The 114,263-nt window shown below is 71.1% G+C and carries 101 protein-coding genes, 2 tRNA genes, 2 pseudogenes and 1 riboswitch (1 of these 106 only partly in view); of the genes and pseudogenes, 50 read left to right on the top strand and 55 right to left on the bottom strand.

Annotated elements, in window-relative coordinates; genetic code table 11:
* The 9 genes from ABS735_RS02610 to ABS735_RS02570 form a co-directional block, all read left to right on the top strand.
* Positions 1 to 400, top strand: the 3' portion of a protein-coding gene (locus tag ABS735_RS02610) for a TIGR03089 family protein (protein WP_373902954.1). 365 nt of this gene lie to the left of the window's left edge; the window shows 400 of its 765 coding nt (coding positions 366-765); its start codon lies off the left edge, out of view; it ends in the stop codon at positions 398 to 400.
* 481 nt (positions 401 to 881) lie between these two features.
* Positions 882 to 2,081 carry an LCP family protein gene (locus ABS735_RS02605; RefSeq protein ID WP_373902953.1) on the top strand — a complete coding sequence of 400 codons (1,200 nt, stop codon included), beginning with the start codon at positions 882 to 884 and terminating at the stop codon, positions 2,079 to 2,081.
* A 265-nt stretch (positions 2,082 to 2,346) separates the two neighbouring features.
* Positions 2,347 to 4,059 carry an LCP family protein gene (locus tag ABS735_RS02600; RefSeq protein WP_373902952.1) on the top strand — a complete coding sequence of 571 codons (1,713 nt, stop codon included), beginning with the start codon at positions 2,347 to 2,349 and terminating at the stop codon, positions 4,057 to 4,059.
* A gap of 169 nt (positions 4,060 to 4,228) precedes the next feature.
* Positions 4,229 to 5,893 (top strand): LCP family protein, encoded by a 1,665-nt coding sequence (locus ABS735_RS02595; RefSeq protein ID WP_373902951.1) that lies wholly within the window; start codon positions 4,229 to 4,231, stop codon positions 5,891 to 5,893.
* A gap of 202 nt (positions 5,894 to 6,095) precedes the next feature.
* The gene (locus ABS735_RS02590) at positions 6,096 to 7,859 is read left to right on the top strand and encodes an LCP family protein (protein WP_373902987.1); all 1,764 of its coding nucleotides are present in this window, start codon (positions 6,096 to 6,098) and stop codon (positions 7,857 to 7,859) included.
* A gap of 308 nt (positions 7,860 to 8,167) precedes the next feature.
* Complete coding sequence (locus ABS735_RS02585; RefSeq protein ID WP_373902950.1) at positions 8,168 to 8,611, top strand: hypothetical protein; 444 nt, start codon at positions 8,168 to 8,170, stop codon at positions 8,609 to 8,611.
* A 47-nt stretch (positions 8,612 to 8,658) separates the two neighbouring features.
* Positions 8,659 to 9,078: a spore-associated protein A gene (locus tag ABS735_RS02580; protein ID WP_373902949.1), complete on the top strand. Its 420-nt coding sequence runs from the start codon at positions 8,659 to 8,661 to the stop codon at positions 9,076 to 9,078.
* A gap of 41 nt (positions 9,079 to 9,119) precedes the next feature.
* Positions 9,120 to 9,539, top strand: coding sequence for a spore-associated protein A (locus ABS735_RS02575; RefSeq protein ID WP_373902948.1), 420 nt, complete (start codon positions 9,120 to 9,122; stop codon positions 9,537 to 9,539).
* A gap of 105 nt (positions 9,540 to 9,644) precedes the next feature.
* On the top strand, positions 9,645 to 10,055 hold the full coding sequence (locus ABS735_RS02570; RefSeq protein WP_373902947.1) for a hypothetical protein: 411 nt from the start codon (positions 9,645 to 9,647) through the stop codon (positions 10,053 to 10,055).
* Between the two features lie 35 nt (positions 10,056 to 10,090).
* On the opposite strand, the gene ABS735_RS02565 is transcribed toward ABS735_RS02570, so the two are convergent.
* Entirely contained in the window at positions 10,091 to 11,128 is a 1,038-nt protein-coding gene (locus tag ABS735_RS02565) for a glycosyltransferase family 2 protein (protein ID WP_373902946.1), read from the bottom strand.
* A 152-nt stretch (positions 11,129 to 11,280) separates the two neighbouring features.
* Here ABS735_RS02565 and ABS735_RS02560 point away from each other — a divergent pair, with 152 nt between their 5' ends.
* The gene (locus ABS735_RS02560; protein WP_476755823.1) at positions 11,281 to 12,792 is read left to right on the top strand and encodes an LCP family protein; all 1,512 of its coding nucleotides are present in this window, start codon (positions 11,281 to 11,283) and stop codon (positions 12,790 to 12,792) included.
* A gap of 31 nt (positions 12,793 to 12,823) precedes the next feature.
* Here ABS735_RS02560 and ABS735_RS02555 read toward each other — a convergent pair whose 3' ends face one another.
* Positions 12,824 to 14,104, bottom strand: a complete 1,281-nt coding sequence (locus ABS735_RS02555; RefSeq protein WP_373902944.1) for an LCP family protein — start codon at positions 14,102 to 14,104, stop codon at positions 12,824 to 12,826.
* Between the two features lie 120 nt (positions 14,105 to 14,224).
* Between ABS735_RS02555 and ABS735_RS02550 the strand changes: the two genes are divergently transcribed.
* The gene (locus ABS735_RS02550; RefSeq protein ID WP_373902943.1) at positions 14,225 to 14,791 is read left to right on the top strand and encodes an acyl-CoA thioesterase; all 567 of its coding nucleotides are present in this window, start codon (positions 14,225 to 14,227) and stop codon (positions 14,789 to 14,791) included.
* A 24-nt stretch (positions 14,792 to 14,815) separates the two neighbouring features.
* On the opposite strand, the gene ABS735_RS02545 is transcribed toward ABS735_RS02550, so the two are convergent.
* Entirely contained in the window at positions 14,816 to 15,856 is a 1,041-nt protein-coding gene (locus ABS735_RS02545; protein ID WP_373902942.1) for a vWA domain-containing protein, read from the bottom strand.
* 139 nt (positions 15,857 to 15,995) lie between these two features.
* Positions 15,996 to 17,168, bottom strand: a complete 1,173-nt coding sequence (locus ABS735_RS02540; protein WP_373902941.1) for an acyl-CoA dehydrogenase family protein — start codon at positions 17,166 to 17,168, stop codon at positions 15,996 to 15,998.
* 180 nt (positions 17,169 to 17,348) lie between these two features.
* Between ABS735_RS02540 and ABS735_RS02535 the strand changes: the two genes are divergently transcribed.
* Positions 17,349 to 18,692: a UDP-glucose dehydrogenase family protein gene (locus ABS735_RS02535; protein ID WP_373902940.1), complete on the top strand. Its 1,344-nt coding sequence runs from the start codon at positions 17,349 to 17,351 to the stop codon at positions 18,690 to 18,692.
* Between the two features lie 107 nt (positions 18,693 to 18,799).
* Here the strand turns inward: ABS735_RS02535 and ABS735_RS02530 are convergent, their stop codons facing one another.
* A complete protein-coding gene (locus tag ABS735_RS02530) occupies positions 18,800 to 19,306 on the bottom strand; it encodes a CGNR zinc finger domain-containing protein (RefSeq protein ID WP_373902939.1) in 507 nt (168 codons plus the stop codon).
* Between the two features lie 99 nt (positions 19,307 to 19,405).
* Between ABS735_RS02530 and ABS735_RS02525 the strand changes: the two genes are divergently transcribed.
* Positions 19,406 to 19,771: a VOC family protein gene (locus ABS735_RS02525; RefSeq protein WP_373902938.1), complete on the top strand. Its 366-nt coding sequence runs from the start codon at positions 19,406 to 19,408 to the stop codon at positions 19,769 to 19,771.
* A gap of 32 nt (positions 19,772 to 19,803) precedes the next feature.
* On the top strand, positions 19,804 to 20,196 hold the full coding sequence (locus ABS735_RS02520; RefSeq protein WP_373902937.1) for a VOC family protein: 393 nt from the start codon (positions 19,804 to 19,806) through the stop codon (positions 20,194 to 20,196).
* Positions 20,197 to 20,208: 12 nt separating this feature from the next.
* Here the strand turns inward: ABS735_RS02520 and ABS735_RS02515 are convergent, their stop codons facing one another.
* Together ABS735_RS02515 and ABS735_RS02510 are read right to left on the bottom strand one after the other, a co-directional pair.
* Positions 20,209 to 21,339, bottom strand: a complete 1,131-nt coding sequence (locus tag ABS735_RS02515) for a dipeptidase (RefSeq protein WP_373902936.1) — start codon at positions 21,337 to 21,339, stop codon at positions 20,209 to 20,211.
* A gap of 92 nt (positions 21,340 to 21,431) precedes the next feature.
* A complete protein-coding gene (locus tag ABS735_RS02510) occupies positions 21,432 to 21,788 on the bottom strand; it encodes a MerR family transcriptional regulator (protein ID WP_373902935.1) in 357 nt (118 codons plus the stop codon).
* A 62-nt stretch (positions 21,789 to 21,850) separates the two neighbouring features.
* On the opposite strand from ABS735_RS02510, the gene ABS735_RS02505 reads away from it, so the two are divergent.
* The gene (locus ABS735_RS02505; protein WP_373902934.1) at positions 21,851 to 22,993 is read left to right on the top strand and encodes an alkene reductase; all 1,143 of its coding nucleotides are present in this window, start codon (positions 21,851 to 21,853) and stop codon (positions 22,991 to 22,993) included.
* Here the strand turns inward: ABS735_RS02505 and ABS735_RS02500 are convergent.
* Genes ABS735_RS02500 through ABS735_RS02490 form a run of 3 tightly spaced genes read right to left on the bottom strand, consistent with a single transcriptional unit; the run spans position 22,942 to position 25,813 of the window.
* Positions 22,942 to 24,120, bottom strand: coding sequence for a dipeptidase (locus tag ABS735_RS02500; RefSeq protein WP_373902933.1), 1,179 nt, complete (start codon positions 24,118 to 24,120; stop codon positions 22,942 to 22,944). The two genes, ABS735_RS02505 and ABS735_RS02500, sit on opposite strands and share 52 nt — an antisense overlap.
* 14 nt (positions 24,121 to 24,134) lie before the next feature.
* A complete protein-coding gene (gene purE / locus ABS735_RS02495; RefSeq protein WP_373902932.1) occupies positions 24,135 to 24,677 on the bottom strand; it encodes a 5-(carboxyamino)imidazole ribonucleotide mutase in 543 nt (180 codons plus the stop codon).
* The gene (locus ABS735_RS02490; protein WP_373902931.1) at positions 24,674 to 25,813 is read right to left on the bottom strand and encodes a 5-(carboxyamino)imidazole ribonucleotide synthase; all 1,140 of its coding nucleotides are present in this window, start codon (positions 25,811 to 25,813) and stop codon (positions 24,674 to 24,676) included. The genes purE and ABS735_RS02490 overlap by 4 nt, the downstream gene beginning before the upstream one ends.
* Before the next feature lie 165 nt (positions 25,814 to 25,978).
* On the opposite strand from ABS735_RS02490, the gene ABS735_RS02485 reads away from it, so the two are divergent.
* Complete coding sequence (locus ABS735_RS02485) at positions 25,979 to 26,551, top strand: GtrA family protein (protein ID WP_373902930.1); 573 nt, start codon at positions 25,979 to 25,981, stop codon at positions 26,549 to 26,551.
* Between the two features lie 23 nt (positions 26,552 to 26,574).
* On the opposite strand, the gene draK is transcribed toward ABS735_RS02485, so the two are convergent.
* Together draK and ABS735_RS02475 are read right to left on the bottom strand one after the other, a co-directional pair.
* Entirely contained in the window at positions 26,575 to 27,849 is a 1,275-nt protein-coding gene (draK, locus tag ABS735_RS02480; protein ID WP_373902929.1) for a two-component system sensor histidine kinase DraK, read from the bottom strand.
* Between the two features lie 59 nt (positions 27,850 to 27,908).
* Complete coding sequence (locus ABS735_RS02475; RefSeq protein WP_019329973.1) at positions 27,909 to 28,586, bottom strand: response regulator transcription factor; 678 nt, start codon at positions 28,584 to 28,586, stop codon at positions 27,909 to 27,911.
* A 563-nt stretch (positions 28,587 to 29,149) separates the two neighbouring features.
* Here ABS735_RS02475 and ABS735_RS02470 point away from each other — a divergent pair.
* Positions 29,150 to 30,646 (top strand): MFS transporter, encoded by a 1,497-nt coding sequence (locus tag ABS735_RS02470; RefSeq protein ID WP_373902928.1) that lies wholly within the window; start codon positions 29,150 to 29,152, stop codon positions 30,644 to 30,646.
* Positions 30,647 to 31,036: 390 nt separating this feature from the next.
* Here ABS735_RS02470 and ABS735_RS02465 read toward each other — a convergent pair whose 3' ends face one another.
* Both ABS735_RS02465 and ABS735_RS02460 read right to left on the bottom strand, forming a co-directional pair.
* On the bottom strand, positions 31,037 to 31,585 hold the full coding sequence (locus ABS735_RS02465; protein WP_373902927.1) for an ATP-binding protein: 549 nt from the start codon (positions 31,583 to 31,585) through the stop codon (positions 31,037 to 31,039).
* A gap of 196 nt (positions 31,586 to 31,781) precedes the next feature.
* Entirely contained in the window at positions 31,782 to 32,159 is a 378-nt protein-coding gene (locus tag ABS735_RS02460; protein WP_059302090.1) for an STAS domain-containing protein, read from the bottom strand.
* 240 nt (positions 32,160 to 32,399) lie between these two features.
* On the opposite strand from ABS735_RS02460, the gene ABS735_RS02455 reads away from it, so the two are divergent.
* On the top strand, positions 32,400 to 33,326 hold the full coding sequence (locus ABS735_RS02455) for an RNA polymerase sigma factor SigF (RefSeq protein WP_373902926.1): 927 nt from the start codon (positions 32,400 to 32,402) through the stop codon (positions 33,324 to 33,326).
* Positions 33,327 to 33,464: 138 nt separating this feature from the next.
* Here the strand turns inward: ABS735_RS02455 and ABS735_RS02450 are convergent, their stop codons facing one another.
* From ABS735_RS02450 to hutU, 5 genes are read right to left on the bottom strand one after another with little or no spacing between them, the layout of a single operon-like run.
* Positions 33,465 to 33,797 carry a hypothetical protein gene (locus ABS735_RS02450; RefSeq protein ID WP_373902986.1) on the bottom strand — a complete coding sequence of 111 codons (333 nt, stop codon included), beginning with the start codon at positions 33,795 to 33,797 and terminating at the stop codon, positions 33,465 to 33,467.
* A 43-nt stretch (positions 33,798 to 33,840) separates the two neighbouring features.
* Entirely contained in the window at positions 33,841 to 35,016 is a 1,176-nt protein-coding gene (gene hutI, locus ABS735_RS02445) for an imidazolonepropionase (protein WP_373902925.1), read from the bottom strand.
* A gap of 51 nt (positions 35,017 to 35,067) precedes the next feature.
* Entirely contained in the window at positions 35,068 to 36,417 is a 1,350-nt protein-coding gene (locus ABS735_RS02440; RefSeq protein ID WP_373902924.1) for a formimidoylglutamate deiminase, read from the bottom strand.
* Positions 36,414 to 37,631, bottom strand: a complete 1,218-nt coding sequence (locus ABS735_RS02435; protein ID WP_373902923.1) for an allantoate amidohydrolase — start codon at positions 37,629 to 37,631, stop codon at positions 36,414 to 36,416. Before ABS735_RS02435 ends, ABS735_RS02440 begins: the two co-directional genes overlap by 4 nt.
* On the bottom strand, positions 37,628 to 39,391 hold the full coding sequence (hutU, locus tag ABS735_RS02430) for a urocanate hydratase (RefSeq protein ID WP_373902922.1): 1,764 nt from the start codon (positions 39,389 to 39,391) through the stop codon (positions 37,628 to 37,630). The genes ABS735_RS02435 and hutU overlap by 4 nt, the downstream gene beginning before the upstream one ends.
* Before the next feature lie 146 nt (positions 39,392 to 39,537).
* On the opposite strand from hutU, the gene ABS735_RS02425 reads away from it, so the two are divergent.
* Positions 39,538 to 40,953: a type III PLP-dependent enzyme domain-containing protein gene (locus ABS735_RS02425; RefSeq protein WP_373902921.1), complete on the top strand. Its 1,416-nt coding sequence runs from the start codon at positions 39,538 to 39,540 to the stop codon at positions 40,951 to 40,953.
* A gap of 82 nt (positions 40,954 to 41,035) precedes the next feature.
* On the opposite strand, the gene ABS735_RS02420 is transcribed toward ABS735_RS02425, so the two are convergent.
* Complete coding sequence (locus ABS735_RS02420) at positions 41,036 to 41,623, bottom strand: hypothetical protein (protein ID WP_373902920.1); 588 nt, start codon at positions 41,621 to 41,623, stop codon at positions 41,036 to 41,038.
* A 141-nt stretch (positions 41,624 to 41,764) separates the two neighbouring features.
* Entirely contained in the window at positions 41,765 to 42,649 is an 885-nt protein-coding gene (locus ABS735_RS02415; protein ID WP_373902919.1) for a MurR/RpiR family transcriptional regulator, read from the bottom strand.
* Positions 42,650 to 43,101: 452 nt separating this feature from the next.
* On the opposite strand from ABS735_RS02415, the gene ABS735_RS02410 reads away from it, so the two are divergent.
* Positions 43,102 to 43,536, top strand: coding sequence for a hypothetical protein (locus ABS735_RS02410; protein ID WP_373902918.1), 435 nt, complete (start codon positions 43,102 to 43,104; stop codon positions 43,534 to 43,536).
* 354 nt (positions 43,537 to 43,890) lie between these two features.
* Here ABS735_RS02410 and ABS735_RS02405 read toward each other — a convergent pair whose 3' ends face one another.
* Positions 43,891 to 45,276: a cystathionine beta-synthase gene (locus ABS735_RS02405; RefSeq protein WP_373902917.1), complete on the bottom strand. Its 1,386-nt coding sequence runs from the start codon at positions 45,274 to 45,276 to the stop codon at positions 43,891 to 43,893.
* 167 nt (positions 45,277 to 45,443) lie between these two features.
* Here ABS735_RS02405 and ABS735_RS02400 point away from each other — a divergent pair, with 167 nt between their 5' ends.
* The 3 genes from ABS735_RS02400 to ABS735_RS02390 all read left to right on the top strand — a co-directional run bounded on the left by ABS735_RS02400 (position 45,444) and on the right by ABS735_RS02390 (position 49,296).
* Complete coding sequence (locus ABS735_RS02400) at positions 45,444 to 46,475, top strand: SGNH/GDSL hydrolase family protein (RefSeq protein WP_373902916.1); 1,032 nt, start codon at positions 45,444 to 45,446, stop codon at positions 46,473 to 46,475.
* A gap of 496 nt (positions 46,476 to 46,971) precedes the next feature.
* Complete coding sequence (locus tag ABS735_RS02395; protein WP_373902915.1) at positions 46,972 to 48,192, top strand: acetyl-CoA C-acetyltransferase; 1,221 nt, start codon at positions 46,972 to 46,974, stop codon at positions 48,190 to 48,192.
* 294 nt (positions 48,193 to 48,486) lie between these two features.
* Complete coding sequence (locus ABS735_RS02390; RefSeq protein WP_373902914.1) at positions 48,487 to 49,296, top strand: hypothetical protein; 810 nt, start codon at positions 48,487 to 48,489, stop codon at positions 49,294 to 49,296.
* 15 nt (positions 49,297 to 49,311) lie between these two features.
* Here ABS735_RS02390 and ABS735_RS02385 read toward each other — a convergent pair whose 3' ends face one another.
* Positions 49,312 to 49,623 (bottom strand): hypothetical protein, encoded by a 312-nt coding sequence (locus ABS735_RS02385; RefSeq protein WP_373902913.1) that lies wholly within the window; start codon positions 49,621 to 49,623, stop codon positions 49,312 to 49,314.
* A 103-nt stretch (positions 49,624 to 49,726) separates the two neighbouring features.
* Between ABS735_RS02385 and ABS735_RS02380 the strand changes: the two genes are divergently transcribed.
* Complete coding sequence (locus tag ABS735_RS02380) at positions 49,727 to 49,957, top strand: DUF4287 domain-containing protein (RefSeq protein WP_373902912.1); 231 nt, start codon at positions 49,727 to 49,729, stop codon at positions 49,955 to 49,957.
* 73 nt (positions 49,958 to 50,030) lie between these two features.
* Here ABS735_RS02380 and ABS735_RS02375 read toward each other — a convergent pair whose 3' ends face one another.
* The 3 genes from ABS735_RS02375 to ABS735_RS02365 form a co-directional block, all read right to left on the bottom strand.
* Positions 50,031 to 50,954, bottom strand: coding sequence for a Bax inhibitor-1/YccA family protein (locus ABS735_RS02375; RefSeq protein WP_373902911.1), 924 nt, complete (start codon positions 50,952 to 50,954; stop codon positions 50,031 to 50,033).
* Positions 50,955 to 51,122: 168 nt separating this feature from the next.
* A complete protein-coding gene (locus ABS735_RS02370) occupies positions 51,123 to 52,310 on the bottom strand; it encodes a 4-hydroxybenzoate 3-monooxygenase (RefSeq protein WP_373902910.1) in 1,188 nt (395 codons plus the stop codon).
* Between the two features lie 174 nt (positions 52,311 to 52,484).
* Positions 52,485 to 52,568: transfer RNA gene (locus ABS735_RS02365), tRNA-Leu, on the bottom strand.
* Positions 52,569 to 52,982: 414 nt separating this feature from the next.
* On the opposite strand from ABS735_RS02365, the gene ABS735_RS02360 reads away from it, so the two are divergent.
* Positions 52,983 to 53,753, top strand: a complete 771-nt coding sequence (locus ABS735_RS02360; protein ID WP_127892937.1) for an ABC transporter ATP-binding protein — start codon at positions 52,983 to 52,985, stop codon at positions 53,751 to 53,753.
* Positions 53,754 to 53,809: 56 nt separating this feature from the next.
* Complete coding sequence (locus ABS735_RS02355; protein WP_373902909.1) at positions 53,810 to 56,341, top strand: ABC transporter permease; 2,532 nt, start codon at positions 53,810 to 53,812, stop codon at positions 56,339 to 56,341.
* A 72-nt stretch (positions 56,342 to 56,413) separates the two neighbouring features.
* On the opposite strand, the gene ABS735_RS02350 is transcribed toward ABS735_RS02355, so the two are convergent.
* The 9 genes from ABS735_RS02350 to ABS735_RS02310 all read right to left on the bottom strand — a co-directional run bounded on the left by ABS735_RS02350 (position 56,414) and on the right by ABS735_RS02310 (position 67,317).
* Complete coding sequence (locus tag ABS735_RS02350) at positions 56,414 to 57,715, bottom strand: class I SAM-dependent methyltransferase (RefSeq protein WP_373902908.1); 1,302 nt, start codon at positions 57,713 to 57,715, stop codon at positions 56,414 to 56,416.
* A gap of 239 nt (positions 57,716 to 57,954) precedes the next feature.
* Positions 57,955 to 59,370, bottom strand: coding sequence for an NAD(P)/FAD-dependent oxidoreductase (locus ABS735_RS02345; protein WP_373902906.1), 1,416 nt, complete (start codon positions 59,368 to 59,370; stop codon positions 57,955 to 57,957).
* 442 nt (positions 59,371 to 59,812) lie between these two features.
* Complete coding sequence (locus tag ABS735_RS02340) at positions 59,813 to 60,754, bottom strand: Ppx/GppA phosphatase family protein (protein WP_373902904.1); 942 nt, start codon at positions 60,752 to 60,754, stop codon at positions 59,813 to 59,815.
* Entirely contained in the window at positions 60,751 to 61,290 is a 540-nt protein-coding gene (locus ABS735_RS02335; protein ID WP_373902903.1) for a DUF501 domain-containing protein, read from the bottom strand. Before ABS735_RS02335 ends, ABS735_RS02340 begins: the two co-directional genes overlap by 4 nt.
* Before the next feature lie 58 nt (positions 61,291 to 61,348).
* Positions 61,349 to 61,831 (bottom strand): cell division protein DivIC, encoded by a 483-nt coding sequence (gene divIC / locus ABS735_RS02330; RefSeq protein WP_373902902.1) that lies wholly within the window; start codon positions 61,829 to 61,831, stop codon positions 61,349 to 61,351.
* A 112-nt stretch (positions 61,832 to 61,943) separates the two neighbouring features.
* Positions 61,944 to 63,224, bottom strand: coding sequence for a phosphopyruvate hydratase (gene eno, locus ABS735_RS02325; protein ID WP_373902901.1), 1,281 nt, complete (start codon positions 63,222 to 63,224; stop codon positions 61,944 to 61,946).
* Positions 63,225 to 63,462: 238 nt separating this feature from the next.
* Positions 63,463 to 64,191 (bottom strand): resuscitation-promoting factor protein RpfA, encoded by a 729-nt coding sequence (gene rpfA / locus ABS735_RS02320; RefSeq protein ID WP_373902900.1) that lies wholly within the window; start codon positions 64,189 to 64,191, stop codon positions 63,463 to 63,465.
* A 3-nt stretch (positions 64,192 to 64,194) separates the two neighbouring features.
* Positions 64,195 to 64,361: riboswitch (cyclic di-AMP (ydaO/yuaA leader) on the bottom strand.
* 183 nt (positions 64,362 to 64,544) lie between these two features.
* The gene (locus ABS735_RS02315) at positions 64,545 to 65,579 is read right to left on the bottom strand and encodes a transglycosylase family protein (RefSeq protein WP_373902899.1); all 1,035 of its coding nucleotides are present in this window, start codon (positions 65,577 to 65,579) and stop codon (positions 64,545 to 64,547) included.
* Between the two features lie 124 nt (positions 65,580 to 65,703).
* Positions 65,704 to 67,317 carry a transposase gene (locus tag ABS735_RS02310; RefSeq protein ID WP_373902985.1) on the bottom strand — a complete coding sequence of 538 codons (1,614 nt, stop codon included), beginning with the start codon at positions 67,315 to 67,317 and terminating at the stop codon, positions 65,704 to 65,706.
* A 243-nt stretch (positions 67,318 to 67,560) separates the two neighbouring features.
* On the opposite strand from ABS735_RS02310, the gene ABS735_RS02305 reads away from it, so the two are divergent.
* Complete coding sequence (locus tag ABS735_RS02305) at positions 67,561 to 68,799, top strand: cytochrome P450 family protein (protein ID WP_373902898.1); 1,239 nt, start codon at positions 67,561 to 67,563, stop codon at positions 68,797 to 68,799.
* Positions 68,800 to 68,804: 5 nt separating this feature from the next.
* On the opposite strand, the gene ABS735_RS02300 is transcribed toward ABS735_RS02305, so the two are convergent.
* From ABS735_RS02300 to ABS735_RS02280, 5 genes are all read right to left on the bottom strand, one after another.
* Positions 68,805 to 69,791, bottom strand: coding sequence for a nucleoside triphosphate pyrophosphohydrolase (locus tag ABS735_RS02300; RefSeq protein WP_373902897.1), 987 nt, complete (start codon positions 69,789 to 69,791; stop codon positions 68,805 to 68,807).
* A gap of 106 nt (positions 69,792 to 69,897) precedes the next feature.
* Entirely contained in the window at positions 69,898 to 70,545 is a 648-nt protein-coding gene (locus ABS735_RS02295) for a SurA N-terminal domain-containing protein (protein WP_373902896.1), read from the bottom strand.
* A 159-nt stretch (positions 70,546 to 70,704) separates the two neighbouring features.
* Positions 70,705 to 72,195: a serine/threonine protein kinase PkaE gene (pkaE, locus tag ABS735_RS02290; protein ID WP_373902984.1), complete on the bottom strand. Its 1,491-nt coding sequence runs from the start codon at positions 72,193 to 72,195 to the stop codon at positions 70,705 to 70,707.
* 38 nt (positions 72,196 to 72,233) lie between these two features.
* A complete protein-coding gene (locus ABS735_RS02285; protein ID WP_373902894.1) occupies positions 72,234 to 72,902 on the bottom strand; it encodes a hypothetical protein in 669 nt (222 codons plus the stop codon).
* A gap of 133 nt (positions 72,903 to 73,035) precedes the next feature.
* Positions 73,036 to 75,057: an N-6 DNA methylase gene (locus ABS735_RS02280; protein WP_373902983.1), complete on the bottom strand. Its 2,022-nt coding sequence runs from the start codon at positions 75,055 to 75,057 to the stop codon at positions 73,036 to 73,038.
* A 235-nt stretch (positions 75,058 to 75,292) separates the two neighbouring features.
* Here ABS735_RS02280 and ABS735_RS02275 point away from each other — a divergent pair, with 235 nt between their 5' ends.
* Positions 75,293 to 75,793, top strand: a complete 501-nt coding sequence (locus ABS735_RS02275; protein WP_373902893.1) for a hypothetical protein — start codon at positions 75,293 to 75,295, stop codon at positions 75,791 to 75,793.
* 49 nt (positions 75,794 to 75,842) lie between these two features.
* A complete protein-coding gene (locus ABS735_RS02270; protein WP_373902892.1) occupies positions 75,843 to 76,301 on the top strand; it encodes a hypothetical protein in 459 nt (152 codons plus the stop codon).
* A 184-nt stretch (positions 76,302 to 76,485) separates the two neighbouring features.
* Here ABS735_RS02270 and ABS735_RS02265 read toward each other — a convergent pair whose 3' ends face one another.
* Positions 76,486 to 77,259, bottom strand: coding sequence for an HNH endonuclease family protein (locus tag ABS735_RS02265; protein ID WP_373902891.1), 774 nt, complete (start codon positions 77,257 to 77,259; stop codon positions 76,486 to 76,488).
* Positions 77,260 to 77,405: 146 nt separating this feature from the next.
* Between ABS735_RS02265 and ABS735_RS02260 the strand changes: the two genes are divergently transcribed.
* Positions 77,406 to 77,603, top strand: a complete 198-nt coding sequence (locus ABS735_RS02260; protein ID WP_373902890.1) for an antitoxin — start codon at positions 77,406 to 77,408, stop codon at positions 77,601 to 77,603.
* Between the two features lie 91 nt (positions 77,604 to 77,694).
* Here ABS735_RS02260 and mfd read toward each other — a convergent pair whose 3' ends face one another.
* The 3 genes from mfd to ABS735_RS02245 form a co-directional block, all read right to left on the bottom strand.
* Entirely contained in the window at positions 77,695 to 81,249 is a 3,555-nt protein-coding gene (gene mfd / locus ABS735_RS02255; protein WP_373902889.1) for a transcription-repair coupling factor, read from the bottom strand.
* Between the two features lie 314 nt (positions 81,250 to 81,563).
* Complete coding sequence (locus ABS735_RS02250; protein ID WP_373902888.1) at positions 81,564 to 84,131, bottom strand: ABC transporter permease; 2,568 nt, start codon at positions 84,129 to 84,131, stop codon at positions 81,564 to 81,566.
* Positions 84,128 to 84,946 (bottom strand): ABC transporter ATP-binding protein, encoded by an 819-nt coding sequence (locus tag ABS735_RS02245; protein WP_373902887.1) that lies wholly within the window; start codon positions 84,944 to 84,946, stop codon positions 84,128 to 84,130. The genes ABS735_RS02250 and ABS735_RS02245 overlap by 4 nt, the downstream gene beginning before the upstream one ends.
* Positions 84,947 to 85,415: 469 nt before the next feature.
* Between ABS735_RS02245 and ABS735_RS02240 the strand changes: the two are divergent.
* Positions 85,416 to 85,895 (top strand): annotated as a pseudogene (locus ABS735_RS02240) (sodium:solute symporter family transporter); the annotation flags it as partial.
* A 9-nt stretch (positions 85,896 to 85,904) separates the two neighbouring features.
* On the opposite strand, the gene ABS735_RS02235 reads toward ABS735_RS02240, so the two are convergent.
* The 3 genes from ABS735_RS02235 to ABS735_RS02225 all read right to left on the bottom strand — a co-directional run bounded on the left by ABS735_RS02235 (position 85,905) and on the right by ABS735_RS02225 (position 90,710).
* Entirely contained in the window at positions 85,905 to 86,795 is an 891-nt protein-coding gene (locus tag ABS735_RS02235; RefSeq protein ID WP_373902886.1) for a coiled-coil domain-containing protein, read from the bottom strand.
* Positions 86,796 to 86,983: 188 nt separating this feature from the next.
* A complete protein-coding gene (locus tag ABS735_RS02230) occupies positions 86,984 to 89,710 on the bottom strand; it encodes an SUKH-4 family immunity protein (protein ID WP_373902885.1) in 2,727 nt (908 codons plus the stop codon).
* Positions 89,711 to 89,717: 7 nt separating this feature from the next.
* Entirely contained in the window at positions 89,718 to 90,710 is a 993-nt protein-coding gene (locus ABS735_RS02225; RefSeq protein ID WP_373902884.1) for an SMI1/KNR4 family protein, read from the bottom strand.
* A 291-nt stretch (positions 90,711 to 91,001) separates the two neighbouring features.
* Between ABS735_RS02225 and ABS735_RS02220 the strand changes: the two genes are divergently transcribed.
* Positions 91,002 to 91,532 (top strand): YwqJ-related putative deaminase, encoded by a 531-nt coding sequence (locus tag ABS735_RS02220; protein ID WP_373902883.1) that lies wholly within the window; start codon positions 91,002 to 91,004, stop codon positions 91,530 to 91,532.
* A gap of 47 nt (positions 91,533 to 91,579) precedes the next feature.
* The gene (locus tag ABS735_RS02215) at positions 91,580 to 92,074 is read left to right on the top strand and encodes an SUKH-3 domain-containing protein (protein WP_373902882.1); all 495 of its coding nucleotides are present in this window, start codon (positions 91,580 to 91,582) and stop codon (positions 92,072 to 92,074) included.
* Positions 92,075 to 92,087: 13 nt separating this feature from the next.
* Here ABS735_RS02215 and ABS735_RS02210 read toward each other — a convergent pair whose 3' ends face one another.
* Positions 92,088 to 93,407 (bottom strand): sensor histidine kinase, encoded by a 1,320-nt coding sequence (locus ABS735_RS02210; protein ID WP_373902881.1) that lies wholly within the window; start codon positions 93,405 to 93,407, stop codon positions 92,088 to 92,090.
* Positions 93,408 to 93,541: 134 nt separating this feature from the next.
* Between ABS735_RS02210 and ABS735_RS02205 the strand changes: the two genes are divergently transcribed.
* From ABS735_RS02205 to ABS735_RS02175, 7 genes are all read left to right on the top strand, one after another.
* Positions 93,542 to 94,402: a hypothetical protein gene (locus tag ABS735_RS02205; protein ID WP_373902880.1), complete on the top strand. Its 861-nt coding sequence runs from the start codon at positions 93,542 to 93,544 to the stop codon at positions 94,400 to 94,402.
* 15 nt (positions 94,403 to 94,417) lie between these two features.
* Positions 94,418 to 94,494, top strand: a tRNA-Gln gene (locus tag ABS735_RS02200).
* A 112-nt stretch (positions 94,495 to 94,606) separates the two neighbouring features.
* The gene (glmU, locus tag ABS735_RS02195; protein WP_373902879.1) at positions 94,607 to 96,055 is read left to right on the top strand and encodes a bifunctional UDP-N-acetylglucosamine diphosphorylase/glucosamine-1-phosphate N-acetyltransferase GlmU; all 1,449 of its coding nucleotides are present in this window, start codon (positions 94,607 to 94,609) and stop codon (positions 96,053 to 96,055) included.
* 131 nt (positions 96,056 to 96,186) lie between these two features.
* Positions 96,187 to 97,161: a ribose-phosphate diphosphokinase gene (locus ABS735_RS02190; RefSeq protein ID WP_003975691.1), complete on the top strand. Its 975-nt coding sequence runs from the start codon at positions 96,187 to 96,189 to the stop codon at positions 97,159 to 97,161.
* A gap of 193 nt (positions 97,162 to 97,354) precedes the next feature.
* Complete coding sequence (locus tag ABS735_RS02185) at positions 97,355 to 97,945, top strand: 50S ribosomal protein L25/general stress protein Ctc (protein ID WP_373902878.1); 591 nt, start codon at positions 97,355 to 97,357, stop codon at positions 97,943 to 97,945.
* Positions 97,946 to 98,044: 99 nt separating this feature from the next.
* Entirely contained in the window at positions 98,045 to 98,641 is a 597-nt protein-coding gene (gene pth / locus ABS735_RS02180; RefSeq protein WP_373902877.1) for an aminoacyl-tRNA hydrolase, read from the top strand.
* An 80-nt stretch (positions 98,642 to 98,721) separates the two neighbouring features.
* Entirely contained in the window at positions 98,722 to 99,240 is a 519-nt protein-coding gene (locus tag ABS735_RS02175) for a hypothetical protein (protein WP_373902876.1), read from the top strand.
* A 108-nt stretch (positions 99,241 to 99,348) separates the two neighbouring features.
* Here ABS735_RS02175 and ppc read toward each other — a convergent pair whose 3' ends face one another.
* Positions 99,349 to 102,084 carry a phosphoenolpyruvate carboxylase gene (gene ppc, locus ABS735_RS02170; protein WP_373902875.1) on the bottom strand — a complete coding sequence of 912 codons (2,736 nt, stop codon included), beginning with the start codon at positions 102,082 to 102,084 and terminating at the stop codon, positions 99,349 to 99,351.
* A gap of 304 nt (positions 102,085 to 102,388) precedes the next feature.
* Here ppc and ABS735_RS02165 point away from each other — a divergent pair, with 304 nt between their 5' ends.
* The 6 genes from ABS735_RS02165 (at position 102,389) to ABS735_RS02140 (ending at position 108,816) form a co-directional block, all read left to right on the top strand.
* Entirely contained in the window at positions 102,389 to 103,399 is a 1,011-nt protein-coding gene (locus ABS735_RS02165) for an acyl-CoA desaturase (protein WP_373902874.1), read from the top strand.
* The gene (locus tag ABS735_RS02160; protein ID WP_373902873.1) at positions 103,396 to 104,073 is read left to right on the top strand and encodes a TetR family transcriptional regulator; all 678 of its coding nucleotides are present in this window, start codon (positions 103,396 to 103,398) and stop codon (positions 104,071 to 104,073) included. Before ABS735_RS02165 ends, ABS735_RS02160 begins: the two co-directional genes overlap by 4 nt.
* A gap of 175 nt (positions 104,074 to 104,248) precedes the next feature.
* A complete protein-coding gene (locus ABS735_RS02155; RefSeq protein WP_373902872.1) occupies positions 104,249 to 105,745 on the top strand; it encodes a GntP family permease in 1,497 nt (498 codons plus the stop codon).
* Between the two features lie 79 nt (positions 105,746 to 105,824).
* Positions 105,825 to 107,000 (top strand): CaiB/BaiF CoA transferase family protein, encoded by a 1,176-nt coding sequence (locus tag ABS735_RS02150; RefSeq protein ID WP_373902871.1) that lies wholly within the window; start codon positions 105,825 to 105,827, stop codon positions 106,998 to 107,000.
* A complete protein-coding gene (locus ABS735_RS02145) occupies positions 106,997 to 107,881 on the top strand; it encodes an HpcH/HpaI aldolase/citrate lyase family protein (RefSeq protein WP_373902870.1) in 885 nt (294 codons plus the stop codon). The genes ABS735_RS02150 and ABS735_RS02145 overlap by 4 nt, the downstream gene beginning before the upstream one ends.
* Positions 107,882 to 107,889: 8 nt before the next feature.
* On the top strand, positions 107,890 to 108,816 hold the full coding sequence (locus ABS735_RS02140; RefSeq protein ID WP_373902869.1) for a LysR substrate-binding domain-containing protein: 927 nt from the start codon (positions 107,890 to 107,892) through the stop codon (positions 108,814 to 108,816).
* Between the two features lie 42 nt (positions 108,817 to 108,858).
* On the opposite strand, the gene ABS735_RS02135 is transcribed toward ABS735_RS02140, so the two are convergent.
* Both ABS735_RS02135 and ABS735_RS02130 read right to left on the bottom strand, forming a co-directional pair.
* Complete coding sequence (locus tag ABS735_RS02135; RefSeq protein ID WP_373902868.1) at positions 108,859 to 109,230, bottom strand: VOC family protein; 372 nt, start codon at positions 109,228 to 109,230, stop codon at positions 108,859 to 108,861.
* Positions 109,227 to 110,057 (bottom strand): trans-aconitate 2-methyltransferase, encoded by an 831-nt coding sequence (locus ABS735_RS02130; RefSeq protein WP_373902867.1) that lies wholly within the window; start codon positions 110,055 to 110,057, stop codon positions 109,227 to 109,229. The genes ABS735_RS02135 and ABS735_RS02130 overlap by 4 nt, the downstream gene beginning before the upstream one ends.
* A 134-nt stretch (positions 110,058 to 110,191) precedes the next feature.
* On the opposite strand from ABS735_RS02130, the gene tamR reads away from it, so the two are divergent.
* Positions 110,192 to 110,689 (top strand): MarR family transcriptional regulator TamR, encoded by a 498-nt coding sequence (gene tamR / locus ABS735_RS02125; protein ID WP_007450665.1) that lies wholly within the window; start codon positions 110,192 to 110,194, stop codon positions 110,687 to 110,689.
* Here tamR and ABS735_RS02120 read toward each other — a convergent pair.
* The gene (locus ABS735_RS02120; RefSeq protein WP_373902866.1) at positions 110,648 to 111,415 is read right to left on the bottom strand and encodes a response regulator transcription factor; all 768 of its coding nucleotides are present in this window, start codon (positions 111,413 to 111,415) and stop codon (positions 110,648 to 110,650) included. The two genes, tamR and ABS735_RS02120, sit on opposite strands and share 42 nt — an antisense overlap.
* Positions 111,416 to 111,738: 323 nt before the next feature.
* Between ABS735_RS02120 and ABS735_RS02115 the strand changes: the two genes are divergently transcribed.
* The gene (locus tag ABS735_RS02115) at positions 111,739 to 112,206 is read left to right on the top strand and encodes a GNAT family N-acetyltransferase (RefSeq protein WP_373902865.1); all 468 of its coding nucleotides are present in this window, start codon (positions 111,739 to 111,741) and stop codon (positions 112,204 to 112,206) included.
* A 35-nt stretch (positions 112,207 to 112,241) separates the two neighbouring features.
* Here ABS735_RS02115 and ABS735_RS02110 read toward each other — a convergent pair.
* The 3 genes and pseudogenes from ABS735_RS02110 to ABS735_RS02100 all read right to left on the bottom strand — a co-directional run.
* A pseudogene (locus ABS735_RS02110) lies at positions 112,242 to 112,424 on the bottom strand (Uma2 family endonuclease); the annotation flags it as partial.
* 132 nt (positions 112,425 to 112,556) lie between these two features.
* A complete protein-coding gene (locus ABS735_RS02105) occupies positions 112,557 to 113,156 on the bottom strand; it encodes a Uma2 family endonuclease (protein ID WP_373902864.1) in 600 nt (199 codons plus the stop codon).
* Between the two features lie 62 nt (positions 113,157 to 113,218).
* Entirely contained in the window at positions 113,219 to 113,716 is a 498-nt protein-coding gene (locus ABS735_RS02100) for an ATP-binding protein (RefSeq protein ID WP_373902981.1), read from the bottom strand.
* Positions 113,717 to 113,722: 6 nt separating this feature from the next.
* Here ABS735_RS02100 and ABS735_RS02095 point away from each other — a divergent pair, with 6 nt between their 5' ends.
* Positions 113,723 to 113,926 carry a Scr1 family TA system antitoxin-like transcriptional regulator gene (locus ABS735_RS02095; RefSeq protein ID WP_373902980.1) on the top strand — a complete coding sequence of 68 codons (204 nt, stop codon included), beginning with the start codon at positions 113,723 to 113,725 and terminating at the stop codon, positions 113,924 to 113,926.
* A complete protein-coding gene (locus tag ABS735_RS02090; protein ID WP_373902863.1) occupies positions 113,923 to 114,147 on the top strand; it encodes a DUF397 domain-containing protein in 225 nt (74 codons plus the stop codon). The genes ABS735_RS02095 and ABS735_RS02090 overlap by 4 nt, the downstream gene beginning before the upstream one ends.
* Positions 114,148 to 114,263: the final 116 nt, after the last annotated feature.

The raw sequence follows: 114,263 nt of genomic DNA, 5'->3' as shown, positions 1-114,263 counted from the left end.
CGCGCTGGCGCTGCGGCCGCTCGGGGGGCGGTTCGCACCGGCGGCCCCGGAGGGCTTCGCCGATTACGCGGTGGAGGTGCCGGGGCAGGGCGACCGGTTCGTGCCGTACGCGCCGGTGGACCCGGAGGCACCGGCGCTGATCGTGGCCGGGCGGGAGTTCAGCGGGGCGGAGGTCGTGGAGACGGCTCGGGCGGAGGCGTCGGGGCTGGGGCTCACGGGGCCGGGGGCGCGGGTCCTGTCGGGATTGCCGTACGACACGTGGGAGGGATTGTGCGCGGGGCTGTACGGGCCGCTCGCCAGTGGGGGGTCGGTGGTGCTGTGCCGGCATCTGGAGCTGGCGGGGCCGGGTGTGGTGGATCAGCGGATCGAGGCGGAACGTGTTTCGGCGACGGCGCGGTGAGTTTCTGCGGGGGTGTTGGTGAGCCGGGGTTGAGGTGACGCCGGTGAGTCGGTGAACCGGTGCCGGCAAGGGACCGGCGTCGGTCTCGGTGCGGGGTGGGGCGCGCGGCCCGGCGCTGACCTGTGCCCGCGTCGGTCTCGGTGCGGCGTGGGGCGCGCGGCCCGGCGCTGACCTGTGCCCGCGTCGGCCTCGGTGCGGGGTGGGGCGCGCGGCCCGGCGCTGACCTGTGCCCGCGTCGGTCTCGGTGCGGGGTGGGGCGCGCGGCCCGGCGCTGACGGGGCGCCGCCTGCGCCCACCCGTGCCGCCCCAGGCGGCACGAATGCCCGCAGCTTGGGGGCGGCACGAATGCTCGCAGCTCGGCCGGGGCGGCGCGCGTGTTCGCAGTTCAGCGGTTCTGCCCCGTTCGGCCTATGTGCGTTCTGTCTTTGGTGCTCCCCCGGGGCATGGTCGTACCAGCGCGCTGGTGTGGACGGAGGCAGGCGTGGGCGATGACGCGGGCACGGCGGCCTCCGACGGGGGCGGCGGGGAGGCGGGGCACGGGGCGTCCGCGAGCGGCGGTGGGCTGAAGCGGCGGCGGCGCAGGCGGCGGCTGGGGATCGCCGGAATCGTGGTCATCGTGCTGGCCGGGGGTGCCGCCGGCGTCGGGTGGGCGGTGTACGCCAAGCTGAGCGGCAACATCACGTCGGACGAGGCGGCCGCCGCCGAACTCGAACGGTACGAGAAGGAGCGGCCCACCTCGCTGGTGCGCGGCGCGCAGAACGTGCTCCTGATCGGGTCGGACTCGCGCTCGGGGGACGGCAACTCCCGCTACGGCCGGGACTCCGGGACCGAGCGGTCGGACACCACGATCCTGCTGCACCTGGCCGCGGGCCGGGACAGCGCCACCGCCGTCTCCCTCCCCCGCGACCTCATGGTGAACGTCCCCGGCTGCCACCGCCCCGACGGGTCACTCACCGAACCGGCGTTCACACAGTTCAACTACGCCTTCGCGGCAGGCGGTTCGGCGTGCTCCATCCGTACGGTGGAGAAGCTGACCGGCATCCGGATCGACCACCACGTGGTCGTCGACTTCGAGGGCTTCAAGGAGATGGTCGACGCGCTCGACGGCGTCGAGGTGTGCCTGCGCAAACCGGTCGACGACAAGGACGCCAAGCTGAAACTGCCCGCGGGGAGGGTGACGCTCGACGGGGAGCAGGCGCTCGGATACGTCCGCGCCCGGAAGTCGCTCGGTGACGGCAGCGACACCGACCGGATGGACCGGCAGCAGCGCTTTCTGGGGGCGCTCGTGAACAAGGTGCAGAGCAATGGCGTACTGCTGAATCCGGTGAAGCTGTACCCCGTTCTGGACGCGGCCACGTCGTCGCTCACGACGGATCCGAATCTGGCAAATCTGCGCGGTTTGTACGACCTTGTGCGCGGGCTGCGCGGGATTCCCACCGAACGCGTGCAATTCCTGACCGTCCCCCGGGAGTCGTACGCGGGCGACGCCAATCGGGACCAGCTCGTGCAGCCCGGCGCCGAGAAGCTGTTCACCCGCCTGCGGACGGACGAGCCCGTGACGATCACGGCTGCCCGGCGGGATTCGACCGGCGGTACCGGGAATTCCGGTGAAGCCGGTGACCCCGAGTCCCCGGCGCCGACGTTCAGCGGGAACACCGCCGACGAGGACGTCTGCGAGTAAAGCGCATTCCAAAAAGGGGCAACTCCGAGTGCAAGGTGACATGCGCGAGCGGACAATTGTCCAAGAAATGCACCGGATTGCCCAGTTGTAAGGTTCGTGGAATGCGTCACTGCCGTCGCCCCGCGCCGGGCGGGCCGGTTAGTGTGAGCGATCCGGTGTGCCCGGCCGCGGAGATCCGCCCTGGCCACGCACTGAACTGACGTGAGCGAGACCGGGCGCCCTGAGGGAGGGCGCCGCGTGGCCCCGACGGAGGATTTGGACAACCGTGGACGCGCAAGGCCGTGGGCAGGCGGAGGACATCGACCCCGCAGACCAGTGGGTACTCAATCCGGACACCGGTGACTACGAACTGCGACTGCCTCCCTCCGCACCGCAATCGCCGGTCCCTGGCCCCCGCCGGGCCACGCCGGCACCGGACCGTGAGGTTCCCGCGCCCCGCAGACGCCGTGCGACGCCCGAGGAGCCGCCGCCGGGACGGCGCGACCGCCGGAGGCCGGCGAAGAAGAAGTCGAAGAAGAAGTCGAGGGCCAAGAAGATACTGCTGTGGACCGGCGGCACGATGGCGTTCGTCATCCTCGCCGTCGGCACGGCCGGATACCTCTACCTGGAGCACCTCAACGACAACATCGAGTCCCTCCCCGACGACGGCGCGAGCACCGGCGGGTTCCAGAAGGACCAGGCGATCAACATCCTGCTGATCGGCACCGACAAGCGCACCGGCTCCGGCAACGACGGCTACGGCGACAAGGGCAGCGCGGGCCACGCCGACACCACGCTCCTGCTGCACGTCTCCAAGGACCGCTCCAACGCGACCGCCCTCAGCATCCCCCGCGACCTGATCGTCGACATCCCCGACTGCCCGACCACGCAGGAGGACGGGAGTTCCAAGGTCATCCAGGGCTCCACCGGCGTCCGCTTCAACCAGAGCCTCGGCCAGAGCGGCCGTACACCCAGCTGCACGATGCGGACCGTCACCGAGCTGACCGGGGTCACGCCCGACAACTTCATGGTGGCCGACTTCAACGCGGTCAAGACCCTGACGTCGGCGGTCGGCGGGGTCGAGGTCTGCCTGGCGAAGGACATCAACGACTCCGAATCGCACCTGGATCTGCCGGCGGGCAAGCACACCATCGAAGGCGAGGACGCGCTCGCCTTCGTCCGCACCCGGTACTCCGTGGGCCTCGGCGGCGACCTGAGCCGCATCGAACTCCAGCAGCAGTTCCTCAGCTCACTGATGCGCAAACTGAAGTCCAACGACACGCTCACCAGCCCGACGAAGATGGTGAAGCTGGCCGAGGCGGCAACCAAGGCGCTGACCGTCGACTCCAAGCTGGACAGCATCGGCAAACTGAAGGACCTCGGTCTGGAGCTGGGCAAGCTCGACACCAAGAACCTGACCTTCGCGACGGTGCCGGTGAAGGACAACCCGGCCGAGGAGACGCCGGTGACCGTCGTCCTCAAGGAGGGGCCCGCCCAGCAGGTCTTCGACATGGTCAAGAACGACGTCTCCTTCACCGAGGTCAAGAAGAAGGAGAAGGAGAAGAACAAAAAGGAGGACGCCGCCGTCGCCGCGCGTCTGGAGGGCGCGAAGTCCGAGCCCTCCGAGATCCGCGTCCGCGTCCTCAACGGCGGTGCGTCGGCCGGCAGCGCGGGGCGTGAGCTGACCTACCTCCAGAACGAGGCGGGCGTCACCAAGTCCGAGAACGCGGGCAACGCCCCCGCCGACATCGCGAAGACCACCCTGGAGTACGCCCCCGACCAGGCCGACCAGGCCCGCGCCCTCGCCGAGATCCTCGGCCTGTCCGGCGCCGCCATGAAGCCCGGCGAGAGCGTCACCAACTCCCAGGGCCTGCCCACCATGACCCTCACCCTCGGCAAGGACTTCAAGGGCGCCGGAGTCAAGCTGGACGCCACCTCCGCGAAGGCACCGGAGGACCTCCAGAAGTCCACGGCGGACAAGGTCGAGTGCGCGAAGTGACCTGACGGGCCCCGCGCGCGTCTGACAGTACGACAGTCCATCGGTGAACGGTCTACCGGCGAACAATCCGTCGGCGTCGCCGTACAGCCAACGAGGGGCTCCGTACGTCCAACTGTGCGAACAGATCGCGTGCAGGGGCAGTTCGCGGGCCCGAGGGTGGGAGAGGGACATGACGCAGAGCAGTGTGCGCGGGAAGGGGACGCGACCGGACACCGTCCGGCACGCCCGCGACGGCGGGGACACCGGCGGTGACCGAGACGAGGACGGCACCGATACGGCGGACCGGCAGGGCCCGCCCAGCAGGAGAGGCAAGCGGCCCAAACGGCGCCGGACCGGGCACAAGCACCGAGCGCTCCGATGGTCGGCGACCACCCTCGCGGTCCTGATACTCGGCACGGCCGGCGCCGGATTCCTCTATTACGAGCACTTGAACGCCAACATCGAGAAGGGTGAGCGCAGCAGCGGCGACTCCAAGGCGCACAAGGCCAAGCCGAACGCGGCCGGGCAGACGGCTCTGAACATCCTACTGATCGGCTCCGACAGCCGCTCCTCCGACGCCAACCTGGCCTTGGGCGGCAGCAAAGACCATCGGGACAATCCGCCCCTCGGCGACGTGCAGATGCTGATCCACCTGGCCGCCGACCGCAAGAGCGCGGCGGTGGTGAGCATCCCCCGTGACACCCGGGTCGACATCCCTGCGTGCACCGACCCCGACTCGGGCGAGAAGTATCCGGCGACCAACGACATCATCAATGTGTCGCTGGCCCGCGGCGGCGCCGGTTGCACACTGGCCACCTGGGAGAACCTCACCGGCATCTACATCGACCACTGGATGACGATCGACTTCGCGGGCGTGGTCTCGATGGCCGATGCCATCGGCGGGGTCGAGGTCTGTGTGAACCAGAACGTCTGGGATCGCCCGCTGCCCACCCTGAGCGGAGGCTCCGGACTGAAGATGAAGGCCGGCCGGAAGAAGGTGGAGGGCAAGCAGGCGTTGCAATGGCTGCGCACCCGGCACGCCTGGGGCAGTGACCTGATGCGGGCACGGGCTCAGCACATGTACATGAACTCGATGATCCGCACGCTGAAGAGCCAGAACGTGTTCACCGACACGGGCCGGCTGATGGATCTGGCCGAGTCGGCCACCAAGTCCCTCACGGTCTCCGAGGAGATCGGCACGGTCAAGAAGCTCTACGACCTGGGAATGCAACTCAAGACGGTGCCCACGGAGCGAATCACCATGACAACGCTCCCCACAAAAGAGGACAATCTCGACTCCAATCACCGCCTCCCGGATGGCGCCGACGCCGACAGGATCTGGGCGATGATCCGCGACGACGTCCCCTTCGACAACAAGGGCGACAAGGCAGGCAAGACCTCTGCCGCCACCGGGAAGGGCGCCTTTGAGGAGCCGCCCGCCGACTCCGAGATCGGCGTCGTCGTACAGAACGCCACCGGCTCCGCCGCACTCGCTCCGGTCAGCGGGCGCGCGAACACGATCACCCAGGCCCTGGTACAGAAGGGCTTCGACAAGGCGCAGACAGACACCTCGGCCGCACTCTCCGAGGACAAGACCGTGGTCCGTTACCCAAGCGTCGATCTGGAGGCAGACGCCCGGCGCGTCGCCGATGAGCTGGGAATCCCCGTAACCGCCGTACTGAAGTCGACGGACGTGTCCGGGGTCACACTCACTGTCGGCGCCGACTGGCGCTCCGGTACGTCTTACCCGAAGCAGAAGGCGCCCGAAGCCGGGGACCTGCCCGAGACCAGTGACGCCCTCAACGGCTCGGACACCAGCAAATGTATGGACGTGTACGAGCCCTACCAGTGGTGATTATTCACGGAAACAGGGGAATTGCCCTGCTACAGGGACGTCGATGAGTCACCTGTGTAGTTGGGCGCTGAACTTGACGGATAGTGTGAGCGCTCCAGCGCCTCCGCCGCCCTGCAAGCCCCGGCATCCGCGCACTTGTTGACCCTTTACCGCGTACCTGCCGAGAAGGTACCGCATGGCCCCGACGGAGGATTGGGAGACCGTGGACACACAAGGACATGGGCGGGCAAACGACGTCGACCCCGCCGACCAGTGGGTGCTAAATCCACAGACCGGCGAATACGAACTGCAACTTCCTTCCTCCACGGCACAGTCGAGGCCCCGGTCCGCACCGGGATCAGCCGGCCCCGGTCCCCGTCGATCCACCCCCCGCCGGTCTCCGAACGCCGTTGGTACTTCCGACGCCGATGCGACACAGCACCGTACGGCCGCGCCGGGCCGTGAGGTACCACCGCAGCGACGACGTTCGACCTCCGTGGAACCGGGGAGGCGCGGACGCCGGCCGGCGAAAGGGAAGACGAAGTCGCGGGCCGGGAAGATCCTGCTGTGGACCGGCGGCATCATGGCGTGCGTCGTGCTCACGGCCGGTGTCGGCGGCTACCTCTACCTCAAGCACCTCGAGGGCAACGTCACGACGACGGACGTCGGCAGTGCCGGCAGCAGCAGCTTCAGCAAGGACGAGGCCTTCAACATCCTCATCATCGGCACCGACAAACGCACCGGCGAGGGGAACAAGGGCTACGGCGACAGCGGCAGCGTCGGGCACGCCGACACCAACATCCTGTTGCACGTCTCCAAGGACCGTACGAACGCGACCGCGTTGAGCATTCCGCGCGACATGATCGTGGACATCCCGGACTGCCCGACCAAGCAACCCGACGGCTCGGAAAAGGTGATTCCGGGGACGCAGGGCAAGCGTTTCAACATCAGTCTCGGGCAGGACGGCCGCGACCCGGGGTGCACGATGCGCACGGTCAAAGAGGCCACCGGCATCACGGTGGACCACTTCATGATGGCGGACTTCAACGCCGTGAAAACGCTGACGACGGCGGTGAACGGCGTGGAGGTGTGTGTCGCCAAGGACGTCGACGACGAGGACTCGAAGCTGCACCTGGACGCCGGCCCACACACCATCCAGGGCGAGGACGCGTTGGCGTTCGTCCGCACACGGCACAGTTGGGGCAACAAGGGCGATCTCGACCGCATCAAGGTACAGCAACAGTTTCTGAGCTCACTCATGCGCAAGATGTCCTCCAGCGACACTCTGACCAGCCCCTCGAAGCTGATCAAGCTGGCTGAAGCCGCCACCAAGGCGCTGACGGTCGACACCGGCATCGGCAAGGTCAGCACGCTCAAGGACGTCGCCCTCGAACTGAAGCAGGTACCGACGAAGAACATCACCATGCTCACAGTCCCGGTGAAGGACAACCCCACCGAGAAGGTCAAGGCGACCGTCGTCATCGACGAGGCGAAGGCTCCCCAGGTCTTCGACATGATCAAGAGCGACGTCTCCTTCACCGAGGTCAAGGAGAAGAAGGAGAAGGAGGCCGCCGCGGTCGCCGCCCGCCTCAAGGGCGAGAAGTCCGAGCCCTCCGAGGTCCGCGTCCGCATCCTCAACGGCGGTGCCCCCGCCGGCAGCGCCCAGCAGGAGCTGATCCACCTCCAGACGGATGCCGGGGTCGCCAAGTCCGAGAACGCCGGCAACGCACCCGCCGAGATCGCCAGGACCACCCTGGAGTACGCCCCCGACCAGGCCGACCAGGCCCGCGCCCTCGCCGAGATCCTCGGCCTGTCCGGCGCCGCCATGAAGCCCGGCGAGAGCGTCACCAACTCCCAGGGCCTGCCCACCATGACCCTCACCCTCGGCAAGGACTTCAAGGACGCCGGAGTCAAACTCAACGCAGCGTCGGCCGACACTCCGGACGTCCCGAAGTCCACCGCCGACAAGGTCGAGTGCGCCAGCTGAAGCAGAGCCCCCGGCTCTGGCCGGCAGGTGCGGCGGACGACAGCCGGACGAGGCCCCGATCAGCAGTGGCCTGACGCGTGCTGCCCCGGCGAGTGGCCGAGGCCCCTGCATCAAGGTGAGCCACAACTACGCCTGGTAGCCCACCCGTGGCCGGTAACGTGCGCAGATCCAGTGCACGTTACCGGCCACGATCATGACTTTCGGCCGATCTTCTGCACATGACGTGTCTGTCATGGCCCGGCCATGTGAAGATCCTGAACAGTAATCAGCGTCCACGGACGTCCCATGTACCGATTCAGGAGGACACGTTGAAGTTCAAGACCCGGGCCGGAAGAGTCGCAGCCTCCCTGGGACTCATGCTGTCGAGCATCGCCGGTTACTCGCTGGTCACCGCTCCGGCAGCGAGCGCGGCCACCTACGGCTGCAACGGCTCGCAGATCGACAGCTGGAACAACACCGTCTCCGGGAAGGTCTACGCGACGACCTACCTGTTCTGGGACGGCACGTACAACTGCGTGGCGGCAGTGAAGCGTGGTGACTACTACGGCAAGTCCTCGCGCATCCGCGTGGAGGGCTACACCGACGTCGGCGGCTACATAGGCGCCGACGACGGCCATTACCTCTACTACGCCAACTACACGTTCTACGGGAAGGGCCGCTGCATCGCAGTGGAGACCGACATGTGGAATTTCAGCGGCAACAACATCATCCAGGACCACGTGCCCTACAGCGGCTACTTCCACTGCGGCTGACGTACATCCCCTTCCTCAAGGAACCGAACGGAGAGACAACTGTGCGTGTGAACAAACGGCTGGTGTCCGCAGCTGCCGTCCTCGGACTCACCACTGCCGGAATGATTGCCACGGCGGGCACCGCCGAGGCCGCCGCCTCCTACAACGGCGCCTGCGGATCCGGCTACGGCGTGGTTGGCTCCAAGCGCGTCGGTGACGGCACCGCGTTCATCACCTACAACGGGTCCACCGGATACAACTGCGTCGTCACTGTCAGCGATACCCCAGGCACATCCATGTACATGGAAGCCCGTCTGCGGGTCCACAGAACTGACACCGTGTGGAAGTCCAGCGAGATGGACGCGGGCACCTTCAAGTATTACGCGGGTCCTGTCTATCAATACGCCAAGGGCTCCTGCATCGACTACGGCGGTACTGCGAACAACGGGAGTTACATTCAAATCGATTACGGCGTCCACTGCGGTTGACAGCAACCCTGCGGGACAACTCTGAGACCAAGGAGGCAATCATGCGGAAACTGGCTACTTTTGCCACTGCTTGTGCCATGGCACTGACATCGGCTGTCGGTCTCGCCGGCAATGCCTCCGCCGCCGACCGGAATGTGGCATACAACGGAGCGTGCGGCTCGGGCTACTCGGTGGTCAACTCGGGGGACATGCAGTACGGGCTGGGTACGGTGTACCTGACGTACAGCGCGTCCACCGGAAAGAACTGCGTCGTCGCGATTCAAACGGAACAGAAATACGCGAGTAAAATGATGGCCGAGGTGCGACGCACCGGATCGTCCACGTGGATAAGAGATTCCGGTGAGTACCGTTACTACGCGGGGCCTGTGTATGTGTCGGCCGCAGGCCACTGCGTCGACTGGGGCGGCAGCTACCTGGACGGCGGCGCCTACTTCTACGCGAACGCGACAAACTGCGGTTGACGGCCGTCTTGGTCACAGCGGGGTCAAAAGCGCGAGTCGCCGGGCCCCGCTGTAACTCCGATCGCGACTGATCGATCGTGATCCAGTCATCTCGAAGAGGTCCTCATGCAGGCAAGAAGAGCACTCTGGAGTTCGGTCGGCACACTGGTGATGGTGGCCGCGGGACTCACCGTCACGGCAAGTCCGGCATACGCCGCCGGCTACAACGGCGCCTGCGGCAGCGGCTACAACGTGATCGACTCGATGAGTGTCAGTAGTGGCAAGGGCACCGTCTATCTCACGTATAACGGTGGGTACAACTGCCTCGTGACGGTGAACAACACCGGTTCGACTCTGTGGATGGGAGCCCAACTCGAGATTGCGGGCGGCAGTTGGAAATTGGACGAGGGCTGGTACAAGTCCTATGCGGGCCCGGTATACGTCTACGCAGCCAACTCGTGCGTGGACTGGGGCGGCTGGGCCTCCACCGCAAAGAACGGAGAGACGTTCATCAAGTGGAACGACCACTGCGGCTGATGGCGAGGACGTCGTGAGCCGCGGGGTCACGCCACTCACTTCACGTTTGTCGAACCCATGACCGCCGGGCGCCGCGAGGCGATGACTCTCCTGGCCAGCGACTTCGGGCTGGTCAAAAAGCCCCAGCCCCACGACATGTGCATGGTCGCCAGCGCCACCGGGATCTGCGCCCGCGCCTTCAGCCCGAGTCCCTTGCCGGCGGGCAGCGAGCCGGCCACGATCGCCGCGAGGTACCCGCCGGGTATGACGAAGCCCCAGGGGGTCAGCACGGCGCCCACCACGACACCGGCCGCGATGGCGCACACGGCGGTCGGCGGGGCGAGGTAGCGCAGGTTGATGGAGCCCGAGTGGTACCGGGCGACGACGTGCCGCCAGCGGCCGTAGTCCTTGTACTGCTTGGCCAGCGCCCGCATGCTCGGCCTCGGGCGGTAGGACACCCGCAGCTCGGGCGAGAACCAGATCAGACCGCCGGCCTCGCGGATGCGGAAGTTCAGCTCCCAGTCCTGGGCGCGGATGAACTCCTCGTTGTAGCCGCCCTGCCGCTCCAGCGCCTCGCGGCGGAACACGCCGAGATAGACGGTCTCGGCGGGAGCCGCCTGTCCGCCCGTGTGGAACGCGGCGTTGCCCACGCCGATCTTCGACGTCATCGCGGCGGCGACGGCGTCCTCCCAGGCGTTCTCGCCCTCGGCGTGCATGATGCCGCCCACGTTCTGCGCGCCGGTCTCCTCCAGGAGCCGTACGGCCGTGGCGATGTAGTTCGGCGACAGCATGCCGTGGCCGTCGACGCGGACGACGACCGGATGGCGGGAGGCCTTGATCGCGGCGTTCAGCGCGGCGGGCGTACGGCCGGTGGGATTCGGCACGGTGTGCACGCGCGGATCCTCGGCGACGAGCTCGGCGGCGATCTCTTCCGTACGGTCCGTGGAAGGACCGACGGCGATCACGACCTCCATCTCGCCGGCGTACTCCTGGGCGAGGATGGCGCGGACGGCGCCGCGCAGGTGCCGCTCCTCGTTGAGGACGGGCATGATCACGGAAACGGCGGGCAGCCGCACGTCGGACTTGGCGTTCATCGGTGCTCACGTTACCGCGAACGGGGGACACGGGTGCGCGCCGCGGGGGTCACAGCACCGGGCAGCAGATCGTATGGGCCTACGGTGCTCACGAATCCCACGTCCGGCCTCACGCTCCACGCCCAGGGGCCCGTCCCCGCGGAGGTGTCCCCTTGCCCACACCGCCCCGCTCGTCCCGGGTCCCGGCCCCGACCGACCGGAGCGGACCTCCGTCGCAGCGCGGCGGCCCCCGGCCGTCCCGGCGTCCGCGGAGGCCCCCCGTACGGCGGAAGAAACCGCGCTGGGCCATGCGGGCGGTGACCGCGCTGTCGGTGGTGGTGCTCGGCTCCGCCGGGATCGGACACGCGGTGCTCTCGAGCCTGGACTCGGACATCTCGCGGGTCGACGCCTTCAAGGACATGAAGAACCGGCCCAGGGCCGGCGACGGCATGAACGTCCTGATGGTCGGCACCGACGGCCGGGACGAGATCAGCAAGGAGGAGCGGCGCAAGTACAGGCTGGGCGGCGCCCCCTGCCACTGCACCGACACCGTCATGATCGTGCACATCTCGGAGGACCGGGAGCGCGCGAGCGTGGTCAGCCTGCCGCGCGACTCGTACGCCGAGACGCCCGGCCACACCGACCGCACCACGGGCGAGCACCACAAGGGGCACCCGCTCAAGCTGAACGCCGCCTACGCCGAAGGCGGTCCGCAGCTGACCATCCGCACCGTGGAGAACATGACCCGCGTGAAGATCGACCACTATCTGGAGGTCGACTTCACCAGCTTCATGAAGACCGTGGACGTGCTCGGCGGTGTGAAGATCTGCACCGTCCAGCCGCTCAAGGACAGCTACACCGGACTCGACCTCGCCGCGGGCACCCACACGCTGATGGGCGGGCAGGCGCTGCAGTACGTGCGCTCCCGCCACCTCGACGGTGCCTCGGACCTGAGCCGGATGAAGCGCCAGCAGCGCTTCATGGCCGCCCTGATCGAGCGGGCGACCTCCTCGGGGATCCTGCTGAACCCGCTGAAGTTCCGTGACGTGACCCAGGCCGTGCTGGGCTCGGTCCGCGCCGACCAGGGCTTCGGCACCGACGAGCTGCTGACGCTCGGGCGGGCGATGCGGAACTTCTCGCCGTCGTCCTCCGAGTTCACCACCGTGCCGATCGGGCAGATGGGCTACGCCGTCAAGGGCGTCGGATCGACCCTGAAGTGGGACCCGGCGAAGTCGAAACGGCTCTTCGACGCCCTGCGCGAGGACAGGCCGCTGGCCGCGCCGAAACCGAGGCCGAAGGGGCCGGCGCCGGTGCGGGTCCCGGTGGACCCGAAGCAGATCCGCGTCCAGGTGGAGAACGGCACCCGCACCTCCGGGCTCGGCAAGCGGGTGGACGACGCGCTGGCCGCGACCGGGTTCCGCACCACCAAGGCGCCGCGCAACGCCACCGACCGGGCGGTCGAGCGGACCGTCGTCGCCTACGACCCCCGCTGGGACCAGTCGGCCAAGTCACTGGCCGCCGCCCTGCCCGGCAGCGAGCTGAAGCCCGTCAAGGGGCAGGGGGCGACGCTGAAGGTGATCGCCGGCGCCGACTTCAAGAAGGCCGTGAAGGTACGGCCGGCCGACCCGCCGCAGGAGTCGGGCACGGTGGTGCGGGGCGACGAGGTGGTCTGCGGCAAGGAGTGAGGCGCGCCGGGGCTCGCCGACGCGCGTCGGCTCAGTTTCCGGAGACGGTGACCTTGTCGTCGTTCTTGAGCTCCTGGACGAGCTTCTTCACCTTGGTGTCGTCCCACTTGAGGTTGCCGCCGACGCTGCCGGAGACCGGCATGTTCAGCGAGGTGCCGTCGCCGCCGCTGACGCTCTTCATCGCCCAGAACATGCTCGCCAGGTCGAACAGGCCCATGTCCTTGTCGACGACGAGGGAGTCCAGGCCGGCGCCCATGGTCGGGTACAGCTTGAACGGGTTGAGGACGGTGGACGGGGTGGCCACCTGGCTCGCCAGTGCCGACAGGAACTTCTGCTGGTTCTTGGTGCGGTCCAGGTCCGAGCCGGGCAGGGCGTACCGGGTGCGGACGAAGGCGAGGGACTCCTCGCCGTTCAGGGTCTGCTTGCCCTTCTTGAAGTCGGCGCCGGACTTCTTGTCCTTGATGTCCTGCGGGATGTCGATCTCGACGCCGCCGACCGCGTCCACGATGTTCGCGAAGCCGGCGAAGCCGATCTCCACGTAGTGGTCCAGGCGCAGCCCGGTGTTGTGCTCGACGGTGCGCACCAGCAGCTCGGGGCCGTCCTCGGCGTACGCGGCGTTCAGCTTGGTGTGCCGGCCCGTGCCCGGGTACTTCTTGCCGGACTCGGAGCCGACGAAGCTCGGGATCTCCACGTCCGAGTCACGGGGCAGGGAGATCAGCGTCGACCCGTTGTCCCCGGTGTGCAGGATCATCATGGAGTCGGTGCGCTTGCCCTCGGCGGAGCCGGTGTGGAGGTCCTTCTTCTGCTCGTCGGTCATGCCCTCGCGGCTGTCGGACCCGACGATCAGGTAGTTCGTGCCCTCGCCGGCCTCGGGGCGCTCGATGACCTTGGACAGGTCGACCTCGCGGTTGAGCTTGGAGTCGGCCCAGAAGTAGGTGCCGACGGTCGTGACGACCAGCACGGTCACCACCGTGATCGCGGTCCACTTGATCCGGCGGCGCCAGTTCGGCGCGGGCCGGCCCTGACCCTGACGGCCGGGGCCCTGGCCGCCGCCGCTGCCCCCGTAGACCTGGCCGGTGTTGTAGCCGCTGTCGTACCCGTCGCCGCCGTACCCCTGGCCGTCGGTGTACGACGGCTGCTGGGGCACCCCGGCGCCGTACGGCGGGGCCGACGGGCCCGGGCCGGACGGCGGCGTCGCGCCGCGGCGGACCTGACGCATCACGCGCGCGCTCTCGGGCCGTGCACTCGCGCTGCCGCGTCCGTATCCGCTGCCGCGGTTGTCACCGGACCATCCCTCGGGCCAATCATTCATGCGCACCAGTGTGCAGGGCTCCCCGGTGGGCGTTACAAGGTTCGTCGGAAAATCAGGGCAGCGCTGTTGCGAACCCGACACAAAAACACCCCGGTGTAGCCCCGGCATAAGGTGGAGGGCATGACAGACCAGGCAGAACAGGCCTCGGCCGCGCAGTCGGCGTCCTCGGAGATCCCGGGCAAGCCGACCTCGGCCTCCCGCACCACCCTCAGCCACATCATGACGCACAGCGACACCAACCTTCTGGGCACGGTGCACGGCGGTGTGATCATGAAGCTCGTCGACGACGCGGCGGGCGCCGTGGCCGGACGGCACTCCGGCGGGCCCGCCGTCACCGCGTCCATGGACGAGATGGCGTTCCTCGAGCCTGTCCGCGTCGGCGACCTCGTCCATGTGAAGGCGCAGGTCAACTGGACCGGCCGCAGTTCCATGGAGGTGGGCGTCCGGGTCCTGGCCGAGCGCTGGAACGAGTCCACCCCGGCCACCCAGGTCGGCTCGGCCTACCTGGTCTTCGCCGCCGTGGACGCCGACGGCAAGCCCCGCACGGTCCCGCCGGTCCTCCCCGAGACCGAGAAGGACAAGCGCCGCTACCAGGAGGCCCAGATCCGCCGCACCCATCGCCTGGCCCGCCGCCGCGCGATCATGGAGCTGCGGGAGCGACGGGTGGCGGAGGGCTACGAGGACTGACAGTCTTCCGGGACGTCAGAGGCGTCAGAGCATGAGCAGGAGGCGTGTGTTCGGGACGAGCTTCCGGTTCACGCTCGTGCTCTGCACGAAGATCGTGAAGTCGTCGTTGTGGTCCGGCTTGATACGGACCTCCACGTCCGGCAGCCCGAGCAGGGCGCGGGCCTCGGGCCCCGTGTACACCCGGTCCGTCTTCTTCTCCAGCACCGATATCTGCTTCTTCGGCTGGACCTTCTCCGACTTGCTCAGCTGGTAGAACGCACCACCGGTGCGGTAGGTGTGCCCGCACTCGACGACCCAGTCCCGGATCGCCACGTCGCGGGTGACGTCGATCAGCTGGTACTTCGACGACTCCACCGGCGCCAGGCCGGCCGCCTTGATGGTGTCCTTGTTGACCGCGTCCCCGCCCGTGGAGAACACGGCCCGCGACCCCCGGATGCCCTTGGTGCGTCCCACCATGAACTTCTCGGTGGCCTCCTGGATGACCTGTCCGGCCTCCTCCAGGCCCTGGGTGCTCGTGGCGTCCCAGATGGCGATGTTGTCCTTCGGGAAGCCGTACTGCATGGCCTCGCGCTTGCCCATCTGGTCCGGCACGAGGACGGCCAGCGTCCAGTTGTCCGCCTGCGTCTCGATCATCTGGGACACGGCCTCGACCAGTGCGCGCGGATCCCTGGCGGGGGCGTCCGGGCAGCGGTGGCTCACGTTCTCCTGTCCGTCGGTGAGGACGAACGTCAGGAAGCTGTGGTCTCCGTAGAGCTGGGCCGTCTGCGCCAGCTCACGCTGCGACTTGAGCGTGGCCGCCAGCAGCGCCGTCATGCCACCGACCCGGTACATCTGCTTCAGCGACGGCATCCGCAGCACGTCCTTGTCGTAGATGACGCACTGCACCCTGTCGGCGAAGACGTACACCGTGACGCGGGTCTCCTGGTCCAGTTCCTGCGACCGGCGGGCCAGATAGGCGATCTGCTGGTCGGCGACCTCGACCACCTTGTGGCTCAGGCGGGACATGGACGAACTGGCGTCCAGCACGAGAGCGACGTGGTTGATGTAGTTCTGGCGTCCGGACATGGCGGCTCCCCCTCTTACCGATTGCCGCTCGGCGGCTTCCCGACTCGATGGACCTACCGTCTCATCCACCACTGACAATCGATCACGACGAGCGAGGGGCGCCCGTCGCCGGACGCCCCTCGCTGGAAAACACCGGCCGCTACGGCAGGTTGCGCGCCATCACGATGCGCTGGACCTGGTTGGTGCCCTCGTAGATCTGCGTGATCTTGGCGTCGCGCATCATGCGCTCCACCGGGTAGTCGCGGGTGTAGCCGTAGCCGCCGAGCAGCTGGACGGCGTCCGTGGTGACCTCCATGGCCACGTCGGAGGCGAAGCACTTGGCGGCGGCGCCCTGGAAGGTGAGGTCCCCCTCTCCACCTCCGGCGGCGACGCGCTCGGACTTCGCGGCGGCCGCGTACGTCAGCTGGCGGGCGGCCTCGATCTTCATGGCCATGTCGGCCAGCATGAACTGGATGCCCTGGAAGTCGGCGATCGGCTTGCCGAACTGCTTGCGCTCCTGGACGTAGCCCTTGGCGTAGTCGAGGGCGCCCTGGGCGATGCCGAGGGCCTGGGCGGCGATGGTGATGCGGGTGTGGTCCAGCGTCTTCATCGCGGTGGCGAAGCCGGTGCCCTCCGCGCCGATCATGCGGTCGGCGGGGATGCGGACGTTGTCGAGGTAGACCTCGCGGGTCGGGGAGCCCTTGATGCCGAGCTTCTTCTCCGGGGCGCCGAAGGAGACGCCCTCGTCGGACTTCTCGACGACGAAGGCGGAGATGCCCTTGGAGCGCTTGGTGGGATCGGTGACGGCCATCACCGTGTAGTACTCGCTGACGCCGGCGTTGGTGATCCAGCGCTTGACGCCGTTGAGCACCCAGAAGTCGCCGTCGCGGACGGCCTTGGTCTTCATGCCGGCCGCGTCGGAGCCCGCGTCGGGCTCGGAGAGGCAGTAGGAGAACATGCCGTCGCCCTTGGCGAGCGGGGTCATGTACTTCTTCTTCAGCTCCTCGGAGCCGGAGAGGATCACCGGGAGCGAGCCGAGCTTGTTCACGGCCGGGATGAGGGAGGAGGAGGCGCAGGCGCGGGCCACCTCCTCGATCACGATGACCGTGGCGAGCGCGTCGGCGCCCGCGCCGCCGTACTCCTCGGGGACGTGCACCGCGTGCAGGTCGTTCGCGGTGAGGGCGTCCAGGGCCTCCTGCGGGAAGCGGGCCTCCTCGTCCACCGCGGCGGCGTGCGGCGCGATCTTCGCCTCGGCCAGCGAGCGGACGGCGTCGCGGAGCATGTCGTGCTCCTCCGACGGGCGGTACAGGTCGAAGTCAGCCGATCCGGCCAAGGTGTCTCACGCTCCAAAACGCTGTGATGCTGGGCACGCTAACTACCGTTAAGTAACCCAAATTTTAGAGCCCGCCCGCGTTCGTGGATAGGTGAGCTTGACGACAGCCGACCGAAAGGCTTTTCCCGCGTCCCCGATATGCTCGGGCGCGCACCCATGCCGTACACCTCTGGAGCACCCATGGCCCTGAAGATCACCGTGATCGGTACCGGTTATCTCGGCGCGACCCACGCGGCGGCCATGGCCGAACTCGGTTTCGAGGTGCTGGGTCTCGACGTGGTGCCCGAGAAGATCGAGATGCTCCAGCGGGGCCAGGTCCCGATGTACGAGCCGGGTCTGGAGGAGCTGCTGGGCAAGCACGTCGCCGGGATCGAGGGCTCCAGCGGGCGGCTGCGCTTCACCACCGACTTCGCCGAGGTCGCGGCCTTCGGCGACGTGCACTTCCTGTGCGTGAACACCCCGCAGAAGCACGGCGAGTACGCCTGCGACATGTCGTACGTCGACTCCGCGCTGGCCTCGCTGGCGCCGCACCTGACCGGCCCCGCGCTGGTCGTCGGCAAGTCGACGGTGCCGGTGGGATCCGCCGACCGGCTGGCCGCCTACCTGGCCGAGCACGCACCGGCCCGCCACGAGGCCGAGCTGGCCTGGAACCCGGAGTTCCTGCGCGAGGGCTTCGCCGTGCAGGACACGCTGCATCCGGACCGGATCGTGGTCGGCGTGCGCAGCGAGCGGTCGGAGAAGCTGCTGCGCGAGGTCTACGCGACACCGGTCGCGGAGGGCTCGCCCTTCGTCGTCACCGACTTCCCGACCGCCGAGCTGGTGAAGACCTCGGCGAACTCCTTCCTCGCCACCAAGATCTCGTTCATCAACGCGATGGCGGAGGTGTGCGAGGCGGCCGACGGCGACGTGGCCAAGCTGGCGGAGGCGATCGGGTACGACGACCGGATCGGCCGGAAGTTCCTGCGGGCCGGGATCGGCTTCGGCGGCGGCTGTCTGCCCAAGGACATCCGCGCCTTCATGGCGCGCGCCGGTGAGCTGGGCGCCGACCAGGCGCTGACCTTCCTGCGCGAGATCGACTCGATCAACATGCGCCAGCGCGGCCAGATGGTGGAGCTGACCCGGCAGGCGCTGGGCGGCGGCCCGTTCCTCGGCAAGCGGATCGCGGTGCTGGGCGCCACCTTCAAGCCCGACTCGGACGACGTACGGGACTCCCCCGCGCTGAACGTCGCCGGGCAGGTGCACCTCCAGGGCGCCCAGGTGACGGTGTACGACCCCAAGGGCATGGAGAACGCCCGGCGGCTCTTCCCGACGCTCGGCTACGCCGATTCGGCGCTGGAGGCGGTGCGGGGCGCGGACGTCGTCCTGCACCTCACCGAGTGGCGGGAGTTCCGCGAGCTGGACCCGGAGGCGCTGGGCGAGGCGGCGGCGGCCCGGGTGATCCTGGACGGGCGCAACGCCCTGGACCCGACGCTGTGGCGGAAGGCCGGCTGGACGTACCGGGCGATGGGCCGGCCCACCGCCTGACGACGCCACGGAGGACGCCGGTTCGGCCGAGGCTCAGTCGGCCGAACCGGCGTCCGTCCGCATTGTGCCGCGCGGCGCGGCCGGGCGGCCGGTGAAGCGGGCGGCGTTTACGAGTCCTTGGCGCGGTAGCGGCGCATCTTGGCACGGGCCCCGCACACCTGCATGGAACACCAGCGGCCGCGCCCGGCCGGACTGCGGTCGTAGTACGCCCAGTGGCAGTCGGCGGCCTCGCAGGCCTTGAAGCGGCTCCAGGTGCCGGCCACCAGCGCCTCGGCGACGGCGGCGGCGACGCGGGCGGTCAGTGAGCCCTCCCCGGCCGGGGCGAGGGCGGCGGAACCGTCGGCCGGGTCGACGGCGACGACCAGCGGGGCGGCGGCCAGCAGCTCGCCCAGCGGGGTCACCGCGCGGTGCGGCGAGTGGCCGGCGTGGGCGAGCAGGGCGGCGCGCAGGGACTCGCGCAGCTCACGGGCCGCGGGTACGTCGCCCTCCGCCAGCCCGAGCCGCGCCCTGCCCTCCTCCGTGTCCAGCGAGTCGGCGCCCGTCTCGAGGTCCAGCGTGTTCACCAGGGTCTCGACCAGGCCCAGGCCTCCCGGTGCGGGCGATCTCTCACTCATGCTTGCGACGTTACCCCCAATGGGGCAGCATGCAGTAACCGTTACCGGTTATCCGCACTGTGCTGGTAACCGAAGCCCGCGTGCTTCAAGGAGGAAGTCATGGCTGTCGCCGAACTGGGCCCCGTCGTCCTGGACTGTCCCGACCCCCGCGCACTGGCCCGCTTCTACGCCGACGTGCTCGGCGGCACCGTCGAGGGCGAAGGGGAGGGCGACTGGGTCGACCTGAAGCTGCCGGACGGACGGGCGCTGGCGTTCCAGGCCGCACCCGGGTTCGTACCGCCGAAGTGGCCCGCGCCCGACGACTCGCAGCAGTTCCACCTCGACCTCGAGGTGAAGGACCTGGACGCGGCCGAGAAGGCCGTCCTCGGACTGGGCGCGAGGCCGCTGGACGCGGAGGACCGCACCCGTACCTTCCGGGTTTACGCCGACCCGGCCGGGCACCCGTTCTGCCTCTGCGCCTGCTGAGCGCCCGTCCGCCGAGACCGGGAGGTTTCCCCATGGCACCCGCGGCACGTTTCCGTTCGGTCGTCGTCGACTGTCCCGAGCCCCGTGAGCTGGCCCGCTTCTACGCGGCCGTCGGGGGCGGCACGCTCGACGAGGAGAACTCGGACTGGGTCGTCCTCCAGGTGCCCGGCGGGCCGCGGCTGTCCTTCCAGCGGGCGCCGGACCTCACCCCGCCCGAGTGGCCGCGCTCCGACCGCAACGCCCAGCAGTTCCACCTCGACTTCGACGGCGGGGCGACCTGGGCGGAGATGGACGCGGCGCACGAGAAGGTGCTCGCGCTGGGCGCGCGGCTGCTGGACCGGGAGGACCGGGAGAAGAAGGACTTCATGGTGTACGCCGATCCGGCGGGGCATCCGTTCTGCCTGTGCCGGATCGAGCACACGTGACGCTCGCGCGGACTACCCGTCCAGGTCGGCGATGGTCGCCGTGGACGGCTCGCGGCGCAGCTGGGCGGCCTTCGCGGTGAAGGCCGCGGCACGCAGGACGCGCTGGACGTTCCCCCAGGTCAGCAGGGCCACGTCCGCCTCGTCCCAGCCGCGGCGGAGCAGTTCGGCGACGAGCCGGGGGTAACAGGAGGGGTCGCCCAGCTCCAGCGGGTGGGCGGTGCCGGTGTCGTAGGTGCCGGACAGGCCGACGCTCTGCGGGCCGGCCACCGTGCGGACGTGGTCGAGGTGGTCGGCTACGTCCCGGACGGTCGGGCCGGTCTGCTCGGCGGTCAGCGGCACCATGCACAGGCCGCCGGCCGCGCCCAGCTCCACCAGCAGGTCGTCGGGGAGGTTGGCGGGGTGCGGGCGCAGGGCGCGGGCGGCGGAGCGGGTGCACAGTGCCGGCGCCTTGGACACCGCGAAGGTGCGGCGGACGGTCTCGGCGGACGCGCCGGAGAGGTCGGCGACGACACCGAGGCGGTTCATCTCGCGCACGACCTCCTCGCCGAACCGGGTCAGTCCCGCCTCGCTCGCCCAGGTCACCCCGGACAGCGTCAGCGCGCGCAGGCCGAGGGCGTGCAGGGAACGCAGGATGCCGAGGCGGTCGCCGAGGGCGGCGGCGCCCGCGGGACCGGGCAGCACGGCGATCCGGCCGCAGTTGCGGGCATCGATGGCCTGCCCCGCGTCGTATGCCAGGCGCAGGCCCTCCGGGTGGGCCCGCACGACCGTCTTGACCAGGTCGAGCTGCTCCAGCGTGGCGCCGATCGCACGGTCCCCGTCGACGGACTCGGGCAGGTGCAGGGACCACAGCAGCGCGCCCACGTGCCCCTCGCGCAGCCGCGGCACGTCGGTGTCGACGGCGCTCTCGCCCAGCTCCAGGTCGTACCAGGGCAGGTGCCTGAGCGCCCAGGGCAGCCCGTTGCAGCCGTCGGCGACGGGATGGGCGGCCAGCACGGTGTGCGCCCGGGTCAGCGGCTCGTCGTCGGGGTCGGACACGGGTGCGTAGGGCTCCGGCGGAAAGGCCTCCGCGGCGAGCGGCACGGGCAGGTCGTCGAGCCCACCGGCCTCGGTACCGGTGTGCAGGTCGTCCTGGAGGTCTGCCATGGCGGGCTCCGTACGGTCGTCGTGAGATACGGCCACCGTCGCACGGAGCGGTAAGGGCTTCCTGGTGGATGGGGCGTTCGGGGGTACGCGGCTCAGCCTCTGGCCGCGTCGATCACCTCGTCCAGGGTGTCCCGGGAGCGGAGCAGTTCGGCGATGGTCCGGTCGATGCGGGCTCGCTCGGCGGTGAGGTCGGCGACCAGCTTCGGCGTGGCCACCGCCGAGGGGCCGCCGTCGCCGTCGCGCATGCACGGCAGCAACTGCACGATCTTGCTGCTGCAGAGCCCGGCCGCGTACAGCTCCTGGATCCGGATGACCCGGTCGACGGCCGCCTCCGCGTACTCGCGGTGCCCGCCGGGCGTACGCTCGGCCGCGAGCAGCCCCTGCTTCTCGTAGTAACGCAGCGAGCGTTCACTGACGCCCGTACGCCGGGCCAGTTCGCCGATCCGCATCCGCCGTGCCTCCCGGTTCCCGACTTGATTCTGACATCAGTGTCAAGTTTTAGCGTACGAGCATGCCGAACACAACAGACCTCTTCGCTTCCGCCCCGCTCGGCCCCCTCACCCTTCCCAACCGTCTCGTGATGGCCCCGCTCACCCGCAACCGGGCCGAGGCCGACGGCACTCCGACCCCGCTCATGGCCACCTACTACGCCCAGCGCGCCTCGGCCGGGCTGATCGTCGCCGAGGCCTCGACGCCGAACGCGGTCGGGCAGACGTACCCCGACATCACCGCCGTTCACAGCGCCCGGCACGTGGCGGGCTGGCGGCGGGTCACCGAGGCCGTGCGGGAGGCGGGCGGCCGGATGTTCCTCCAGCTCCAGCACGGCGGCCGGGTCGGGCATCCGGCCACGAGCGGACTGACGCCCCTCGCGCCGTCGCCGGTGCCGCTGCCCGGGACCGTCTTCACGCCCGACGGGCACCGGCCGGCCGTGGTCCCACGGGAGATGACCGTCGAGGACATCCGGACCACCGTCGCCGACTTCGCACGGGCCGCCCGCAACGCGCTCGACGCCGGTTTCGAGGGGGTGGAGGTGCACTCCGCCAACGGCTATCTGCTGCACCAGTTCCTGGCCGCCAACACCAACCTGCGCACCGACGGCTACGGCGGCCCCGTCGCCGGACGGATCCGGTTCACGGCCGAGGTGGTGGAGGCCGTGGCCGCCGAGATCGGCGCCGAGCGGGTGGGGCTGCGGCTCTCCCCCGGCAACACCGTCAACGGCATCGCGGAGGAGGGGACCGAGGAGATCTACCCGGCGCTAGCGCAGCGGCTCGGCGGGCTCGGGCTCGCGTATCTGCACCTGGTGTACGCCGACCCGGACACCCCGGTGTTCGGAAAACTGCGCGCGGGGTGGCAGGGCGTGCTGATCGCCAACCCGGTGCTGGGCGAGGAGTTCACCGCGGACACCGTGCGCCGCGCCTCCGAGCGGCTGCTGGCCGCGGGCGCCGACCTGATCGCCCTGGGCCGGCCCTTCCTCGCCAACCCCGACCTGGTGCGGCGGCTGCGGTCGGACGCGCCGCTGAACCCGGTACGGGACCGGTACCTCATGTACGTGGGCGGGGCGACCGGCTACACCGACTACCCCGCCCTCGAAGAGGTGACGGCTCAGCCGTCCAGTTCCGCCAGCGACGCGTTGGACGGACCCCGCGTCGCCTGAAGCCCCCGGGCCACGTCCTCGGCGGCGTCGAGGACGCGGACCGCGTTCTTCCAGGTCAGCTTGGACAGGTCGGCCTGGGACCAGCCGCGCTCCAGCAGCTCGGCGATCAGGTTCGGGTAGCCGGAGACGTCGCCCAGGCCGTCCGGGGTGAAGGGCGTGCCGTCGTAGTCGCCGCCGATGCCGAGGTGGTCGACGCCGGCGACCTCACGCATGTGGTCGAGGTGGTCGGCGACCGTGGAGACGGTGGCGACGGGGCGCGGGACGCGCTCCTCGAAGGCCGCGTGGACCTTCATCGCCTCGGGGCTGGAGTCGAGGTGGTGGAAGCCGTGCGCCCGCATGTTCTCGTCGGCCTCGGCCGTCCAGTCCACGGCGGCCTGGAGCACGAACTTCGGCACGAACGTCACCATCGCCATCCCGCCGTTGGCCGGCAACCGCTCCAGGACGTCGTCCGGGATGTTGCGCGGGTGGTCGCAGACGGCGCGGGAGGAGGAGTGCGAGAAGATCACCGGCGCGGTGGAGGTGTCCAGCGCGTCGCGCATCGTCGTCGCCGCGACGTGCGAGAGGTCGACCAGCATGCCCTCGCGGTTCATCTCCCGCACGACCTCGCGGCCGAAGGCCGACAGGCCGCCGACGCCGGGCTCGTCGGTCGCCGAGTCCGCCCACGCGACGTTGTCGTTGTGGGTGAGCGTCATGTAGCGCACGCCGAGCGCGTACAGGGCGCGCAGTGTGGCCAGCGAGTTGTCGATGGAGTGGCCGCCCTCGGCGCCCATCAGGGAGGCGATCCGGCCCTCGGCGCGCGCGGCCTCCATGTCGGCGGCGGTCAGCGCGGCCCGCAGCTCGCCGGGGTGGCGGTCGATCAGCCGCCGTACGCAGTCGATCTGCTCCAGCGTCGCCGTCACCGCGCCCGGCAGGTCGGAGCGGACGTACACCGACCAGTACTGCGCGCCGACGCCGCCGGCCCGCAGCCGGGCCAGGTCGGTGTGCAGGTGGGCGGTCTGGTCGGCGGCGATGTCGCGGGCGTCGAGGTCGTAGCGGACCTGCTCGCGCAGCGCCCAGGGCAGGTCGTTGTGCCCGTCGACGACGGGGAACTCGCGCAGCAGTTCCCGGGCCTGGTCGAGGGAGGTCATCCGCGTCCCTTCCGTCACTTTGCGAATCCGAAGCCGGCCGTCGAGCCCGCGACCTTGTTGCGCAGTCGCTTGCCCTTCTCGGTGGCCTGGTCGTTGAGGTCCTGCTGGAACTCGCGCATCCGGCCGAGCAGCTCCTCGTCGTGGGCGGCGAGGATGCGGGCGGCCAGCAGACCGGCGTTGCGGGCGCCGCCGACGGAGACGGTGGCGACGGGGACGCCGGCCGGCATCTGCACGATGGACAGGAGGCTGTCCATGCCGTCCAGGTACTTCAGCGGTACCGGCACGCCGATGACCGGCAGCGGGGTGACGGAGGCGAGCATGCCGGGCAGGTGGGCGGCGCCCCCGGCCCCGGCGACGATCGTCTTCAGCCCGCGTCCTGCGGCCTGCTCGCCGTACGCGATCATCTCGTGCGGCATGCGGTGCGCGGAGACGACGTCGACCTCGTAGGGGATCTCGAACTCGTCGAGGGCCTTGGCGGCGGCCTCCATGACGGGCCAGTCGGAGTCCGACCCCATGACGATGCCTACGACCGGGCTCACCGGGCTGGCCTGGCTCATTCGGTGATCGTCCCTCTCAGGTAGCCGGCAGCGTGACGGGCGCGCTCCAGCACGTCGTCCAGGTCGTCGCCGTAGGTGTTGACGTGGCCGACCTTGCGGCCGGGCTTCACGTCCTTGCCGTACATGTGGATCTTGAGCTGCGGGTCGCGGGCCATGCAGTGCAGGTACGCGGAGTACATGTCCGGGTAGTCGCCGCCGAGGACATTGACCATCACGGTCCACTTGGCGCGCGGGCGCGGGTCGCCGAGGGGGAGGTCGAGGACCGCGCGGACGTGGTTGGCGAACTGCGAGGTGATCGCGCCGTCCATCGTCCAGTGGCCGGAGTTGTGCGGGCGCATCGCGAGCTCGTTGACGAGGACGCGGCCGTCGCGGGTCTGGAACAGCTCGACGGCGAGGTGGCCGACGACGTCCAGCTCCTTGGCGATGCCGAGCGCCATCTCCTCGGCGCGCAGGGCCAGCGCCTCGTCGAGCTCGGGCGCCGGGGCGATCACCGTGTCGCACACGCCGTTCACCTGCTGGGACTCGACAACGGGGTAGGCCACCGCCTGGCCGTGCGGGGAGCGGACCACGTTGGCGGCCAGCTCGCGGACGAAGTCGACCTTCTCCTCCGCCAGCACGGGCACTCCGGCGCGGAAGGGCTCGGCGGCCTCCCCGACGGAGTCCACGACCCACACGCCCTTGCCGTCGTACCCGCCGCGGACCGTCTTGAGGACGACGGGGAAGCCGTCGCCCTCGTCCGCGAAGGCGGCCACGTCGGCCGGATCGCTCACGATCCGGTGCCGCGGGCAGGGCACGCCGATCGCGTCGAGCTTCGCGCGCATCACGCCCTTGTCCTGGGCGTGCACGAGCGCCTCGGGGCCGGGGCGGACGGGGATGCCGTCCGCCTCCAGGGCCTTGAGGTGCTCGGTCGGCACGTGCTCGTGATCGAAGGTGATCACGTCACAGCCGCGCGCGAACTCGCGCAACGTGTCCAGATCGCGATAGTCGCCGACGACGACTTCGTTCACGACCTGCGCCGCAGAGTCCTGAGGAGTGTCACTGAGAAGCTTGAACCTGATGCCCAACGGGATGCCCGCCTCGTGTGTCATACGAGCGAGCTGGCCACCGCCGACCATGCCGACTACCGGGAACGTCACACCCCTAGCGTATCGGCCGCGCACGGCCCACCTGTTTACCGGCCGTTTCCCGCCGGTCCCGACGCCCGTTCCGGGTTCCGTGGGTCCGTCCGCAGGAAGATCGCGCGTCCGGGTGGTTAGCATGAACGGATTGACGCCAACCGATGGACGGGGGCCTGCACGGCCATGGGACATGGTTCCTCGGGTGCTCAGACGGCTCCCTCCGCGCCCGATGCCCCGCGTGCCGGGATGCGACGGCGGATCGACCGGCTCGTGCGTGAGGTCGCGAAGTTCGGCGCCGTGGGCGGCGCGGGGGTGCTGGTCAACCTCCTCGTCTTCAACTTCGTGCGGCACGTGACCGACCTCCAGGTGGTGCGGGCCAGCATCATCGCCACGGTCGTCGCGATCGCCTTCAACTACGTGGGCTTCCGGTACTTCACCTACCGCGACCGCGACAAGAGCGGCCGGACCCGCGAGATGTCGCTGTTCCTGCTGTTCAGCGCGGTCGGGCTGGTGATCGAGAACGGCGTGCTCTACACGGCGACGTACGGCTTCGGCTGGGACAGCCCACTGCAGAGCAACATCTTCAAGTTCCTCGGCATCGGGATCGGCACACTGTTCCGCTTCTGGTCGTACCGCAGCTGGGTGTTCCGGACGCTGCCCGCCCGTGAACCGGTGACGCAGGCCGAGACCTTCCTGGAGCACGAGAACCCGGCCGCGGTCCCCCACGCGGACGGCGCCCCCGCCGTCCACCGCTGACCGGCTCCCCCCGCAAGGGACTCTCAGCGCACCGTCTCCTCACCGTCCCCCGAGGGCTTCTTCGGGGGAGGCGTACGGGACAGGAACAGCCCGAAGACCGGTGGACGCCCCTGGAGCAGCTCCAGCCGCCCGCCGTCCGCCTCGGCCAGGTCCCGGGCGACGGCGAGGCCGATGCCCGTGGAGTTGCGTCCGCTGATCGCGCGCTCGAAGATCCGCGCCCCCAGGTCGCCCGGGACGCCGGGGCCCTCGTCGGTGACCTCGACCACGGCCTGGTTGCCGGTCACCCGGGTGCGCAGGGCCACGGTGCCGCCGCCGTGCATCAGGGAGTTCTCGATCAGCGCGGCCAGCACCTGCGCCACGGCGCCGGGGGTGCCCACGGCCGTCAGATGGCGTTTGCCGGAGCTGACGATGGCCCGCCCCTCGCTGCGGTAGGCGGGGCGCCACTCGGCGATCTGCTGCTGGATGACGTCGTCCAGTTCGAAGGTGACGGCGGAGCCGCTGCGCGGGTCGCGGGAGTTGGTCAGCAGCCGGTCCACGACGTCCGTCAGCCGCTCCACCTGCGACAGCGCGATCGTCGCCTCCTCCTTCACCGTCTCCGGTTCGTCGGTGAGCGTGATCTCCTCCAGCCGCATGGACAGCGCGGTCAGCGGCGTACGGAGCTGGTGGGAGGCGTCGGCGGCCAGCCGGCGCTCGGCGGTGAGCATCCGGGCGATGCGCTCGGCGGAGGAGTCCAGGACGTCGGCGACGCGGTCCAGCTCGGGGACGCCGTACCGCTTGTGCCGCGGGCGCGGGTCGCCGGAGCCGAGGCGTTCGGCGGTCTCGGCGAGGTCGGTGAGCGGGGAGGCGAGGCGGTTGGCCTGCCGGATGGCCAGCAGTACGGCGGCGACCACCGCCAGCAGCGCCACCAGGCCGATGATCAGCAGCGTCCGGCCGACCTCCCGGGTCACCGAGGACCTGGGCTCCTCGACGAGGACGGTCTCGCCCTCCTCGCCGGTGGCCCTGCCCTGCAGGACGTCGCCGGACGGCTTGCCGCCGACCTCGATGACCGGCTCGCCGGGGATGCGGATCACGGCGTACCGGGCGTCGCGGATCTGCTCCCGCAGGAACTGCTCGTCGACGGAGCCGGTGCCGATGAGCCGGCTGTCCACGATGCTGGCCAGCCGCACCGCCTCCAGGTCGACCCGCTCCTGGGCGGTGCTGCTGATCGTTCGGGCCTCGACGATGACGAGGGAGACGCCGAAGACGGCGATCACGACGAGCACCACGGCGAGCGTGGACTGGATCAGTCGACGGCGCATGTCCTCATACTCGGCTCACCCGGCCGAGCCCTCGCGGACCCGCCCGGTTCTTCCTCGGCTCAGTTCTTCTCGAAACGGAAGCCCACGCCGCGCACGGTGGCGATGTAGCGGGGGTTGGCCGCGTCGTCGCCGAGCTTCTTGCGCAGCCAGGAGATGTGCATGTCGAGGGTCTTGGTCGACGACCACCAGGTGGTGTCCCAGACCTCGCGCATCAGCTGGTCGCGGGTGACGACCCGGCCGGCGTCGCGCACCAGGACCCGCAGCAGGTCGAACTCCTTCGCGGTGAGCTGGAGCTCCTCCTCGCCCATCCAGGCGCGGTGCGACTCGACGTCGATGCGCACGCCGTGGGTGGCGGGCGGCTGCGGGGGTTCGACGGCGCCGCGCCGCAGCAGGGCCCGGACCCGGGCGAGCAGCTCGGCGAGGCGGAAGGGCTTGGTGACGTAGTCGTCGGCGCCCGCGTCCAGGCCGACGACGGTGTCCACCTCGTCGGCACGCGCGGTAAGGATCAGGATCGGCACGGCGTGGCCCTCGGACCGCAGCCGGCGGGCGACCTCGAGACCGTCCATGTCCGGCAGGCCGAGGTCCAGCACGACCAGGTCGATGCCGCCCTGCAGCCCCGCGTCGAGTGCGGTGGGTCCGTCCTCACGCACCTCGACCTCGTACCCTTCCCTGCGCAGTGCGCGGGCCAGCGGCTCCGAGATGGACGCGTCGTCCTCGGCGAGCAGTACACGGGTCATGAGCTGATGGTAGACCGCTCGGAGCAACGCCCGGGGCAAGATCGACCCGAGGGCCTCCCGCCTGCCCGTGCCCTGTGAATCGCCTGTGGATCACTTGCGGGCAACCCGGACGTCCGCCGCGTGGCCCGCCTCGTCGACCCCGCGTCCGAACCTGCGCCTGTGGGGTGCCATCCTGTAATTAACCTTCGAAAGATCGTTCGCGGTTCCATCATCGCCTGTGATCCGCGTCTCAAGCCCTTCCATACCGGGCGGTGTCCTGCCGTATGGTGAATCAGCGCCTGTAGCACCCAGAGGACCTTTGGCGACAATTTCGACGCTGAAGGTCTCTTTTGTGTGCGGGCCGGCCCCCACGGCCGGCCTTGAAAGGAATGACCTGTAGCCGGGCCTCACCGCGTGCAGTGACGCGCGCAGAGGCGTGGATCCCGGTGGCCGCCGCCCACCGCTTCGCAATCCGGAGCGGAATCCCTCAGGCGTGGGACGGGCGGGGAAGGCCGCCGGTGCCGGCCGCCCCCCACCGGGCGCGCATCGCCTCATGAGCGCGTCCCGACCAGCAAGGATCGACCATGGCGTCCAGCCTGACGAAGGACTCGGTCACCCCGGGCACCCCCGGAGCCGAGAAGACCTTCTTCGGCCACCCCCGCGGACTGGCCACACTCTTCATGACCGAGATGTGGGAGAGGTTCTCCTACTACGGCATGAGGGCTCTGCTCCCGCTGTACCTCGTCGCCCCGGGTGGCCTCGGCCTCGACGCCGGCGCCGCGACCGCGATCTACTCGGTGTACCTCTCGCTGGTGTACCTGCTCACGATGCCGGGCGGCTGGTTCGGCGACCGCGTGTGGGGCCCCCGCAAGACCGTCGCCATCGCCGGCGGCGTGATCATGCTCGGCCACCTCACGCTGGCGCTGCCGTCCGCCGGCACGTTCTACGCGGGCCTCGGTCTGGTCGCCATCGGCTCGGGTCTGCTGAAGGCCAACATCTCCACGATGGTCGGCCAGCTCTACGACGGTCCCGACGACCCGCGCCGCGACGGTGGCTTCACCGTCTTCTACATGGGCATCAACCTCGGTGCCTTCGCGGCGCCGCTGACCATCGGCACCATCGGTGAGAACGTCAACTGGCACCTGGGCTTCGCGCTCGCCGCGGTCGGCATGGGTCTGGGCGTGCTCCAGTTCCTGATCGGCAGCCGCCACCTGGCCCCGCACTCCAGCGTGGTCCCGAAGCCGCTGTCCGTGGAGGAGAAGACCTCGACGCTGCGCAAGGCCGCCTTCTGGGCCGCGCTGGCCGTCGTCTTCTACGCGATCGTCGGCTTCTCCGGCCACTACACCCTGAACTGGATCCTGGTCCCGCTGACCCTGCTCGGCGTGATCATCCCGGTGCTGGTGCTGACGAACATCAAGCGCGACAGGTCCCTGGACCGCGCGGAGCAGTCCAAGATGTCGGCGTACATCTGGTTCTTCGTCGCCGCGGCCGTGTTCTGGATGATCTACGACCAGGGCGGCTCGACCCTGTCGCTGTTCGCCGACTCCTCGGCCGACAACAGCGTCTTCGGCTGGAACTTCCCGGTCTCCTGGTACCAGTCGGTCAACCCGGTCATCATCATGGCCCTGGCCCCGGTCTTCGCCACGCTGTGGCTGGCACTCGCCCGCCGCGGCAAGGAGCCGAGCACGATCGTCAAGTTCTGCGGCGGTCTCGTCCTCGTCGGCGCGTCCTTCTTCCTCTTCATGGCCCCGCTGGCCATCGCGGACGGCGGCCACAAGGCTGCGGCCCTGTGGCTGGTGGCGATCTACTTCGTCCAGACCTGCGGTGAGCTGCTGCTCTCCCCGGTCGGCCTGTCGGTGACGACGAAGATGGCGCCGGTGAAGTACGCCTCGCAGATGATGGGCGTCTGGTTCCTGGCCGTCACCGCCGGTGACGCCACGACCGGCCTGCTCTCCATCGCCGGCGTCGACCTCAACAGGACGGGCATCGTCGCCGCGGAGGCCACACTCGCGGTGGTCGCGGGCATCGCGATCTGGATGTACCGCAAGCGCGTCAAGGAACTCATGGGCGACGTGCGCTGAGCCCTGCGGGCGACCGTCTTTCGCGGAGGGTCACCTCATCCGATCCGGGATGGGGTGGCCCTCCGGCGTTTCGACGGGTACGGCGGCCCCTCGCCGGGCCGGGCTACGGAAGCGCGAGTGACGCGCACACGGAACCAACCGGAGTCCAGAGGCGGCGGACGCCGGGGGAACCCCGGGGACACCAGAGGGCGCAGTCCCCGGCGGAACCCTGGGGGAACCCCGGGGACACCAGAGGGCGCAGTCCCCGGCGGAACCCCGGGGCGAAGCGTCAGGGAGGGGTCCAGGGGACGAAGTCCCCGCCGGGGTCTGGGGCGGAGTCCAGGGACGGTCACCCCTTGGCCGGCCGAGACGGGTGAGCGGGTGGGCAGACCCGGCGCAAGCGCCGCAGGCTTACGCCGGAGCCCCCAGCTCCGCCCACACCCGCTTGCCCGCGACACCCGGCGTGCGCACGACGCCCCAGTCCAGGCACAGCCGCTGCACGATGAACATGCCGTGGCCGCCCGGGCGCCCGGCGCGGTGCGGGGTCCGCGGCGCCGGCTGACCCGTGCCGCGGTCGGAGACCTCCAGCCGGATCACCTTCTTCTCGCAGGTGATCCGCAGCTCGTCCGGCCCCTCGGCGTGCAGACAGGCGTTGGTGACCAGCTCGGACACCACGAGCAGTACGTCCTCGGCGGCGGCCCGCTGGTCCGCGGTGGCGGAGGGCAGCCAGCCCCAGGCGTACAGCGCCTCGCGGGTGAAGTCACGGGCCAGCGGGACGACCCCGCTCGCGTCCTCGAAGCTCAGCCTGCGGGCCTGCCGCCCGCCACCCCCGGACGCGGACGCCGTCCCGGAAGCCCCAGGAACCCCCGAAGAAGGCACCGGCGCGGACGCGGACACCCCGGAAGCGCCGCTGGGCTCCGGACCGCGGTCGCCCGGCGAGTAGGGCCGGGTGGTGCTCATCAGCGCTTCACCTCACCGATTCACCAGTTCACGTTTCAAAGTCGTAGACAGCAGAGTCGTACACAGCCGGTTCAGGGTCTCTCCTGCCCGACCGGATCGTACGAACACCCCTGTATTGCGCACGAAACCCGGCGCGGGTCGAAAACACCCGCCCCGGGAAGCACACGCACCCCTCCGCCGGCCGGACAAGGACGGCTCAGTCGGACGCGTCGGCCAGGGCGGCCGCGAGCGTGTCGTGGAGGGTGAAGACCGCTTCGGCCCCCGTGATCTCGAACACGCGGGCCACCACCGGCTGCATGGCAACCAGATGCACTCCGCCCCCCGCCGCCTCGGCCTTCAATCGCGCGCCGAGCAGGACGTTGAGCCCCGTGGAGTCGCAGAACTCCAGCCGCGAGCAGTCCACGACGAGTCGGTTGAATCCCTTGGCGAGGCAGTCCTCCAGGGGCTCGCGCAACAGATCGGCGGTGTGGTGATCCAGCTCACCCGCCGGGGTCACGACGGCACTGGGGCCCTCTTCCCGTACCTCGACCAGAAGCCGGCCCGACTGGGCACTGCCGACCGTCCCGCGGTCCATGCCGTTTCTCTCTCCCGGGGTCGTGACTGCTTGCTGACGCCCTCGAACACTACGCCTTCCCACCGCACTCCGACACCCGAACAACCGCACACAAACGGACATACCCGCACAGAACACACTTGCGGTCAGCTCGGTAAACCCGGTAGGGCTAGTAAGACACGTAAACCGACACGGCCGGCTTTGGAGGCGCCGCACACCGCAGTGCACGTATTTGGCTTCGGCAGCCGTATGCCGAGAACGATGGAGGACATCATGTCACCCCGGCTCGACGGATCGCGTACCCACCAAGCGACGTCGACACTCCCTCCGGAACATCTGGATCCCATCGAGCACCACGAAGCGGTCGTCGACCACGACGACGCACTCGCCGGGCTTCCGGACATCCCCGCGTACGACGAGGTCGCTCCGGCGGACGCCAGGGCCCTGTCCAGGACCCTCTTCGAGCGGCTGGAGTCGCTGGAGGAAGGCACCCATGAGTGCGCGTACGTACGCAACACGCTCGTCGAGCTGAACCTCGCGCTGGTCAAGTTCGCCGCCTCCCGCTTCCGCTCGCGCAGCGAGCCGATGGAGGACATCATCCAGGTCGGCACCATCGGCCTGATCAAGGCGATCGACCGCTTCGAGCTGTCGCGCGGTGTGGAGTTCCCCACGTTCGCGATGCCGACCATCATCGGCGAGATCAAGCGCTTCTTCCGCGACACCTCGTGGTCCGTGCGCGTTCCGCGCCGCCTCCAGGAGCTGCGGCTCGACCTGGCGAAGGCCGGCGACGAGCTGGCCCAGCGCCTCGACCGCGCCCCCACGGTGACCGAACTGGCCGAGCACCTCGGCCTGTCCAAGGACGAGGTCGTCGAGGGCATGGCGGCGTCCAACGCCTACACCGCCTCCTCGCTGGACGCCCAGCCGGAGGAGGACGACGCGGAGGGCGCGCTCGCCGACCGCATCGGTTACGAGGACCACGGGCTCGAGGGCATCGAGTACGTCGAGTCGCTGAAGCCGCTGATCGCCGAACTGCCCTCGCGGGACCGGAAGATCCTCTCCCTCCGCTTCGTCGCGGGCATGACCCAGTCGGAGATCGGCGAGGAGCTGGGCATCTCCCAGATGCACGTCTCGCGTCTGCTGTCGCGGACCCTCGTACGGCTGCGCAAGGGGCTCACGGTCGAGGAGTAGTCCTCAGTCCTGACCGGGTGACGCTTGCCCTCCAGGGGGGTGGTCCGACACCGGGCCGCCCCCCTTCGGGCTGCCGCCGCCCTCTTCTGGCTGCTGCCCCCTCTGGCTGCCGCCCCCTCTTCTGGCTGCCGTCGCCCTTCACGGGGAGTTGGCGATCAGCGCGGCCGTCGGCAGGAACGGCACCAGGACGCACAGCAGCCAGAACGAGCGCGGAGCGAGGGCGCTCCTGCGCCGCAGGGGTTCGTTGGCCAGCCACCAGATCAGCCCGAACAGCGCGACCACCGGGACGACGATCACCAGCCAGAGCGCCATGCCGTCGTTCTCCGTCGGCTCGCGCACGGTCCAACCCAGTTCGGCCAGCGGCCAGTTCACCAGCAGGTACCAGACGAGCCAGATCGGCACCACGGCCGGAACGCCGAGCAGCAGGTTCACCAGGAACGGCGCCCACCATGCCCGCCAGTGCCTCGGCATCCGCATCCGCCCCGTCCCCCCGCTCCCACCGACGCTCGTACGCTCACACCTTACGTACGCCCCGCCGCCACACCCCCGCGACCAGAGGGACGCCGGGCCGGTAGGCCAGGTGGACATGGCTCGGTGCGTCGAGCAGCGTCAGGTCGGCGTACGCGCCCGGGGTGAGGCAGCCGATGTCCTCGCGGCGCAGGGCGGCGGCACCGCCCGCGGTGGCCGACCAGACCGCCTCGTCCGGCGTCATCCCCATGTCCCGTACCGCGAGCGCGATGCAGAAGGGCACGGAGGACGTGAAGGACGAGCCGGGGTTGCAGTCGGTCGACAGGGCGACCGTGGCACCGGCGTCGATGAGGCGCCGGGCGTCCGGCCACTGGGCGCGGGTGGAGAACTCGGCGCCGGGCAGCAGGGTCGCGACCGTACGGCTGCCGGCGAGGGCGTCCACGTCGGCGTCGGTGAGGTGGGTGCAGTGGTCGGCGCTGGCGGCGTCGAGCTCGACGGCGAGCTGCACGCCGGGGCCGTGGGAGAGCTGGTTGGCGTGGATGCGCGGGTGGAGGCCCCTGGCCTTGCCGGCGGTGAGGATCGCGCGGGCCTGGTCGCCGTCGAAGGCGCCCTTCTCGCAGAACACGTCGATCCAGCGGGCGTGCGGGGCGCAGGCGTCGAGCATCTCGCCGGTGACGAGGTCGACGTAGGCGGCGGGATCGTCGGCGAGTTCGGGGGCGACGATGTGGGCGCCGAGGAAGGTGACCTCGTCGGTGTGGCGGGCGGCGACGCGCAGGGCACGGGACTCGTCGGCGGTGGTCAGGCCGTAGCCGGACTTGGTCTCGAAGGTGGTGGTGCCCTGGCGCAGGGCCTCGGCGAGGTAGCGGGTGAGACCGGCCTCCAGCTCCGCGTCGCTCGCGGCGCGGGTGGCGGCGACGGTGGTGCGGATGCCGCCCGCGCTGTAGGGGCGCCCGGACATGCGCGCGTTGAACTCCTCGGTGCGGTCGCCCGCGAAGAGGAGGTGGGAGTGGGAGTCCACGAAGCCGGGGAGGACCGCCCGGCCGGCGGCGTCGACCCGATTGTCAGTGGCGGGTGCTTTGCTTGATTCACCGGTCCACGCGACCCGGTCGCCTTCGATGACGACGGCCGCGTCCCGGACCAGACCGAGCGGGGAGTGGTCGCCGAGGGAGGGGTCGTTGGTGACGAGTGCGGCGATGTTGGTGATGACGGTGCTGCTGCTCATGGGTTCCCTGGTGTCCTCGTGGGGGCGGGGGGCGGGCGCGTGCGCGGGTGATCAGGCGCGCAGGGCTTCGACGGCCTGCGCGAGGGCCTGCGGCACATCCGGTACGAGGGCGTGCGCGCCGTCGCGTACGACGTGCCGCCCGCCCACGATCGTGTGCCGTACGTCCGCTGCCGTCGCGGCGAATACGGCCGTCTCGGCGCCGAGCCTGGGCAGCGGCCCCGCTGTTCTGACCGAGTCCAGCGCGACCGTCACCAGGTCGGCGCGGGCCCCGGCCTCGATGCTGCCGGTGTCGTCCCAGCCGAGGGCGGCGTGGCCGTCGGCGGTGGCGGCGCGCAGCAGGGCGGCGGCGGTCCAGTGGCCGCGGGTGCGGGTGCGCAGGCGCTCGTTCAGCTCCATGGCGCGCGCTTCTTCCAGCAGGTCGACGACGGCGTGGCTGTCCGAGCCGAGGGAGAGCGGGGAGCCCGCCCGCTGCAGCGCGGCCGCCGGGCCGATGCCGTCGGCCAGGTCCCGTTCCGTGGTGGGGCACATGCAGGTGCCGGTGCGGCTGTCGCCGAGCAGCGCGATGTCCTCGTCGGTGAGGTGGGTGTTGTGGACGCCGGTGGTGCGAGGGCCGAGCACTCCGTGGTCGGCGAGGAGCCGGGTGGGTGTGCAGCCGTGGGCCTGCAGGCAGGCGTCGTTCTCGGCGGTCTGCTCGGACAGGTGCACATGCAGCGGGGCCCGCCGCTCCTCCGCCCAGTGCGCCACGGTCGCCAACTGGTCCGCGGGCACGGCCCGTACGGAGTGGATCGCGGCCCCGATCCGTGCGTGATCCCGTTCCTTGAGAACTGAACAGCGTTCGGCCCAGGCCTCCGCCGTGCCGTCGGAGAAGCGGAGCTGGTGGGTGTTGGGCGGCTCGCCGAAGCCGGAGGACAGGTAGCAGGCGTCGAGGAGGGTGATGCGCACACCGGCTTCGGCGGCGGCCTCGATCAGCGCCTCGCCCATCGCGTTGGGGTCGGCGTACGGGGTGCCACCGGGGGCGTGGTGGACGTAGTGGAACTCGCCGACGGTGGTGATGCCGGCCAGGGCCATCTCGGCGTACACGGCGCGGGCGAGGGCGTGGTAGGTGTCCGGGGTCAGCCGGTCGGCGAAGGAGTACATCACCTCGCGCCAGGTCCAGAAGGTGCCGGAGCCGACCTGGACGGTGCCGCGCAGGGCGCGGTGGAAGGCGTGCGAGTGCGCGTTCGCCAGTCCCGGCAGGGTCAGTCCGCGCAGGATCTCGGCGCCGGGCGGCGGGGCGGCGACGCCCTGGTGGACGGCGGTGATGCGGCCGTCCCGCACGTCCAGGGCGACGTCCGGCTCGACATGGGTGCCGAGCCACGCGTGCTCCAGCCAGTACGTCCGGGTCCGCTCGGAGGAGGTCACGTGCAGGCCAGCCCTTCCAGTACGTCGGCGAGTGCGTTCACCCCGGCCAGGCAGTCGTCCTCGGCGGCGTACTCGGCCGGGGAGTGCGAGACGCCGGTGGGGTTGCGTACGAACAGCATGGCGGTCGGGATGCGGTCGGAGAGGATTCCGGCGTCGTGTCCGGCGCCGGTGCCGAGGACGGGGACCTGGAGTTCCGTACGGGTTCCCAGGATGTGCCCGAGTTCGTCGCGCAGGGCGTGGTCGAACTCGACGACGGGCGTGAAGGACTCACGCACGACGTCGAGGTCCACGCCGTGGGCGGCGGCGTACTCGCGGGCGGCCTTCTCGATGCCGGTGACGACGGTGTCCAGGCTCGCCTGGTCGGCGGCTCGGGAGTCGAGCCAGCCGCGCACCAGGGAGGGGATGGCGTTGACGCCGTTGGGTTCGACGCCGATCTTGCCGAAGGTGGCGACGGCGCCGGCGAGTTCGGCCTCGCGGCGGGCGGCGAGGACGGTCTCGGCGTACGACAGCATCGGGTCGTGCCGGTCGGCGAGGCGGGTGGTGCCGGCGTGGTTGGCCTCGCCCCGGAAGTCGAACCGCCAGCGTCCGTGCGGCCAGATGGCGGAGGCGATGCCGATGCGGTCGCCGGTCAGGTCGAGGGCGCGGCCCTGCTCGACGTGGAGTTCGACGAAGGCGCCGATGCGGGCGAGCCGTTCGGGGTCGGGGCCGAGGGTGTCCGGGTCGTACCCGGCGGACTCCATGGCCTGCGGGAGGGTGATGCCGTCGCCGTCGGTGAGGCGGTGGGCCTGCTCGACGGTGAGCGCGCCGGCGGTGAGCCGGGAGCCGACGCAGGCGAGGCCGAAGCGGGCGCCTTCCTCGTCGCCGAAGTTGACGATGCCGAGCGGCCTGGTGAGCCGCGCTCCCCTCCGGCGCAGTTCGTCCAGGGCGGCGAAGGCGGAGACGACGCCGAGGGGGCCGTCGAAGGCGCCGCCGTCGGGTACGGAGTCCAGGTGGGATCCGGTGACGACGGCGTTCCCGGCGGCCGGGTCGCCGAGCCAGGCCCACTGGTTGCCGTTGCGGTCGGTCTCGTAGGCCAGCCGGCGAGCCTCGGCCTGCTCCTGGAACCAGGTCCGGCAGTCGGCGTCGGCGCCGGTCCAGGCGTAGCGGCGGTAGCCGCCGGAGGCGGAGCTGCGGCCGACCGGCAGCAGCTCCGCCCACATGCTGTGGAAGCTCACGCGCCGTCACCCTCGCGCGTCGCGTCGTTCCCGGGCGCCTCTGCACCCTCGCGGCCTTCGCGCATCGGTACCCGCACGCCCCGTTCCCCGGCGACCGACTCGGCGATGTCGTACCCGGCGTCGACGTGCCGGATGACGCCCATGCCGGGGTCGTTGGTGAGCACCCGGCGGATCTTCTCCCCGGCGAGCGGGGTGCCGTCGGCGACGGTGACCTGGCCGGCGTGGATGGAGCGGCCCATGCCGACGCCGCCGCCGTGGTGGAGGGAGACCCAGGAGGCGCCGGAGGCCACGTTGACCATGGCGTTGAGCAGCGGCCAGTCGGCGATGGCGTCGGAGCCGTCGAGCATGGCCTCGGTCTCGCGGTACGGGGAGGCGACGGAGCCGCAGTCGAGGTGGTCGCGGCCGATGACGATCGGGGCGGCCAGCTCGCCGCTCGCGACCATGTCGTTGAAGCGCTCACCGGCCTTGTCGCGCTCGCCGTAGCCGAGCCAGCAGATGCGGGCGGGCAGGCCCTGGAAGTGGACGCGCTCCCCCGCCATCTTGATCCAGCGGGCCAGTGACTCGTTCTCGGGGAAGAGGTCGAGGATCGCCTTGTCGGTCTTGGCGATGTCGGCTGCCTCGCCGGACAGGGCGGCCCAGCGGAAGGGGCCCTTGCCCTCGCAGAACAGCGGGCGGATGTACGCCGGTACGAAGCCGGGGAAGGCGAACGCCCGGTCGTATCCGGCAAGCTGGGCTTCGCCGCGGATGGAGTTGCCGTAGTCGAAGACCTCGGCGCCGGCGTCCTGGAAGCCGACCATGGCCTCGACGTGCCGGGCCATGGACTCGCGGGCCCGGGTGGTGAAGCCGGCCGGGTCCTTGGCGGCCGCGTCGGCCATGTCCTCGAAGGCGATGCCGGTGGGGAGGTAGGCCAGGGGGTCGTGGGCCGAGGTCTGGTCGGTGACGATGTCGATCGGGGCGCCCATGGCGAGGAGCTGCGGGACCAGCTCGGCGGCGTTGCCGAGGACGCCGATGGACAGCGGCTTGCGCCGGTCCCGGGCCTCGGTGGCCAGCTGGAGGGCGTGGTCGAGGGAGTCGGCCTTCACGTCGAGGTAGCGGTGCTCGATCCGGCGGTCGATGGCGCGGGGGTCGCAGTCGACGCAGATGACGACGCCGTCGTTCATGGTGACCGCGAGGGGCTGGGCGCCGCCCATGCCGCCGAGGCCGGCGGTGAGGGTGATGGTCCCGGCCAGCGTGCCGCCGAACTTCTTCGCGGCGACGGCGGCGAAGGTCTCGTAGGTGCCCTGGAGGATGCCCTGGGTGCCGATGTAGATCCAGGAGCCGGCCGTCATCTGCCCGTACATGGTCAGGCCGAGGGCCTCCAGACGGCGGAATTCCTCCCAGTTGGCCCAGTCGCCGACCAGGTTGGAGTTGGCGATGAGGACGCGCGGGGCCCACTCGTGGGTCTGCATGACGCCGACCGGGCGGCCGGACTGGACGAGCATCGTCTCGTCCTGCTTGAGGGTGCGCAGGGTCCGCACCATCGCGTCGAAGGAGCGCCAGTCGCGGGCCGCCTTGCCGGTGCCGCCGTAGACGACGAGCTTGTCCGGGTGCTCGGCGACCTCGGGGTCGAGGTTGTTCTGCAGCATCCGCAGGGCGGCCTCCTGCTGCCAGCCCAGGGCGCTCGGCGTCGTCCCGCGTGGCGCTCGGACGGGACGAGGGAGCGGCCCGGAGGTCCTCGGCTGAGGGTGGTGGCGGGAGACGGGCGGGCGGGGTCCGGACATGGTCTGCCTCCTGGTGGCTTGCTCCCGGCGGATGTTGCTACGGATATTCATATCCTCGCCTCGTGAATAGAGCTAGTCAACAGGGTCGTGCCGCGCGGCGCGCGTGCGAGTGTGGGGAAGGACGCGTCAGGGCAGGCAGCGACGGTATGGAGGCTGGCGTGAGCGAGGGCACGGACATGAGCGGTGACAGGGGAACGGAGCGCGCGCTGCGGCGGGACCAGGCGGTGCGGGCGGCCGTGGAGCAGGGACTGCTGGGGCCCGGCACACCGATCGTCGGACTGCTGGACGTCACCGGGATACGGGAGTCGGCCGCGGCCCTGCGGTCGGCGTTCGAGGCGGTGACGGCGCCGGGGACGCCCGTGCTGCACGCCTTCGCGGTGAAGGCGTCTCCGCTGGTCCCGGTACTGCGGCTGCTGCACGAGGCGGGCATCGGCACCGAGGTCGCGAGCCCGGGCGAGCTGGCCCTGGCACGGGCGGCGGGGGTGCCGGCGGAGCGGACGGTGCTGGACTCGCCCGCCAAGACGCCGGACGAGCTGCGCGAGGCCCTGACGCTGGGCATCGCCCTCAACGCGGACAACCCTCAGGAGCTGGAGCGCCTCGACGGCCTGGTGGCCCGGGGGACCACCGCGTCCCCGCTCGGCATCCGGGTCAATCCGCAGGTCGGCGGGGGCTCCATCGAGGCGCTGTCGACGGCGACGGCGACCTCGAAGTTCGGGGTGGCCCTGCGCGACGAGGGGGCGCGCGAGTGGGTGGTGCGGGCGTATCTGGACCGGCCGTGGCTGACCCGGCTGCACGCGCACACCGGGTCCCAGGGCATCCCGCTGGCCCTGATGGCCGAGGGAGTGCGGGAGACGTACGCGCTCGCCGAGGAGATCAACGAGCGGGCGGGCCGCAGACAGGTCGACACGCTGGACATCGGCGGCGGTCTCCCGGTGAACTTCGCGTCGGACGAGACGGCACCGACGTACGCCCAGTACGCGCGCGTGCTGAGCGAGACGGTGCCGGGGCTGTTCGACGGGCGGTACGGGCTGGTCACCGAGTTCGGGCGGTCGCTGCTGGCCAAGCACGGCACGGTCGTGGCGCGCGTGGAGTACGCCAAGAGCGCCGGGGGGCGGCCGGTAGCGGTGACGCACGCGGGCGTGCAGGTCGCGACGCGGACGGTGTACGCGCCGGGGGCGTGGCCGCTGCGGATCGCCGCGTACGACGGCAAGGGCCTGCCGAAGGCGGGGCCCGACGTGGTGCAGGACGTGGCCGGTCCGGCGTGCTTCGCGGGCGACCTGCTGGCCGTGGGCCGCTCGATGCCGCTGCTCGAACAGGGGGACTACGCGGCGGCGCTGGACACGGGTGCGTACTACTTCGCGCATCACTACGCGTACAACTCACTGGCGCGGCCCGCGGTGTACGGGTTCACCGAGGGCGGGGAAGGGAGCGGGGACGGGGGTGTCGCCTTCGCCCCTGTGCGCAGGGCGCAGGCGGTCGAGGAGATCGTGGCCGAGGCGGGAGGGGAGTACGCCGACTCGCTGACCGTGGATCTTCGCCGCAGGGGTACAGGTTCTCTCTAGGCCGCACGTGTGTCGTGGCCGGGCGCGCAGTTCCCCGCGCCCCTGGTGGGCGGGGCGCTGCCCGCCCCCGCCCACTCCCTGGTCAGACCGCCGCCGCCGTCTTCCGCCTCGCGCCGCCGGGTGCCGCGTCGCCCGCCGCGATGCCCGTGCTGCGGTAGCCCTTGACCGCCTTGCCCGCCGGGCGGCCGGCGTTGCCCGCGAGCCAGTCCACGCGGACCCACAGCAGGGCGTCCCCGGCCTGTTCGCGGCGGCCGATCCAGGCGGACTTGAGCCACAGCCCGGCCCCGCAGCCGGCCAGCAGCAGCCCGCCCGCCGCGGGGACGGCGAAGGAGCTGCCGAGAGCGGCGAGGAAGGCGAGGAGCAGCCACCAGCGATGGCCCCGGCGCCAGTTGCGTACGGTGACCCCGCGGTCCTGGAGCACGTCGTGCTTGCCCGCGCGGGCGGCCGAACCGGCCAGGGCGGTGTAGCGCCGTCGGCGCACCCACGCCACGACGGCCGTGGCGACGATGAAGAGCGCGGCACCGGCCAGCACCCCGATCCGGCGTCCGGTGAGTCCCGGCACCAGCACTCCGATGCCGGCCGCGAAAACGCCCAGCCACCACAGTGGTGCGGCGCCGGCCCGTACGACGACGGCGACCCGAGCCAGCCCCACCTGTCCTCCGCGCGCCACGTCCTGCCTCCTGTTCCGTTCCAGCCCGTGCGATGCGTCCTGCGCGATGCGTCTGAAGGGTGTGTCAGGCGCCGCACTGTAACGGGGCAAGCTGAGACGAATCTGAGAACCCGTCCGCAGTACGGGTCACTCGACGCCGGGTCAGTCCACGAAAAGCCCCCGTGCCGCGGCCTTGGCGTCGAACTCCTCCAGCCGGGCCTGCGCGTCCGGCAGGTCGTCGCACATCGCCTCCAGCAGCACCCGGCCGAGCAGCATCGGCGCGCAGGCGGTGTCGAAGGCGAGGCCGGTGCCGACGGCGGCGGGCAGCAGCAGGTCGGACACCTTGGCGACCGGCGCGAAGGCGGAGTCGGCCACGGTCACCACCGTGAGCCCCGCCTCCTTGGCGTGGGCGAGCGCCTCGACGACCTCGCGCGGGTGCCGGGGCAGGGCGAAACAGAGCAGGGTGTCCGCGCCGGCCCGGACCGCGGCGTCGATGCGGTCGTGGAGCATTGTGCCGCCCTCGCCGAGGAGCCGGACGTCCGGGTGGACCTTGGCGGCGAAGTAGGCGAAGCCGTGCGCCTGGGCGGCGGCGGCCCGCAGGCCGAGCACCGGCAACGGCCGGCTTGCGGCGAGCAGCCGCCCCGCCTCCCGCACCGGCCCCGGGTCGGCCAGCACTTCCGCGAGGTGCCGCAGGTTCTCGATCTCGGCCGCCACGGCCTGCTGGTACTCGTTGACGGCGCCGGTGTCGGCGACCGGTTCCGCGGGGGCGACCTCGCGCAGGTGGCGGCGGAGCGCCGGGTAGCCGTCGAAGCCGAGGGCGACGGCGAAGCGGGTCACGGACGGCTGGCTGACCCCGGCCAGTTCGGCCAGCTCCACGCTCGAGAGAAAGGGCACGTCCGATGCGCGGCGCACCATGCTGTGCGCGATGCGCCGCTGGGTCGGTGTCAGCCGGTGCCCCTCGAACAGCGCCTGCAGCCGCGCGGCCGGGCTGTCGGTCCCGCTCGGCCCCACACCACTCGTGCCGCCGGTGCCGCCGGTCCCGTTCATGACGTGGCCCCCTCGACCTATTCACACACCCCGTTTCCTGCATACCGTTATACAGGCCGACGGCGGACCGGGGCACGTGAGACCGGACCGGGAAAGGGCAGAAACAGGGGCGGGGCGCGGAGGCCAGGGTCGGACCTCCGCCGCCGTGGTGAGTCAGCCGGTGGCGGTACGTGGTCGGCGGCTCGGCCGCGGTCCCGGAAAGGGTCCGGGAGGCGCTTCGCGGTCCTCGGCGGTCATCGCGGTACCCGGTCGGCGCCGTTGCAGAAGGCGTTGCGTCCGGTCGGCCACGCCCGAGGAACGCGGACGATCGACAGGGCTCCCGGCGCGGACTGACCCGCCAGGCGGGCCGAGGTTGATCCGAACCGCCGGTGCCGGTACTACCGGTCGGCCCCCGCCGGAATCGGGGGTTGTCCCCAGTGCCGAAGCCGCCCCGGCTGCCTACCGTGGGGCCCATGACGGGAATGGACGCACGCGACGCCGACCTCAAGAAGGATCTCGACGCCACCCTGCGGACCCGCAGGGAGCTCGGCGAGGAGTACGAGTCCGCGCTGGTCGACTCGTTCCTGGAGAAGGTCGACCAGCGCATCGACGGGGCGGTGGAGCGCCGGGTGCGCCGGCAGCTCGCCGAGCAGCAGATGACGGCGGCCCGGGACAGCCGGTCGCCGAAGCCCACGGACTCCTTCGGCGAGCGCTTCGGCTTCGGCATCGTGTCGCTGGTGCTCGCGATCCCGCTGTCCGCGATCGGCGGCGGTGTGGCGAACCTCCCGGGGATGCTGGTCGCCTGGGCCGGGATCGTCGGGGTGAACGTCGTCCAGGTCGCCCGCACCAACCCGGGCCTGTTCGGACGCCGCCGCCGCGCCGGGCGGGACGACGCCTGGGAGGACTGAGCCAAGGGGGAAGACTGCGCGGGGACCGCCGCACCCCCATCGCTGGGGGGCGGGACGACGGCGGTCCCCGCGGGGGACGCGCACGGTGCCGGGCCTCACGGCCGGGGCGGCGCGTCCGTGGCGTCCTTGGAGGTCCGGGAGCCGCTCCGGAAGGTCCGTGACGCCGTTCGATGCCGGCGGGACCGGGGAGCCTTCCCCAGTGGTGAACGCCTGGGAGGCGCCCCCGTCGGTCCCTGCCGACACCCCGTACTCTGCCGCTCCCGTGTTAAGCGACTGCTGCGCGCACGTGACGGGCGCGTACCACTTCCGCGAAGTCCACGAAGATCACCGGACCGGCCGCCGGTCCCGCTCGCCCTACTTGCCCTTGGCGAGGAAGGACAGCAGGTCCTGCCGGCTCACCACACCGGTCGGCTTGCCCTCGACGAGGACGATCGCCGCGTCGGCGCCGCCGAGCACCGACATCAGGTCCGCGACCGGCTCGCCGGAGCCGACCTGGGGCAGCGGGGCCGACATGTGCTTCTCCAGCGGGTCCTCCAGCGAGGCGCGCTTGGCGAACAGCGCGTCCAGCAGCTCGCGTTCCACGACCGAGCCGACGACCTCGGCGGCCATCACGTCCGGGTGGCCGGCGCCGGGCTTGACGATCGGCATCTGCGAGACGCCGTACTCGCGCAGCACCTCGATGGCCTCGCCGACGGTCTCGTCCGGGTGCATGTGGACGAGGGAGGGGATGTGGCCGCCCTCCTTGTGGTTCAGGACCTCGGCGACACGGGCGCTGGGGCCGGCGTCCTCCAGAAAGCCGTAGTCGGCCATCCACTCGTCGTTGAAGATCTTGCTGAGGTAGCCGCGTCCGCTGTCCGGCAGCAGGACGACCACCACGTCGTCCTCGCCGAGCCGCGCCGCCACCTCGAGGGCCGCGACGACCGCCATGCCGCAGGAGCCGCCCACCAGCAGGCCCTCCTCCTTGGCGAGGCGGCGGGTCATCTGGAAGGAGTCCTTGTCCGAGACGGCGACGATCTCGTCCGCGACCTCGCGGTCGTACGCCGTCGGCCAGAAGTCCTCGCCGACACCCTCGACCAGGTACGGGCGCCCGGAGCCGCCGGAGTACACGGAGCCCTCGGGGTCGGCGCCGATCACCTTGACCGCGCCGGCGCTGGCGTCCTTCAGGTACCGGCCGGTGCCGGAGATGGTGCCGCCGGTGCCGACGCCGGTCACGAAGTGGGTGATCCTGCCCTCGGTCTGCTCCCACAGCTCGGGGCCCGTGGAGTGGTAGTGGGAGAGCGGGTTGTTCGGGTTGGAGTACTGGTCCGGCTTCCAGGCGCCCGGCGTCTCGCGGACCAGCCGGTCGGAGACGTTGTAGTAGGAGTCCGGGTGCTCGGGGTCGACCGCGGTCGGGCAGACGACGACCTCGGCGCCGTACGCGCGCAGCACGTTGATCTTGTCGGTGGACACCTTGTCAGGGCAGACGAAGATGCACTTGTAGCCCTTCTGCTGGGCGACGATGGCGAGGCCCACGCCCGTGTTGCCGCTGGTCGGCTCGACGATCGTGCCGCCCGGCTGCAGCTCTCCGCTCTTCTCCGCGGCCTCGATCATGCGCAGGGCGATGCGGTCCTTCACCGAACCGCCCGGGTTGAAGTACTCCACCTTGGCCAGGACGGTGGCCCTGATCCCCTTGGTGACGCTGTTGAGCCGCACCAGCGGGGTGTTGCCGACGAGGCTGATCATCGAGTCGTGGAATTGCACCGTGGTCTCCGGATGCCGCAAATGAAGGGTCGATATCGGTCCCGCCAGCCTATGGCCTGTCGACCCGGGCATGCCCCGTGACGGTCGTTCACCCTGCGTTGAGATTGGACGACCGTCCGTACGGGGCAAGGAGTGGGTGTACGGGTTTCGGGAGGTGGCGGCTACGTATGACGAGTATGTCGAGGGCGAGGGTGGCCCGGCGGATCGCGGCCGGCGCGGCGTACGGCGGCGGCGGCATCGGGCTGGCCGGTGCGGCGGCGGTCGGGCTGGTGGTGGCGGAGGTGCAGCTGGCCAGACGCCGGGTGGGCGTGGGCACGCCGACCCGGGTGCCGAACGCGCAGGGACTGTACGGCGGCACCCTGCCCACGGCCGGTGAGCCGCCGCTGCGGCTGATGATGCTGGGCGACTCCACGGCCGCCGGGCAGGGCGTCCACCGGGCCGGTCAGACGCCGGGCGCGCTGCTGGCGTCGGGCCTCGCGGCGGTGGCGGAGCGGCCGGTGCGGCTGGGGTCGGTCGCGCTGCCGGGGGCGTGCTCCGACGACCTGGACCGGCAGGTGACACTGGCGCTCGCGGACCCGGACCGGGTGCCCGACATCTGCGTGATCATGGTCGGCGCCAATGACGTCACCCACCGGATGCCGGCGACCCGCTCGGTGCGGCACCTGTCCGGGGCGGTACGGCGGCTGCGCACGGCCGGCGCGGAGGTGGTGGTCGGCACCTGTCCGGACCTGGGCACGATCGAGCGGGTGCGGCAACCGCTGCGCTGGCTGGCCCGGCGGGCCTCGCGGCAGCTGGCGGCGGCGCAGACCATCGGCGTCGTCGGGCAGGGCGGGCGCACGGTGTCCCTGGGCGACCTGCTGGGCCCGGAGTTCGCACAGAACCCGCGGGAGCTGTTCGGGCCGGACAACTACCACCCCTCCGCGGAGGGGTACGCCACGGCCGCGATGGCGGTACTGCCGTCGGTGTGCGCCGCGCTCGGTCTGTGGCCGGCCGAGGAGGAGCACCCGGACGCGCTGCGCCGCGAGGGCTTCCTGCCGGTGGCCCGGGCGGCGGCGGAGGCCGCATCGGAGGCGGGTACGGAGGTCGCCGCCGCGATGCCCACGGGGCCGCGGGGGCCTTGGGCGCTGCTGAAGCGGAGGCGGCGGCGGAGGGTTGCGGAGGCGGAGCCCACGCCGTCGCCCTCGGGGCAGGCCGGGTAGGGGTGGGGCGCTGACCGGCACTGGCCGGGTGCCGCCGCGCCCACCCGTGCCGCCCTGGGGGTACCTCCCAGGCCGTTCAGGCACTGGGGGAGGCACGACTGCCCGCAGCGGGGGGTGCCTCTATGTCTTTCGTCAAGCGAGGCGCGGGGTTCTGGGTTCGTAGAAGGTGCCGTCGCGGAGCATCGCGAACAGCACGTTGATCCGTTGTCGAGCGAGCCGGAGGAGGGCCTGTGTGTTCTCCAACGGCGCCTCTCGGGCCCGGTGGCACCACCCCCCAGGTCATCGGTCCGACAGGGGGGACCAGCCATGCCGGGCCCGGAGGCCAGCGGCCCTCTTGCAGGACCGCGAAGAACATAACGGGGGGCGGGGGCGCCAAGCAAGCGCTTAGACAGTTGCGGTCCATGTCACACCGACGTATGCGTGACCCGGGCCATACGGCCGGGTAACTTCCCAACCAGCCCTGCCCGCCCCGTACCGCCTCGCCACTGGAGCCGTGATGCCCGAAGCCGTGATCGTCTCTGCCACCCGTTCGCCCATCGGCCGCGCCTTCAAGGGCTCCCTGAAGGACCTGCGCCCCGACGACCTGGCCGCCACGATCATCCAGGCGGCCCTCGCGAAGGTCCCCGAGCTGGACCCGAGGGACATCGACGACCTGATGCTCGGCTGCGGTCTGCCCGGCGGCGAGCAGGGCAACAACCTCGGCCGGATCGTCGCCGTCGAGATGGGCATGGACCACCTGCCCGGCTGCACCATCACCCGGTACTGCTCCTCGTCCCTGCAGACCTCCCGCATGGCCCTGCACGCCATCAAGGCCGGAGAGGGCGACGTCTTCATCTCGGCCGGCGTCGAGATGGTCTCCCGGTTCGCCAAGGGCAACTCCGACAGCCTGCCGGACACCCACAACCCGCTGTTCGCCGAGGCCGAGGCCCGCACCGCCGAGGTCGCCCAGCAGGAGGGCACCACCTGGCACGACCCGCGCGAGGACGGCCTCGTCCCCGACCCGTACATCGCGATGGGCCAGACCGCCGAGAACCTCGCCCGCGCCAAGGGCATCACCCGGCAGGACATGGACGAGTTCGGCGTCCGGTCGCAGAACCTCGCCGAGGAGGCCATCAAGAACGGCTTCTGGGAGCGCGAGATCACCCCGGTCACGCTGCCCGACGGCACGGTCGTCAGCAAGGACGACGGCCCGCGCGCCGGCGTCACCCTGGAGGGCGTGCAGGGCCTCAAGCCGGTCTTCCGTCCCGACGGACTGGTCACCGCCGGCAACTGCTGCCCGCTCAACGACGGCGCCGCCGCCCTCGTGATCATGAGCGACACCAAGGCCCGCGAGCTGGGCCTGACCCCGCTCGCCCGCATCGTCTCCACCGGCGTCTCCGCCCTCTCCCCCGAGATCATGGGCCTCGGCCCGGTCGAGGCGAGCAAGCAGGCCCTGTCCCGCGCCGGGCTGAGCATCGACGACATCGACCTGGTCGAGATCAACGAGGCGTTCGCCGCGCAGGTCATCCCCTCCTACCGGGACCTCGGCATCCCGCTGGAGAAGCTGAACGTCAACGGCGGTGCCATCGCCGTCGGCCACCCCTTCGGCATGACCGGCGCCCGCATCACCGGCACGCTGATCAACTCCCTCCAGACGCACGACAAGCAGTTCGGTCTGGAGACGATGTGCGTCGGCGGCGGCCAGGGCATGGCCATGGTCATCGAGCGCCTGAGCTGACAGCCCGCCGAGGACCGCTGAGGGACCGTCAGTAGCACCCTGCGGACCCAGCGTGACAGACCGCCCGGGGCCCTGCCGTCCGCAGGGTTCTGGGCCGTTTTGTGACCCAAACTCCCCCAGGATGTGACCTACCTCTCCCGTACCCTTGATTTACGCAGGTCAGACCAGCACCACCCCCACCTTCCGGGCCCAAAGTCCTGTCCGTTTCGTGACGTTACGCACTGACAGACGGTTAGTCCTCCCTTCAAGCTGATGTAGGAAGTCGGGGGTCGACTTTGAACCGGGAGTACGTCAGTGAGCGCCATGCCGATCGCCCTGCTGCTCACCACGGCCGCCACCGGCGCCGTGGGCGTCGCCGTCCTGCGCAGCATCCTGGTGCTGCGCCGCCAGGTGACCGCCTTGCGCGCCGAGCTGGCCGAGAGCCGGGCCACCGCCGCGCGGGGCCGGGTGCCCGCCGCCCGCACCACCGCCGACGCCGAGGAGATACGCGCCGCCGTCGCGGAGGCGCTCGCCGAGGAGCGCGAGCGGGAACTCGCCGAGGCGCGGGCCTTCTGGGCCGCCCAGGAGACCCGGGACGCCTCCGACGCGCCCCTGCTGCTCGGCCTGTCCGACAGCGAGCTGTTCCTGCCCCGGCAGGCCGACCTCGTGGGCCTGGAGCCCGTGATCGAGCCGGTCGCGGACACCGACGAGCCGTCCGCGCAGGACGCGGGCCACACGGGTCCCAGGGAGTCGGCCGAGCTGGCCGCCGCCCGCCGCCGGCACCCCTCGCACCCGGACTTCGTGCCGAACCCGCCCCCGGCCGTGAACGACCACGACCGCACGGTGGCGACCCTGGAGGAGCTGGCCGAGTCGAGCGTCGCGCTGGCGGACGTCCGCCCGGGCCCGCTGGGCACCCTCGACGTGTACGTCTTCGCCGACGGCACCACCCTGTGCATGACCCCGGGCCACCGCGAGACCGCGGAGCGCCTGGCCGCCGCGCTGGGCGCGGGCCAGACGCCGTACCTCCTCGGCGGCTCCGGGATCTCCGGCGCCTACACGCTGACCTTCGCCTGCGGCGAGGAGAACGTGTACATCCTGGCGGACCGCGTCATCGCGTCCCTGTAGTCACGTCACGTCACGTCAGACCCCGGCCCTCTTGCGGGCCTCCTCCACCAGCGCCGCCGCCTCTTCCACCTGGCTCTCGTCCTCCAGTACGAGGGCCAAGTCGTGTGCGGCGACCGCGATCTGGTCGGCGGCGGCGAACATGCCCGCGTCCGGCATCTCACGAAGCTCGGTCCCGGGTTCCTCCACGAGCTGGGCACGCCGGGCCAACTCCCTGGCCAGCTCCAGCGCCTCGGCGGCGGCACCGCGCTGCAGCCTGCTCTGCGGGGCGGCCCGCAGCCGGTCGGCGAAGTCGTCCACGGCACGGGTCAAAGGCGTCGTATCAACCACGGCGCGAGCGTACGCGGCCGTCCGGGACTGTTGCCAACGGGCGAACGCTCAGGCACGGTGACCTGAAGGACCGGCTTACATCCCCTTTCGCCCGGAGGCGCCGATGTCCCAAGTCTTCTCCGACGAGACCCATCGCAACCTGCTCGCCCGTATCCCGCAGTGCACCGGCCGTGAGATCTCCGACTGGCTGCGCGCCGTCGAGGACGGCCCCGCCCTCTTCCGCTTCGAGGAGAAGGTCAGCTGGCTCCGCCACGAGCACAACCTCGCGTACGGCCACGCGAAGGCGATCGTCCACGAGTACGACCTGAGAAGGGCCGCGCGCAAGCTGCTGTGAGCGGGCGCGCCGCCCCCACGACGACGAAGGGCCCCGGGCACGAAGCCCGGGGCCCTCCACATGCGGGGTCCTACTAATCGTTGCTGTTCAGGATCGCGATGAGGCGCAGGAACTCGAGGTAGATCCAGACCAGCGTCAGCGTGAGGCCGAAGGCGGCGAACCAGGCCTCCTCGCGCGGGGCGCCGTAGGCGAGCCCGTCCTCGACCTGCTTGAAGTCGAGAGCGAGGAAGCAGGCGCCGAGGATGATGCCGACGATGCCGAAGACGACACCGAGCGCACCGCTGCGGAAGCCGAGGCCGTCACCGCCGCCGAAGACGGCGAACAGCAGGTTCACCATCATCAGGAAGACGAAGCCGAGCGCGGCCGCCATCACGAAGCCGTAGAAGCGCCGGTTGACGCGGATCCAGCCGGCCTTGTAGGCGATCAGCACACCGGCGAAGACCGCCATCGTGCCGATCACGGCCTGCATGGCCGCGCCGTCCGCGATGCGGTTGTCGACGACGCTGGAAACGACGCCGAGGAAGACACCCTCGAACGCCGCGTACGCCAGGATCAGCGCCGGCGTGGGCTTGCGCTTGAAGGACTGGACGAGCGCCAGGACCATGCCGATCAGCGCGGCACCGATACCGATGCCGTACGAGCGGCTGATGTTGGCGTCGTCCACCGGCAGCAGCGCCCACGCGAGCGCGGCCGTCACCACGAGGACACCGAGCGTGCTCGCCGTGCGGATGACGACGTCGTCCATCGTCATCCGGCCGGTGGTGGCGGGCGCCTGCGGCGGCGCGCCGTACTGAAGGTCCTGCTGGGCGTACGGGTTCTGCGCGTACGGGTTGTTGCCGGCGGGCTGGGCGTACGGGCTGCCCTGGGTGCCCTGCGCGTACGGGTTGCCCTGCGTGGCGACGGCGGGTCCCCCGGCCTGCGGCGCGGCGTTGAAGCCCGCGTAGCCGTTGTCGCGGCTGAACCCCCGTCGCGAGAAGACCGGGTTTCTGCTCCTCATTTCACTCCTCCATGGCCACACGGCGCAGCCTTGGCTCAAGAGTAATAGAACGGCAAAGGAATGACCCTACTGCTTGGGGAGGATCTTTCCCTCGACTTGCGGCTCAACACGCTACGCCGATCAGTGATTCCGCTCACGGCCGGGGTCGCGCGCGCCGCCGGGCGCCGCTCACCCGATCGGGAACCCGGTGTAGGCCTCGGCGAGGTCGGTCTCGGCGGCTCGGGAGGAGGTGATCCGGTCGAGGCGGGCCAGCTGGAGCCGGTCCTCGAAGGGCGTGGCGCCCGGGGCACTGTGCAGCAGGGTCGTCATGTCGTACGAGAACCGCTCGGCCTGCCAGACGCGGCGCAGGCAGGTCGCGGAGTAGGCGTCGAGCAGCTCGTCGGAGCCGGTCGCGGCGCGGTGGGCCAGCGCACGCGCGAGGGTGACGACGTCGCCGACGGCCAGGTTGAGTCCCTTGGCGCCGGTGGGCGGCACGATGTGCGCGGCGTCGCCGGCCAGGAAGAGGCGGCCGTGCCGCATGGGCTCGTGGACGTAGGAGCGCATCGGCGTGACGGACTTCTGGGTGACGGGGCCCCGCCGGAGGGTCCAGTCGTCGTCGGTCTCGAAGCGGCGCTCCAGCTCGTCCCAGATCTCCTCGTCGCTCCAGCTGTCGGCCTCCGTGTCCGCGGGGACCTGGAGGTAGAGGCGGGAGACGGACGGGGAGCGCATGGACAGCAGGGCGAAGCCCCGGTCGTGGCGGGCGTAGACCAGCTCGTCGTGCGAGGGGGCGACGTCGGCGAGGATGCCGAGCCAGCCGAAGGGGTACGTCCGCTCGAAGGTGCGCCCGTCCGGCACGGCCGCCCGGGCCACGCCCCAGAAGCCGTCGCAGCCGACGACGTAGTCGCACTCCAGCACGTCCTCGGCGCCATCCGCACCATCCGCACCGCCGTGCCGGAAGCGGATGCGCGGCCGGTCCGTCCCGGCGCCCTCCACGGCCAGGGCCTCGGTCTCGAACAGCAGCGGGCCGCCCTCCTTGAGCTGGAGGGCGATGAGGTCCTTGCAGACCTCGGTCTGGGCGTGGACCATGACGGACCTGCCGCCGGTGAGCGCGGGGAAGTCGACGCGGTGACGGCGCCGGTCGAACCTCAGCTCGATGCCGTCGTGGCGCAGTCCCTCGCGGTCCATCCGCTCCCCGGCCCCGGCCTCGCGCAGCACGTCCACCGTGCCCTGCTCCAGGATCCCGGCGCGCTGTCTGCGCTCCACGTAGGCACGATCGCGGCTCTCCAGGACGACCGAGTCGATCCCGGCGTTGTGCAGCAGCCGGGCGAGCAGGAGCCCGGCGGGGCCTGCCCCGATGATGCCGACGGTGGTGCGCATCGGTCGTTCCCTTCGATCGGCGTCGTTGCCTTGCTCGGGCAGTCGCTTGTTCGCGTGGTGAAATTTCCTTCACCAACTGGGGACGAGTTTCCAGTCGATCGCACGCCCCTGTCAACGGTCTCAGGGATCCAAGAGGGCCGCGGCGGTTTGCGTACACCGGCATGACGGTGGTTGTGCCCGGAGCCGGACTTGAACCGGCACGCCCTCGAAGGGGCAGCGAGGTTTAAGCTCGCCGTGTCTGCATTCCACCATCCGGGCAGGCCATGGGCTCCGCGTCGCGAGCCTTGAGCCTATCGGGACGCACCTCCCGGCCTCGGGCGGGACGACCGATGTTGTCTTATTTTATTGGCGCCTGAGGGAGCATCAGGTACCGGGGCAAGCCATCAGCACATGCCAACAGCCTTGCGTGTGACGGTGCGCGGTGTATGCGGAATGACGGGATTTCACCGTCCCGACGAGGGCGCCCGCCCCGTTCTCGCGCCACCCCCGCCGTCCCGCCGCGACGGCGGGGGCGTCGGGGTCCGCCGTCATCCGCAGGTATGACACCGGCCCGGCCCGTCCGACCGAAGTCGCCCCCGCAAACCGGAACAGCGGCTGACTACACGGCGCCGCACGGCCGGGACGATGGATGACGTCCCGAGCACTCGCCGTACCGACAGGAGCGCCCTTCCCGTGACCACCGCACCCATCGCCGACCGGTCCACCCTCGTGGCCGCGCGCGCCACGGAGCTTTCCAAGATCTACGGCCAGGGCGAGACCCAGGTGGTCGCCCTGGACCGCGTCTCCATCGACTTCCGGCAGGCCGAGCTCACCGCGATCATGGGCCCCTCCGGATCCGGCAAGTCCACGCTGATGCACTGCGTCGCGGGCCTGGACACCTTCTCGTCCGGCTCGGTACGCATCGGCGAGACCGAGCTGGGCTCGCTCAAGGACAAGCAGCTCACCAAGCTGCGCCGGGACAAGATCGGCTTCATCTTCCAGGCGTTCAACCTGCTGCCGACCCTCACCGCGCTGGAGAACATCACCCTTCCGATGGACATCGCGGGCCGCAAGCCGGACAAGCAGTGGGTGGACTCCGTGATCCAGATGGTCGGGCTGTCCGGACGGCTCGGGCACCGGCCCGCCCAGCTCTCCGGCGGGCAGCAGCAGCGGGTCGCCGTGGCGCGGGCGCTGGCCTCCCGGCCGGAGATCATCTTCGGCGACGAGCCGACCGGCAACCTCGACTCCCGCTCCGGCGCGGAGGTCCTGGGCTTCCTGCGCAACTCGGTGCGGGAGCTGGGCCAGACCGTGGTGATGGTGACCCACGACCCGGTGGCCGCCGCCTACGCGGACCGGGTGGTCTTCCTCGCGGACGGACGCATCGTCGACGAGGTGTACGGGCCGACGGCCGACTCGGTGCTGGACCGCATGAAGCGTTTCGACGCCAAGGGCCGCACCAGCTGACACCCCGTCCGCCGCCCGCTCGCCCCTCCCCCGTACCGTCTGGACAGAGAAGACCCATGTTCCGTACCGCCTTGCGCAACGTCTTCGCGCACAAGGCCAGGTTGTTGATGACCGTGCTCGCCGTGATGCTCGGCGTGGCGTTCGTGTCGGGCACTCTGGTCTTCGCCGACACCCTCTCCAACGCCTTCCGCAACCAGTCGGCGAAGAGCTACGACGACGTCGCCGTCGCCGTCACCTCGCACGCCGACCCGGACAACCCCAAGGAGGAGCCCGGCCTCTCCGGCAAGGCCCTCGACCGGATCTCCGCCGTGGACGGCGTCGCCGGGGTGTACGGCCGCGTCGAGGGCTTCGCCGGCGTCGCCGACCCCGACGGGAAGCTCATCGGCGTCGGCTGGTCCAACAAGGGCTCCAACTTCGCCCCCGGCAAGGACGGCAAGGACACCGCGTACACGTTCACCGAGGGCTCCGGCCCGGTGAAGGACGACCAGATCGCCCTGGACGAGGAGTCCGCCGCCAAGGGCGAGTACAAGGTCGGCGACCGGGTGCGCGTCGCGACCAACGGCCCGGTGAAGGAGTACACCCTCAGCGGTGTGTTCACCACCGAGGACGGCGCCGTCAACGCCGGCGGCAGCCTCGTCCTCTTCGACACCGCGGTCGCCCAGAAGCAGTACTTGCAGCCGGGCTACTTCGAGAGCGTCACCGTCACCGCCGCCCCCGGCGCGGACGACGCCGAGATCCTGGCCGCGGTCGAGCCGCTGCTGCCGGACACCGCCGAGGCGCAGACCGGCAAGGCGCTCGCCGACGAGCAGGCCGAGCAGATCGAACAGGGCATGGGCAACCTCAAGCAGGTCCTGCTCGGCTTCGCGGGCATCGCGCTCTTCGTCGGGATCTTCCTGATCTCCAACACGTTCACGATGCTGGTCGCGCAGCGCACCAAGGAGATCGCCCTGATGCGCGCCGTCGGCGCGTCCCGCAGGCAGATCACCCGCTCGGTGCTCGCCGAGGCCGCGCTGGTGGGTCTGGTGGCCTCGGCCGTCGGCTTCGCCCTCGGCGTCGGCCTGGCCGTGGGACTGCGCTCCGGCATGGCCGCGTTCGACATGAAGATGCCGGCCGGTCCGCTGGTCCTGTCCGCCACGCCGGTGGTCGCGGCGTTCGCGGTGGGCGTGCTGATCACGGTGTTCGCCGCCTGGCTGCCCGGCCGCCGGGCCGCGAAGATCCCGCCGGTGGCGGCCATGAACAGTGTCCACGCGGTGGCCAGCACCAAGTCGCTGGTGCTGCGCAACTCCATCGGCGCGGCCGTCACCGCCCTCGGTGCGGCGGGGATCGTGGCGGGTGCCTCGACCGGCGGCGACGACGGCCGGATGTACATCGGGGCGGGCGCGTTCCTCGCACTGATCGGCGTGATCATTCTGATCCCGCTGCTGTCCCGGCCCGTGATCGCGCTCGTCCGTCCGCTGCTCGTCGGCCCGTTCGGGGTGGCGGGCAAGCTGGCCGGCCAGAACGCGGTCCGCAACCCGCGCCGCACCGGCGCCACCGCCTCGGCGCTGGCGATCGGACTGACGCTGGTGACCGGCCTGTCGGTGCTCGGCGTCACGGTCGGCACGGCCATCGACAAGATGACCACGGACAACATCAGGGCCGACTACATGGTCTCGATGGCCAACGGCGGTGACCTCGACCGGTCCGCGCTGACGGCGCTGGAGAAGGCCGAGGGCGTGTCCGCGGTCTCGCCGCAGCAGGACGCCTACTTCCGGGTCGACGGCGACTACGTGTCCGCCTCGGCCATCACCCCGGGCGACATCGAGAAGGTCCTGACCGTCGACGTCGTCAGCGGCAGCGCCGGCTCGCTCGCCCAGGGCCGGATCGCGGTCGCCGAGAAGACGGCCGAGAGCAGGGGCTGGAAGACCGGCGACACCGTCCCCGTCACCTTCGACGACGACGAGAAGGCCACGCTGACGGTCGGCGCCGTCTACAAGGACAGCGAGTTCCTCTCCCCCGTCCTCGTCGACCGCGCGGTCGTGGACCGGCACGAGGCGAAGCCGTCCATCCGGCAGGTCTTCGTGAAGGTCGACGGCGGTCGGACCGCGGCGAACGAGAAGGTCCTCGTCGACGCGCTGGGTGACAACCCGGCGATCACCGTGATGGACCGGCAGGACATCCGCGACGAGTTCGGCGGCGCCATCAACACCCTGCTGAACGTCATGTACGGCCTGCTGGCGATGGCCCTGATCATCGCGGTGCTGGGCGTCGTCAACACCCTCGCGATGTCCGTCTTCGAGCGGCAGCAGGAGATCGGCATGCTGCGCGCGATCGGTCTGGACCGGCGCCGGGTGAAGCGGATGGTCCGGCTGGAGGCCGTCGTCATCTCGGTGTTCGGTGCGGTGGTCGGCATCGGCCTCGGCACGTTCCTCGGCTGGGCGATCGGCGAGACCGTCGCGGACCAGATCCCGGGGTACGCGCTGGTCCTGCCCTGGGACCGGATCGGGATCTTCGTGGTGCTGGCCGGCCTGGTGGGCGTCCTGGCCGCGATGTGGCCGGCCCGCAACGCCGCCCGGCTGAACATGCTGAACGCGATCAAGACCGAGTAGGCGCCGCGCGCGTGCGAGGGCCCCGTTCCCGGGCGGGAGCGGGGCCCTCGCGCGTACGGAAGTTCCGCGGGCTCAGTTCCAGGTGCGGGCGCGCAGCGGCAGGCCGGAGGCGCCTGAGTCGGGCGTCTTCACGGCGAGGACCTGGTTGACGCCGATCCGGTTGCGCTCGAAGGAGAGCGCGGAGGCGGCCATGTACAGCCGCCAGACCCGGGCGCGGCCGGGGCTGACCAGCCGGGTGGCCGTCGCCCAGTCGGACTCGAGGTTGGCGACCCAGCGGCGCAGCGTGAGCGCGTAGTGCTCGCGGATCGACTCCACGTCGCGGACCTCGAACCCGGCGCGCTCCAGCTGGGTGACGGTGGTGCCGACGGGGGCCAGTTCGCCGTCGGGGAAGACGTAGGCGTCGATGAACTCGTCGACGCTGTAGGCGGACTCGTCCCGCTGGGGCCGGCGGGCGATCTGGTGGTTCAGCAGCCGTCCGCCGGGCTTGAGCAGCTTGTGCAGGTCGGTGGCGTACTCCAGGTAGCGCTCGGCGCCCACGTGCTCGGCCATGCCGATGGAGGAGATGGCGTCGTACGGCCCGTCCGCGACGTCCCGGTAGTCCTGGACGCGGATCTCCACCCGGTCGGTGAGCCCCGCGTCGGCGACGCGCTTGCGGGCGTAAGCGGCCTGTTCCTGGGAGAGGGTCACGCCGACGACGCTCACGTCGTGCTCGCGGGCCGCGTGGATCGCCATGGAGCCCCAGCCGCAGCCGACGTCGAGGAGGCGCTGACCGGCGCTCAGGCCCAGTTTGCGGCTGACGAGTTCGAGCTTGTCGCGCTGGGCGTCCTCCAGGGTGCCGCCCTCGGCCGGAGGGGCTGGCCAGTAGGCGCAGGAGTACACCATGGAGGGGCCGAGGACGAGTTCGTAGAAGTCGTTGCCGACGTCGTAGTGGTGGCTGATGGCCCGCTTGTCGCTGCGCTTGGTGTGCAGGTGGCCGCGGGCCCGGCGGACCTCCTCCGGCGGCGGGGCAGGGGGCAGCGGCGGCCCGGCGAGCTTCACCAGACCGCGTACGGCGGCCCGGACCTCGGGGTCGCGCAGCGCCTCGACCAGTCCGCGGGCGTCCTCACCGCGCTCCCAGATCAGGCCGGCCATCAGACCGAGGGCGGTGTAGAGGTCGCCGTCGATGTCGACGTCGCCGGCCACCCAGGCGCGGGCCAGGCCCAGTTCACCGGGTTTGAACAGCAGGCGGCGCAGGGCCCTGCGGTTGCGGACGACGAGGGTCGGCGCGCCCGGCGGACCCGACTGCGAACCGTCCCAGGCGCGGATGCGCACCGGGAGTGGTGCTCCCAGCAACTGTTCGAAGAGGCTCTGCAGCCGCAGCGCGGCGTCAGCCATGGCGTACCTCCGTGACGAGCGATCCCGGAATGTCCAACACCACGTAAACACCTGGGAGCCCGCCGTACAGTCCCCGGCGCGCGTTACGACTCGGCAAAATAGCTGTACACACCAACGAACCCGTCGCCCCAACGGCGCGGCGCAGAGCGCGACACGCGCACAGCACGAAGGGGCCGTCCGCACCACGGATGGCGGACGACCCCTTCGGGGGGACTGCTACTGCTGCGGGCGACCGGGGGTCAGGAGGCCTTGGCCTCGGTCTTCTCCTGCTTGCCGGCCTTCTCGCCCTGGGCGGCGGCCTTCGCCGCGGCGGGCTTCGGGGCCGGCTTGGCGGCCTCGTAGAACTCCTCGCGCGGCGTCTCCATCGCGCCGAGGGAGACGACCTCGCGCTTGAGGAACATGCCGAGCGTCCAGTCCGCGAAGACGCGGATCTTGCGGTTCCAGGTCGGCATCGCCATGCCGTGGTAGCCGCGGTGCATGTACCAGGCGAGACGGCCCTTGAGCTTGATCTTCATCTTGCCCATGACGATCATCGCGACGCCCTTGTGCAGGCCGAGGCCCGCCACCGCGCCTTTGTTGGCGTGGCTGTACTCCTTCTGCGGGAAGCCCCGCATGCCGGAGATCACGTTGTCACCGAGGACCTTGGCCTGGCGCAGCGCGTGCTGGGCGTTCGGCGGGCACCAGGCGTTCTCGTTGCCCGCCTTGCGGCCGACCAGGTCCGGCACCTGGGCGTTGTCGCCCGCGGCCCAGATGTAGTCGGTGCCCTGGACCTGGAGGGTGGCCTGGGTGTCGACGTGGCCGCGGGGGCCGAGCGGCAGGCCGAAGCGGGCCAGCGCCGGGTTGGGCTTGACGCCGGCGGTCCACACGATCGTGTTGGAGTCGACCTCGAGGCCGTTCTTCAGCACCACGTGGCCGTCGACGCAGGAGTCCATGGAGGTGGACAGGTAGACCTCGACACCGCGGCCCTCGAGGTGCTCCTTGCCGTACTGGCCGAGCTTGGGGCCGACCTCGGGGAGGATCTTGTCGGCGGCGTCCACGAGGATGAAGCGCATGTCCTCGCGGGAGACGTTGTTGTAGTACTTGGCCGCGTCGCGGGCCATGTCCTCGACCTCACCGATGGTCTCCGCGCCGGCGAAGCCGCCGCCGACGAAGACGAAGGTGAGCGCCTTGCGGCGGATCTCCTCGTCGGTGGTGGAGTCGGCCTTGTCGAGCTGCTCCAGGACGTGGTTGCGCAGGCCGATGGACTCCTCGATGCCCTTCATACCGATGCCCTGCTCGGCGAGGCCGGGGATCGGGAAGGTGCGGGAGACCGCGCCCATCGCGATGACCAGGTAGTCGAAGGGCAGCTCGTACGCCTCGCCGACCAGCGGCGCGACGGTGGCGACCTTGCGGTCCTGGTCGATGGTGGTGACCCGGCCGGTGAGGACCTCCGCCTTCGGAAGCACGCGCCGCAGGGGGACGACGACGTGCCGCGGGGAGATGCTGCCGGCGGCGGCTTCGGGGAGGAAGGGCTGGTAGGTCATGTACGACCGCGGGTCGACGACGGTGACGGTCGCCTCGCCGTAACGCATCTTCTTCTGGATGCGTCGAGCTGCGTACAGGCCTACGTACCCACCGCCTACTACGAGGATCCTGGGACGCTCCGTGGTGCTCATGCCATCGAGTATCCACCCGGCCGAGGGGGGTGGTTCGTGCGCCCCTTCACAAGGTTCGGTGGAGGCTGTGCTACCATCCGCCGCCGACGTGACGGAGATCATGGCGGGCGAAGGAACCAGCGTATAGGGCACCCCGTTGTCAATGCCGCGTGAGCTGCACCTCCGCACCGTCGGGACGGTGGACCACCCTCCCGCGAGCACTCCACGAGGGCCCCTCGCGACACCGTCCTGAACACGTTCAAAGGGCAGTTGAAACCCCAAAAGGGTCAACGCGCGCGCTTTCGTCGTCCGACGGGGCCCAATTCCTTGTGAAGAACTTCACGAACTTTCCCGACGGGACGTCACCGAGGGGCCCCGAGAGGCCCCCGACACCCGCTCAAACGTTGTCCTTCCTGCTCAGACCGCTACCGCACCGCTGCGGCGAGCACCCCGCGCGAAGGCCCTACGCGACCGACCATGCGATGCCGTCGAGGATGTCGTGCTCACTCACGACGACCTCCTCCGCGCCCGTCCGCTCCATGATCGCCAGGAGCACCAGGGCCCCGGCCGCGATCACGTCGACCCGGCCCGGGTGCATGGAGGGGACCGCCGCGCGCTCGGCGTGGGTGGAGCGCAGCAGCCAGTCGGTGATCTCCCGGACCCGGTCGCGGGAGACGCGGGAGTGGTGGATGGCGGCCGAGTCGTACTCCGGCAGCTCCTGCGCGATCGCGGACACCGTCGTCACGGATCCGGCCAGCCCCACCAGCGTGCGCGCCTCGCGCAGCGGCACCGTCCGCCCGGCCAGGTCCAGGGCGGCCTCGACATCGGCCCGCATCGCCGCGACCTGCGCCTCGGTGGGCGGGTCGGTCACCGCACCGTCGTGCACCAGGTGCCGCTCGGTCATCCGGACACAGCCGATATCCACGGAGCGGGCGGCGCGCACGTGGTCGTCGCCGACGACGAACTCGGTGGAGCCGCCGCCGATGTCGACGACCAGGTAGGGCTTGTCGAGGTCCGCGCGGCCGGTCAGTTCCTTCGTCGCGCCGGTGAAGGAGAACTCGGCCTCCTGGTCGCCCGAGATGACCTCCGGCTCCACACCCAGGATGTCCAGCACCCCGCGCACGAAGTCGTCCCGGTTCTCCGCGTCACGGGAGGCGGAGGTGGCCACGAAGCGCAGCCGCTCGGCGCCGTGCGCCTTGACGACCTCGGCGTACTCCCGGCAGGCGGCGAAGGTCCGCTCCAGCGCCTCGGGCGCCAGCCGCCCGGTGCGGTCGACGCCCTGGCCCAGCCGCACGATGGTCATGCGCCGGTCCAGGTCCGTCAGCTCGCCCGTCTCCGGGTCGGCGTCGGCGACCAGCAGCCGGATGGAGTTCGTACCGCAGTCGATGGCGGCGACCCGGGTCACTGGGCGTCCTCCCCGTCGGTCTCGGAGACCGTCACGCACGGCCCCTTGCGCCACCACTCGGGCAGCATGGCGATCGCCTCGTCGCCCAGCGGGTTGACGCCGGGACCGGCCGCCAGCGAGTGGGCGACCAGCACGTGCAGGCACTTCACACGGTCCGGCATGCCGCCCGCGCTCGGGAAGCCGGTCAGCTCCTCGATCTCGTCACGGCGCCGGACGTAGTCCTCGTGCGCGGCGCGGTAGGCGGCGGCCAGCTCCGGGTCGGTGGCGAGGCGCTCGGTCATCTCCTTCATCACGCCGTTCGCCTCCAGCGTGCCGATGGCGGAGGCCGCCTTCGGGCACGTCAGGTAGTACAGCGTGGGGAAGGGCGTGCCGTCGGGCAGCCGCGGCGCCGTCTCCACGACGTCCGGCTGTCCGCACGGGCAGCGGTGCGCGATGGCGCGCAGGCCGCGCGGGGGCCGTCCGAGCTGCTGCTTGAAGGCCGCCACGTCCGCGTCGGTCGGCTCGGTGCGCGGGGTGGTCGGCGGGGGAGTCTGCATGACTGTCTTCTGCTGGTCTTCCTGTTGAGTCACTGCCGGAGCGGCCGGCGCGGTCGGTTCACTGCCGGCGGGCGGCGGCGTCGGCCTTGTCGACCCCGTCCCACACGTTCCGGTACCAGGGTCGGTCGGCGGCGCCGGCCTCGGCGCGGGTCCGGTCGGCCGCCTCCGGGTCGACGACGACGAACCCCGTCTCCCCCGGCATCACATAATGCAGCCGCAGCCGGACCTGCTGCTCGGCGTAGGCGTCGTCCTGCCAGCGTGCCTTGAGGTCACGCAGGTCCTCGACCCGCTGCCGGGTCTCCCGCTGCTCCCGCTGGAGATCGGCGATCTCGGCGCGCTGGGCGACGTACTGCCGAATCGGATAGGCGAGGGCCACGACGAGCGAGCAGAGCACCATCGCGAGCAGCGCGGCCCGGCCGGTCAGCCGGGAACGCCGCGCCTGGCGCTTCGTCTGCGAGCGGTAGACCCGGGCCGCGGTCTGCTCCCCGATGATCCGGATCCTGGTCGCGGTGGAGAAACGGTCCCGGTCCTTCACCGCCATGTCGCCCCGCCTCAGCCTTCGTGCGTCGTCCGTCATACGTGCGTACGTCCCCGCACACGGTACGGGACCGAGTACGGGGACGTACGTACGACGCTGCCTCCTACGGGGCGGGTCAGCCCTTGAAGCGGGGGAAGGCGCTGCGGCCGGCGTACACCGCGGCGTCGTCGAGGATCTCCTCGATGCGCAACAGCTGGTTGTACTTGGCGACGCGCTCGGAGCGGGCCGGGGCGCCGGTCTTGATCTGGCCGCAGTTGGTGGCGACGGCCAGGTCGGCGATGGTGACGTCCTCGGTCTCGCCGGAGCGGTGGGACATCATGCACTTGAAGCCGTTGCGCTGGGCCAGCTCCACGGCGTCCAGGGTCTCGGTCAGCGAACCGATCTGGTTGACCTTGACCAGCAGGGCGTTGGCCGAGTTCTCCTCGATGCCGCGGGCCAGGCGCTCCGGGTTGGTGACGAACAGGTCGTCACCGACGAGCTGGACCTTGTCGCCGAGCCCCGCGGTGATGGTCTTCCAACCGTCCCAGTCGTCCTCGAACAGCGGGTCCTCGATGGAGACCAGCGGGTACGCCTCGACCAGCTCGGCGTAGTACTCGGTCATCTCGGCGGCGGTGCGCTCCTTGCCCTCGAAGGTGTAGGAGCCGTCCTTGTAGAACTCGGACGCCGCGACGTCGAGCGCGAGGGCGATCTGTTCGCCCGGGGTGTAGCCGGCCTCGTTGATCGCCTCGAGGATGAGGTCGAGGGCCTCGCGGTTGGAGCCGAGGTTCGGGGCGAAGCCGCCCTCGTCGCCGAGGCCGGTGGCCAGGCCCTTCTTCTTCAGGACCTTCTTGAGGGTGTGGTACACCTCGGCGCCCCAGCGCAGGGCCTCGGAGAAGGACTCCGCGCCGATCGGGGCGATCATGAACTCCTGGATGTCCACGTTGGAGTCGGCGTGCGAGCCGCCGTTCAGGATGTTCATCATCGGCACCGGCAGCAGGTGCGCGTTCGGGCCGCCCAGGTAGCGGAAGAGCGGCAGGTCGCTGGCCTCGGAGGCGGCGTGGGCGACGGCGAGGGAGACGCCGAGGATGGCGTTGGCGCCGAGCGAGCCCTTGTTGTCGGTGGCGTCCAGGTCGAACATGGCCTGGTCGATCAGGCGCTGCTCGGTGGCGTCGTAGCCGACGAGCTCCGGGCCGATCTGCTCGATGACGGCCAGCACGGCCTTCTCGACACCCTTGCCGAGGTAACGGCTCGGGTCGCCGTCACGAAGTTCGATGGCCTCGAAGGCACCGGTGGAGGCGCCGGACGGAACGGCGGCACGACCCGTGCTGCCGTCGTCGAGGCCGACCTCGACCTCGACCGTGGGGTTGCCTCGGGAGTCCAGGATTTCCCGGGCTACGACGACGTCGATGGACGGCACGAGCATCTCCTTCTTCAATGTGACGCTTCGGTGTGACGCGCGGGTCCCGCAGGACCGCGGCGGCTCTGCGGGACCGAGCCTAACCGGCTCCAGCCGATCGGCCAGCCGATCGCCCACCCGCTGGACAGAACCGAGAGTAAATTGTTTCCGAACGGAACAAAGGCGGAATGTGAAAATCCCGCCCCGGTGCGTACGGGGGAACACGCACCGGGGCGGGAGTCGCGGGAGCCGCCGCCGCTTACTTGAGGTGCAGCTGCTGGCCCGGGTAGATCAGGTCGGCGTCGTCGACGATGTCGTCGTTCAGCTTGAACAGCTTCGCCCAGCCGCCCTTGACGTCGTGCCCCTCGGCGATCGAGCTGAGGGTGTCGCCCTTGACGACCTTGTACTCGCCGTCGCCCTTCTCGACCTTCTTGCCGGTCGGGGTGGTGACGGTCTTCTTCGCGGGCTTCTCGGTCTTCTGCTCCGCGGCCGGACGCTCGGAGGAGCGGGAGGCCTTCTGCTCGGTGGAGCGCTCGGCGGTGGAGCCGCTGCTCTGGCTCTGCGAGCTCTCGGAGCTGCCGGAGCCGCTGTCCTGGGAGCCGCCACCGGTGTACGCGGCGCCCGACAGGCCGGTGCCGCAGACCGGCCAGGCACCCTTGCCCTGGCCCGCGAGCACCTTCTCGGCGATCTGGATCTGCTGGGACTTGCTCGCCTGGTCGGCGGTGGAGGCGTACTGCGTACCGCCGTAGGCCGCCCAGGTGGAGGCGGAGAACTGCAGACCGCCGTAGTAACCGTTGCCGGTGTTGATGGACCAGTTGCCGCCGGACTCGCACTGGGCGACGGCGTCCCACTCGGACGCGGTGGCGGCGGAGGCGTTGCCGGCCGCCATCAGCGGGGCGGCGACGGCGGCACCGGTGACGCCGGCGACGGCGATGACACGGGTGGCCTTGGACGGACGACGGTGCTTGCCCTTGCCGGAAAACAGCATGGTTGATCCCCTCACCGACGCCTGCGAGGTGAGCTGTCGGGTTCGGGCCGGTTGAGTTGCCCGGCCGGGTTCCTCACGGAACTCGGCTTCACCCCTAGCCGCTCCGGCTCAACTGCCCGGTGCGGCGCCTACCTTGGGTCCCCCGCTCCTGCCTGCGGCGCTTGACGCGACGACTGTTCCCGTACGGCCGCTGGCAGGATTCGGCGTTGCGGCTGTCGGGGCCCGCGATGGCGAGCGGTCATGACCGTAGACACGCGCTCCGCGGATTTTCAAAGACGATCACGGCTTCTGAGACCTATCTCTCACGAGATCCAAAAGGGACATACGGTCTCTAACCGTGACGTGAACTCCCCCTACTTTTCGACCGATTCGCCCGTGACCGTGAGCGTCTGACCGGGCAGGATGTGGTCCGGGTCGGCGCCGACGACCGTCTCGTTGTCGGCGTAGAGAGCGCGCCACCCGCCGTCGACGTCAAGGGAGTCGGCGATGGCCCAGAGGTTGTCGCCGGAGCGGACCGTGTACGAGCCGTCCTCGACCTCTCGCGGCTCACCGTCCCGCGAGGCGTGGCGCCCCGTCGCCTCGTCCGCGCGGCCCTTCTCGACCGCACCCTCGTCCGCACTGTCGCCACGGTGCCGGCCGGAGCCGGACGAGCCCTCGGCGCCCTGCTGTTCGGCACTGCCGCCGGGGGTGGATTCGGTGGATGTGTCCGACTTGGTGGAGGAGTCCGTATCGCCGGACGACGCCTCGGAGGGGGTCCCGGACGGCGAAGAAGAGGGCGAAGGGGACGAAGAGGGCGCTCCGGACGCCGACTCGGGAGTCCCGTTCGCGTCGGTCGAGTCGGTCGTACCGGACGACTGGGAGGACTGGGACGACTCAGGCGACTGTGACGACTCGGATGTTCCGGTGGTCGCGGGTGATTCGGACGACTCGGAGCCGTCGGTCTTCCCCGACGTGTCCGAACCCTCCGACGCACCGTCACCGGTCGCCCCCGAGCCGCCGCTCGTGACCCCCGAGTCGTTGCCCAGGCCGGCGAGCAGGCCGCAGGTCGGCCAGGCGGCGATGCCCTGGTCGGCGTGTATCTTCTCGGCGATTCTTATCTGCTGGGAGCGACTGGCCTGGTCGGCGCTGGGGGCGTAGTCCAGGCCGCCGTACTGCTCCCAGGCCTCCTGGGACAGCTGCAGGCCGCCGTAGTACCCGTTGCCGCTGTTCTGGCTCCAGGCGCCGCCGGTCTCGCACTCGGCGACGCGGTCCCAGTTCGCTCCGTCGGCCGCGTGGGCGCCGGTGGCGCCGAGCAGCGGGATCGCGATGGCGGAGCCGGTCACTCCGGCTGCGACGACCAGAGCGGGAGCCTGGCGGGGGCGGCGGTGACGACCGTTCCCGGAGAGCATGCGACGACCTTTCACAAGACGACGGGGACCACGCGGCGGATGACGCTCGACACCACGTTGATCCGTGAACGTATAGGGAGATCATCGCTTGTCACAAGTTCATGCCGCGCAGATCACGTGAAGATCACAGAGTTGAGTGCGTGTCACGTTTGAACGACTCGGACGCGATGGTCCCCGTGACTTCGAGCGGCGGCGCTTGCGGCTCACACCGGACTGGCGTGGCCTCCCCGCGCCGGTTCAGCTCTTCCATGAGTACGGACCAGAAGCCCTTCCTGAACCAGGTGTTCTGCCGTTCCTTGGCGAGCTGCCACGGGCCGTAACCCTCAGGTAGCTCGTCCCAGAGACAGCCTGCACGCAGCCGGTGCAGAGCCCCGTTCAGCTGCGTCCGGATGTCCACGGCTCCGCGGGCGAACTGGCGGCGCGCGAAGTAGGCAGCCATGAGTTCCTCGACCACCGACCATTCCGATTCCGTCACCGCGGCAGGAACCGGCGTGCCGGTCCGCTCGTGCCACTCCGTCACCTTGCACTTGACCCCGGAACGCTTCCGCACTTCTCCGAGCGGCTCCACCTTGATGTCCAGGAGGCCGATCACCGTTGTCATCTCGGCCAGTTCGACGTGGGCCGCTCCCCTGACCGCCTGAGCCAGGCACATGATGGTTCGAGTGGTCGTTGCTGCGGCCTCCTGCCCCAGGAGCACCTGCCGCCCGGCGTCAAGCAGCGCCCTGGCGCTGTGCACGTCCTGAGCGAGCTGCCGTAAAGCCGCATTCCTCACCGCGCGGTCAGGACCTGAAGTGACCAGATTCGTGGTGGCGTGAGCCAGGGTTGCCTCCTTCTCCTGCAGCGCGGCCGTGAAGCGAGCCACGCGCTCACGCTGCCTGCCGATGTCACCGGGGTAGGGATTCAGCCTGTCCTGAGCTGCGGCCAGTACCCGCGGTTCGGTCAACAGTGCCTCGATCACCCTCCACACGGCCTCCTCGACGGCGTCGGAAGTCAGATACGGATCGGAGCAGTTCGTCTCTCGCCCTTTGCCGTTGTTGGCTCCACCGCATCGGTAGTAGCGGGTGGCGTTGGACTTGTTGAATGAGCCAACGTATCGGTGGCCACATTTGCCGACGATCCGGCCTGTCAACGGGTAAGCGTCAGCCTCCGCGTGCGAGGAGTGGCCACCTTCGCGCAAGGCACGCACCAACTCGTCCGCTCGCTCCTCGCTGATGAGGCGGGGAACTGTGAGTACCACACTCTCTCCGTGTACCGGGACACCGTTCTCATCCAGCCTGGTTCTGTTCCTCCCGTAGCCCGCTGGGTTACGGAAGATCACCTCTCCCTCCAGAAGAGAGGTGCACCGAAGACGCCGGTGGAGGTTGGAAGCGGTCCAGGGCCGACCACTGCGGGTGAGCTGCCCCAGGGAGTTCAGTCGCCGGGCCGCCTCGGAGACATTGTGCGACTCGTCCACAATGAGGCTCACCGCCCTACGGACTACGCGTGCTTCCCCCTCGTCGACAACGAGCGTGGATCGGTGCCCGCCGGCTTTGTCGATGGCGTACCCCCACGGCGGCGGGCCGCCCACCCATCCGCCGTCGAGAGCCTTGCGCTGGCGTCCGCCCTGGGTGCGCTCGCAGAGGAGGGTGCGCTCGGCTTCGGCTCTCAGGACGCAGCCCTGCAACTGCTGACGGCCTGACTCCGTGGCGGTGTCGATGTCCTCAGTGGCTGACACGAAGCTGACCCCAAGGTCCTCCAGGGCCCGTTGGCCGCGGGCGCGGTCATGGCGATAGCTTTGAACACGTCAGCCCCTTCACGGCTGGCAAGGCCCCGGAGTTCTGGACAGCTCTGGGGCCACCTGCGTTTACCGGGAAACTAACGCCTAGTGCAGATGGCATGCAGACAAACGGAAAAACATCCTCCTATCGTGCATGTCCTGATGTATCGGTTCTTCCCTGTCGCCACGGGCACTGGAACCGTCCGGTCCCGTTACGGTCGTACCGTGAATGTCCCGAGCGCCGCCCCCGAACTCTTCACCTGGGAGTTCGCCACCGACCCGTACCCGGCCTATGCCTGGTTGCGTCAGCACTCGCCTGTCCACTGGACAAAATTGCCAAGCGGAGTCGAGGCATGGCTGGTGACCCGCTACAGCGACGCGCGTGAGGCTCTCGCCGACGGTCGGCTTTCCAAGAACCCCGAGCATCACGCCGAAGACGCCGGCGGGAAGAGCAAGACCGGTATTCCTGGTGAGCGCAGCGCCAATCTCATGACCCATCTGCTCAACATCGACCCGCCTGACCACACGCGTCTGCGCCGCCTTGTCTCCAAGGCATTCACCCCACGGCGCATCGCGGAATTCGCTCCCCGGGTACAGCAGTTGACGGACGACCTCATCGACGGCTTCGCCTCCCGGGGCGAGGCAGATCTCATCCACGACTTCGCCTTCCCCCTCCCCATCTACGCGATCTGCGATCTGCTGGGCGTTCCTCGGGAGGATCAGAAGGACCTGCGCGACTGGGCAGGCATGATGATCCGCCATGGCGGAGGGCAGCGTGGTGGCGTGGCCCGTTCCGTCAAGAGGATTCGCGCCTACCTCGCCGAATTGATCCACCGGAAGCGTGACGACCTCGGCGAGGATCTGATCTCAGGTCTGATCCGAGCCTCCGACCACGGCGAACACCTCACTGAGAACGAGGCCGCCGCGATGTGCTTCGTGCTTCTGTTCGCGGGTTTCGAGACCACTATCAACCTCATCGGCAATGGCGTGTACACGCTAATGCGACACCCTCGAGAACGGGCTCGACTGCAGGAATCCATCCAACGGGGCGATTCGGCGTTGCTGGACAGCGGCGTCGAAGAACTGCTCCGCTACGACGGACCCGTGGAACTGGCCACCTGGCGCTTCGCCACGGAGCCACTCGTCGTCGGGCAACAACGCATCGCCAAGGGGGACCCCGTACTCGTCGTGCTCGCTGCCGCGAACCGTGACCCGGCGCGCTTCGCCGGACCGGACACCCTCGACCTGAACCGTCGTGACAATCAGCACCTGGGATACGGGCACGGCATTCACTACTGTCTTGGCGCGCCTCTCGCCCGCCTGGAAGGCCGCACGGCTCTGGAGACCCTGCTACGGCGCCTTCCCGATCTCCAGCTGGCGGCCGATCCTGATGACCTGCGCTGGCGAGGCGGGCTCATCATGCGAGGGCTCCGTGACCTCCCGGTGCGGTTCACCGCTGTCTGACCGGCTCAAGCCCCGGTGGCCTCGACCGCCCTGATCGCGTCCCGGTAGGCGCGTGCCGCCGCTCTCAGGGCTGCCTCGGGGTCGGTGCCCTCGGCCTCGGCGCGGGCGGCGAGGGCGAGCAGTTCGTAGCCGATGCCCTCGCCGGAGGGCAGCGGGACGGGCAGGCCCGCGGTGCGGACGCGGGAGGCGAGCTTGGCGGCGAGGGCGAGGCCGGGCTGGCCGAGGGGGACGCCCTCGGTGACCGAGGTGCGCTGCTTCTCGGCGGCCTTGGTGCGCAGCCAGTGTTCCCGGACCTCCTCGGGTGTGGAAGCCGTCTCGTCGCCGAAGACGTGCGGGTGGCGGTGGATGAGCTTGTCGACGATGGTGCCGGCCACGTCGTCGACGGAGAACGGGGCGCCGGGGTCCTCCTCGGCGATGCGGGCGTGGAAGACGACCTGGAGGAGCACGTCGCCCAGTTCCTCGCGCAGTTCGTCGCGGTCGCCGTCCTCGATGGCCTCGACGAGTTCGTAGGCCTCCTCGATGGCGTACTTGGCCAGGCCCTTGTGGGTGCGCTGCGAGGACCACGGGCATTCCAGACGGATGCGGTCCATGACCTGGACGAGGTCGAGGAGGCGGGCGCCCGGGAGGTCGTAGGAGGCGGGGAGCAGCTCCAGCTCGGGCATCCGGACGCGGCCGGAGCCGGCGAGGCGGGCCAGTCCGTCGGTGAGCGCGGGGTCGCCCTCGCCGGTGGCGACGACCACGGCCGTGCGGCCGCCGGCGCAGGCGTCCACGAGTTCCTCGGCGGTCGGGGCCGCTTCGTCGACCCGGATGCCCGCCTCGCGCAGATAGGGCAGCTGCGGGTGGGCTCCGTCGGCGCACAGGACGCGGTCGGCGGTGCGCAGGGCCTGCCACGCGGGCCAGGACAGCAGGCCTGGGGCGACACGGTGGCTGGTGGTGAGCAGGACGATGCGGCCCTGGTCGGGGGCGGTCGCGTCGGCGGTGGTTGCGTTCACTCTCCGAACCTAACGCACGCCGCCGACGGCCCCCCGGGTTGTCCACAGGGGGCTGCACGACCATGTGTTCGGCTGACAAAAGGACCGGCGGAAGCGGCTACGCCGGTTACGCCGTCTGCCGGGTCTCCGCCGCCGCGATCTCCCGCACCCACGGCGTCTGTGTGTCGACGCGGCTGCTCTTCTGGACGTCCCAGGCGCCGTAGCGCGGGTTGAGGTCGACGTCGAGCTTCTTGGAGGCCTCGGACAGGGCCTGCCAGAACTCGGGCCGGCTGGTGTCGGTGCCGAGGCTCTGGGCGAGCTTCTGGGCCTCGATCTGGACGAGGAGGTTGTCGTCGAGGCGCTCGGGGGCGACGCCGTACTGCTGGAGCCAGACCGTCTCCAGCTGCTCGGGGCCGCCGGCCTGCCCCTCCAGCTCGCCGCGCATCCCCTGCACTTCCTTGCGGCTGACGGTCACCCCGGCGTCCTGGGCGGCGCGGTGCAGGACCCGGTCGAGGACCATGCCGTGCAGGGTGTCGCGGGTGAGGGTGCCGGACCTGGCGACGACCTGCTGGTACTGGGTGTCGTCCGGGACGGCGGCGCGCTGTGCCTCGCGCACCTCGTCCACGCGGTGCTCCAGCTGGGCGACGGTGATCCGCTGGTCGCCGACGACGGCCGCCGCGCCCGGATGCGCGTCGTTGCCGCAGGCGGCGAGCAGGGGTGCCGCGGCGGCGATCGCGGCGGTGAGGAGGAGCGCGGAGCGACGGCGGCGGTGCAAGGGAACCTCCCGTTGGAGATTGTGCGACGGTGCACAAAGTCTTGCGATGATCGATGTTAGGCAGTGGCCCGGCTCTGGCCAACCCATTGGACCAACGATTCATCAGGACTTCGGGCACCGCCTCGCGCCCGCCCGCGCCCGGCGGGCGTCCGCCGGTGGTCAGCCGCGCATCTGGCCGAGCCACTGCAGGGTGCGCCGGATCTCGGCGGCGAGCGGGTGGCCGGGGCCGTGGACGCGCTCCACGTCGTGCAGCAGCCGGGCCAGCGTGTCGTGGGCGGCGGCGCGGTCGCCGAGGGCGAGGAGGAGGTGGCCGATGCGGCGGCGCACGTCGTGGGCGAGGTCGGGGTCGCCCGCGACGTACTGGTTCTCGTAGTACGGCAGCAGCGCGCGGTACTCGGCGAGGGCGGCGGCCGGTTCGCCGAGCTGTTCCAGGCACTGGGCGGCGTCGTAGCGGTGGCGCAGGGACTGCGGGTCGGCCTGGCCGGCCTCGGCGGCGCGTTCGTCGGCGAGGCGGCGCAGCTCGGGCAGGGCGCGCCGGTACTGGCCGTCGTCCATGAGGGTGGCCGCGTACTGCTTGCGCAGGGTGCGCACGACCGGGGAGCGTTCGCCGTGCTGTTCGGCGGCGGCGGGCAGGATCGCGCCGAGGATGTCGACGGCCTGGGTGATGCGGCCCTCGCCGAGGAGGCGCTTGACGTCGTCGACGGCACGGGCCACGTCCGGCTTCTCGGCCTCGGCGGCGGGCGCCACCGGGGCGGGTTGCGGCGCGGGGGTGCGGGCGCGGTCGGGCCAGGGGGCGTGCGGGCGTACGAAGGGGCGGGTGGGGTCGAGGGGGCCGCCGGTGGGCATGCCGCGCGCGGGCAGCAGCAGCGCGAGGTGTTCGTAGACCTCCTGGGCGGAGTCGGGGCGGTGCTGCGGGTCCTTGGCGAGCAGGCGCAGGACCAGGGCTTCGAGCGCCTCCGGGACCTCGGGGCGGATGCGGCGCACGGGCAGCGGGGGCTCGTACAGGTGCCGGTGCAGCACGCCGAGCGCCGTGGAACCGGCGAACGGGACGTCGCCGCTGAGCAGTTCGTGCAGGAGCACACCGAGCGCGTACAGGTCGGTGTACGGGCCGACGGCGCCGCCCATGGCCTGCTCGGGTGCCATGTAGGCGGGTGAGCCGATGGGGGTGCCGGTGTGGGTGAGGCGGGTGGTGTCGGCGTCCATGACGGAGGCGACGCCGAGGTCGAGGACGGTGACGGCGCCGTCCTGTCTGACCATCACATTGCGCGGCTTGAGGTCGCGGTGGACGATCGGCACGGCGTGCACGGCGCTCAGTACGGCGCACAGCTGGGCGGCGACCGCGACGGCCCACTGCCACGGGTAGGGCTCGTGCTCGGCGAGGTGGTCGGAGAGGTCGGCGCCGTCGACGTACTGCATGACGAGGAACAGCTCCTCGCCCTCGCTGCCCGCGTCGTGCACCGTGACCAGGCCGGGGTGGTCGACCTGTGCGGTGATCCGGCACTCGCGCACGAACCGGCGGCGCAGTTCGTCGGCCTCCTGCCCGGCCACCTTGTCGGGGCGCAGCAGCTTCACCGCCACGCGCCGGTCGAGGCGCCGGTCGTACGCCGTCCAGACCTGTCCCATGCCGCCCTGGCCGATGAGCGTGGACAGCTCGTACCGGCCGGCGACGACGCGTCCTGTCGCCACGGTCACCTTCCGCCCTGGTGGTGGCCGCCGTCGGCGTGTCCGCCGTTGCGGTCTCGGCCGTCGTGGCCGCCACCGTCGTGGTTGCGCAGGTAGTCGCTGAGCTCGTCGAGTTCGGCGCGGACCTGGTCGATGCGGGCGGGAGCGGGGTGCTGCTGCGGCGGTGGGGCGACGGGATGCTGGACCGCGGGCGGCGGGGCGACGGGGTGCTGGACCGCGGGCGGCGGGGCGACCGGGTGCTGGGCCGCGGGCGGCGGCGGGTACGGCCCCACCGGGTGCGCCGGGCCGTAGTGCGGGCCGGCGACGGGGGCGTGGGCATGGGGCGGCCGGTAGCCGGCGAAGGGGCGCGGGGCGGCGTGCAGGCGTATGTCGATCACCAGGAAGTATGCGGTGGCCGCCGCTCCGATCAGCAGCAGCCCCGCCATCGCGGCGTCCGTCCGGTGGTCCGTCTCGGGCAGCGAACCGACCACGGCCAGACAGGCGATGGACAGCGGCAGGCTCACCCACGCGGCCGTCCAGTCGTACCAGCGCCCGCGCAGGACGGCGACCCGGAACAGCGGCACGCAGGCGAGCAGCCCGCACGTCAGAAAACCGGCGGCGGCGTACAGCACGCGCAGGGTGATGACAGTGGCCGCGCCGCGGGAGGGCGGCGGCCCGGCGCTGTTGCCGTACATGACTGCTCCTGGACGGGTGATGCCGACGTGCCGAACAGACCGGGCCGTTCGGAGTGGAAGTCCGAGCGTATAGGCCCGAACGGACAACGGGTCACGGTTGTACCGAACCGTTGTCGCTCCGCTCGGCGGCCGGTCACCGGCCCGGATCCACCGTGCCGTCCGTGAGGCCGTCGTACATGCCCCGCACCAACTGCTCCCCCAGGCGGCCCGCGAGCCGCAGCGCGCGCTCGAACTCGTCGAGGGCGCGGAAGCGGTCGCCGTAGCCGCGCTGGGCGTCGAGGGGCAGCCGGGGCAGTTGCAGGCGCCGCACGTCGAGGCGGGTGGCGGTGGAGGCGTAGCTGCTGGCCTGCCGGTGGTTGGCGGTGCCGCGCAGGAACCCGGCGAGGAACCAGGGGTCGAGGGCGACGGGGTCGGGGCGCAGGAGCACGAGGTTGCGCCCCAGGGCGGCGCCGGCCGTGGCCTCGTCGATCACGCGCGCGACGGATCCGCTCCCGAGGACGGGCACGACGACGTCACCCGGTTCGGTCAGGACGGGTTCCTCGTCGCTCTCCGGGAGGGCGCCCGAGGGTCCGGCGCCGGTGAGGACGTCGTGGTCGGTGAGCACGGGCACGCGCGCGTGGCCGCCGTTGGTGCCGGTGCGCAGTACGAGGGCGCCGCCGCGGGCGAGTTCGCCGACGGTGGTGAGCGGCCGGCGGGGCGCGGCGCGTCCGGTGCCGGGGGGTGCGGGGGTGAGTTCCGCGGTCAGGCGCAGGGTCTCGTCGAGGCGCTCGCGTACGTCCGTGAGCCGTCCGGTGTCACCGGTGGCACCGGGGGGCGGCAGGTGGCGGGCGGGGGCCAGGTCGACGTCGTCGTCGAGGAGTTCGATGACGGGCAGACAGCGGGCGAGGCCCGGCCGGTCGTCGAGCCGGCCGGTGCGGTCGAATTCGCCCCAGGCGTCGAGTACGGCGTCCCGCACGGACCGCCAGTCAGGACCGCCCCGTCCCTCCCCGGCGAACTGCCCCGCGTCGGCGAGCAGCACCCCGGGCTGGGCGGGCGCCTTCTCGGGCCGGCGCAGCACCCACACGTGCAGGGGGATGTTGTACGGGGGTGCCGCGCCGACCGGCAGGGCGATCACGGCGCGCAGCGCGCCCCGGCGCAGCAGGTCGGCGCGGACCCGGCGGCCGGAACGGCGGGAGGCGGCGGCGGGCGGCATGAGGACGACGACGGTGCCGCCGTCCCTGACGCGGGCCAGGGCGTGCTGCACCCAGGCCAGTTCGGACTCGGTGCGGGCCGGGAAGCCGTACTCCCAGCGGGGGTCGTAGGCGAGTTCGTCGTGGCCCCAGTTGCGCTCGTTGAACGGCGGGTGGCACAGCGCGGCGTCGGCGCGCAGGCCGGTGCGGGCGTCCGCGCGCAGGCTGTCACCGGCGGCGATCCGCACGGCGGCGTCCGTGCCCAGGGCGAGCCGCAGCGCGGTGAGTGCGGCCAGTGCGGGGTCGCTGTCCTGGCCGTACAGCTCCTGTCCGGGCCGGGGGGTGGCGGCGGCGGCGCGGAGCAGGGTGCCGGTGCCGCAGGCGGGGTCGAGGACCGTGCGGGCGGGGCCGGCGAGTTCGGCCATCAGCTCGGCGAGCGGGTCCGGGGTGAGCGTGTACTGCCGCGGGTTGGCGTCGAGGTGCCGGCCGAGCAGGAACTCGTACGTCTTGCGGGCGCCCGGTCCGGCGGCGAGTTCGGCGGTGCCGCGCAGGAGCGGGGCGGAGGGGAGCAGCCGGGGGCCGATCGGGGTGGCGACGGTGCGCTCGGGACCCGTGCCGAAGCGGGCGTCGAGCACCTGGTCGAGGGCGGCGGGCAGCATGGCGGCGAGGCGTTCGTCGGAGCCGGCGCTCGCTTCCAGCCAGAGGGTCGGGCGGTCGTGGATGAGCAGGAGGACGCAGCCGGCGTGCACCAGGGCGGCGACCGGTCCTTCGGGGTGGCCGGCGAGTTGCTGCCAGACGCGTTCGCGCGGGGGGACCTCGGCGAGTTTGCCCTGGGCGCGCAGCCATGCCTCGACGTCGGCGAGGGCGAAGGACGGGCTGGTCTCGGTGCCGCCGACCGGTTTGGGGAAGTCCGCGTGGCGACGCCGCCAGTTGCTGACGGCGGCCCGGCCGACGCCGGCGAGCCGCGCGATACCGGCGGCGGTCACCTCTGTCCCGTCTGTCCCCTTGTCCTGCACGGTCGGGCCCCCTCGTCCTGGTCTGTGACGGCGATCCTACCGATGAACACGGCCCGACTCCGATTCACATCGTGTACTGGAGTGAAGGCGTGAACCGTGTTGACTCGGTTCACAGGCCATGGTCTTATTGACGCACCGAACCGACCGGGCCCATGGGCTCGGGTTCACGGTCAATCGATCTGTCTATGGGGAGAGGACTGACGTCATGGGGATGAAGACCAAGATCGCGCTGGGTGCTGTGGTGGGGATCGCCGTCATCGGCGCGATGTCGGCGAACTCGGGCGATGGGAACGGCGACGGCAAGAGCGACAGCCGTACCTCCGCGAGCTCGGGCGAGAAGCCGGCCGGCGCGAAGGCGGACGGCGACGCGAAGACGGACGGCGCGTCCGACGCGAAGCCCGCCGAGGACAAGGCCGTGGAGAAGCCGTCCCAGGCCGAGCAGTTCAAGGCGTTCGTGCAGAAGAACGGCTCGCCCAACGAGAAGGACGCCGTCTCCCACGTCACCAAGGTGCAGGGCGCCGACGAGCAGAACGACATCCTCGACGCCGCCGACGTCTACACCGACTTCACCGGCGGCCTCATGGGCGAGGGCACGGGCCCGGCCAAGCTCATCGCCTCCGCGTTCGCCGACTGGAAGGACAGCGACAACGGCCTCGTCACCATCTACGACGCCGACGGCGAACTGCTCGGCAACGGCCAGTTCTGACGGCCGGACCGCGCTCACCCTTCACGAAGAATCCCTGAGGGGACCGACCATGCGCCGTCGCGCGCACCGCACCGCACTCACCGCACTCGTCCTGGCCACGGGCGCCACCGCGTGCCTGACCGGCTGCCAGTCGGGCCAGGACGACACCTCGTCCGGCGGAACCGCCCGATCCGCCGCGCCCGCGGAGTCGACCTCCCGGCCGGCACCCGCATCGCCATCGGCATCGACGCCGGAGGAGCCGTTCGCCGGACTGACCGGCGAGGAGATATCCGAGCGGGCGATCAAGGCCACCACCGTCGACGGCACGCCCGCGATCACCCTGTACGAGACGGACGGCTCGGAGCGCAACACGCTGTACGTCGCCACCGACGGCAAGCCGTACCTGCTGCGCTTCGAGAGCGGGTCCGAGGAGGAGCCCTGCTCCCTCTCCCTGACCGGGTACGACGAGCCGGTGCCGGCCGAGGTCCCCTCCGGCGAGATCATCGACCTCGACGCAATGAGCGCCTGAGCCCCGGGGGCCGTGGGGGCCGTGGGGGCAACGTCCCACGACGACGTGCTCGGCGACGATCACTCCGGGACGGGCGGTCTCGTGGGCCGCGACCTACCTGATCTCCTCCACCCGGGCGGGGCCGGCGCCCCAGGCCGCCCGGTGGCCGGGCCGGGGCGCTGACGACGCCGCCCCGGTGGGCGCGTCAGCCCCGGCACTGCTTCGACAGCATCGCCTTGTCCGCCTCGGTCACCGCCAGCTCGTACTTGACGGCGACCTGGGCGAAGCGGACGGCGTACGCACACCGGATCGACTTGTCGGGCGGCAGCCAGGAGGCCGGTCCGGAGTCACGTTTGGCGGAGTTGGCGCGGCCCTCGACGGGAAGCAGGTTGAGCGGGTCGTTGGCCAGTTGCTCGCGTTTGCTCTCCGGCCACCGCGAGGAGCCCATCTGCCAGCTGTACGACAGCGGCACGACGTGGTCGATCTGGACCTCGCTCGCCTTCTGCTTGCGCCACTCGATGCTCGTCCCGGTGTACGGGTCGTCCAGCGTCATCGCGATGACCACGCAGTCGGAGCCGGACTTGAAGCGCACCTCCTGGCCGTCGCGTTTCAGCAGGTCGTTGCGGGTGTCGCAGCCGTTGCGGGCGAGCGGGACGCCGTCGGCGGTGTCCATCCAGGCGTAGCCGAACTCGTCGCGGTCGTACCCCGTCTTCGGTCCGCGTCCCTTGGTCGCGAGGCCGTCGATCAGCTTGCGGGCCTCGGCCTGCGGACTGTCGCCCGTGACCGGGGCGAGGCCCGGTTCGGTTCCGTCCGGGTTCTTCAGCGGGCTGACGGCATGGCCCGCGGCGGGGGCCTCGGCACCGCCGCCCGAGGCCGGGGCGTCGCCGTCCGCCTCCAGGCCTTCGCAGCCGGCCACCAGGGCCAGGGCGAGGGCCGCCCCCGCGGCCCATCCGGTACGGATCCTGCTGTGCCGCCTCATGCGCGCCCCTCCCCTTGCCGTTCGCGACAACCACCGTAGCGAGGGAGCGGTCCAGACCATAGTGGGCGTTAGTCAGGCATTAGTGGGCACGCAGGACATATCTGTCGTACGGTCGACAGTGAGTCACGTCTCGGAAGGAGCTCTGCATGGGCATCCTCGACAAGATGAAGAGCATGGCCGGCAAGGACAAGGACAAGTCAAGGAAGATGTCCGACGCCGCCGAACGCCAGGTCAACCAGAGGACCGGCGGCAAGTACGAGAAGCAGGTCGACGCCGCGCAGCAGCAGGCCGAGGGCAAGCTCGGCTTCGGGCGCGAGCGGGGCGGCGGCCCGGAGCAGCACTAGCCGCTTCCCGTGACCCGGACACGTCGAAGCCGCCCACGGGACTACCCCCCGTGGGCGGCTTCTTCACCGGTCACGACGATCCGGTGCGGGCCTACGACCCAAGGATCGAGGTCAGGAACTCGCCCACCCAGCCGAGCAGTTCCCGGCCGACGAGCGGCTTGCCGCCCACCTTCGCGGTCTTCGGGCGCGGTACGAGCACTTGGTGCGTGCCCGCCTTGATGACGCTGCCGGGGTAGAGCCGCTTGAGCCGCAGCTCCTGGGACTCGCGCAACTCGACCGGCGCGAAACGGATGTTGTTGCCCTGGAGCACGACCTCGCCGACGGCGCACGCCCGCGCGAGCATGCGCAGGCCCGCGACCAGCAGCAGGTTCTCCACCGGCTCCGGCAGCTTGCCGTAGCGGTCGACGAGTTCCTCCCGTACGGCCTTGATGTCCTCCTCGCTGTTGGCGGAGGCGATGGACCGGTACGCCTGGAGGCGCAGCCGCTCGCCGGGCGCGTAGTCGTGCGGGACGTGCGCGTCGACCGGCAGCTCGATCTTGACCTCCAGCGGCGGCTCCTCCTCCACGCCGCCCTCCAGGGAGGCCCGGTAGTCGGCGACGGCCTCGCCGACCATCCGTACGTACAGGTCGAAGCCGACGCCCGCGATGTGGCCGGACTGCTCACCGCCGAGCAGGTTGCCCGCGCCGCGGATCTCCAGGTCCTTCATCGCCACGTACATGCCCGCGCCCATCTCGGTGTGCTGGGCGATGGTGGCGAGCCGCTCGTGCGCGGTCTCCGTCAGGGGCTTCTCCGGCGGGTAGAGGAAGTACGCGTACCCGCGCTCGCGGCCCCGGCCGACCCGGCCGCGCAGCTGGTGGAGCTGGCTGAGGCCGAAGTTGTCGCCGCGTTCGACGATGAGGGTGTTGGCGTTGGAGATGTCGATGCCGGACTCGACGATGGTCGTGGAGACCAGCACGTCGAACTTCTTCTCCCAGAAGTCGACAACGACCTGCTCCAGGGCCTGCTCCGACATCTGGCCGTGGGCGGTGGCGATGCGCGCCTCGGGGACGATCTCGCGCAGCTTGGCCGCCGCGCGGTCGATGGACTCGACGCGGTTGTGGATGTAGAAGACCTGGCCCTCGCGCAGCAGCTCGCGGCGGATCGCGGCGCCGATCTGCTTGTGCTCGTAGGGGCCGACGAAGGTCAGCACCGGGTGGCGCTCCTCCGGCGGGGTGGTGATCGTGGACATCTCGCGGATGCCGGTGACCGCCATTTCCAGGGTGCGCGGGATGGGGGTGGCGGACATGGTCAGGACGTCGACGTTGGCGCGGAGCTTCTTCAGCTGCTCCTTGTGCTCGACGCCGAAGCGCTGCTCCTCGTCGACGATGACCAGGCCCAGGTCCTTGAACTTCGTCTCGGAGGAGAACAGGCGGTGGGTGCCGATGACGATGTCCACCGAGCCCTCGCGCAGCCCCTCCAGGGTCGCCTTCGACTCGGTGTCGCTCTGGAAGCGGGACAGCGCCTTCACCTTCACCGGGAACTGCGCGTACCGCTCGCTGAACGTGCCGAAGTGCTGCTGCACCAGCAGCGTGGTGGGGACGAGTACGGCGACCTGCTTGCCGTCCTGGACGGCCTTGAAGGCGGCGCGGACCGCGATCTCGGTCTTGCCGTAGCCGACGTCGCCGCAGATCAGGCGGTCCATCGGGACCGTCTTCTCCATGTCGTCCTTGACCTCGGCGATGGTGGTGAGCTGGTCCGGGGTCTCCGCGTAGGGGAAGGCGTCCTCCAGCTCGCGCTGCCAGGGGGTGTCCGCGCCGAACGCGTGGCCCGGCGCCGCCATCCGCGCGCTGTACAGCTTGATCAGGTCGGCGGCGATCTCCTTGACCGCCTTCTTCGCGCGCGCCTTGGTCTTGGTCCAGTCGGCGCCGCCGAGCCGGTGCAGGGTGGGGGCCTCGCCGCCGACGTACTTGGTGATCTGCTCCAGCTGGTCGGTGGGGATGTAGAGCCGGTCGCCGGGCTGGCCGCGCTTGGCGGGGGCGTACTCCACGACCAGGTACTCGCGGGTGGCGCCCTGGACGGTGCGCTGGACCATCTCGATGTAGCGGCCGACGCCGTGCTGCTCGTGGACGATGTAGTCGCCCGCCTCCAGGGTGAGCGGGTCGATGGTCTTGCGGCGCCGGGCGGGCATCCGCGCGCCCTCGCGGCCGGCGGCCTTCTGTCCGGTCAGGTCGGTCTCGGTGAGCACGGCGAGCTTGAGGGCCTGGTCGACGAAGCCGTGGTCGATCGAGCCGCAGGAGACGTGCACGACGGAGGGGCTGAGCGTGCCGAGGTCCTGGTCGAGGCGGGCGGCGATGCCCTCGCCGCCGAGGACCTCGACGGTGCGGGAGGCGGGGCCGTGGCCCTCGGTGAGGTAGACCGCGCGCCAGCCGTCGGCGAGCCAGCCCTTGGTGTCGGCCAGTGCCTTGGCGGTGTCGCCGCGGTAGGTGTCGGGGGCGTGCATGCCGAGCTTGAGGGTGTCCGAGTCGCCCGTCGTGTCGGCGTCGGACGTCAGCGTCTCGTCGGCGGCGAAGGGTGAGACCGACCACCACATCATGTCCAGCTCGCGGGCCCGTTCCCGGACGTCCGCGATGGACCACAGGGAGGCCGCGTCGACGTCGATCGGTGCCTCGCCGCCGCCCGCCGTGGCGGCCCAGGAGGCCTGGAGGAACTCCTGCGAGGTCGCCACCAGGTCGGCGGCCCGCGTGCGCACCCGCTCCGGGTCGCAGACCAGGGCCATCGACCCCTTGGGCAGCACGTCGAGGAGCAGTTCCATGTCGTCGACGAGGACCGGGGCCAGGGACTCCATGCCCTCCACCGCGATGCCCTCGGCGATCTTGCCGAGCAGTTCGCCCAGCTCGGGGTGGTCCTCGGCGAGGGCGGCGGCCCGCTCGCGCACGTCCTGGGTCAGCAGCAGCTCGCGGCAGGGCGGTGCCCACAGGCCGTGCTCGGCGACCTCCAGGGACCGCTGGTCGGCGACCTTGAAGTAACGGATCTCCTCGACGTCGTCGCCCCAGAACTCGACCCGGAGCGGGTGCTCCTCGGTCGGCGGGAACACGTCCAGGATGCCGCCGCGCACGGCGAACTCACCGCGCTTCTCCACCAGCTCGACGCGCGCGTACGCGGCCGCCGCCAGCGCCTCGACGATCTCCTCCAGGTCGGCGCTCTGCCCGGTGCGCAGGGCCACGGGCTCCAGGTCGCCCAGGCCTTTGACCTGCGGCTGGAGCACGGAGCGCACGGGTGCGACGACGACAGAGACCGGGCCGGTCTCCGGGTCGTCCGGGCGGGGATGGGCCAGGCGCCGCAGGACGGCGAGGCGGCGGCCGACGGTGTCGCTGCGGGGGCTGAGCCGCTCGTGCGGGAGGGTCTCCCAGGACGGGTACTCCACGACGCCCTCGGGCGGCAGCAGGGAGCGCAGGGCCGCCGCCAGGTCCTCCGCCTCGCGTCCCGTCGCCGTCACCGCCAGCACCGGGCGGCCCGTCTCGCGGGCCAGTGCGGCGATCGCGAAGGGGCGGGCCGCGGGCGGGCCCACCAGGTCGACGTGCATGCGGTTGCCGTCTGCGGCCGCCGAGATCGCTTCCGCGAGGGCGGTGTCCTTGACGACGGCGTCGAGCAGACCGTGCAGGCTCATGGAGGGGGCGCTTCCGTCCTGGGGTGGGGCAACACGAGTAGCCCGACTCGGTGAGGGTCGGGGGTGTCCAGGTTACGTCGGTCTGCTCGGCGGCGTCGGGGCTGTGGACGACGCCGGGTGTGTGGTGGCCGGCGCCGCGGTGCCGTACCAGGGGGCACCGCCCCCCCCTGGACCCCCGGGCCTGTGCCCATCCACCACCCGTCTCGGTGAGGTGAGAAGTCCACCGAAAGAGGCCCGGCGCCTCCGCCCCCCTGGGACGTCGACGCCGGGCCCTCCCCCGCAACCCCCGTGTGCGGTGGCTGTCGGGACGGGTGCTACTCCGTCGCGATGGCGTTCAGGACGTTCATGCGGCCCGCCCGGAAGGCCGGGACCAGGGCGGCGAACAGGCCCACGAAGGCCGAGCCGATGAAGACCCCGATGATCGTCGGCCAGGGGATGTCGAGGACGTTCAGGCCCTCCAGGGCGAGCAGCTTCTGGGCCGTGGCGCCCCAGCCCATGCCCAGGCCGAGGCCGAGCAGGGCGCCGAAGAGGGCGATGACCACGGACTCCATGCGGATCATGCGGCGCAGCTGGCGGCGGGAGAGGCCGATCGCCCGCATCAGGCCGATCTCGCGGGTCCGCTCGACCACCGACAGCGCCAGGGTGTTCACCACACCGAGGACGGCGACGATGATCGCCAGGGCGAGCAGGCCGTAGACCATGTTCAGCAGCTGGCCGATCTGGTCCTTCAGCTCCTGCTTGTAGTCGGTCTGGTCGGCCACCTGGTACTGCGGGTAGGCGTCCAGCGACTTCTTCAGCGCGGCGTACGCCTGGTCGCTCTGGCCGTCCTTCGCCTTGGCGAACATGATCGTGTTCGGCGGGACGTTCTCGGCCGGCAGGTACTTCCGCATCGTCTCGATGCCGATGTACCGGGCGCCCTGGTCGATGGCCACGTCGTCGCTGGTGATCGCGGCGACCTTCAGCTTCGCGGTCTCGCCGCCCTTGAAGGCGACGGAGAGGGTGTCGCCGACGTGCACGCCGTGCTTCTCGGCGTAGTCCGAGCCGACCGACATGGCGTCGGTGCCGTAGGCGGCGGAGAGCTCGCCCTCCGTCGTCACGCGGCGCACGTCCTCGGCGTAGGTCGGGTCGGCGGCGGTGACGCCGTCGTCGTCCGTCTTGCCGTCGGGCGAGGTCAGCGTGGCGTCGAGCATCTTGTAGCGGGTGACGTGCTCCAGGCCGGGCGTGTCGGTCATGGCCTTCTCGGCCTGCGGCACGATCCGCTGGTTGCCCTGGACGATGAAGTCCGCGCCGACCGTCTTGTCCAGCTCGCTGGTGGCCGAGGCGACCATGGAGGAGCCGACGACGGACAGGCAGGCCACCAGCGCGAGGCCGATCATCAGGGCGGCACCGGTGGCGCCGGTGCGGCGCGGGTTGCGCAGGGCGTTGCGCTCGGCCAGCCGGCCCACCGGGCCGAAGGCCCGCAGCAGCACCGCGCTGATCACCCGCACCACGAACCCGGCCAGCAGCGGGCCGATGACGACGAAGCCGATGAGCGAGAGCACGATGCCCGCGCCGAGCATCAGCGAACCGTCGCTCGCCTTGTCGGCGGAGGCGGCCGTCAGCAGGGCGGCGGCGCCGGCGCCGGTGAGCACCAGGCCGATCAGGCCGCGTATCCAGCCGGCCTTGGCGTCGGCCGGGGTGCCGGCGTCGCGCAGGGCGGCCATCGGGGAGATCTTGCCGGCCCGGCGGGCCGGCAGGTAGGCGGCCAGGACGGTGACCACGACGCCGAGGACCAGGCCGGTCACGGGGGTCGCCGTCTTGATGGTCAGGTCGTCGGTGGACAGGTTCATGCCCGCCGCGGACATCAGCTTCATCAGGCCGACGGCGATGCCGACCCCGGCCGCGACGCCGAGGACCGAGCCGACGATGCCGAGGAGGAGCGCCTCGACCAGCACCGAGCGGTTGACCTGCCGGCGCGAGGAGCCGATGGCCCGCATCAGGCCGATCTCGCGGGTGCGCTGGGCGACCAGCATGGAGAAGGTGTTGATGATCAGGAAGATGCCGACCAGGAACGCGATCCCGGCGAAGCCGAGCATGGCGTACTTGATGACGTCCATGAACTCGCCGACGTCCTCGCGTCCTTCGTCGGACGCCTCCTTGGCCGTATGGACCTTGAACGTGTCGTCTCCCAGGGCCCCGGAGACGTTCCGCTTGAGCTGCGCGTCGGTGACACCGGACGCGGCGGTGACGTTGAACTGGCTGAACCGGTCCGCGCCGCCGAGCAGTTCACGCTGGGCGGTGGGGGTGTCGAAGTAGACGACCGCGGCACCGGGGTTGGTGACGGTGAAGGAGGCGATACCGACGATCTTCGCCTTGAAGTCGCCGGTCTGCGCGATGGTGCGCAGCTCGTCGCCGATCTTCAGGTCGTGCTTGTCGGCGGTGTCGGAGTCGACCATCGTCTCGGTCGGGCCGCGCGGGGCGTGGCCCGAGGTGATCTCCATGGACCGCAGGTCGTTCTTGGTCCAGTTCCCGGCGATGGTCGGGGCGCCATTGGTGGCTCCCACGTTGTCGTTGTCGGCGTTGACGACGGTCACGTTCATGGAGACGACGCCGCCCTCGACCGACTTCACGCCGTCGACCGAACGGATCTTCTCCAGCGTGGACGCCGGCAGCGACTCGGGCACCCCGTTCTGCGGGGTGTCCTCGGCCTTGGCGTCCTTCGGGGCGACCGTCACGTCCGAGGAGGTGACGGCGAAGAGCTTGTCGAAGGTGGTGTTCATCGTGTCGGTGAACACCAGGGTGCCGCACACGAACGCCACCGACAGCAGGACCGCCACCGCCGAGAGCGCCATGCGGCCCTTGTGCGCGAAGAAGTTGCGCATCGAGGTCTTCACGACGGTCATGACGTGCGCCCCCGGGCGTCGAAGTTGGGGGTCTGGGGGTCTCCCCCAGAAAAACGCAGCATGCGGTCGAGCACGGCCTCCGCGGTGGGCTTGTGCATCTCGTCCACGATCCGGCCGTCGGCGAGGTACAGCACCCGGTCCGCGTAGCCGGCGGCCACCGGGTCGTGGGTGACCATCACGATGGTCTGGCCCAGTTCGGTGACCGACCGGCGCAGGAAGCCGAGCACTTCGGCACCGGCGCGCGAGTCGAGGTTTCCGGTCGGCTCGTCACCGAAGATGATCTCGGGGCGGGCGGCGAGGGCCCGCGCCACCGCGACCCGCTGCTGCTGGCCGCCGGAGAGCTGGGTGGGCCGGTGCTTGAGCCGCCCGGCGAGCCCCACGGTCTCCACGACCCGGTCCAGCCACGCGCGGTCGTACTTGCGGCCGGCGATGTCCATGGGCAGCGTGATGTTCTCGATCGCGTTGAGCGTCGGGAGCAGGTTGAACGCCTGGAAGATGAAGCCGATCCGGTCCCGGCGCAGCTGCGTGAGCTTCTTGTCCTTCAGGCCGGTGATCTCGGTCTCGTCGAGGTGGATCTGCCCGCTGGTGACGGTGTCCAGGCCGGCCAGGCAGTGCATCAGCGTGGACTTGCCGGACCCCGACGGGCCCATGATCGCGGTGAACTGGCCGCGCGCGATGTCCACGTCCACGTGGTCGAGGGCGACCACCCGGGTCTCGCCCGATCCGTAGGCCTTCACGACCTGCCGCGCTCGCGCGGCAACGGCCGTACGCCCTCCAGTGCTCCCGTGCGTGGGAATACTTACGGCCGATGTCATGTCAAGTCTCCTATGTCGGTCATCGAGTGAGCCGCCGGTGCCGCGGCCGTCGTACGTGTGTGCCGTCGTGCGTGCCGTCGTGCGTGCCGTCGTGCGTGTGTGCCGTCGAGGCGCGCCGCGTGTGCGCCGAGCTGCTGTCTCGAAGAGTCTGTCCGGAACCGGGGGTCGGCCGCGCTGGTGTTCAGCGCAGTCTTTTACTGAGGAAAACCCCACCCCCGCGGGTCCGGTTCACCGCCCCCCAGCGGCGTAAAGCCAGACTAAGGACGCCACCGGGCCCGTCTCGTCCTCCGTCGGTACGAACCCTCCCCGACCCGTAGTACGGAGGTACCCCTAGGGGCAGTCCACCCTTCGGTGGAGCGATCTCAGGGTCGCCCTCCACCCTGTGACGCACCGGTCGTCCACCCTCCCGCGGCGTCAGGGGCGAGCGAGCAGCACCGGGAGGGCGCGGGCGGCCGCATACCGACCCACCCGCGTACGGGAGATGTCCCCGCGCCGCGAGATGACCCTCGCGCGCCTCTCCGCCCTGGCCGTCGGCGTCCCCGCGATCGTCCTGGCGACCCTCGTCCAGCACCGCAGCCTCCAGCCCCTGGTGACCCTGTCCTTCTGTCTGGGCGCCTCGGCCATCGCCCCCGCCCTGGTCTACGGCCTCTTCTGGCGCCGCTTCACGCGCACCGGGCTGCTCAGCACCCTCATCGGGGGCTCACTGGCCGTCCTGCTCCTGATGCCGGGCACCAACCTGGTCTCCGGCTCGCCGGTCTCCGCCTTCCCCGAGGCCGACTTCAACTGGTTCCCGTTCACCACGACGGGCCTGGTCTCCATCCCGCTGGGCTTCGCCTGCGGCTGGCTCGGCACGATGCTCTCCGGCCGGCGCAAGGCTCAGGGGCAGCGCCGGCAGTACGAGGCGGTGAAGGGCTGGATCCTGGCGGGGGCGGTACGCAGGGGCGGCTGACGCGGGGCGTCACTCCACCGCGCGCCCCGTCAGCGAACTGAGATTGCTGCGTACGGAGTCCATCTGGGCCTGCAGTTCGTCCCACCGCTCCCCGTGCTCGCGCAGCACCCGTTCCGTGTCGCGGGCGATGCGCTCCTGACGCAACCGGGCCTCGGCGACCACCTCGGCCGCCCGGTCCCGGGCCTCCTCCTGCCGCCGTCCGGCCGCCTCCCGGGCGGCGGCCAGCTCCTGCTCCGCCTCGCGCACCCCCTGCTCGGCCCGCGCCACCAAATCCGCATGGTGGGCGTCCAGGGCCCGCGCCCGCTCCTCCTCGGCCCGCTCGGCGGCGGCCCACCGTCCGGCCAGCTCCCTGCTCTGCTCGGCCGCCGCCCCGGTGGTGCGCCTGCGCATCTCGCGCAGCGCGGACAGCGCTTCCGCGCGCCCCGCCTTCACCTCGCGCCGCGCCTCGATCCGCGCCTCGTCGGCCTCCGCGCGCGCCGCGAGCAGCAGCTGCCGGGCCCGCTCGTCGGCCTCGGCGCGTACGGCGTCGGCGTGCGCCCGGGCCGCCTCCCGCACTCTGTCCGCGTGCGCCCGCGCCTCCTCCATCACCCCCTCCGCGGTACCGCGCGCCCGCTCGCGTACCGCTTCGGCCTCCACCTCGACGAGCCGGAACAGGTCTCGCGCGCGCTCCCCCAGCACCTCGTAGTCCTGCGAGGTGAGCTGCGCGACCACCTCCTCCAGGTCTCCCAGGTCCTCCTCCATCTCCCTGGCCAGCACGGTGAGCCGGGCGGCCCGCTCCCAGGCCGCGTCACGCTCCTCGGAGAGGGCGGCGGCGTACGCCTCCACCTGCTCGGGACGGTAGCCGCGCCCGCGCCCGCGTACGGTCACGAAGCCGTGGGGAGACGCCGATGCACCGCTCATGCCCATCACCCCTGCATCACCCTGTGCTCACCTCGCGGTGAACCTGCCGCATCACATGGACCCGACCGACTTTATGGATCGGACGTAAGCCCACATAATCCGACACACCGCACGCAAACGGGCGGGGCCCGGTCGACTCACAGGTCGACCGGGCCCCGCCCGTCGGGCACGTCAGCGGCGCGAGCGCCTCACAGGAGCCCGTCCCACATCTGCTCCAGCAGCACCGACCACCAGCTCTCCGGCGAGCCGAGCGCCGCCGGGTCCAGCGCGGCCAACTGCGCCTGGAAATCGACGGTCCAGCGGCCCGCCTGCTCCTGGTTCAGACCGAACCTGAGCCGCCACATCCGGCCCAGCAGCGCCAGGGAACGCGCGAACTCCGGCAGCCCCGTGTTCACGAACTGCGGCGGCACGGGCGCACCGCCCGGACCCGCCTCCACCGGCACCGCCACGATGGCCGCGGTGCCGTACTGCACACAGATCGCCCGGCCGAAGTCGCTGCCCACGACGAGGTACGACCCCGCGTCCGAGGCCGGCTGCACACCGCGCTCCGCCGCCAGCTCCGCCAGCGTCGGCACCGGGCGCCCCGGCTGGGCCTGCGCCCAGAAGAACGGACCCATGTCCATCGGCAGCCCCGCCGCCACCAGCGTGTGCGCCACGACCGGCGGCACACCCTGCCGTGACACCGCGGCCTGCTCGAACCGGAACACCCCCGGACCGAACGCGCCGCCCAGCTCCTGCCCGATGACCTCCGGCGGAACCGGCGGCGCCGGCTGCACCTGCGGCAGGGGAGCACGCACCGGCGCCGGACGCGCCGGCCCGTCGGCCACCTGGTGCAGCTCGCCCTGGTGCGCCAGCAGTTGCTGCATGCCCTGCTGCCGGCTCGCGTGGTCCAGGCCGTACGGCGCGATCGAGGTGATCCGCGCCTGCGGCCACTGCTCCCGGATCATCCGCGCGCAGTACGCGCCCGGCAGCTCGCACGACTCCAGCTCGGTGTGCAGCTCGAGCACCTGGTCCGGCGGCACGTTCATGGAGCGCAGCTCGTGGAACATCTGCCACTCCGGATGCGGCGTACCCGGCGCGGAACGCCGGATCAGCTGCTGCTCGGAACCGTCCTGCGCGCGGTAGCGCAGCACGGCCTGGTAGCCGGGGCCGACGGTCGGCTGACCGGTGGGCTGCGGCGGATAGCCGTACGCCGGTGGCTGCCCCGGCACCGGTTGCCCCGGCACCGGCTGCCCGGGCGGCGGCACGGCACCGGGAGCCGCCGGGGGAGGCGGCGGAGGCGCACCGATGCCGCCGGGACCGCCCACGGAGGGCGCCGCCAGCACGGTCTGCGCGTGGTGCACGGCACCGCCCGCGCCCCCCGCGGAACCGGGCGGCGGCGGCACGGCACCGGGAACGCCGGGAGCGGCCGGGGGAGGCGGCGGCACACCCGGGCCGGAAGGAGCGCCGGGAGCGCCAGGAGCCCCGGGCGGACCGGGAGGGCCAGGGGGCTGCGGGGCGCCGCCGCCCGGCCGGCCCGGGTCGGCCAGCATCGTGGCGGCGTGATGCATGCCGCCCGGCGGCGTCCCACCCGGCGCGTTCGGCGCACTCGGCGGAGGCGGGGTACCCGGCGCACCCGGACCGGCCGGAGGCTGCGGGGCGTTGGGCGGGGGCGGCGGGGTGCCCGGGGCGTTGGGCGGAGGCGGGGTGCCCGGGCCGCCCGGGCCCTCGGGGCCGAGCGACGACACCAGCTGCGTCGGCACGTAGCCGCCCGCCGGCGTACCCGGCGCCGGAGTCCCCGACGGCGCGGGCGTGCTCCCCGGCCGCGCACCCGGCACACCCGGAGCGCCCGGCGGAGGCGGCGTGGACGAGCCACCGCCACGGCGCGGCGGAGGCGCCGCCTTGCTGGTCGCGGCGTCGGCGATGTCCCCGGCGTTCGACGCGAGCGGCCGGGGCGGCGTGGCGGGCGTCCCCGGACCGGCGGACGGCTGCGCCGCGGGCGGCGGCGTCCCCGCCCCGGCGGACGCGCCCGCGCCCGGCGCGCTCGGGCCACCCGGCGCATTCGCACCACCCGGCACGTTCTGGTCGCCGATCGCCGGCGCGAACGCCGTCGGCGGAAGCCGGCTGCCGCCCGACATCAGCGCCGTCTTGGCGTCCGGCGTCGCGGAGGGCGGCGGCGTGTCGTCGTCGGCACCGCTCAACGGCGGCGCGAACACGGTCTGGGGCAGCGGTACGGAACGGTCCTCACCGGCGTCCGCGTTGGTGTCCGTCCCCGCCCACGGGGTCGCCCCCGCAGGCGCACCCGGCGTACTCGGCGCACCGGGGCCACTCGGCGCACCGGACGCACCCGCGCCCGCCCCCGAGCCGCCCGCGCCTGCTCCGGCGCCCGCGGCCGGCCACCCCGCACCGCTCCCGGACGAGGCGTCCGCCGACGCCGCCGGAGCCGACGGCACCCCGGCCTGCGTCTCGGGCAACGCACCACCGGCACCGGCCACGGACCCGGCGACCGACCCGGCACCCCCGGTGTCACCGCCCCCCTGATCCCCACGCCGGCGATCCGGAATACCGATCCGGTCCGCCGCCTCCTGCAACCACTCCGGCGGACTCAGCAAGAACGACGTCTGATTCAGATCCACCCGCGCCGCGGGCGCCGCAGCCGGCGCCTCCGCCTCGTCGGGACGGCCGTACTCCTCCTCGTACCGGCGGATCACCTCACCCACCGGAAGCGAGGGCCACAGCGTCGCCTCGCCACTGTCCCGGGCGATCACCAGCCGCTGCGCACCCCCGTCCGAACGCGGACCGTCCGCACGGTCCTCCGCCCACACCACGAACCCCAGGTCGAACTCCCGCACCCGCACCTCACGGTGCTGGTACGCCGGCAGCTCGCCGTTGACCCACTCCTCCGCGCGCTCCTGCGCCTGCGCGAACGTCACCATCGTCAGCTCACTCCCCTACCGACGCCGACACGGGCACCGCACGCGCGAACCCGCCGTCCACCATCAGGTTCGCCACCGTCTCCAACTCCGGCGGGGAGCCCGCCAGACGCGACAGGAACGCGTCGAAATCCTCACCGCACGGCAGCAGCAGCCGCTCCACACGATCCGCCGGCGGCCACGACGGATCCACATCCCGCACGTCGTCGTACGCGCAGAACCACACCGAACCGATCCGCTCACCCTTCACCTTCACGGCGAGCAGACCCCCCTGGACGAACGCGACACCCAGATAGTCCTTCGTCAGGTGGTCCCGCAGACACTTGTTCACATAGACCAGGTCATTGACCGCCGCCTCCTCACGCACCGTGAAGAACGGCTGGTCCACCAGCAGCCCCAGCTCCGCGTCGAGCGCCGTACCCACCGGCGCACACCCGCCCGCCGCCTTCAGGAACGACCGGTACGCGCCCGGCAGCCGGTACCCGAGATCCTCCTCGACCCCCTGCACCTGCTGCTCCGTGACGGCCACCCCCGACTTCGGCAGACCGAAATGCGCCGGACGCGTCTCCTGCAACGGCCGCGTGCCGCGCTTGCCCTGGTCCACCGCCGCCGTCGCGATCCCGCCGTGATGACGCAGCAACGCCTTCACCTCGACCGGCACCAACTCCATCCGCCGCGAACCCGCCACGTGGTGCCACGTCCAGCCGTGCGGCGTCGCCACCGCCGGCACCGTGTCCCACAGCTCGTGCCCCGACGCCGACAGGGCCGCGTTCGCCGACACGTAGTCCGTCAGCCGCAACTCGTCGACCCCGAACCCCTCCGGCGGATCCGCGATCTCCGCCACCGCACGCGCGTACGGCGAGAAATCGGGGTAACCACCCGCGTCCACCCGTACCCCTCTCGGGTGACGGGCCGCCCGCACCGGATCCGGGAAATGCACGACCTGCCCGGCATAGGCCGCGTTCGGCGGCGCGGCTGCTTGCCCGAGCCGACCTGTCGTCATGGCGGTTGCCCCCTGCGGCGTCTGTCTGCTGCCAGATCCGTCTGATCTGCCTGCACTGTCTGGTTCACCGCGTCCGATCGCGGTGCCGACAGCCTATGCGGTACGGCCAGAGGGGTCACCGGCACCGGACCCCGCACCCGGCACCCGCCACCCCCACTTCCGTGACCAGCCGTCACCCTCCCGTGACACACCGCCCATACCCGGGCGTGTCGCCACGCCCCAGCTTCCGCAGCAGCCACGGGATTTGGCACTCTGTGACCTCCGGGGGGATGCTCAGGAGGGGAAACGATCATGAGTGCGACACAGACGGGACCCGACACCGGGCGGTCCGACGACCCCCGCGGCGGCGACCCCCGCATCGGCTGGAGCAGCACCGACGCCGCCCAGGCCCCCACCCTCCGGCACCGCCGCGACGGCATACTCCCCACCGTCGCCGCCGCCCTCTCCGTACGCGGCACCACCCTCACCGGCACCGCTACGCGCGCCGACGCCCCGCCCGCCCTGCACCACCTCGTCCAGGACTTCCTCGACACCCTCACCAGCGGCCAACGAGACCGTTACACCGGACGCTGCGCCGAGACGATCCTCATCTCACGACACCTCGCCACCGCCGACGCCGCACGCAGCAAACGCGCCGCACGCAAGCCCATGACCAACGGCGAAGCCCGCAAAGCACTCAAACACGCCAAACTCACCACCCGCCGCATCCGCGAGGACGGCGACCCCCTCCACGGCGCCTTCGCCGCACCGTGCCGCGCCTGCAGCGCCCTCAGCGCCCACTTCGGCGTCCGCGTCGTCGACCCCACGACGGACCAGGACTGACAGGACACACCGAGCCGAACCAGCCGACCGAAACGAACCAAGGGCAGATGCAAGCCGACCGCACCTCCACCACCCGCTTCCCCGTCCCCGTCGACGCCGCACTGCGCGACGCCGGCTGGCAACCCGGACGCTGGGACATCAAACAGGCCGAGATCTGGGCCGACACCCTGCGCGAACACACCTCACCCGCAGGACACCGCCACACCGTCTTCCCCGCCGCCGTCGAAGCCTGGGCCGAATTCGGCGGACTCCACATCGCACCCACCGGACCCGGCCGCCAGATCGCCCCCGCCACCCTCCACCTCGACCCCCTGCACGGCCTCCACATGGCCCGCACCCTCGGCGACCTCGGCCGCGCCCTCGACACCCGGACCTGCCCCCTCGGCACCGAAACCGACAGCCAGGCCCTCATCGCCATCGACACCGAAGGCCGCGTCTACGCCCTCGACCACACCGGCGACTGGTACCTCGGCCCCGACATCGACACCGCCCTCGCCACCCTCGTCGCCGGCACCCAGCCCACCCGCCTCACCACGCGCTGACACCGGTCCGCGCCTAGGACGCCGGAATCACCGCCGACACCCGGAAACCCCCCGCATCGGTCGGCCCCGACACGAACACACCCCCCAGAGCGGCCACCCGCTCCTTCATCCCCACCAGCCCGTTGCCCCCCGACGGCAACCGCGCCGACGCCTCCCCCGACAGGTCCGGCGGCGGCTCGTTCTCCACCTGCATCGCGATCTCCGAGACCCGGTGCGCCAGCCGCACATACGTCTTCGCGCCCGCCGCATGCTTGTGCACGTTCGTCAGCGCCTCCTGCACCACCCGGAACGCCGTCGACTCCACCTCCGCCGCGTACAGCCGCCCCTCCCCCTCCACGGACAGATCCACGACCATCCCGGCCGCCTCGGACTGCCCGATCAGCTCGTCCAGCTCCGACAGACACGGCCCGTCCGAGGACGACTCCCCGTCCTCCGCCGCCCGCGACGCCGCCGCCGCGGCAGCCACCCCCACCGCCGCCAACGGCACCGACGCCCGCTCCGCACGCGCACCGTCCCCGCCACTGCGCAGCACCCCGAGCATCTCCCGCAGCTCCGTCAGCGCCTGCCGGCCCATGTCCCCCACCAGGGCCGCGTTCTTCACCGCTTTCTCCGGGTCCTTCCGGGCCACGGCCTGAAGCGCGGCGGCATGCACCACCATCAGACTCACCCGGTGCGCGACCACGTCGTGCATCTCCCGCGCGATCCGCGTCCGCTCCTCACCGCGCGCCCACTCCGCGCGCTCCTCCGCCCGCTCGGCGAGCAGTTGCAGCTCACGCTCGAGACTGTCCGCCCGCTCCCGCAGGCTCTCCATCAGCCGACGCCGCTGCCCCACGTACAGGCCAAGAAGCAACGGCGGCGCGGTCATCCCCAGGGACGTCGCGATCGACGCGAACGGAAGAAACCAGTCCCCCAGCTCCAGGCCGTCCCGCGCCATGTCCTGCCCCAGCCGCACGAACGTCACGATCAACGTCCCCAGGAAGGTCATCCCGGCCAGGGCGCCGATGATCCGCCGCGGCAGCTCCGACGCCGCCAGCGTGTACAGGCCGACGACACCCATGAGGAAGCCCATCTCGGCCGGCGTGACGGCGATCGCCACCAGCACCACCGCGATCGGCCACTTCCGCCGCACCACCAGCACCGAACCGGCGAGCAGTCCGAACAGCACCCCCGTCGCCGCCGGGATCCCCGCGTCCCGCGCGAACGGGACCCCCTCCGCCGCGCACTCCAGCGCGGACACGACACCGAGGCTCACATCGAGCACCGCGCCGCGCCGCCTGTCCCACCACCAAGGCCCACCCCGGGCCGGCACGTGGTCTTCCCCCGTCGTGGTCATGCCTCCAGCCTACGGGCGCCGGGCGCCCCTTTTCCGGTGACTTTCGACAAACGATACGACGCGATATCCCTCGAACTGGTGAACCCCACGCCGTTCACCTCCGGAGCCGGAGATTCCGGCCGGACGGTATGCCCATGGCACGTTCACAGAACAAGTACGCGGACTTCGAAGGGCTGCGGGAGCGGGCGGTGGCGCTGCGGCGGGCCGGCTACAGCCTTCGGCAGATCCGCGACGAGCTGAAGGTCTTCAACAACGACATCCTCAGCCGACTGGTGAAGGGTGAGCCGCCGCCGGAGTGGACCAAGCGGCCGCGCGCGAAGGACGACCTGCGAGATCGGGCACGCGAACTACGCCGTCGAGGGTGGACGTACGACCAGATCGAGGCCGAACTGGGCTGCTCCAGGAGCTCGGTGTCGTTGTGGGTGCGGGACCTGCCGAAACCCGAACCCCGATACACACCGCAAGAGCAGCAGACGCTGATGCGGGCCGGGCTCGCGCGTCTTCGTAGCGCTCAGGACGAGGAGCGACAACGCACCAAGGAGGAGGCCAAGCTGGCCGTCGGCGAACTGTCGGCCCGCGAACTCTTCCTGGTGGGCGTAGGCCTGTACTGGGCAGAAGGAGGCAAAGACAAGCCGTACGACCGCCGCGAGAACGTCGCCTTCGTCAACAGCGACCCGGGCATGATCAAGGTCTTTCTGGCCTGGCTCGACCTGCTCGGAATCGAACGTGAGCGCCTCCGGTTCACGGTCATGATCCACGAGAACGCCGACGTGGCGGGCGCGGAGCAGTTCTGGGCCGAGCTCGTCAGCGTCGATCGGAGCGCCTTCAACAAGACGACACTCAAGCGGCACAACCCCAAGACGGTGCGCAAGAACGTTGGCGACTCCTACCGGGGCTGCCTGGTGATCAAGGTCTTGAAGGGCGCCGAGTTGTACCGCCGCATCGAAGGGGCATGGTCCGGGCTGGTATTGGCAGCCGAACAGCGGACGCCGTAGGCTGACTCCCGGCATTCCCGGGTTGCTCTGTCGGTAGGGGCGACTGGACTTTGAATCCAGGTAAGACGCAGGTTCGACTCCTGCCCCGGGAGCTCCCAAGCGGGCCCTGACTCCACAGTCAGGGCCCGCACTCATGTCCCCCACAAACCACCCCGGTATCCTGCGGATGTCCACCCCCACCCCCTCAAAGCCGAAGGGCATCCCGTGAGCGCCATTCGCCCGGCAGCCGTCGTCGTTCTCGCAGCGGGTGAGGGCACCCGTATGAAGTCGGCCACACCCAAGGTCCTGCACGAACTGTGCGGCCGGTCCCTCGTCGGGCACGTGCTCGCCGCCGCCGGAGAGCTGGACCCCGAGAACCTGGTCGCCGTCGTCGGGCACGCCCGCGAGAAGGTCACCGCGCACCTCGCCGAGGTCGCCCCCGAGGTACGCACCGCCGTCCAGGAGCAGCAGAACGGCACCGGGCACGCCGTGCGGATGGGGCTGGAGGCGTTGGGCGGTGCCGTGGACGGGGTCGTCGTGGTCGTCTGCGGTGACACTCCGCTCCTCACCGGCGGGACGCTCAAGGCGCTCGCCGCCACGCACACCGCCGACGGGAACGCCGTGACCGTGCTGACGGCCGAGGTGCCGGACGCGACGGGGTACGGCCGGATCGTGCGGGACGGGGCCTCGGGTGCCGTCACCGCGATCGTGGAGCACAAGGACGCCTCGGAGTCCCAGCGGGCGATCCGGGAGATCAACTCGGGTGTCTTCGCCTTCGACGGGCAGTTGCTCGCGGACGCGCTGGGCAAGGTGCGGACGGACAACAGCCAGGGCGAGGAGTACCTCACGGACGTGCTCGGGATCCTGCGTGAGGCGGGGCACCGGGTCGGCGCGTCGGTGGCCGGTGATCACCGGGAGATCGTGGGGATCAACAACCGGGTGCAGCTGGCCGAGGCTCGTCGGATCCTCAACGACCGGTTGCTGACCGGGGCGATGCTGGCCGGCGTGACCGTGGTGGACCCGGCGACGACGTGGGTCGACGTGACGGTGACGTTCGAGCAGGACGTCGTCGTCCACCCGGGTACGCAGCTGCACGGCGCCACGCATCTCGCCGAGGGCTGCGAGGTCGGGCCGAACTCCCGTCTCACGGACACCCGGGTGGACGCGGGGGCGCGGGTGGACAACACGGTCGCCGTCAGCGCTCACGTCGGTCCGCAGGCCTCGGTCGGTCCGTACGCGTACCTGCGGCCGGGTACCCGGCTGGGTCTCAAGTCGAAGATCGGTACGTTCGTCGAGGCGAAGAACGCGTCGATCGGCGAGGGGACCAAGGTCCCGCACCTCTCCTACATGGGTGACGCGACGATCGGCGAGTTCACGAACATCGGTGCCGCGAGTGTGTTCGTGAACTACGACGGGCAGGACAAGCACCACACGACGATCGGCTCGCACTGCCGTACGGGTTCGGACAACATGTTTGTGGCTCCTGTCACGGTCGGGGACGGTGCCTACACCGCCGCCGGCTCGGTGATCACGAAGGACGTGCCGCCCGGTTCGCTGGCCGTGGCCCGTGGCCAGCAGCGGAATATCGAGGGTTGGGTGGCCCGGAAGCGTCCGGGGAGCGCGGCCGCGAAGGCAGCGGAGGCGGTGTCCCGCGAGGCGGGCGGCGAAGACTGACCGGAAACCGGCGCGTCGAACACGGCGTACCGTGATAAGTGCACATCCGCACCCCACCAGCTGAGACGCCCCCGCGGCCAGTCGGGAGAGCGCCCATGAGCTCAGCTGCGAACCTCTGAGGAGAAAGTGCTGTGACCGGGATCAAGACGACCGGCGAGAAGAAGATGATGTTCTTCTCCGGCCGCGCACACCCCGAGCTTGCCGAGGAGGTCGCCCAGCAGTTGGGTGTCGGGGTCGTCCCGACGAAGGCCTTCGACTTCGCCAATGGTGAGATCTATGTGCGTTATCAGGAGTCGGCGCGCGGTGCGGACTGCTTCCTGATCCAGAGCCACACGGCTCCGATCAACAAGTGGGTCATGGAGCAGCTGATCATGATCGACGCGCTGAAGCGTGCGTCGGCCCGCTCCATCACCGTCATCGTGCCGTTCTACGGTTACGCGCGGCAGGACAAGAAGCACCGGGGACGTGAACCGATCTCGGCGCGTCTGATCGCGGATCTGATGAAGACCGCGGGTGCGGACCGGATTCTGGCCGTGGACCTGCACACGGACCAGATCCAGGGCTTCTTCGACGGCCCGGTGGACCACCTGTTCGCGCTGCCGCTGCTGGCGGACTACGTGGGTGCGAAGGTGGACCGTTCGAAGCTGACGGTGGTCTCTCCGGACGCCGGCCGGGTGCGGGTCGCGGACCGCTGGTGCGACCGTCTGGGCGCCCCGCTGGCGATCGTGCACAAGCGGCGCGACAAGGACGTGGCGAACCAGGTCACGGTGCACGAGGTCGTGGGTGATGTGAAGGGGCGCATCTGTGTCCTGGTCGACGACATGATCGACACGGGTGGCACGATCTGTGCCGCGGCGGACGCGCTGTTCGCGCACGGTGCGGAGGATGTCATCGTGACGGCGACGCACGGTGTTCTTTCGGGTCCGGCGGCGGACCGGCTGAAGAACTCGAAGGTGAGCGAGTTCGTGTTCACGAACACGCTGCCGTCGGCGAGTGAGCTGGAGCTGGACAAGATCACGGTGCTGTCGATCGCGCCGACGATCGCGCGTGCGGTGCGTGAGGTGTTCGAGGACGGTTCGGTGACGAGCCTGTTCGACGAGCAGTGAGCGTCGTGCAGTAACCGTTCTGCAGAGATCGTTTTGGGTGCGGCCTCCCCGGCCGAGTAGACTGCTGAAGTTGCTCGGCGAGGGAGGCCGTATCCGTGTTCGCGGATGGGCTGTCCGTTATCGACGCGCTCTTCGTAGCAGGCCGTTCGTGGCCGGGTGACCACGTCCGTTTCTACCTCTACGAGGAGTGATCATGTCCGAGGTGAAGATCTCCGCCGCGACGCGCAGCGAGTTCGGCAAGGGCGCCGCCCGCCGTATCCGTCGTGACAACAAGGTCCCCGGTGTTCTGTACGGCCACGGTTCCGACCCGCTGCACCTGACGCTGCCGGGCCACGACCTGCTGCTGGCGCTGCGTACGCCGAACGTGCTGATCGCGCTGGACATCGACGGCAAGACCAACGAGCTGGCCATCCCGAAGTCCGTGCAGCGTGACCCGATCAAGGGCTTCCTGGAGCACGTCGACCTGCAGCTGGTGCAGCGCGGCGAGACGGTCAGTGTCGAGATCTACGTGCAGACCGAGGGCGAACTGGCGCCGGGCGGCAACCTGCTGGAGCACGTCCTGAACGCGCTGCCGGTCGAGGCCGAGGCCACGCACATCCCCGAGTCGGTCACCGTCTCCGTCGAGGGTCTGGAGGCCGGCGCCGCCATCCTGGCCAAGGACATCCCGCTCCCGGCCGGCACCAAGCTGGCCGTCGAGGAGGACACGGTCGTCCTGCAGGTGCTGGCCGCGCAGGCCGAGGAGGCCTCGGCCGAGGGCGAGGGCGAAGAGGCCGCCGAGGCCTGATCCTCGCTACGGTTTCGTCCGTCGGCCGCTGTTCCCGTGCGGGGCAGCGGCCGACGCGTATGTGTGGACGGGTAAGAGGGACACGAAGGAGACAGGGACGTGACGACGGACGCGGGTGCGCCCTGGCTGGTGGCCGGTCTCGGCAACCCGGGCGCCGAATACGCATCGAACCGGCACAACGTCGGTTTCATGGTGGCGGATCTGCTGGCCGAGCGGATCGGGGCGCGCTTCAAGCGGCACGGCAAGGCGCAGGCGCAGGTGGTCGAGGGGCGGATCGGTCCGCCGGGGCCGGCGAATCGGCGGGTGGTCCTGGCGAAGCCGATGTCGTTCATGAACGTGTCGGGCGGTCCGGTGACGGCGCTGCGGGACTTCTACAAGGTTCCGGTCGGCAACATCGTGGCGGTGCACGACGAGTTGGACATCGACTACGGCGTCCTGCGGCTGAAGCTGGGCGGCGGGGACAACGGGCACAACGGGCTGAAGTCGATCACGAAGTCGCTGGGCGCGGACTACCACCGGGTGCGGTTCGGGATCGGGCGGCCGCCGGGGCGGATGCCGGTGGCGGATTTCGTGCTGCGGGACTTCTCGTCGGCGGAGCGCAAGGAGCTGGACTACTTCGTCGACCGGGCGGCGGACGCGGTGGAGGCTCTGGTGATCGAGGGGCTGGAGCGGGCGCAGAGCGCGTACAACTCCTGAGTCCCGGCTCGTGGCGTACAACTCCCGACTTGTCCGGCGATGGTGCGCGGGTGAGTTGACCGGGCGCGTAGGTATGGCCAATGATCCCGGCCATGCCTGCCTCTGCCGCCCCCGCTCGTCCCCGTCAGGCCTCCTCCGCCTCCTCCGCCCTGCTGCGGTTCGGCCGGGTCGCGGCGATGGGGACGGTGACGGCGCTGATTCTGATCGCGGGTGTGTGGGCGTCCTGGGGTACGGCGCAGCACGTGCTGCTGACCAAGGGGCGGGAGCAGGGCACGGTCGAGGTGACGCGGTGCGGCGGCGGGACGTGCAGTGGGCCGTACTCGCCGGTGTCGGCGGGGTCGCAGGCGCGGGAGCGGGTCGTCATCGAGGACTCGGTCGCGGTGGCGAGGGGGCGGACGTACGCGGTGGTGGTGAAGCCGGGCGGTGACGAGGTGGTGCGGTCGGGGCCGGCGGGGGTGCTGTACGCGTGGGTGCCGTTGGGCGGTGCGTTGCTGCTGGCGTCGGTGGTGGTGGCGGGTGGGCTGCGGCGGACCCGGGTGGCGTGGGGGATGGCGGGGGTGGGGGTTGCGCTGCTGACGGCGGCGTTCTTCGCGGTGTGAGGTCTTCGCGTACGACGTGGGGGTGCCCCGGGCTCTTGTGAGCTCGGGGCACCGGTGTTTTCACGCGCGGGACGTCGGGGTGGGCGCGGGGTGGGGGGCCCGGCCCGGTCAGCCCGTGTTGCGGAGGCCCGCTGCTACGCCGTTGACGGTGAGGAGGAGGGCTCGGGCGAGCAAGGGGTCCGGGTCCTCGTTCGCGGCGGCGGCCTCGCGCTGGCGGCCGAGGAGGGCGACCTGGAGGTAGGAGATGGGGTCGAGGTAGGCGTCGCGGATGGTGAAGGTCTGCTTGAGGACCGGGTCGGCGTCCAGCAGTTCACTCTCGCCGGTGACGCGCAGGACCTCGGCGACGGTGAGTTCGTGCTCGGTCTTGATGGCGTCGAAGACGTGCTTGAGCTCGTCCGGCACGAGGGTGTCGACGTAGTGCTGGGCGATGCGCAGGTCGGTCTTGGCGAGGGTCATCTCGACGTTGGAGATGAAGTTGCGGAAGAAGTGCCACTGCTGGTGCATCTCGTCGAGGACGGTGTCCAGGCCGGCCTCGCGCAGCGCCTTGAGGCCGGAGCCGACGCCGTACCAGCCGGGGACGATCTGCCGGGACTGGGTCCAGCCGAACACCCACGGGATGGCGCGCAGTCCGTCGAGGGAGACGCCCGAGCCGGGGCGGCGGGAGGGCCGCGAGCCCAGGTGCAGGTCGGCGAGCTGGTCGACCGGCGTGGAGGCCAGGAAGTACGTCGGCAGGTCGGGGTCCTCGACGAGCTTGCGGTACGACGTGTGGGCGGCGTCGGAGACGACGTCCATCGCGGCGTCCCAGCGGGCGAGGGCCTCGTCGGACTGGCGGGGCGCGGTGTGCAGGGCGGAGGCCTGGAGGGTGGCCGCGACGGTCAGCTCCAGGTTCTCCCGGGCGAGGGCCGGGATGAGGTACTTGTCGGAGATGACCTCGCCCTGCTCGGTGACCTTGATCTCGCCCTCCAGGGTGCCCCAGGGCTGGGCGAGGATCGCGTCGTGGGTGGGGCCGCCGCCGCGGCCGACGGTGCCGCCGCGGCCGTGGAAGAGGCGGAGCCGTACGCCGTAGCGGTGGGCGACGTCGCGCAGGCGGCGCTGGGCGCGGTGGATCTCCCACTGGCTGGTGGTGATGCCGCCGAACTTGGAGGAGTCGGAGTAGCCGAGCATGACCTCCTGGACGTCGCCGCGCAGGGCGACCAGACGCCGGTAGGAGGGGTCGGCGAGCAGGTCCTCCAGGATGGTGTCGGCGGCCTTGAGCTCGTCGGTGGTCTCCAGGAGCGGCACGATGCCGATCTTCGCCCAGCCGGCGTGCAGGTCGATGAGGCCGGCCTCGCGGGCCAGCACGGCCGCGGCGAAGACGTCGTCGGCGCCCTGGCACATGGAGATGATGTAGGACTCGATGACCTCGGGGCCGAAGACCTCCAGGGCGCGGCGGACGGTCTGGAAGACGCCGAGGGTCTTCTCGCCGGGCGCGTCGACGGGGGCCGGGCTGGGGGCCAGGGGCCTGCGGGAGCGCAGTTCCTTCGCGAGGAGCTTGGTGCGGTACTCGCGGGGCATGTCGGCGTAGCGCCAGGACTCCTCGCCGAGCCGGTCGAAGAGCTGGCCGAGGGCGTGGTGGTGGGCGTCGGCGTGTTCGCGGACGTCCATGGTGGCGAGCTGGAGGCCGAAGGCGGCCAGGGTGCGGATGGTGCGGGCGAGGCGTCCGTCGGCGAAGAGGCCGCCGCGGTGCTCGCGCAGCGAGGTCTGGACGATGCGCAGGTCGTCGATGAGCTGGGCGGTGCCGAGGTAGTCGCGGCCCTCTTCGTGGGCGGTGCCCTTGGCGAGGCGCTGCTTGGTGTTCTCCAGCTTCTGCCGGATGCAGGTGGCCTTGAGCCGGTAGGGCTCCTCGGCGTTGAGGCGCTTGTAGCGGGGGCTGATCTCGGGGAGCCGCTCGATGTCGGCCTGGAGGGAGGCCAGCAGCTCCTCGGTCGCGCCCGCGTAGCGGATGGAGTTGGAGAGGAAGCCGCGCAGTTCGTCGATCATCTCCAGGGCGTCGTTGATGCCGTGTTCGTGCTGGAGGATGAGGACGTCCCAGGTCACCTGCGGGGTGACGTTGGGGTTGCCGTCGCGGTCGCCGCCGATCCAGGTGCCGAAGGTGAGGGGGCGGGTGTCGTCGGGGAGCTCGACGCCGGCCCGCGCCAGTTCCGCGGTGAGGTCCTCCAGGACGTCGCCGACGGCGCCCGCGTGCAGCTCGTCGAGGTAGTAGATGGCGTTGCGGGCCTCGTCGGCGGGCTCGGGGCGTACGACGCGCAGCTCGTCGGTCTGCCAGACGAGGTCGATGTTCTCGGCGAGGCGGGTGTCCAGGCGGCGCCGGTCGGACTCGTTGACCGGGGTGTCCAGGAGGGCGGCGATGCGGCGCAGCTTGTTGAGGACGGAGCGGCGGGCGGCCTCGGTGGGGTGCGCGGTGAAGACGGGGCGCACGTTGAGGTTGCGGACCGTCTCGCGCAGGTGCTCGGGGTCGGCGTCCTTCAGCCGGTCGGCGGTACGGGCGAGGAGTCCGCCCTCGGCGGCGCGCTTGGCGCCCAGTTCGCGGCCGCGGTGGACCTGTTCGGTGACGTTGGCGAGGTGGAAGTAGGTGGAGAAGGCGCGGACGAGCTTGGCGGCGGTCTCCAGTTCGGTGCCGCGCAGCAGTTCGGCGGCGGCCTCGCCGTCCTCGCGGGTGAGTCGGCGTACCTTCTCGACGAGTTCCAGCAGCTCGGGGCCCTCCTGCCGGACGAGGGTCTCCCCGAGGAGATCACCCAGTCGGCGGATGTCGGCGCGCAGCTCGCTGCTGGTCGTCGTGGTGGTCTGGTCGTCGGCACTGCTCACAGGTGCGGCTCCTTGCAGTGTTGAAGCTCGTCTGGGAGGGAACCCGGACGGCCGTCTCGCGCGGCGGGCGCCGCTTACCGGGCCGGACGTCCGGGAAGTAATCAGAGCGGACCGCGCTGTCCGACCGACTCCCAGGATAGGTGTCGGCGAGGACGCGCAGGCTCTGGGGCTCTTGCCGCGCGGCCACGCACTGCCATACTTACGTCGCCGTAGGTTACGGAACCGTAGGAAAACCGCGCACGGTTTCCGGAGCCGGCACCGGCGACCTACCCCGACCCCACCCTCGACCCCACAGGGGACGCGCATGACCACGAGTTCCGATGTGATCCCAGACGCTCCGCAGCCGGCCGACGGCACCGGGGCGCCCTCCGCCACGCTGGGCGGTGAGCAGAAGCGCTCGATCGAGCAGATCACGTTGCTGCTGTTCATCACCGTTCCGTTCCTCGCGCTGGTGGCGGCGGTGCCGCTGGCGTGGGGGTGGGGCGTGAGCTGGCTGGACCTGGGGCTGCTGGTCTTCTTCTACTTCCTGGGCTGCCACGGCATCACCATCGGCTTCCACCGTCACTTCACCCACGGTTCCTTCAAGGCGAAGCGGCCGTTGAAGATCGCGTTGGCGATCGCGGGGTCGATGGCGGTCGAGGGGCCGCTGGTGCGCTGGGTGGCCGACCACCGCAAGCACCACAAGTTCTCCGACGACGAGGGCGACCCGCACTCGCCGTGGCGGTACGGCGAGACGGTGCCGGCCCTGATCAAGGGCCTGTGGTGGGCGCACATCGCATGGATGTTCGACGAGGAGCAGACGCCGCAGGACAAGTACGCCCCGGATCTGATCAAGGACCCGGCGCTGCGGGCGATCTCGCGCCAGTTCATCCTGTGGACCGTGGCGTCCCTGGCGCTGCCCGCGCTGATCGGCGGGCTGGCCACGATGTCCTGGTGGGGCGCGTTCACCGGCTTCTTCTGGGGTTCACTCGTCCGGGTGGCGCTGCTGCACCACGTGACCTGGTCGATCAACTCGATCTGCCACGCCGTGGGCAAGCGCCCCTTCAAGTCCCGGGACCGCTCGGGCAACGTCTGGTGGCTGGCCGTCCTGTCCTGCGGCGAGTCCTGGCACAACCTGCACCACGCGGACCCGACCTCGGCACGTCACGGGGTGATGCGCGGGCAGCTGGACTCCTCCGCCCGGCTGATCCGCTGGTTCGAGCAGCTGGGGTGGGCGTACGACGTGCGCTGGCCGTCACGCTCGCGTATCGATTCGCGCCGCAACACGGATCAGGACGGCGCCCGCCGCCGGAAGGAGACGGCGAAGGCGGCATGATTGACGCCGTGGCGACCGACTCCAGCAGCACCCCAAGCAACGAGAAGCCGCGGCGCGCACGTCGCACCCGGATGACCGGTGCCGAGCGCCGCCAGCAGCTGCTGGAGATCGGCCGCACCCTCTTCGCGGCGAAGGGTTTCGAGGGCACGTCGGTGGAGGAGATCGCGGCGAAGGCCGGGGTCTCCAAGCCGGTGGTCTACGAGCACTTCGGCGGCAAGGAGGGCCTGTACGCGGTGGTCGTGGACCGCGAGATGCGGCGGCTGCTCGACATGGTGACCAGCTCCCTGACCGCCGGCCATCCGCGCGAGCTGTGCGAGCAGGCGGCCTTCGCGCTGCTGGACTACATCGAGGAGTACACGGACGGCTTCCGCATCCTGGTCCGCGACTCCCCCATCCCGCAGTCGACGGGTTCCTTCGCCTCCCTCATCTCGGACATCGCCACCCAGGTGGAGGACATCCTGGGCCGCGAGTTCAAGAACCGCGGCTTCGACGCCAAGCTGGCCCCGCTGTACGCGCAGGCGCTGGTCGGCATGGTGGCGCTGACCGGCCAGTGGTGGCTGGACGTGCGCCGCCCGAAGAAGGCGGAGGTGGCGGCGCACCTGGTGAACCTGGCCTGGCACGGCCTGGACGGCCTGGAGCCGAAGCCGCGGCTGATAGGGCACCGGAAGAGCTGACCGTCGTCGCCCGACGCCGGGAGCCGCGGGCGGCCGTCCCGCGGCCGTCCCGCGCGGTTCGCTCCGGCCCGCCATAGCCGGGCCCAATGGGCCCCCAGGTTTTCTCCGTCTTCCTGCCGTCCGGCCGCCGTGTTTCGATCGCGTGAACTCAGGGCCTGGTGGGAGGGCTTGTCACGTGATTCTGCTGCACGCTTCGATCGCCATCGTCGCGGTCGTCCTGTTGATCCTGGTGGCGCGGGTCGAGCCCGTCATCGCCCTGGTGGTCGGCTCGCTCTACCTCGGCCTGGCCGCGGGGCTCGGCTTCGAGGGCACCATCACCGCCGTCACCGAGGGCTTCGGCGACATGATGGCCGAGGTCGGCCTGCTGATCGGCTTCGGGGTCCTGCTCGGCTCACTGCTGCACGCGATGGGCGCGTTGCAGGCGGTGGTGGAGCGACTGCTGCGGACCCTGGGCCCGCGCCGTCTGCCGTACGCGCTGGCGGTGGTCCTGAGCACGGTGTTCCCGTCGATCTACGTGGACGTCCAGCTGGTGCTCGCCGCTCCCCTGGCCCGCTCTGCCGCGCCGCGCCTCGGGCGCCACGGGCTGCCGCTGATGGGCGGTGTGCTGACCACCGGCATCCTCGTCGGCTACGTGTTCGTCGTCCCCGGCCTGGGCGTCGTGGCGACGGCCGGTCTGCTGGACGTGCCGCTCGGCACGATGCTGGTGTACGGCTTCGTGATCGGCCCGCTGACCGCGCTGCTCACCGTCTTCCTGTACGGGCGGCTGCTGCGGCGCGGCTTCTGGAACCCGGCGAAGGACGAGGAGCAGACGACCGCGGCGGAGACCGCCGGTGGCGCTGCCGGTACGGGAGGCAACCCGGGCACGGCCCTCGGCGACGGCGGCGGTACGGGAGGCGGCACCGGCACGGTCACCGACCACCCGACCGGCACCACCGGCACGACGACCACCGCCAAGGCCGAGACCGAGGCCCCAACCGGGGCCCAAACCGAGACCGGCCCCCGGCCCGGCACCAAGGCCGTCCCGCTCCCCCTGGCCCTGCTGCCGATCGCCGTGCCGCTGGTCCTGATCGCCGGGGGTGCGATCAGTGAGGCCGCCGGGGTGGAGTCCACGGTGCTCGCCTTCGTCGGCAACCCGGTCCTCGCCCTGTTCGTCGGCCTGGTCGGGGCCTACCTGCTGGGCCGGCGCGCGCTGGGCCGCACCCGGCTGGAGGAGGCGCTGAGCGGCGGTTTCGCCTCGACCGGGCAGATCCTGCTGATCACGGGCGTCGGCGGCTCGCTGGGCGCGGTCATCGGCAAGACCGACCTGGACGACGTACTGGCCGATCTGTTCTCGGCGGACTCGGGGGCGCCCGCGCTGCTGACGGTGCTGCTGGTGTGGCTGGTCGCCGCGGTGCTGCACCTGGCGATCGGGTCCATCGCGGTGGCCGGTATCGCCGCCGCGGGAGTCCTGGCCCCGATCATGGGAAGCCTCGGCCTCCCGCCGGAGGTGCTCGCGCTGGCCATCGGCTCGGGCTCCCTCTTCGCCCTGCACGTGAACAGCAACTTCTTCTGGATGTTCCAGACCCTGCTGGGGGTGACCACCCGGGGCGCGCTCAAGGCGCTCACCTTCGTGACCGCGCTGGCCTCGGTGGTCTCGCTGGTCCTGGTGACCGTCCTCGCCCTCGTCGTCTGACCGCACGCGGTACCGCACCGCAGAGAACCGCCCGGTACCGCCGCACCGGAGAGAACAGAGAACCCGGAGAGAAACAGATATGCAGCCGCTCAGCGGAGTCACCGTCGTCTCGCTCGAACAGGCGATCGCCGCTCCCTACGCCAGCCGCCAGCTCGCCGACCTCGGCGCCCGGGTGATCAAGGTGGAGCGCCCCGGCACGGGGGACTTCGCCCGCGCCTACGACTCCCGCGTGCGGGGTCTCAGCTCGCACTTCGTCTGGGTGAACCGCAACAAGGAGTCCGTCACCCTGGACATCAAGGACCCGCGCGGCATGGACGTGCTGCGCCGCCTGATCGCGGGCGCCGACGTCTTCCTGCAGAACCTCGCGCCGGGGGCCGCGGCCCGCGCCGGGCTCGGCGCGGAGGAACTGCGGGCGCGCCACCCGGAGCTGATCGTGTGCGACATCTCCGGCTACGGCGCCCCGGGGCCGTACGAGGGCCGCAAGGCGTACGACCTGATGGTGCAGTCCGAGGCGGGGCTGCTGTCCGTCACGGGCGCCCCGGACGAGATGGCCAAGGTGGGCATCTCGGTGTCGGACATCGCCGCCGGGATGTACGCCTACAGCTCGGTCCTGGGCGCGCTGCTGGAGAGGGGCCGGACGGGGCGGGGCTCGCACCTGGAGGTGTCGATGCTGGAGGCCACGGTCGAGTGGATGGGCTTCCCGCTCTACTACGCCTTCGACGGCGCCCAGCCGCCGCCGCGGGCGGGTGCCGCGCACGCGACGATCTACCCGTACGGTCCCTTCACGGCGGGGGACGGCAAGGTCGTGATGATGGCGATCCAGAACGAGCGGGAGTGGCACGCGTTCTGCGCGGGCTTCCTGGACCGCCCGGAGCTGGCCGGGCATCCGCACTACGCCACCAACGCGGACCGCAACGCCCACCGGGAGGAGCTGGGCGCGCTGATCGCGGCCCGGTTCGCGGAGCTGACCAGCGCCGAGGCGATCGAGCTGCTCAGCGCGGTGCCGGTCGCCAACGCCCGGGTGAACACGCTCACCGAGGTGTGGGACCACCCCCAGCTCGCCGCGCGGGGGCGCTGGCACGAGGTGGCGACGCCGGCCGGTCCGGTCCCGGCGCTCGCGCCACCGGGTCCGACGGGCGGGGCACCCCGCATGGAGCCCGTCCCCGCGCTCGGCGAGCACACCCGCGCCGTCCTCGGCGAGCTGGGCCTGTCGGGCGACGCGATCGACGCGCTGGTCGCGGAGGGGGTCGCATGAGCGGGGAGCGGGCGCCGGGCAGCCCCGCGGTGCGCGACAGCGGGGCCCTGGCCACCGCCGTGAGCTGGCTGTTCGTCCCCGCGTCCCGGCCGGACCGGTTCGCCGGGGCGGTGGGCAGCGGCGCCGACGCGGTCGTGATCGACCTGGAGGACGCGGTGGCCCCCGGCGACAAGGACCGCGCCCGCGCCCAGCTGCGGGAGGGCTGGCCGTCGGACGCCGGCGTGCCCGTGGTCGTCCGTGTCAACGCCGCGGGGACCCCGCAGTACGCCGCCGACCTGGCCGTCTGCCGTACGCTCGGGCCCGCCGCCGTGGTGCTGCCCAAGACGGAGAGCGCGGAGCAGGTGCGTGCGGCGGCCGAGGCGGCGGGCACCCCGGTGCTGCCGTTGGTGGAGTCGGCGCGCGGTCTGGTCGAGCTGGCGGGGATCGCCGCCGCGCCCGGTGCGGTGCGGCTGCTGTTCGGGAGCGTCGACCTGGCGCTGGACCTCGGGGTGAGCGACGACGCGGCGCTGGACACGGCCCGCGCGGATCTCGTCCGGTGGTCGGTGGTGGCCGGGCTGCCCGCGCCGGTGGACGGCGTCACCACCGCCGTGCGCGAGCCGGAGACCGTCGCCGCGGCGGCGGCCCGGGGCCGGGCGTGGGGCTTCGGCGGCAAGCTCTGCGTGCACCCCGCACAGGTCCCGCCCGTGCACGCCGCGTTCGCGCCCACCGAGGAGGAGCTGCGGTGGGCCCGCCGGGTACTGGCCGCGGACGCGGGAGGCCCGGACACGGGAGGCGCGGCGCTGGTGGACGGTGAGATGATCGACCGCCCGGTGGTGGAACGCGCGCGCCGGACCGTGCGGGCGGCGCGGCGGCCGGGCGTGGCAAGCGGCTCAAGAGGCTAGGGGGGTCCGTGGACATCGCCCATCTGCGTGACTTCATCGCCGTGGTCGACGCGGGCAGCCTGTCCCGGGCGGCGGCCGGGCTGCACGTGTCCCAGCCGACCATCAGCCAGCGGATGGCCCAGTTGGAGTCGCACCTGGGCGTGCGGCTGCTGGTGCGGGGGCCGCGCGGGGTGCTGCCCACGGCGGCGGGGACGACGCTGTACCGGGACGCGCAGCAGCTGGTGCGGCAGTTCGACCGGCTCCAGCAGCACGCGGCGGACGAGGGGCACGGGGTGCACGGGCCGGTGGCGGTGGGGCTGCCGACGACGGTCGCCGCGCCGCTCGCGCCCGCGCTGTTCTCCTGGGTGAAGGCCATCCATCCGGGCGTCCACCTGCAGCTTTTCGAGTCGATGAGCGGCTACGTCAACGAACTGCTGCTCGCCGGGCGCCTCGACGTGGCCGCCGCCTTCCGCGAGGACGACGCGCCCCGCCCTTCGGAGGTGCCGCTGTACTCGGAGGAGCTGTACCTCATCGGTTCCCCCGGGCCGGGCGTGCCGGACGACGAGGTGCGGCTGTCCGAGCTGGGCGCGGTGCCGCTGGTGGTGCCCGGCGGGAACAGCAACCTGCGCAGGCTGGTGGACCGGTCCTTTGCCGCGGTGTCGCTGGTGCCGCGGATCGTCGCGGACGTCGAGTCGCTGGGGACGATGCTGCGGATCGCGGAGGGCGGCGAGGCCTGCACGATCCTGCCGCTGTCCACGGTCCGGGTGCTCGGCGCCGGGCGGGACGTCGGCGTGCGCCGCATCACCGAGCCCGCCGTACGCCGTTACGTCGCGCTGCGCACCGCCGCCGAGGCCTACGAGCCGCGGGACGCGGTGCTCGCGGTGCGGCGGGGCGTCGTCGAGGTCACCCGGCGGCTGGCGCGCGAGGGGCACTGGCCGGGCATCCGCTGCGCCTGACGCCGGGTACGGCGACCGTCATGCCGGTCCTCATGCCGGTCGTCATGCCGGTCCTCGGGGCTCCAGGAACTCCAGGCGGTTGCCGACCGGGTCGGCGCAGTAGAAGCGCCGGTGGCCGGGCAGGTCGTCGTCCCAGGTGACGGGCGTGCCGTGGGCTTCGAGGCGGGCGGCGTACGCGTCGATCCCGGTGACCCGCAGCCCGGGGTGGGCCTTGCGGGCGGGCCGGAAGCCGGTCGTCTCGACGCCGAGGTGGAGCTGGGCGGTGCCGGCCTCGAACCAGCAGCCGCCGCGGGCGGCGAGCACGGGCGGCTCGGGGATCTCGGTCATGCCGAGGACGCCGGCGTAGAAGGCGCGCAGGGGCTCCTCGGCGCCGGGCGGGGCGGCGAGCTGCACGTGGTCGAGGCCGGTGATCACTGGCCCGCCGCCCCCGTGGGCTTCCGCGCGACGGCGAAGACGCGGCGGAAGGGGAACGGGGTGCCGTGCGCCTCGGCGGGGTAGGCGGCGCGCAGGACGGCCCGGTACTCCTCGACGAACGCGTCGCGTGCGGCCGGATCGTCGGCGAGGGCGTCCAGTACGGGCCGCAGTCCCGTCCCCTTCACCCAGTCGAGGACGGCGTCCTCGCCGGGCAGCAGGTGGACGTACGTCGTCTCCCACACGTCGGCGGTGCAGCCGGTGGCGGTGAGGCGGGCGAGGTAGGCCTCGGGGGTGAGGACGGCGTCGTCGTGGCGCAGGACGCCGGTGAGGCGGTCCCGCCAGCGCCGGGAGTCGGCGAGTTCGCGCATCAGCCGGTGGCTGGGGGCGTCGAAGTTGCCGGGCACCTGGAGGGCGAGGGTGCCGCCGGGGGCGAGGCGGTCGATCCAGTCGGGGAAGCGGTCGGCGTGGCCGGGGACCCACTGGAGGGTGGCGTTGCTGACGAGGAGGTCGTACGGCTCGTCGGGGGTCCAGGTGCGGGCGTCGGCGGGGGCGAAGTCGAGGTGACCGCCGCCGGGGGTGGGGCCGGCGTACTCGCGGGCGCGTTCGAGCATCCGGGGCGAGTTGTCGTAGCCGGTGATGTGGGCGGTGGGCCAGCGGTCGGCGAGGAGGGCGGTGGCGTTGCCGGGGCCGCAGCCGAGGTCGGCGATGCGGGGCGGGTCGGCGGGGAGGTCGGGTATCCGGGCGAGGAGATCGGTGAAGGGGCGGGCACGGTGGCCGGCGTGGCGCAGGTACTGGGCGGGGTCCCAGGTGGGGGCGGTGGCGGGCATGGGGCCTCCAGAGGGTGTCCGTGCGGGACGGGTACCCAGCGTCAACCCCAAACTGTCTCGACGTCAAGACAGTTGGCATCAAGACAATCGATATCAAGAGACTTCACGTCGACACAACCACTACACTGATCGTCATGGAGGACGAGGTCGATCGGCTGGTCGCAGCGTGGCGCCGGGAGCGCCCGGACCTCGACGTGGAACCGCTCGAGGTGCTGAGCCGCGTCAGCAGGCTGGCCCGGCACCTGGACCGCGCACGGCGGCTGGCCTTCTCCGAACACCAGCTGGAGCCCTGGGAGTTCGACGTGCTGACGGCGCTGCGCCGTGCGGGCACCCCGTACCAGCTCTCCCCGGGACAGCTGCTCACCCAGACCCTGGTCACGTCGGGCACGATGACCAACCGTATCGACCGGCTGGCGAAGAAGGGCCTGGTGGAGCGCCTGCCCGACCCCAGCGACCGGCGCGGTGTCCTGGTCCGGCTCACGGACGAGGGCCGGGACCGCGCCGACCAGTCGCTGGCGGGCCTGCTGGCCCAGGAGCGCGCGATCCTCGGGGAGCTCTCCCGCGCCCAGCGCAGCGAACTGGCGGCCCTGCTACGCCAGCTGACCGCCCCGTTCGACAACATCCCCGGCTAGATCCGCCGGCCCCACCCCGGCCCTGCGCGCCAGCGCGACGGCGGCCAGGGTGGAGTGGACACCCAGCTTGCCCAGCACGTTCTGCATGTGGGTGCGCACCGTGTGCGGGGACAGGTACAGCCGTTCCGCGACCGCCTTGCGCCCGAGGCCGGCGACCATGCAGCGCAGCACCTCGCGCTCGCGCGGGGTCAGCGACTCCACCAGCAGTTCGCTCTCGGTGCGGTGCTTGCGGGCGGCGGTCAGCTCGCGCAGGACGCCGGTGAGCAGGGCGGGCGGCAGATGCGTCTCGTCGCGCAGGACGCCCCGGATGACGCTGAGCAGCCGGGACAGGGAGCAGTCCTTGGCCACCCAGCCGGACGCCCCGGCCCCGAGCGCCAGGGCCGCCCGCCGGGGGTCGTCCTTCTCGGCGAGGACGACGATCCGTACGCCCGGCTGCCCCGACCGCACCCCGGCGACCAGCGAGATCCCGTCCACCAGCCCGTCCTCGTTGCCGTCCCGCACGGACACGGCGGGCCGGGTGCCGGGCACGTGGCCGCCCAGATCGGCGTCGACGAGCAGCACGTCGAACCGCCGCCCCTCGGACGCCGCCCGCTCCAGGCAGCGCAGTGCGGCCGGACCGCTGCCGGCCGCGGAGACGTCGACGTCGGGCTCGGCGGCCAGGGCGGCAGCGAGCGACTCGGCGAAGATGCGATGGTCGTCGACGACCAGGACTCGGACACGAACCACGAAACCCCCTCCCCCGAGCTCCGCGCGGAGCAGGGGATACCCATCGTCTGTCCGTCCTCGGATGACGGCACCGGCACGGGTACGACGCCCGGGGCCCCGAATCCGGACCCCGTCTTCAGCTGTGCTGTGTGCTGGCTGCTCCGGGACGGGTCGCCGCAGCCGCGCGGCCGCCGCCGTGCGGTAACTGCTACCCCCGCCCCGGGCGTCGTACCCGGCTGTCTCGCCCCCTGAACGGCACCGGCCCCCACCGGTGCTGCTCATCAGAGTACGGACGGGCGCCGGGAGCGGAAGGCTATTTGCAGAACTGACTCCCCGGCACGTTTATGGTGAGCCGCATGTTTCGTCTTGTGACAGAAGTCGACAAGGAACGGCGCGATCTGCTGCGCACCCGCCTGCGGGAGACGAACACAGCGGCCTCCTCCGTCCTGCGTTCCCTGCGCGGGACACCTCACGAACGCGAATTCCCGTTGCACGTCTGGGTGCTGGACGAGACCGGCGGCCTGGCGGGCGGCCTGGTCGGCCACACCTGGGCGACCTGGCTCCACGTGACCTACCTGTGGGTGGACGGCCGATGCAGGGGCGTAGGCCTGGGCTCGGCCCTCCTGACGGAGGCGGAGCGCACGGCCCGCGACGAACGTGGCTGCGCGGCGTCCCGCGTGGAGACCTGGGACTTCCAGGCCCCGGACTTCTACCGCGGGCAGGGCTACGAGGTGAAGTGCGTGATCCCCGACTATCCGCCAGGGATCACGGAGTACACGCTGACAAAGCGGCTGAGCCGACAGTCGAGCTGAGGTGTTCAGAACTCGTCGAGCGCGCCCGAAGTGATGTGGAAATACCGCTGCGGACTGACGAAAACCAGGCTCCCGTCGATCAGCTCGGTGTGCGGCGGGAGGTCGGGCAACGTGAACAGGTCGTCCACGGTGTATCCGTCCCGGGGCGGCACCGGCCAGCGGCAGCCGGGCGTGGCGTTCGACTCGGCGAGGGGCTCGGCGGTCATGGTTCCTCCCATGGGCGGAATTCTCGACCAGCCCGTCCACGGTAGCCGCCGGTTCCACTGACCGTCATCGCAAAGAGTGACGACAGGACGGCACGGGGCAGCACGAACCGACTGAGGTGCGGGGCCGAGCGACGACACCGATCGTCACTCGGGCGCCAGCCCCATGTCCTTCGGGCTGTAGCGGGGCAGTCCGGCCGTGTCGACGCTCCAGGTGCCGAGCTCGGTGACCAGGGTGACCGTCTCTCCGTACGGAAGGTGCAGCCGGTTCTCGTACGCGGGTCGGCCCTCGGTCTTACCGATGCTCCACTGGTAGGTCCAGGTGCCGTCGCGCGGGTCGAGGATCAGGTAGTGGGGAATACCCATGGCGGGGTAGTCACGGCTTTTGTCGCGGTAGTCGTTGTCGGGGTTGGACGGGGAGACGATTTCGATCGCCAGGACGATCTCGTGGGGGTCGAGGGGGTCGTCGGTCTGCATGGCCTCGCCGGTACAGACCAGGATGTCCGGGATTCTCAACGTGCCGAGGGAGGCGTCGTCGGTGTCGGTGGCCTCGAACGCGAACATGCCCTCCGGAACCTGGGCATCGAGCTGCCGGGACACCAGCTTCGCGGTGAGCTGGTGGCGGGGCCGCGGGCTCATCATCATCACGAGCTGACCGTCACTGATCTCGGGCCAGGCAAAGCCCGGCGGTGGGGTCATACGATCACGGCGCTGACGCAGGCGCCTGTACAGGGTCTGCTGGGTCATGGGTCCTCCCGGCCTCCAGTATGACGGCGACTGCCGTCGGCGGCGGGCGTGAATGCTCACGCTCACCCGGAATCGGGCAGGGTGTCCGCCGCCGGCCTGACGACGACCTCGGCCCAGACCGTCAGCCCTCCATCCGTCCGCCGTGTCCCCCACCGGGCGGCCAGCGCGCCGGTGATCAACAGCCCTCGCCCGCGTTCGCGCCCCGCCCCGGCCCCACCGCCCGACGCGCAGATCTCGGGAGTACCGCCACTCCGGCCGTCGTCGGTCACGCCGACCGCGACCTTGTCGGCGGCGAGAGCGCAGGTGATCTCGACGGTGCGGCTGTCCGTGTGCTCCAGGGCGTTGGCGATCAGTTCGCCGGCAACGGCCACGAGGTCGTCCGTCGTCCCGGCCGGCACATTCCACGACCGGCAGGTGTCTCGGACGTAGTGCCGGGCGATTCGGGCGGAGGCGAGGTCGCTGCCGGGGAGCTTGAGTATGCCGTACGCACGAAGTGCCGGTGAGGCTTTGTCCACAGGCACGTAACGGTCCAGGTACTCCCCTTCAGCCAAGGTGCCCATGCGGGCATCGACGGGCCGTTCCACTTGCTGCACTTCCCCGCTGGCCCCCCTGTGGCCGTAGTGCAGCCGATGACAACATCCCTGTACCTGGAGGAAGATAGCGACATCGGACGCTACGAAACCGCGTTCAACCACCTCCGCGCCGAAGCCCTCGACGCAGAGGCAACTCGACACCACATCCATGAGCTGATCAAGGACCGCTACGCATGAACAAGAAGGTCGACCTCACCAACGACTCCTGGGCCAAGAGCGACCTGAGCGACGGGGGCGACAACTGCCTCGAGGTCGCCTTTGTCGACGGTGTGGTCGCCCTGCGAGACTCCAACGACGTCGGCAACCCCGACGCCCCTGTGCTCTTAGTCTCCGAGGCCGACTACCGAGCCTTCGTCGGAGGCATCGGCAAAGGTCAACGCAACCTCCTGCTGCCATAGCACGGCGGTCTCGTCTGGCTTCCACAGCAAGCTGACGGCCTGTTGGGTGTTATGGCGGCAACTTGGCGGGCAGGCACCATCACCCATCGGCCCGGAGCTCAGTCCGTCTGGCGTTG

The sequence above is a fragment of the Streptomyces sp. MMCC 100 genome, assembly GCF_041538145.2.
GTDB lineage: Bacteria > Actinomycetota > Actinomycetes > Streptomycetales > Streptomycetaceae > Streptomyces.
Note: the sequence above shows the minus strand (reverse complement) of the source record. Positions and strands in the feature narration are given on the sequence as shown.

Coding starts and splice junctions, on each gene's coding strand:
- ABS735_RS02595 (WP_373902951.1), top strand. CDS start 4,229: ATGACGCAGAGCAGTGTGCGCGGGAAGGGGACGCGACCGGACACCGTC.
- ABS735_RS02575 (WP_373902948.1), top strand. CDS start 9,120: ATGCGGAAACTGGCTACTTTTGCCACTGCTTGTGCCATGGCACTGACA.
- ABS735_RS02570 (WP_373902947.1), top strand. CDS start 9,645: ATGCAGGCAAGAAGAGCACTCTGGAGTTCGGTCGGCACACTGGTGATG.
- ABS735_RS02565 (WP_373902946.1), bottom strand. CDS start 11,128: ATGAACGCCAAGTCCGACGTGCGGCTGCCCGCCGTTTCCGTGATCATG.
- ABS735_RS02555 (WP_373902944.1), bottom strand. CDS start 14,104: ATGAATGATTGGCCCGAGGGATGGTCCGGTGACAACCGCGGCAGCGGA.
- ABS735_RS02550 (WP_373902943.1), top strand. CDS start 14,225: ATGACAGACCAGGCAGAACAGGCCTCGGCCGCGCAGTCGGCGTCCTCG.
- ABS735_RS02545 (WP_373902942.1), bottom strand. CDS start 15,856: ATGTCCGGACGCCAGAACTACATCAACCACGTCGCTCTCGTGCTGGAC.
- ABS735_RS02535 (WP_373902940.1), top strand. CDS start 17,349: ATGGCCCTGAAGATCACCGTGATCGGTACCGGTTATCTCGGCGCGACC.
- ABS735_RS02530 (WP_373902939.1), bottom strand. CDS start 19,306: ATGAGTGAGAGATCGCCCGCACCGGGAGGCCTGGGCCTGGTCGAGACC.
- ABS735_RS02525 (WP_373902938.1), top strand. CDS start 19,406: ATGGCTGTCGCCGAACTGGGCCCCGTCGTCCTGGACTGTCCCGACCCC.
- ABS735_RS02520 (WP_373902937.1), top strand. CDS start 19,804: ATGGCACCCGCGGCACGTTTCCGTTCGGTCGTCGTCGACTGTCCCGAG.
- ABS735_RS02515 (WP_373902936.1), bottom strand. CDS start 21,339: ATGGCAGACCTCCAGGACGACCTGCACACCGGTACCGAGGCCGGTGGG.
- ABS735_RS02510 (WP_373902935.1), bottom strand. CDS start 21,788: ATGCGGATCGGCGAACTGGCCCGGCGTACGGGCGTCAGTGAACGCTCG.
- ABS735_RS02505 (WP_373902934.1), top strand. CDS start 21,851: ATGCCGAACACAACAGACCTCTTCGCTTCCGCCCCGCTCGGCCCCCTC.
- ABS735_RS02500 (WP_373902933.1), bottom strand. CDS start 24,120: ATGACCTCCCTCGACCAGGCCCGGGAACTGCTGCGCGAGTTCCCCGTC.
- purE (WP_373902932.1), bottom strand. CDS start 24,677: ATGAGCCAGGCCAGCCCGGTGAGCCCGGTCGTAGGCATCGTCATGGGG.
- ABS735_RS02485 (WP_373902930.1), top strand. CDS start 25,979: ATGGGACATGGTTCCTCGGGTGCTCAGACGGCTCCCTCCGCGCCCGAT.
- draK (WP_373902929.1), bottom strand. CDS start 27,849: ATGCGCCGTCGACTGATCCAGTCCACGCTCGCCGTGGTGCTCGTCGTG.
- ABS735_RS02475 (WP_019329973.1), bottom strand. CDS start 28,586: ATGACCCGTGTACTGCTCGCCGAGGACGACGCGTCCATCTCGGAGCCG.
- ABS735_RS02470 (WP_373902928.1), top strand. CDS start 29,150: ATGGCGTCCAGCCTGACGAAGGACTCGGTCACCCCGGGCACCCCCGGA.
- ABS735_RS02465 (WP_373902927.1), bottom strand. CDS start 31,585: ATGAGCACCACCCGGCCCTACTCGCCGGGCGACCGCGGTCCGGAGCCC.
- ABS735_RS02460 (WP_059302090.1), bottom strand. CDS start 32,159: ATGGACCGCGGGACGGTCGGCAGTGCCCAGTCGGGCCGGCTTCTGGTC.
- ABS735_RS02455 (WP_373902926.1), top strand. CDS start 32,400: ATGGAGGACATCATGTCACCCCGGCTCGACGGATCGCGTACCCACCAA.
- ABS735_RS02450 (WP_373902986.1), bottom strand. CDS start 33,797: ATGCCGAGGCACTGGCGGGCATGGTGGGCGCCGTTCCTGGTGAACCTG.
- hutI (WP_373902925.1), bottom strand. CDS start 35,016: ATGAGCAGCAGCACCGTCATCACCAACATCGCCGCACTCGTCACCAAC.
- hutU (WP_373902922.1), bottom strand. CDS start 39,391: ATGTCCGGACCCCGCCCGCCCGTCTCCCGCCACCACCCTCAGCCGAGG.
- ABS735_RS02425 (WP_373902921.1), top strand. CDS start 39,538: ATGGAGGCTGGCGTGAGCGAGGGCACGGACATGAGCGGTGACAGGGGA.
- ABS735_RS02415 (WP_373902919.1), bottom strand. CDS start 42,649: ATGAACGGGACCGGCGGCACCGGCGGCACGAGTGGTGTGGGGCCGAGC.
- ABS735_RS02410 (WP_373902918.1), top strand. CDS start 43,102: ATGACGGGAATGGACGCACGCGACGCCGACCTCAAGAAGGATCTCGAC.
- ABS735_RS02400 (WP_373902916.1), top strand. CDS start 45,444: ATGACGAGTATGTCGAGGGCGAGGGTGGCCCGGCGGATCGCGGCCGGC.
- ABS735_RS02395 (WP_373902915.1), top strand. CDS start 46,972: ATGCCCGAAGCCGTGATCGTCTCTGCCACCCGTTCGCCCATCGGCCGC.
- ABS735_RS02380 (WP_373902912.1), top strand. CDS start 49,727: ATGTCCCAAGTCTTCTCCGACGAGACCCATCGCAACCTGCTCGCCCGT.
- ABS735_RS02375 (WP_373902911.1), bottom strand. CDS start 50,954: ATGAGGAGCAGAAACCCGGTCTTCTCGCGACGGGGGTTCAGCCGCGAC.
- ABS735_RS02370 (WP_373902910.1), bottom strand. CDS start 52,310: ATGCGCACCACCGTCGGCATCATCGGGGCAGGCCCCGCCGGGCTCCTG.
- ABS735_RS02355 (WP_373902909.1), top strand. CDS start 53,810: ATGTTCCGTACCGCCTTGCGCAACGTCTTCGCGCACAAGGCCAGGTTG.
- ABS735_RS02350 (WP_373902908.1), bottom strand. CDS start 57,715: ATGGCTGACGCCGCGCTGCGGCTGCAGAGCCTCTTCGAACAGTTGCTG.
- ABS735_RS02345 (WP_373902906.1), bottom strand. CDS start 59,370: ATGAGCACCACGGAGCGTCCCAGGATCCTCGTAGTAGGCGGTGGGTAC.
- ABS735_RS02335 (WP_373902903.1), bottom strand. CDS start 61,290: ATGCAGACTCCCCCGCCGACCACCCCGCGCACCGAGCCGACCGACGCG.
- divIC (WP_373902902.1), bottom strand. CDS start 61,831: ATGGCGGTGAAGGACCGGGACCGTTTCTCCACCGCGACCAGGATCCGG.
- rpfA (WP_373902900.1), bottom strand. CDS start 64,191: ATGCTGTTTTCCGGCAAGGGCAAGCACCGTCGTCCGTCCAAGGCCACC.
- ABS735_RS02315 (WP_373902899.1), bottom strand. CDS start 65,579: ATGCTCTCCGGGAACGGTCGTCACCGCCGCCCCCGCCAGGCTCCCGCT.
- ABS735_RS02285 (WP_373902894.1), bottom strand. CDS start 72,902: ATGTACGGCAACAGCGCCGGGCCGCCGCCCTCCCGCGGCGCGGCCACT.
- ABS735_RS02275 (WP_373902893.1), top strand. CDS start 75,293: ATGGGGATGAAGACCAAGATCGCGCTGGGTGCTGTGGTGGGGATCGCC.
- ABS735_RS02270 (WP_373902892.1), top strand. CDS start 75,843: ATGCGCCGTCGCGCGCACCGCACCGCACTCACCGCACTCGTCCTGGCC.
- ABS735_RS02265 (WP_373902891.1), bottom strand. CDS start 77,259: ATGAGGCGGCACAGCAGGATCCGTACCGGATGGGCCGCGGGGGCGGCC.
- ABS735_RS02260 (WP_373902890.1), top strand. CDS start 77,406: ATGGGCATCCTCGACAAGATGAAGAGCATGGCCGGCAAGGACAAGGAC.
- mfd (WP_373902889.1), bottom strand. CDS start 81,249: ATGAGCCTGCACGGTCTGCTCGACGCCGTCGTCAAGGACACCGCCCTC.
- ABS735_RS02250 (WP_373902888.1), bottom strand. CDS start 84,131: ATGACCGTCGTGAAGACCTCGATGCGCAACTTCTTCGCGCACAAGGGC.
- ABS735_RS02245 (WP_373902887.1), bottom strand. CDS start 84,946: ATGACATCGGCCGTAAGTATTCCCACGCACGGGAGCACTGGAGGGCGT.
- ABS735_RS02235 (WP_373902886.1), bottom strand. CDS start 86,795: ATGAGCGGTGCATCGGCGTCTCCCCACGGCTTCGTGACCGTACGCGGG.
- ABS735_RS02230 (WP_373902885.1), bottom strand. CDS start 89,710: ATGGTGACGTTCGCGCAGGCGCAGGAGCGCGCGGAGGAGTGGGTCAAC.
- ABS735_RS02225 (WP_373902884.1), bottom strand. CDS start 90,710: ATGACGACAGGTCGGCTCGGGCAAGCAGCCGCGCCGCCGAACGCGGCC.
- ABS735_RS02220 (WP_373902883.1), top strand. CDS start 91,002: ATGAGTGCGACACAGACGGGACCCGACACCGGGCGGTCCGACGACCCC.
- ABS735_RS02215 (WP_373902882.1), top strand. CDS start 91,580: ATGCAAGCCGACCGCACCTCCACCACCCGCTTCCCCGTCCCCGTCGAC.
- ABS735_RS02210 (WP_373902881.1), bottom strand. CDS start 93,407: ATGACCACGACGGGGGAAGACCACGTGCCGGCCCGGGGTGGGCCTTGG.
- ABS735_RS02205 (WP_373902880.1), top strand. CDS start 93,542: ATGGCACGTTCACAGAACAAGTACGCGGACTTCGAAGGGCTGCGGGAG.
- ABS735_RS02185 (WP_373902878.1), top strand. CDS start 97,355: ATGTCCGAGGTGAAGATCTCCGCCGCGACGCGCAGCGAGTTCGGCAAG.
- ABS735_RS02175 (WP_373902876.1), top strand. CDS start 98,722: ATGATCCCGGCCATGCCTGCCTCTGCCGCCCCCGCTCGTCCCCGTCAG.
- ABS735_RS02165 (WP_373902874.1), top strand. CDS start 102,389: ATGACCACGAGTTCCGATGTGATCCCAGACGCTCCGCAGCCGGCCGAC.
- ABS735_RS02160 (WP_373902873.1), top strand. CDS start 103,396: ATGATTGACGCCGTGGCGACCGACTCCAGCAGCACCCCAAGCAACGAG.
- ABS735_RS02150 (WP_373902871.1), top strand. CDS start 105,825: ATGCAGCCGCTCAGCGGAGTCACCGTCGTCTCGCTCGAACAGGCGATC.
- ABS735_RS02145 (WP_373902870.1), top strand. CDS start 106,997: ATGAGCGGGGAGCGGGCGCCGGGCAGCCCCGCGGTGCGCGACAGCGGG.
- ABS735_RS02130 (WP_373902867.1), bottom strand. CDS start 110,057: ATGCCCGCCACCGCCCCCACCTGGGACCCCGCCCAGTACCTGCGCCAC.
- tamR (WP_007450665.1), top strand. CDS start 110,192: ATGGAGGACGAGGTCGATCGGCTGGTCGCAGCGTGGCGCCGGGAGCGC.
- ABS735_RS02115 (WP_373902865.1), top strand. CDS start 111,739: ATGGTGAGCCGCATGTTTCGTCTTGTGACAGAAGTCGACAAGGAACGG.
- ABS735_RS02105 (WP_373902864.1), bottom strand. CDS start 113,156: ATGACCCAGCAGACCCTGTACAGGCGCCTGCGTCAGCGCCGTGATCGT.
- ABS735_RS02100 (WP_373902981.1), bottom strand. CDS start 113,716: ATGGGCACCTTGGCTGAAGGGGAGTACCTGGACCGTTACGTGCCTGTG.
- ABS735_RS02090 (WP_373902863.1), top strand. CDS start 113,923: ATGAACAAGAAGGTCGACCTCACCAACGACTCCTGGGCCAAGAGCGAC.